Here is a 115343-nt window from a genome sequence, read left to right as displayed (position 1 = left end):
GTGGTAATACTAACAATACAGAAAAAAGTACCCCTTCCACAATTAATATTAATGAAGATTCTCATGTAAATACCGTCACATTTGGTAAAGAAAATAATAAGGTAACAGGAGTTATTACAGTAAATAGCCAAAGTAACCACGTTAATACATTTCAAGGAGGAACATCAACTAATAGCCATTTAACCTTAACAAAAGCAAATGAAGCAAATATTACAAATATCCACAATGTTACTATTGCGCAAGGAGCTAATATCTCGACAGGAAATATCAATAATATAGAAAATTTAATACTAAAAAATGGAGCAAAAATTAATTCTACCCAAGCTAAAGATAAAATTACAATTAATAATATTGCTGCCTTGGGTAATAATGCATTAAGTTTTTCTAGTGACAATCAAGTATCATTACAAAATGGTATTACTGGAAATCTAGATATTACAGTAGCTGTTAAACCCAATAACCCACTCGAGGAAAATATAGAGTATGTTACTGTTGGTAATAAACAATATGAAAATATTACAGTAAGTACCCAAGGGGTAGGGATAAAACTAACATTTAAAGATCAATCATTCCAATATATTGCTCCTGTACGGCTCGTATCTAAACCATCTGTTTCTTTCATTAACGATTTAAATCAAGATGGTAAATTAACGAATGATGAATACCAAAATGGAAAACTTATTGCTAAGATCTCATTCGATAATTTCACTCAAGATGAATTAATAGAAGAAGATGAGATTGAACTTATTATTAAAATTAATGGTAAAGAAGTTCACAAAATCACAAAAGCTTTAACGTGGGATGATATTGATAATGGTTTTATTAATATTGATGAAATTATAACTTCAACTGAAACTATAGAAGTTGAAGCAAAAGTAAAAGATCCTTTCACAAATAAAGAATCGCCAGTATCACTAACATCAATTACTATTGATAATACTAAAGCGGAAGAAGAGCGTAAACGTCAAGAAGCTGAACAAGCGGCAGCTAAAGCGGAAGAAGAACGTAGACGTCAAGAAGCTGAACAAGCGGCGGCTAAAGCGGAAGAAGAACGTAAACGTCAAGAAGCCGAACAAGCGGCGGCTAAAGCGGAAGAAGAACGTAAACGTCAAGAAGCTGAACAAGCTGCTAAAGCGGAGGAAGAACGTAAACGTCAAGAAGCCGAACAAGCGGCAGCTAAAGCGGAAGAAGAACGTAAACGTCAAGAAGCCGAACAAGCGGCAGCTAAAGCGGAAGAAGAACGTAAACGTCAAGAAGCCGAACAAGCGGCGGCTAAAGCGGAAGAAGAACGTAAACGTCAAGAAGCTGAACAAGCTGCTAAAGCGGAGGAAGAACGTAAACGTCAAGAAGCCGAACAAGCGGCAGCTAAAGCGGAAGAAGAACGTAAACGTCAAGAAGCCGAACAAGCGGCAGCTAAAGCGGAAGAAGAACGTAAACGTCAAGAAGCCGAACAAGCGGCGGCTAAAGCGGAGGAAGAGCGTAAACGTCAAGAAGCTGAACAAGTTGCTAAAGCGGAAGAAGAACGTAAACGTCAAGAAGCCGAACAAGCGGCAGCTAAAGCGGAAGAAGAACGTAAACGTCAAGAAGCCGAACAAGCGGCAGCTAAAGCGGAAGAAGAGCGTAAACGTCAAGAAGCTGAACAAGCCGCTAAAGCGGAAGAAGAGCGTAAACGTCAAGAAGCTGAGCAAACCGCTAAAGCGGAAGAAGAGCGTAAACGTCAAGAAGCTGAACAAGCCGCTAAAGCGGAAGAAGAACGTAAACACCAAGAAGCCGAAGCCTCTAAAGCGGAAGAAGAGCGTAAAAGTCAAGAAGCTGAGCAAACCGCTAAAGCGGAAGAAGAGCGTAAACGTCAAGAAGCTGAACAAGCCGCTAAAGCGGAAGAAGAGCGTAAAAGTCAAGAAGCTGAGCAAACCGCTAAAGCGGAAGAAGAGCGTAAACGTCAAGAAGCTGAACAAGCCGCTAAAGCGGAAGAAGAACGTAAACACCAAGAAGCCGAAGCCTCTAAAGCGGAAGAAGAGCGCAAACACCAAGAAGCCGAACAATCAATAGTTAATAAAGCTGAGGAAGATCCTTTATATAAAGCTCAAGAGTTATTAAATCGCTTAGAAGCTAAACGTATTGCAAATATTGCAACATCAAATCTTTCAGCTCAAGCCCATTCTGTAATAACAGTCGGAGCCGATATTACCCAAGCAATAATCGAAAAATTCCCTGAAAACGGTAATAACTATCGCGTTTGGTCAAAAAATACGGTAGCAAATAGCAAGCATTATGCAAACTTCCATAAAGGCTATGAGAGTGATAGCTTACGTACTCAATTAGGGATTAGCAGCTTGATTAATGAACGTACACAAGTAGGTTTGATACTAAATGATATTCGCAATGATAATGATTTAGCAGATCAAGTTACAAGCAAAAATAAATTCTTAATGAGTTCCGTATTTATCAAATATCAAACTCAGACAGGAAACTTTGCTGTAATTGATGTTGGCTTCGGTCGTATTAAAAATGAAGTTAAAGCAGCTGAGGAAGAAGTCAGTTTCCGTCGTAACGTATGGCATACAGGCTTAACTTTCGGTAAAGAGTTTGAATGGAAACAAGTGGAAATTACACCAAAAGTAGGTATTCGTTATAGCCGATTAGGATCAGCGAATTATCAACTTGAAAGTAGCCATGTACAAGAAAAAGCGGTAGGATTTGTTAGCTATCTTGCAGGAGTAGATGCAGGCTATCGCTTTAACTTGTCAGAACACTACAGCTTGAAACCTTTCGTTTCTGCGGAACATTGGTGGAATGAAGGTAATGGAGATGTAAAAGTAAACGGTTATAACTTTAATTTTAATGCAAGTAACCAATATCATTACCTTGCCGGCTTAGAGTTTAGTTATAAAAACTTTACACTTAAAGCATCGGCAGGAATTACTAACGGCTCACAAATGGCGAAACAAAATCTAGCAAGATTACATTTAAGCTACGATTTCTAATCTCATCCCTGTCTAACTCAAAACAAAAACGGATATCCATCTTACTGAATATCCGTTTTTTATATCTACAAGCGGTTTATTTTTCTACTTTTTTACCAATAATTTATCCCCAACCGCAGCTAACATCGCACCGATAACCACAACAAACGCACCGATATAACTAATCAGATTCATATCCGGATTATCAAATGTATTTGGGAAGAAATAATGCCCGATAAAAGCAAAAATCATGGTAAAAACCGGGATCATCGTAGTCACGACACTCACTTTAGAAGTATCCCAATGATTTAATGCCTCACCATAAGCTCCATAACCAATTAACGTATTACAACAACAATAAATAAAACAAATTAACGGAAAACCGCTTAGTTGTGCTAATTGATTCGGTGTTGAAAGTGGTGCAAGTAGGAAACCACAACCGATATAAATAATCATTAAGACTTGTTGTGAGCTTAGCTTTCTGAGTAATAATTTCTGTGCGATACCATATACAACCCAAATTGTACTTGCACCCGAGCCGAGCAAAATCCCTAAAGCATAGCTATCAAATTGTAAGATTTCATCAAAATGATCATTAAAGAATGCAATCAAGCCGATAACTAACAGTACAAAACCGACTTTTTGGAAAAATTTTAACTGCTCTTTAAAAAACAAAATTCCACATAAAATCATTGTAAAAGGTGCTAGTTGCCATAAAACTTGGTCGGTAGTCGGCGAAATATAATTAAGTGCATCCGCAAATAACACAAAATTAGTGGATAAACCGATAACGCCCAAACATACCCATCCCCAATCTTTTAAACTCAGTTTCGCTAATTTAGGTAAACGACCAGTAAGAAATAAGACGAATATCAGCACAATTGCAGCCACTACAAAGCGACTCCATACTAATGTTTGTGCATCAACATATTTTAATACTTGCTGTGCCATCATTGGTAACGATCCCCATGTTGCCGTTGCCAACAATGCAAGCGAAAATCCGAGTAAAGGTCTGCGTGTCATCATTTATCCATTTATCTTTTTACGTAATTGATTACGATAAAATAATTTATGTCCGACAGCGGAAAGCATCGCACCGGAAACTACCGTAATCGCGCCAACATAACTTAACCCGTTAAGATCCGGCGCCTCAAACAATTCGGGTGAAATCGCATGGCTTAATGCGGTAAGCATAATGGTAAGGATCGGAATTTGGGTCATCATTAAACTCACTTTAGACACTTCCCAGCGATTTAAAGCTTCTGCATAACAACCGTAAGCAATCACAGTATTAATGCCACAAAAGCCTAACCAACCCCAAGCGGCTAGATCTAAGTTAGCTAATTCCCCCATATGAGCAAAAGGGGTGAAGACTAAGGTACAACCGAAATAAATCATCAATAGAATTTGTTGTGAGCTAAAATTGGCCAACATGATTTTTTGCGACAAGCTATAACCAATCCAGATCAAACTGGCACAAATACCGAGTAATACGCCGTACGCATAGCTGTTCATCGCCATTAAATCAACAAAACGGTTATTAAAAAACATGACTAAACCAATTACTACTAACACAAAGCCAATCTTTTGATGAATACCAATCGTTTCTTTAAACAGTACTACACCAAGTGCAATCATCACGAATGAAGAAAGCGGGCTAATAACTTGGCTGGTTGCAGCCGGAATATAATTTAAGGCAAGATTAAACAGGAAGAAGTTGCAAGATAATCCGATAACGCCAACCAACCATAACCAGCGATATTGGCGAAAGAAAGCGGTTAAATTCGGTAATTTTTTTGCAAAAGCGAGAATAGCGAAAACACCTAGCGTTGCAACTAAAAATCTAAACCAAACAATCGTTTGAGAATCCAGCGATTTTAGAACTTGTTTAATCGCAAGCGGTAGCATTCCCCACATAAGAATGGCTATCAAAGAAAATAAGAAGCCAAGTAAGGGTTGTTGTTTCATGGATTTTTATAAGGTTGGAAAAAAGATAAGAAAAAACCCCACATTCGTGGGGTTTTATTTCAAATTTATATTGAAATGAATTACTCGGCAACGATGCTTACGTATTTGCGATTTTTCTCGCCTTTCACTTCAAATTTAACTTTACCGTCAGCAGTTGCGAATAAAGTGTGGTCTTTACCCATACCAACGTTGCTACCAGCGTGGAATTTAGTACCGCGCTGACGAACGATGATGCTACCTGCTAATACAGATTCGCCACCAAAACGTTTAACACCAAGGCGTTTAGCTTCAGAATCACGACCGTTACGAGTTGAACCACCAGCTTTTTTAGTTGCCATCTACTTGATCTCCTCTGAAATTATGCTTGAATCCCAGTGATTTTCACTTCTGTGAACCACTGACGATGACCTTGTTGTTTACGGCTGTGTTTACGACGACGGAACTTAACGATTTTAACTTTATCGCCACGACCTTGTGCTACAACTTCAGCCACTACTTTTGCTCCAGCAACTACTGGTGCACCAATTTTAACATCTTCACCGTTAACGACCATTAACACTGAGTCAAATTCAACTTTCTCACCAGTTGCAATTTCAAGTTTTTCTAAACGAACTACTTGACCTTCGCTCACTCGGTGTTGTTTGCCGCCACTTTGGAAAACTGCGTACATATTTACTCCGCTAATTTGTGCCATTCGCTTCTGCTTAGGCACTCTTAAATTCATATAAAATAGGTGGTCAATTCTACGCAAAAACTATGCAAAGAGCAAGAACGATTTTCAGAAAAATTAAAAAATTTCTAGCTTCTTTTCTCTTTCTCTCGATTTTCGACTAGAAACGCCAAAATAAACAGGAAGTTATTTTAGCTTCACACCGTGTCGGCAATCGTAGAGATATGTTTTACGTTTTAACGAGCCTCCACCCTCTCGCTTTTTAGATGTTTTCATTATAACAAAAAAGCGGTCGAATTCTGCAAGAATTTTGCAAAAACCGACCGCTTAACGTTTTTATCGACGAAAAGCCTTATTTGTTAGCATTTTCACGTTTATTATCTAATGCGAAAGCACCTGCACCGACAAAGACTAATAAGAAGAATACTACAGAGTATAATAGTGCCAACTCACCTTGATTTACTAAAGGCAGAGCGATATTTTCAGCCGTAGCGTGCATAAAGAAATACGCATATGCCATCATACCTGAAAGTAAAAATGCGACTGGACGGGTAAATAAGCCTAAAAGTAATAAAATACCGCCGCCGATTTCTAAGATACCGCCGATACCGTACATTGACATTAACGGTACGGAACCGTTACCGCCGGTCATTGATACCGGAAATTCAAAGAATTTCGCCGTGCCGTGTAATAAAAACATATAAGCCGCTACGATACGTAACAATGCTAATGCGTACGGAGTAAATTTTGCTAAGTTTGAGTTCATTTTGCTTTCCTTAATAAAGTTTGAATTAATGAATGTTTTGAGGGTTTTATTTTATAAAAATCATTTTTTGAAATAAACAGGTTATTTATAAATAAACTATTTCATAATAGTAAATAATAAATTTTATTAAGAAAAAAGCGGTTGTTTTTGCAAAAAATCTTACAAAAATAACCGCTTATTTTATTAAAGACTAAATATAGCTTAGAATTTAGCGATAAAATCAGCGTAACTGTTAATAAATCCTTGTAGCATACCTACCACGGATTCAGAAACGATTTCGCCTTGTTCATTTAATACGCCGTTAAATACACCACCGACATTCGCTGCGAAAGGCGCAACCGGCATATTGATAAAACCGCCGGAAGCGACTACACGTAATTGATCCGCCGCACGTACGCCGCCGGACATACCCGCCGCGACCGATACGATACCTGCCGGTTTACCAAGCCATAAACTTTGTCCCATTGGACGTGAACCGACATCAATCGCATTTTTCATCATCGCAGACATTCCGCCGTTGTGTTCCGGCGTAACAAATAAAAAGCCGTCCGCTTGTGCAATCTCTGCTCGGAAACGAGTATATTCCGCCGGGCTATTTTCATCCAAATCACGATCATATAACGGAAGATCCGCAATATTAACGAAATTTAACTGAATACTTGCCGGTGCGATATTTTTTAAATGATTAGCGACTAATTGGCTGATTGATGTTTTACTGCCGCTGCCCACTAATACTGAGATTTGTTTTGTCATAGAAGTCATATCCTTACATATAAAAAAGAATGAATAAAAGTTTCGAATGTTATTCTACTCTTATTCATTCCAATGACTAGACAGTAAATAATAAATTAACTATTTACTTTTAAGAAATAATTATGGGGTTAATTTAAATATTAACCCTGTTTTAGTGATTGCATATCGATCACAAAACGATACTTCACATCTGATTTCAACATACGCTCATAAGCCTGGTTAATATTTTGAATATCAATCATTTCCACATCGGAAGTAATGCCGTGTTCGCCACAGAAATCTAACATTTCTTGTGTTTCTTTAATACCGCCGATTAACGAACCCGCAACGGAACGACGTCCCATAATCAGCGGAACGGTACTAATGCTAGGCTCTAAATCACCGACTAAACCGACAAGTACGATAGTACCGTTTAATGTCAGCGTATTAATATACGGTTTTAAATCGTGTTGATAAGGAACTGTGTCGATAATCACATCAAAAGTATTGGCAACCTGAGCCATTTGCGCCTCATCGGTAGAGATAACCACTTTATGCGCACCTAGACGAAACGCATCCGCTTCTTTACCGGCACTACGACTGAATAAAGTCACATCCGCCCCTAACGCATTAGCTAATTTCAATGCCATATGACCTAAACCGCCTAAACCGACAACGGCAACTTCAGTTCCTTTACCCACATTCCAATGACGTAATGGTGACCAGGTTGTGATACCCGCACACAGTAACGGTGCAACCGCTTTAGTATCCAATGTTTCCGGTACGCTTAATACGAATTTCTCGGTAACCACGATTTTCTCGCTATAACCGCCGAACGTAGTCATTCCGTCTTTCGGATCAACTGCGCCATAAGTGTCAATACGACCGTTTTCACAATATTGTTCTAAACCGTGACGACAAGGTTCGCAATGTTGGCAAGAGTCCACCATACAGCCGACACCGACCAAATCTCCGACTTTAAATTTGGTTACGTCTTTGCCGACTTTACTCACTCGACCGACAATTTCATGCCCCGGAACAATCGGATAAGTCGAGAATCCCCAGTCATTTTTCGCCATATGTAAATCGGAATGACAAACCCCGCAATATAGAATATCAATTTCTACATCGTCTTGGCGAATATCACGACGCTCAATAATGTGTTTTACTAAAGGTGTTTTCGGGTCTAATGCCGCAAAACTTTTTACTTGAAAGGTCATTTTTGCTTTCCTTATGTTATTAATCAAAATAAATAAAATTATAAAAAAATTACTAGCGTTAATTATTAATAAAATCAAAATTAACAATTGTGTAATTCAGAATAACGTGATTATTTCTCGGATAAAAAATCTTTTAACGCTGATATTAATTGTTTTGCATCATGTACGCCTAATTCATACATTGCTTTAATTTTATTCGGATCTTTTTCCAAACGACTAATCGCTAAAGTTTGTGACGGACGAATAACAAAAATCTTTTGTTGTTCTTGCAATTTAATTACCCGCTCAACCGCCTGATTATATTCGGCATAACGATTTTGCCAGCATTCGGTGAGTTTCGGATATTTACGATAAAACCATTTAAATAAAGCGGTTGAACTCGGCTTTTTGCGATAATCTAACGGGCGAGTCAAGATCACAATAATTTTGTCATAACCTAATTCGATACATTTCTGTAACGGGATACTGTCCGCTATTCCGCCATCGAGATATTTTTTGCCGTCGATTTCCACCATTTTTGACACCATCGGCATTGCCGATGTCGCTCTCAACGCTTCCATTTGAACGAAAGCATCAGTAATTTTTACATATTCCGCTTCTCCGCTTTCAACATTAGTTAGCGTTACCCAAAAATCAAATTGCGACTGTGCAAAAGTTTCTTGATCAAACGGATCAAGCGTAAACGGTAATTCATAAAAGGCAAAATCACGGTTCACGATATTACCGGTCGTTAATAAACTGTGTAATCCCATATAACGTTTATCATTGAGATACTTAAGGTTGTAACGTAATACTCGTCCTCTTTGTTTAGCGGGATAATTAATGCCGAATAACGCCCCCGCCGAGACGGTAACCGCTCCGTCAATATGAACGTTCTCGTCTAAAAATACGTCCAAGACGCCGGCGGTAAACATACCGCGCATAGCACCGCCTTCCAAAACTAATCCTATTTTCATTTATTTGCTACTCAACTAAATATCATCTGTGTGCTTTATCATATCACTAGCCAAACGGAGAGAATAATGATCCGGACAGAGAATCTACTGCTCATACCTCTTCCGTTAAATGCAAAGTTATCGCTATAAGCGGTCAAATTTTGCCATTTTTTTACAAAAATTACGTATAATCCCCTCATTATCACGATTATTTTTTGAAGCTTATAAGATTTAAGGTAGAATTACCGCCAAATATTCACATTTAATATGGGAACGCAATGACAACGCTATTAACACTTGAACAAATTCAAACACTGGCAAAAAAAGATATGCAAGCGGTAGATGCGGAAATTCTCGCACAGCTTAACTCGGAAGTCGTGTTAATTAACCAATTGGGTCATTATATTATTGCCGGCGGCGGCAAACGTATTCGCCCGTTAATTGCGGTACTTGCCGCTAACGCATTAGGTTATACCGGTAACAAGCACATTACTTGCGCTGCCTTTATCGAATTTGTACATACCGCCACCCTCTTACACGATGATGTGGTTGATGAATCTGATATGCGTCGCGGTCGCGCTACGGCAAATGCCGCATTCGGTAATGCCGCAAGCGTATTAGTCGGTGATTTCATTTACACGCGTTCATTCCAAATGATGACCAGTGTCGATTCGCTTGAAGTATTAAAAGTGATGTCCGCCGCCACTAATGCTCTTGCTGAAGGCGAAGTACAACAATTAATGAATGTGAATGACCCGAATACTACCGAAGCGAATTATATGCGTGTTATCTACAATAAAACCGCACGTTTATTTGAAGCGGCGACACAATGCGTTGCAATTGTAGCAGGTGTGGAAAAATCACTTGAAACGGCGTTGAAAGATTACGGTTGTTACCTCGGTACCGCCTTCCAATTAATTGATGATATTTTAGATTACTCGGCAAAAGCGGAAAGCTTCGGCAAAAATGTCGGTGATGATTTCGTTGAAGGCAAACCGACTTTACCATTGTTACACGCAATGCACGCCGCACAAGCGAAAGGTAATCAAGCACAAGTGGATTTAATTCGTGCTGCAATTGAAAACGGTGGAGAACGTGAACAAATTCCTGCCGTATTAGCAATTATGGCGGAATACCAATCACTTGAGTATGCAATGACTCGAGCTAAACAAGAAGCACAGAAAGCGGTTGATGCACTTACAGTTTTACCGGAAAGCGAATACAAACAAGCATTAATTTCTCTGGCTTATTTATCGGTCGATCGTTCGTATTAATAAGCGGTCAAATTTTGAGCATTTTTTACAATTTTTATGACAGAACAAAACCAACAACCTTTAGAACATAAACAAGCGTTGCAACAAAAGAAAAAGCTAACGCGTAAAGGCAAAGATCCGAACGCACCTTTTGTGCGTGAAAAATTAACGCTTCCGGGCGGACATAACAAATTATTACTGCACTCTTGCTGTGCGCCTTGTTCCGGTGAAGTAATGGAAGCAATTCATGCATCGGGTATTGAATTTACCATTTACTTCTATAATCCGAATATTCACCCAATGAAAGAATACCTGATTCGCAAAGAAGAAAATATTCGTTTTGCCGAGAAATGGGGAATTCCGTTTATTGATTTCGATGATGATTACGAAAATGACCGCCGTGAATGGTTTAAAAAAGCGGAAGGAATGGAGTGGGAACCGGAGCGTGGTATTCGTTGTACGATGTGCTTTGATATGCGTTTCGAAAAAGCGGCGGAATATGCGCATAACAACGGCTTTCCGGTTTATACCAGCTGTTTAGGTATTTCTCGTTGGAAAGATATGAACCAAATCAACGATTGCGGACATCGTGCGGCGGCAAAATTTGATGATGTGGTTTATTGGGATTACAACTGGCGTAAGGGTGGTGGTTCACAACGTATGATCGAAATCAGTAAACGTGAACGTTTCTACCAGCAAGAATACTGCGGTTGTGTCTATTCTTTACGCGATTCGAATAAATGGCGTTTAGAAACCGGTCGTCAGCGTATTGAAATCGGTAAGCTCTATTATTCGCCGGATTAACACTATTTATAACGGATGCACAAAGTGCGTCTTAAATACCAAATTTACAAATAAGAGGAAAAAATATGTCAAATTTTGCAATGGTGTTCCCAGGACAGGGCTCACAAGCGGTCGGAATGTTAGCGGATCTTGCAACTGCATTTCCAATTGTAGAAGAAACCTTCAAACAAGCTTCTGATGTTTTAGGTTACGATCTTTGGGATTTAGTCCAAAACGGTACCGCAGAAGATTTAGGTCAAACACAACGTACACAACCGGCGCTTTTAGCATCATCGGTTGCGATCTATCGTGTGTGGCAACAAAAATACCCTGAATTAAAACCGTCTGTAATGGCAGGTCATAGCTTAGGCGAATACTCAGCATTAGTTTGTGCAGGCGTATTAAATTTCCAAGACGCAATCAAATTAGTGGAATTACGCGGTAATGCAATGCAACAAGCTGTACCGGCGGGTACAGGTGCAATGTATGCGATTATCGGCTTAGATAACGAAGCGATTATTAATGCTTGTGAACAAGCTCAAGCGGAAGTCGGCGAAATCGTTTCAGCAGTAAACTTCAACAGCCCGGGACAAGTGGTTATTGCCGGTACAAAAGCGGCTGCAGAAAAAGCGGGTGAATTATGTAAAGCGGCAGGTGCAAAACGTGCATTACCATTAGCGGTAAGCGTACCTTCTCACTGTGCATTAATGAAACCGGCTGCGGATAAATTAGCCGAAGCATTACAAAATATCACGTTAAACGCACCGGTTGTACCAGTTATTAATAATGTTGATGTTAGTGTAGAGACAGATGCTGAAGCAATTCGTAACGCACTCGTTCGCCAGCTTTACAACCCGGTTCGTTGGACTGAGACGGTAGAAAAAATGGCAAACGAAGGTGTTGCAACTCTTTATGAAATCGGCCCGGGTAAAGTATTAACCGGTTTAGCAGGTCGTATCGTGAAAGAGTTAAATGCCAAAGCAGTCAATGACGTGGCTTCATTAGAAGCTGTCGCACAGTAATATATAACGGACGCCAAGCATGGCGTCCCTACAATAAATAGGAGCAAGTCAAAAATGCAAGGTAAAATCGCATTAGTAACGGGTGCAACTCGTGGTATTGGTAAAGCTATCGCAGAAGAATTGGTAGCAAAAGGTGCAACCGTGATTGGTACTGCAACATCGGAAAAAGGCGCGGAAAGTATTTCTGCATACTTAGGCGAACATGGCAAAGGTTTAGTTTTAAACGTAACGGATGCAGCTTCTATCGAAGCCGTTTTAGCTCAAATTAAAGCGGATTTCGGTGATGTTGATATTTTAGTAAACAATGCGGGTATCACTCGTGACGGTTTATTGATGCGTATGAAAGAAGACGATTGGTTCGACATTATTCAAACCAACTTAACTTCCGTATATCGCTTATCTAAAGCGGTATTACGTCCAATGATGAAAAAAGGCGGACGTATCATTACGATCGGTTCGGTAGTCGGCTCAATGGGTAACCCGGGTCAAACTAACTACTGTGCGGCAAAAGCGGGTTTAGTCGGCTTTTCGAAATCATTAGCGAAAGAAGTCGCTTCTCGTGGTATTACGGTAAACGTTGTTGCACCGGGCTTTATCGCAACCGATATGACAGACGAATTAAACGAAGATCAAAAGCAAGCGATCTTAAGCCAAATTCCGGCAGGTCAATTAGGTTCTGCACAAGATATTGCCAAAGCGGTCGCATTTTTAGCAAGTGATGATGCGAAATACATCACCGGCGAAACCATCCATGTAAACGGTGGTTTATATATGAACTAACCGCTGCAAGCGGTCTGTTTTTAACCGAGCTTTGCTCTTTCGGTAAAGTTCGGTTTTACTATTTTTTCGGGTCTCCTTTTCTTTTTATATTAAATATCAATTCATCATTAATAGATGAAAAAACGAGTGTTGTATTATGACTAAAAATACTTTTGTGGTCGGCTTTATGCTGTTTGCCATTTTCTTTGGGGCGGGTAATTTAATTTTTCCGCCGAAATTAGGCTTTGAAAGCGGTGCGGATTTCTGGACTGCAACTATCGGCTTTATTATTACCGGGGTAGGTTTACCGTTACTCGGTATTATCGTCAGTGCCTCTTACAAAGGCGGTTATAAAGAAGCGTTACATCGTATTCACCCGTGGTTCTCCGTGCTATTTTTAGTTGCTATTTACTTAACTATCGGGCCTTTCTTTGCGATTCCTCGTACTGCGGCAACCGCTTATGAAATGGCTGCATTACCGTTTTTAGGTGAACAAACTACCGTTTCTTTACTGATTTTTACTGCGGTATATTTTGCTTTAACCATTTGGTTAAGTTTAAACCCGTCAAAAATGGTGGAACGAATCGGAGCGATTTTGACACCGGCACTATTAATCGCCATTCTTGCGTTGGTAATTAGCGGCATTGCACTGCTCTCCGATAATCCGTCAAGCAGTAATGTAATGGAAGCACCAATGGTAAACGGCATTCTTGCCGGTTACAATACAATGGATGCGTTAGCCTCTGTGGCGTTTTCGGTTATCGTGATTAATGCAATTAAAAGTAAAGGCTTATCCGAAACCAAAGCGTTAAGTAAACAAACGGCAATGGCAGGGGTAATTGCTGCGATTTTATTAGCGTTAATTTATTTATCTATCGGTTGGATTGGTAATAAATTACCGATTTCTGCGGAAGTATTGGCGGATTTGGCAGCTAAAAAACAAGACTTAGGTACTTATATTCTCAACACTGCCGCAACACAAGCCTTCGGGGATTTAGGTAGAACCTTGTTAGGTATCATCGTATCCCTTGCCTGTTTAACCACTGCAATCGGTCTTGTCGTATCGGTAAGTGAATATTTCCATGAAATTTTCCCGAAAATTTCTTATAAAACTTATGCGATTGTTTGTACGTTAATCGGTTTCGGTTTAGCGAATCAGGGGTTAAGTGCGGTTATCAGTAAATCTATTCCGGTATTACTTGTACTTTATCCGATTGCTATGTCGATTATTTTCTTACTGCTCTTGAATCTGTTTGTGAAACTCCCGTTATTAGCATTACGTGTTTCGCTGATTCTCGTAACAATCGTATCCATTCTTTCCGTAGCAGGCGTAAGTATTACCGAAAACTTACCGCTTAAAGTATATTCAATGGAATGGCTACCGTTTGCGGTAGGCGGATTACTGATTGGGGCAATCTTTAGCCGCTTAGTAAGATCAAATTAATTATATCATCCATCGGGCAAGGTTATCCTTGCCCTTTGTTTATCGAGTATTTTGGAGAATATATATGCCTGAATTGCCGGAAGTTGAAACCAGCTTACGAGGTGTAGAGCCTTACCTACAAGGAAAAACAATTAAGCAAATTGCAGTACGCACTGATAAATTGCGTTGGGCGATTTCAGATGAATTACAACATATGCAAGGGGCAAAAATCGTTTCCTTATCTCGCCGAGCAAAATATTTAATTTTACATACTACACAAGGTGATATTTTAATTCACTTAGGTATGTCCGGATCGCTCGGTATTTTACAAGAACACCAACAAGCTGCCGGTAAACATGATCATGTTGATCTTATCACGCAAGACGGGACAGTTTTACGTTATAACGATCCGCGTAAATTCGGATGTTGGCTGTGGACTGAAAATGCCGAACAACACGAACTTATTACTCGCCTAGGGCCAGAGCCGTTATCGGAAGCTTTTACTGCTGAGTATTTATTTGCTCGAAGCCGTAACAAAACCGTGGCAGTCAAAAACTTTATTATGAATAACGATATTGTGGTGGGTGTCGGTAATATCTATGCTTGTGAGTCATTATTTACAGCAGGGATTCATCCGGAACTTGCTGCGCAAAATCTTACCGAGAAGCAATGCGAACGTTTAGTGAAAGTGATTAAAGAAGTACTGACCAAAGCGATTATTCAAGGCGGAACAACGCTTAGAGATTTTATTCAACCGGACGGTAAACCGGGTTATTTCGCACAAGTATTACAAGTTTACGGACGCAAAGGCGAGGCTTGTAATGATTGCGGTACGACGATTGAAGCGAAAGTTATCGGGCAACGTAATAGTTATTTCTGTCCTCGCTGCCAAAAGCTGCCCCGCTAGTAAGGCGAATAAGAAATACTAAATAGCAAAAAAGCGGTCGTATTTTTGACCGCTTTTTTACAACTCGCTACATAAACCAACCGGTTGGCGTTACCGATTTATTATCAAATAATTTAACCGCCCCGTAAATAACTCGGAAAACATACCAAATACTTATAAGCCAAATTAACACGATACCGATTCCGATAAGCGAAAGAATCATACCTAAAACAAAACCGGCTAATGTTCCCCAGAAAGTGCGAATTAAAAAACACATATGATCATAATATGCTGTTCCTTGCATATCTTCACGTTTGATATAAGCCAGAATTACACCGGCAATTGCCGGTAAGCCGCCGAAAATAATCCCTAATCCGAATAACCCGTAACTGATATACATTATCTTACGTTGTGAATCGTCAGACGGCTGAAGAAAAAAGGGTTCGTTCATTTATTACCTCCTAAAAAAGTAACGGTTAGACCAAATGTATTACAAAAAATTCATTCAATCTAACCGCTTACATTTAGCCGGTCTTATTACTTACGATTATCTTCGTATAGCCACTTCGCTACCGTTTTGGCGAAATACGTTAAAATACCGTCCGCTCCCGCGCGTTTGAAGCAAAGTAAACCTTCCATGACGCATTCACGTTCTTTTAACCAGCCGTTTTGAATCGCCGCCATATGCATTGCGTATTCACCGGATACTTGATAAGCAAACGTCGGTACGCCGAAAGTTTCTTTTACACGCCATACCATATCCAAATAAGGCATACCCGGTTTTACCATTACCATATCCGCCCCTTCTTGAATATCCATTGCCACTTCGTGTAAACCTTCGTTCGCATTCGCCGGATCAACTTGATAAGTAAATTTATTACCGCCTTTTAAGTTACCTGCAGAACCGACCGCATCACGGAACGGCCCGTAATAATTTGACGCATATTTAGCCGAATACGCCATAATTTGCGTATTGATTAAGCCTTTTGCTTCAAGTGCTTCACGAATTTTACCGATACGACCGTCCATCATATCGCTTGGCGCAACGATATCCGCTCCGGCTTCCGCATGGGATACCGCTTGTTTTACCAATACTTCGGTAGTGATGTCATTTAGCACATAGCCTTCCGCATCAATAATACCGTCCTGCCCATGAGTTGTGAAAGGATCTAACGCCACATCGGTCATCACACCTAATTCCGGATATGCCGCTTTTAATGCACGTACTGCACGCTGTGCCAAACCTTCCGGATTATAGGCTTCTTCCGCCATTAGCGATTTTTTAGATTCACCGACAACTGGGAAAAGTGCAATGAGTGGCACACCATATTTAACCAATTCACCCGCTTCAATTAATAACTGATCAATAGTTAAACGCTCTACGCCCAGCATAGACGGTACTTTTACTCGCTGATTTTCGCCTTCAATCACAAATACCGGATAAATTAAATCGCAGGCAGTCAATTGACTTTCCGCCACTAAACGACGGCTGAAATCATGTTTACGTAAACGACGCATACGACGAGTGGGAAATGAAGTGTTAAGATATTGAGTCATAATTGCTTCCTAATTTTGCAAATTTTAGTAAAAAATAACCCGCTTGCAAGCGGGTTGGGATTAATTGGCGATTGTTTCCGGTTGCTCGTCTCGACCTTTATAAAACTTCGAGAAAAATAACCCTACTTCAAATAGCAAACACATCGGTACTGCTAATAATGTTTGAGAAAAAACGTCCGGAGGCGTTAATAACATACCGATAACAAACGCCGCGACAATAATATAAGGTCGTTTCGCACGTAAATCATCAGCGGATGTTACACCCGACCAGCATAATAAAATAATCGCAACAGGTACTTCAAAACAAATACCGAAAGCTAAGAAAATCGTTAAGATAAAATCCAAATAGCTGCTAATGTCGGTAGCCATTTGTACGCCTTCCGGTGCGGTACTGGTTAAGAAACCGAATACAAGCGGGAACACGATATAGTACGCGAAAGCAACCCCGGCATAAAACAATAACGTACTTGATACTAATAAAGGGTAAATCAAACGTTTTTCATGTTTATATAACGCCGGTGCGACAAATGCCCAGATTTGATACAAAATAAAGGGGACGGATAAGAATACCGCCACAACACCGGTTAATTTAATCGGTGTAAAAAAAGGTGTTGCAACATTGGTTGCAATCATCGTCGCCCCTGCGGGCAAATTCTCTGTTAGCGGCGTGGCAAGCAAAGTATAAATATCATTTGCCCAATAAACCAAAGCGCAAAAAACCACTAGCACACAAATAAAACTACGGAGCAAGCGGTTTCTTAATTCAACTAAATGGCTAATCAGAGGTTGAGATTCTTCAACTGACATTCTGTTTATCCTGTGGTTGTGAAGGCGTTGGAGAAGCTAAATCATCATCAGGCGGGTAATAAGCTGCAAATTGAGATTCGTCCAATTCGGCTTGTTCGGCAATCTCCGCCGGTGAAAGCGGAGAATTATCCTCAGATTTCACAGTATCGGCAAGCGGTTGGCTTTCTTCCGTTTTTTGCAAAGCATCCGGCTGTATAGTCGCCAGATTTTGTTCTTCTTGTGCAATATTATTCTGAATATTCGCCACTTGCTCATCCGTTAATTTGGTAATCTCGCCTTTGGCGGAATCCAAATCACTTTGCATTTTTTGAGCCGACTGTTTCAATTCTTCAACGGTTTTACTTAATTCCGGCGAAAGTGTAGTTAAGTTAAGTTTTTCCGCTTTCTTAATACTTTCTTGAAGTTCCTGTAATTTCAGCTCTTGAGCAAGTTCATTTTGTACGTTTGCAGCTAATCCTCGAATTGTACGAATCCATCCCATTACCGTTTTGATGGCAATAGGCAAACGTTGCGGGCCCAATACAACCAAACCCACAATAAAAATGAGTACTAATTCAGAAAAACCTATATCAAACACGAATTACGCCTGCTCTTTTTCTTTCGTTTTTTGTTCGGTAGAAGTCGCTTCTTTCGCTTCTACTTTTTCAAAACTTGCATCTTGAGGTTGAGATTTATCATCCGCCATCGCTTTTTTGAAACCTTTTACGGATTCACCTAAATCCGTACCCAAAGTACGTAATTTTTTTGTACCGAATAATAATACGATAATTGCGACGATAATCAGTAATTGCCAAATGCTAATGCCACCCATACAGGCTCCTCTTTTTTGTTTTAGGTTTGAAAATAATCTTCTGCATTATATGCTAATTTTAGTATATGACCAATATAAACCAAAAGTTTATTATCACTTTCTTTTTTAGTAATAAAGCGAACAATGCCGTAATCAATAAACTGCAACTTATCCATAGCGGTAAACTGTCAAATCGCCAAAGTACCGTAAGAATAATTAATCCGCTAACGATGCTTTGCATATTACGGGATTTCTGTTGTCCTTGCGCTTGCAAGGTTTTATTTAGCTCATCTAAACGGAAATTAATCTGCTTCTGTTGCTGTAAAGCGTTGAATACCGCTTCCGGAAATTCGGCAAAATGTTCTCTAAATTGCGGCGCGCGTTGTTTTAAATCACGTAAAATCGCTTTCACACCGACTTGTTCATTCAGCCAATTTTGTAAAAACGGTTTTGCGGTTTGCCATAAATCCAGCTGCGGATAAACCTGTCTGCCTAAACCCTCAATATAAAGCAATGTCTTCTGTAACAATACTAATTGCGGCTGCACTTCCATATTAAATTCACGAGCCACATTAAACAAATTCAATAACACATGTCCAAAGGAAATTTCCGATAGCGGTTTAGCAAAAATCGGCTCGCATACTTCACGGAACGCCTGTTCAAACGCATCAATATCGGTATCTGGCGGTGTCCAGCCTGACTCCACGTGCATTAACGCCACGCGGCGATAATCTCGATTAAAAAAGGCAACAAAACTTTCCGCTAAATAGCGTTTATCATTTTGATTCAGTGTACCGACAATACCGCAGTCAATGCCGATATATTGCGGATTTTCCGGATGATTCGGATTAACGAAAATATTACCGGCGTGCATATCGGCATGGAAAAAGCTGTCACGAAATACTTGAGTGAAGAACACTTGTACGCCACGTTCCGCCAATAATTTCATATCCGTACCGTTGGCTTTGAGCGTTTCGACATCCGATACCGGAATACCATAAATACGCTCCATCACAATCACGTTTTTATGACAAAAATCCTGATACATTTCCGGCACATATAACATTTCGCTGTTTTCAAAGTTATTGCGCAAGCGAATCGCATTTGCCATTTCTCGGGTCAAATCCAGCTCATCAAGTAGCGTTTTTTCGTATTCACGCACCACTTCGGTTGCACGTAAACGCTTCGCATCATTTGAAAGGCGAGGAATCCAACTTGCCAGACGGTACATCAACGCAATATCCGCTTTGATAATCGGTACAATATCCGGACGAATCACTTTAAGCACGACATCTTTGCCGGCAAGCGGTTGATTTTGATTAAATTTTGCCGTGTGAACCTGTGCGATCGAAGCGGAAGCAAGCGCTTGCTCATCAAATTCATCAAACCAAGTTTCAAGGCTTCCGCCTAAGGCTTGTTCAATAATTTGACGGGCTAATTTACCGTCAAAAGGTTCAACCGAATCCTGCAATAAAGCAAGCTGATCCGCTAATTCCGGTTCAAATAAATCACGGCGAGTTGAAAGCATTTGTCCGAGTTTAATCCACACCGGTCCTAACTCTTGCAAAGCTAAACGTAAACGCACGCCGAACGGCTGATCTTTGTGTTGATTTCTCACCCAAAACAGAGCTTTACGTCCTAAACGAGCATAGCGAGTAAGCGGAATATCCGGAATGATTTCATCAATGCCGTAACGCAGAAATGTAGTAACAATTTTATAAAAGCGGCGAGTATTGTTAAAGGTCATAATTTATTCTCAAGTTTTGCAAATTTTCGTTCAAATTCGACCGCTTGTTGTTCAAGTTCTGCCACTTGATCATAAAAATTAACCGCTTGTAAGCGATGTACCAATACCGGACGTTCGTTCATTAAATTCTCTGCGAGATGCTGATGATTCTGCTCAATTTGCCCTTTGAGTTTGTTAAATAATTTTTTAGCGAAATCAGTTGAGGTCTGAGCCAAAACATCGCCGACAAAAGGCGATAACAATTCGGCAGGATCTTTTTCCAATTCATCTAACAATGCGGTGAAATGTTGTAACACCTGAATATCGCCGTTCAGCACCAATGATTTGTTATTAATCAGTTCGGTTAATTTCGCTTTATCGGCAAGTTTCGGCAAGGTTTCAAACGAAAGTTGTATGTGGCAATCTGCTTCGCCTTCGTAAACCGATAGCCATTCCGCGCGAGTTTCGCTAAAGATCAGATAAAAATTAACTGCCGGTGAAGTTAATTCAATATGTAAACACTTGCCCGCTAACTTACGTAATGCCGGCAATACATGCGGTGAACGTTGAATCAGCGCATTAAAAGCGGTTTCTATCGCACCGAACGCAAACTGCGGCAACATAAGTTGCTGTTTAAGTTGAGATAGCATAGCGTATTCCTTGGATTCCAATTCAAAAAGATAAATTAAAACTTATATCCTCGATGTAACGCTACAATACCGGCACTTAAGTTGTAATAATTCACGCTTTCAAAACCGGCATTTTCCATCATCGCTTTTAATTCGTCTTGTTTCGGATGCATACGAATTGATTCGGCAAGATAGCGATAGCTATCTGCATCATTTACCACCACTTCACCCACTTTCGGCAAAATATTAAAAGAATAAAAATTATATAACTGGCTAATCGGATCAATAATCGGTTTTGAGAACTCCAACACCAATAAACGACCACCCGGCTTCAACACACGAAACATCGAACGTAACGCTTTGTCTTTGTCCGTCACATTACGCAAACCGAAACTAATCACCACGCAATCAAAGGTATTATCCGCAAACGGCAGACATTCCGCATTTGCTTGTACATAACTGACATTGCCGACTACACCTAAATTACGCAATTTTTCACGACCGACTTCCAACATCGAGCTATTAATATCAGCTAATACCACTTCACCAGTTTCGCCGACAATACGCGAAAATTTTGCGGTAAAGTCACCGGTCCCGCCGGCAAGATCCAACACTTTTTGCCCTTTACGCACACCGCTGCAGTCAATGGTAAAACGCTTCCAAACACGATGAATACCAAACGAAAGCAAATCATTCATTAAGTCGTATTTGCCGGCAACGCTGTGAAATACATTAGCAACCAGTTGTTGTTTTTCTTCTTTGGCAACGGTTTTAAAACCGAAATGGGTTGTTTCGTTTTCAGCTGTTTCTGTCGTGTGTTGTAAATCAGTCATCGTTAAATTCTCATCGATTATTTCGGAGTGCTAACGATAGCAAAAAAGCGGTCGTTTTTCCTTAAAATTTTGCAAAATCAAGTAAGTAAATAACCGCTTGCTTGACTAGAAAGCGGTTAATCTGTACCATTCGCACACTATTTTTATTTGAGGATTACAATTTTGGACAGTCACAGTCGATACTTATCAGGTTTCTAACCCACTTGTCCAAACCCTCAGGTTGCCGACAAGTCGGTAACTCTCGCCTAGTATCTTTTTTGTTCCTTTTTGTTCATTACCTCCTAACCATTGGAGAATAAAATGATCCGTGCATTTGCTTTAGATAACGCACGTCTTATCAGCGTTGATGAAACCGCAACCGATCAGTTAAACGATGCGATTTGGATTGATCTAATCGACCCGAGCGATGACGAACGTAGCGTATTACAACGCGGTTTAGACCAAACGCTTGCCGAAGAACACGAATTGGAAGACTTAGAGGCTTCCGCTCGCTTTTTCGAAGACGAAGACGGCTTACACCTTCACTCTTTTTTCTATTGTTTAGATGATGACGATTATGCCGATATTGCCACCGTTGCATTTACCATTCGTGACGGGCGTTTATTTACCTTGCGTGAACGCGATTTACCGGCGTTCCGTTTATATCGAATGCGCTCTCGCCGTGAAAAATTAATCGATAGTAATGCGTACGAATTGTTGCTCGACTTATTCGAAACCAAAATCGAACAACTTGCGGATGTGATCGAAACGATTTATGCGGATTTAGAAACCTTAAGCCGTGTGATCTTAAACGGTAAGCAAGAAAGTGAGAATTTTGACGATGCGCTTTCCGATTTAACCGAATTGGAAGACGCCAGTTCAAAAGTGCGTTTATGTCTGATGGATACGCAACGTGCGTTAAGTTTCTTATTGCGTAAAACCCGCTTGCCGAATAATCAGCTTGAACAGGCTCGCGATATTATGCGAGATATTGAATCGCTCCAGCCGCATAACGAATCGTTGTTCCAAAAAGTGAACTTCCTGATGCAAGCGGCAATGGGTTATATCAATATCGAGCAGAATAGAATTATGAAATTTTTCTCGATCGTATCGGTGATGTTCCTACCGGCAACGCTGGTCGCCTCCACTTACGGAATGAACTTTGAATTTATGCCGGAATTACACTTTAAATACGGCTATCCGATGGCTATCGGTTTAATGCTTTGTGCCGCCGCCACACCTTATATCTACTTTAAACGCAAAGGTTGGTTATAAAAACATCAAAAGCACAGAATATACGTTCTGTGCTTTTTTGTTGTCTGTAAGCGGTCTAATTTATTTGGGAATTTGCAAAATTTAGCTAAGAAAAAACCGCTTGTAATTTGCATTACAAGCGGCTCTGAATAGATGGCGGAGGAAGTGAGATTCGAACTCACGGAGGGCGTAAACCCTCGCCGGTTTTCAAGACCGGTGCCTTCAACCACTCGACCATTCCTCCGGATTGAAAACATATTCTAAATTGTATTCTCGTTTAGAGAAAAAAACTTGCTGATTTATTAAATCAACAAGTTGTAAATTTGATGGCGGAGGAAGTGAGATTCGAACTCACGGAGGGCGTAAACCCTCGCCGGTTTTCAAGACCGGTGCCTTCAACCACTCGACCATTCCTCCGTTGAAAACGAGCGGAATAATATAAGTTTTATCAAAATCGGTCAAGCGAAAAATCTACAAAAATCACTAAATGATTTATTTTTCAGCATAACCAACTATTTATGTTTATTTCCTAATCAGCCATACACCGCTTTCAACGTGATGCGTATAAGGGAATTGATCAAAAAGTGCCGCACGTTCAATACGATGCGTTTGAGATAATTGTTGTAAATTCTCCGCCAACGTATGCGGATTGCACGAAATATATAAAATTCTCTCGTAAGCCTGTACCATATTTAAAGTATCTTGGTCTAAACCGGCTCGCGGCGGATCAACAAAAATCGTATTACAATCATATTCCTTTAAATCGATGCCTTTTAAACGATTAAACTCGCGTACACCGTTCATCGCTTGAGTAAATTCTTCCGCCGACATTCGAATAATTTGCAAATTATCGATCCCGTTCTGCTCAATATTATATTGCGCCGATTGCACCGAAGATTTTGAAATCTCGGTAGCCAACACTTTGCGGAAGTTCTCCGCTAATGCAATCGAAAAATTCCCATTACCGCAGTAAAGTTCTAATAAATCGCCGCTACTGTGTCGAGTACAGCTTCTCGCCCATTCCAACATCTTGATATTCATTTTCGCATTCGGCTGGGTAAAGCTGTTTTCCACTTGGCGATAAATTAAATTACGCCCGTCCACCGGCAATACTTCTTCAACATAATCACGATCTAACGCCATTTTCTGCTTAGTCGCACGTCCGATAATTTGTACCTTAAACCCTTGATGTTCCAAACGCACTTTTAATGCTGCAGCTTCCGTTTGCCATTCTTCGCTTAACTTTTTGTGATAAAGCAGCGATACCGCAATTTCACCGCTTAATGTACTGAGATAATCCACTTGAAATAATTTACGAGTCAATAATTCATTGCCCTTAATTTCAGCAAGCAAACTACTCATCATCTTATTAATCAGATGATTAGCAATCGGGAATTGATCAACACGATAACGTTGCTTGGTTTCCTGATCGAACATAATGTGATACAGCTCGTTTTCTCCGACTTCGTTAGTATCATGCCATACTCGAAATTCGGCACGCATACGGAAATGGCTGGTTTCAGACTCAAATACTTCAAGCTCAGGCGGATTAAAAGGCGCAAGTAAAGCGGTTAAATTTTTCGCTTTTTCTGCAAGAAGATCGGCATATTGCTCAATAGGAAGATTCATAATTTATCAGGGTTCATTTTGCCTGCCGACTAAAAGACGGCAAATTTAAAATAGTAGAAAAATAGTAGAAAAAAAGAAACCACAAAATACCCCTACCGACACTTATGTGTCTTCAGCGTATTTCGTGGCATCATTAAAACTGCAAATGCTCAGAAATACCGATTATTCAGCCGCGCTGAAATCATCACCGGCATCGTTACCCGCATTACCCGAAAGGGTATAAATACGTTTGGTTTTGCTGGTTAATGAACGGTATTTTAACCATGATTTTTCAATAATGCTTTCAGCAATCTCATTGCCCTTCATTACGGCAACAAAACGTTCTTCTTCCGCCGTTACCGGACTACGTTCGCCTGATTCTAACGCTAAACACGCTTGACCGAATTGCTCTAAAGTTTGTGCTTCACGAATGGTATAATCGCCGTGGCGTGCAAAACCGCGCGGATAATTTTTATCATCAAAAAAACGACGTGTAACGCTAAAACTCTCTGCCATAATATGCCTCTTATTAATTATTTATTGCTGAATTTCGAAAGAAAAAATCGACCTACCATTAAAGCAATTATTCAAAATAAGTCAAGAAAAAATAGGTATTTTCGTTTTGTTATTTAAAGCTATTGACGAAAATATTTTAATTGTTAAAATTTCGTTAATCTTTTAAAGATTCATTCGATATATCGCAAGGCTTGTGTATAGGAAATGAACAAATCTGATTGTTTAATCCATTCTATTTATTCATCATTATACCTTTTCTTGTCATTTTTAACTTCTCTTAAGGATTTAAGGACTTATGTTAGAAATTTGGCAACAATTCAAACAGACCTATCTTATTAAATTTTGGAATCCTGTTCCTGCCGTTATCGCAGCCGGCATTCTTTCCGCTTATTATTTCGGCTTAACCGGTACTTATTGGGCGGTAACCGGTGAATTTACCCGCTGGGGCGGAGAAATTTTACAAATTCTAGGCGTTGATGTTTCAGGTTGGGGATATTTCAACCTTATGAGTCTGGAAGGAACCATTCTAACCCGTATTGACGGATTAATGATTCTCGGTATGTTCGCCGGCTGTATCGCTGCCGCACTTTGGGCGAATAATATGAAAATTCGGATGCCGCAAAATAAAATTCGAATTATTCAGGCGTTAATCGGCGGTATTTTAGCCGGCTTCGGCGCACGTCTTGCAATGGGCTGTAACCTTGCTTCTCTGTTTACCGGTATCCCGCAATTTTCTATGCACGCTTGGTATTTCACGGTTGCTACCGCAATCGGGACTTACGCAGGGGTAAAATTCACTTTGCTGCCGATGTTCCGCCCTCCGCTTAAATTGAAAAAAGGTGCGGGAAAAGTGGAGGCTAGCAATCCGAAGCAGGCACAATTTCGCTTTTGGATTGGTGTTGTGGTCTTTACCGCTTGGACAATCGCGTCAATCTATGTATTGCAATACTCGATTAAATTAGGTTTTGCAATGTTATTCGGACTCGGCTTCGGTTTATTGATCGAGCGAGCGCAAATTTGCTTTACCTCCGCTTTCCGCGACCTTTGGGTTTCCGGTCGTTCACATATGGGCAAAGCCATTATTTACGGAATGTTAATCGGCACGATTTGCGTATTCAGTTATATTCAGTTAGGGATGAACCCTAAAATTATGTGGGCAGGGCCGAATGCGATTATCGGCGGTTTATTATTTGGTTTCGGTATCGTGTTAGCCGGCGGCTGTGAAACCGGTTGGATGTATCGTGCAATGGAAGGACAAGTACATTTTATGTGGGTAGGTGTCGGTAATGTTATCGGTTCAACCTTACTTGCTTATCTTTGGGATGATTTAGCCCCGGTACTTGCTCTAGATTACGAAAAAATTAACTTATTAAAATCATTCGGCCCGATTAGCGGCTTATTGATTAACTACGCCTTAATGATTGCTTGCCTTATCTTTATCGTATGGTGGGAAAAACGCTTTATCAGAAAAGCGAAAGCAAGAGTGGCGGCAACCAATACCTATACCATCAACTAATCAGAAGGAAACAAACCATGGCCTTTATCGTTATTGAACAAAAAGACAAACACCCAAGCGAGATTACACCGGATTATACATTGGATATGTTAGGCGAACCTTGCCCTTATCCAGCAATTGCCACTTTAGAAACTTTGCCGACGCTACAAGAAGGCGAGATCTTAGAAGTATTAAGCGATTGCGCACAATCAATCAATAATATTCCGGTTGATATGAAAAATCACGGCTATACGCTATTAAGCGTAGAACAAGACGGTGCGACTTTACGCTATTTAATTCAAAAATAAGCATAAAAAAGACCGCTTACAAGCGGTCTTTTTTTACTCAAAATGTACCCATTAATCAATCGGCGGCACATAAGTACCGTTCACAATTGAATCTTTAATACGATCCGCTTCCGCTAATACTTGTGCTAATAACGCTTTCACGTTTTCCAAGGTTGCAATCGGGCTTAATGTAGTCATCTTAAGTGATTGCTTATCACCTACTTTGGTCACACCAATATTTGCTTCGCCACGTGCGAAAAGTTCGTCCGCTACATTTTGGTTTAAGGTATCGATAAATTCTGCCGGATAGCCTTGCGGTACCACACGGAATAACACCGAAGCGAATTGGCTTGGCACTAACATTTCTAAGCCGTCAGTGGCGTTAATATAGCCTTCCACTTCTTTAGTTAATTTCACACCGTGGTCAATCATTGAAGCGTATAAATCTTCACCTAACGCTTCTACCGTGAACCATAATTTTAATGCGTCAAAACGACGAGTGGTTTGTAAAGATTTCGCCACTAAGTTCGGTACACCGTGCGCCTCATCATATTCTGAATTGAGGTAATCCGCTTTATAGTCGATAAAACGATAGTTCGCTTGATCTTTTAATAAGAATGCACCACACGAAATACTTTGGAAGAAGTGTTTGTGGAAATCTAAGGTGATTGAGTCTGTTTCTTCAATGCCGTCTAAGAAATGACGGAAATCTTTAGAAAGTAATAACGCACCACCCCAAGCTGCATCTACATGTAACCACGCACCGAATTTATTGGTGATTGCACGAATTTCTTTTAACGGATCGATTGCACCGGCGTCTGTCGTACCGGCTGTTGCTACCACACAAGCGATAATCTTGCCTTGTGCGGTTAAATCCTCCAATGTTTTTTCTAATGCTACAACGTCCATTTGAGCGTTTTCATTGCAAGGCACTGTTACCACAGATTGGAAGCCCATCCCCATCATTGCCATATTTTTTTGCACTGAGAAGTGAGCATTTTCCGAGCAAACGACTTTCACATTTTTCATTGCATCTGCCGGAATACCGTCACGCTGAACCGACCATTCCGAGCCGTCTTCGTTTTTCCAGTTTTTCGCAATCGCCCAGTCACGAGCAAGCAATACGCCCATGAGGTTTGATTGCGTACCGCCTGAAGTAAACACGCCAGAAGTACCTGCGCCGTAGCCGACTTTTTGACGTAACCAATCAATTAAATGTTCTTCCATAATCGAACCCGCCGGGCTTTGATCCCAAGAATCCATTGATTGGTTGGTGGCATTAATTAACACTTCCGCAATTTGACTAGTTACCATTGTCGGGCAATGTAAATGCGCAAGCGAATGTGGGTGATGTACTTTAAGACTTGGTTTTAAGAAAATTTCCACTAAGTGATCAAGTGATTTTTGTACGCCTACGCCTTCTTTTGACGGATTAAAGCCGTCAATCAAAGCACGCATTTGCTTGATTGAACCACCTGTGTACATTTTGTCATTTTTTAACCAAGAACTAACCGCTTGCACCGCATTATTCATCGCATTTTCGTAATCCGAGATTGATTGCGGATCATTACAGAAAAGCGATTGTCTGTGTTTTGAAATATCTGCCATTTTTTCTCTCGCACCTAGCACAAGCCGTGCTAGGTTAGTTAATTAAGCTCAGCCCCATTCGGGCTATCATATAAAAAGAGCCACAAAGTGGCTCAGATAAGGCAACCCTACACGACTCGTGTAGGGTTAGAATTAGCCACGAACTGCTTTGATTGCATCCGCCACAGATTGTTTAAAGCGTTTGATAAACTCTTCACATTCCGCTTGGTTGATGTTTACTGCACAAAGCACACGTACTACGTTACCGCCGCGACCGCCACGTTCTAACAATAATTTATTATTGAAACACGCTTTTTGAATTGCAACCGCTAATTCGCCGTCTTGTGGGTAAGCACCGGTTGCATCTTGTGGTTTACGCTCATCAACGATATCGATACCCATCATTAAGCCGCGACCACGTACATTACCGATACACGGGAATTCTTTGCTTAATTCGCGCAATGCGTTAGTTAAGTATTCGCCACGTTCTTGTGCATTTTGCGCTAAGTTTTCTTCACGCATAATTTTTAATGAAGCATAACCGGTCGCCATTGCTAATTGGTTACCACGGAAAGTACCGGTGTGACCCGCCGGTTGCCATGCGTCGAATTCTTTACGAATCGCTAATACCGCTAACGGTAATGAACCGCCGACCGCTTTTGACATTACTACTACATCAGGTTCAATGCCTGCGTGTTCAAATGCAAACATTTTACCGCTACGGCAGAAGCCTGCTTGAACTTCGTCCACGATCATTAAGATGCCGTGTTTTTTAGTCACTTCACGTACTTTTTGTAAGAAGCTGATTGGTGCGGGAACAACACCGCCTTCACCTTGAATCGCTTCTAAAATGACCGCTGCCGGTTTTACTACACCGCTTTCCACATCTTCGATAAAGTTTTCGAAATAGTGTTCAACCGCTTTTGCACCGGCTTCACCACCGATACCGAACGGGCAACGATATTCATGAGGGTACGGCATAAATTGTACGCCTGCCATTAAGTTTTGTACCGCATTTTTCGCACTTAAGTTACCGGTTAATGATAACGCTCCGTGCGTCATACCGTGGAAACCGCCGGAAAATGCGATCACGTTACCGCGACCGGTATAAGTTTTCGCTAATTTAATTGCCGCTTCGTTAGCATCCGCACCTGATGGACCGGTAAATTGAAGGATATATTGATCTTTCGGGAAGAATGAAAGTAATTCTTCTGTGAATGCGTCTTTTAACGGAGTGGTTAAGTCAAGCGTATGTAACGGTAAACCGCTGTCTAATACATCTTTGATTGATTGCATTAATACCGGATGGTTGTGACCTAATGCAAGTGTTCCTGCGCCCGCTAAGAAGTCAAGGTATTCGTTACCCTCAACGTCTGTTACCCAACAACCTTGCGCTTTTGCATATGCAAAAGGTAATTTACGAGGATAACTACGAACATTCGATTCCATTTTATCTTGGCGATCTAAGAAATGTTTGTTTGATGCGAGAACTGCTTTTACAGGAGTGGTAATTGTCATTTGAAATAAAACCTTCTAAAAAGAGGTGAAAAAAATAAGTCGGGTGCCTTGCGGGAAGCCTAAGCTTTCTGTTTCTAAAAAACAGATGCCATGGGGCATTTGACTCGCTACTTATTAAAAAAAGCGTTTCAGCTTTTTTGTTTTTACCCTATATGTCCCAAAAGAAGATGGGATAGGTTGGAAACAGGCTCAAATGTAGGGTTACATTTAAGGACGGCTAATAGTACATTTTTTTTACAAAAAAGAAAGTAATTTTTACCGCTTACGGTAATATTAAAGCGCAACAGTTCAAAATCGGTACGATTAATTAATTCGTCGCAGCCATAAAAAAACCCGACTCGAAAGTCGGGTTCTTTAAAAACTGAATCAAATTATTTGATTTTAGCTTCTTTATAAACAACGTGTTTACGTACAACCGGATCAAATTTTTTGATTTCCATTTTTTCAGGCATATTACGTTTGTTTTTAGTTGTTGTATAGAAGTGACCAGTTTCTGCTGAAGAAACTAAACGGATTTTCTCACGATTACCTTTAGCTGCCATTGGTTAGCTCCTTAGATTTTTTCGCCACGAGCACGGATTTCAGCTAATACTGCATCGATGCCTTTTTTATCGATAATACGCATACCTTTCGCTGTTAAGCGTAAAGTTACGAAACGGTTTTCACTCTCAACCCAGAAACGGTGAGTGTGTAAGTTAGGTAAAAAACGACGACGAGTCGCGTTTAATGCGTGTGAGCGGTTGTTACCAACTGCTGGACGCTTGCCGGTTACTTGGCAAACTCTTGACATTTTAATTCTCCAATTACTTAAGTAATGTTTAAATGGTTCGGGCGATTAGTACTTATAATCAGTTCAGCTAATTGCCTCGTCAGGCACAGCCCGACCAAAGTCATATTTAAAGACCACGGATTATACTCGCTTTAATAGCGTTATTCAAGCCTCAATTTATCAATTATTTCGGCGAAACCTCTCTTCTTCGAAGGAAAAATAATCACCTTTGCCGACCACAATATGATCAACAAAGCGAATCCCGACCAAATCGCACGCCATTTCTATCTTCTTGGTCAGTATTCTATCCGATTCGGAGGGCGTACAATTACCCGACGGATGGTTATGAGCGACGATAATCGCCGCTGCATTACATTTTAATGCTTCTTTAATGATTTCTCTAGGATAAACCGTTGCTTGATTAATCGTACCGTAAAACATTTTTTCTTTTTTGATTAAGCGGTTTTGATTATCGAGAAACATCACCATAAACACTTCTCGTTCTTCCGATTCCAATTCGGCTTGAAAGCACATTACGGCTAAATAAGGTTCATTAATATTTTCTCTCACTTGCATTTGTTGTGCTAAATAACGTTTGGTCATTTCCTTTGAGGCTTGCAACTGAATAAATTGCGTTTGTCCTAAGCCTTTTATTCGGCAAAAAGTAGCTAAATCCGCACTTAACAATTCTCGTAACGAACCGAAACCGTTCAATACTTCTTGCGATAATTGCATAACAGGCATGCCCTTGATACCCGTACGTAGAAAAATCGCTAATAATTCTTGGTCGGTTAATGATTCCACACCGTAAGCCAATAATTTTTCTCTCGGCATTAATTCAACATTATTCATTATTTTTTGCTCAATCAAACGTAATAAGAAAACAGCATAAAGAGGCTAATTGATTGACACAAAAGGAAAATTTAATTTTTTCGATACGGATCGCAAAAATGGCTTTATTGTGAGTGAGTGCTTATTAAGGTAGAATCGGCATCATCATTACTAACTTTGTTAGCACAAAGATTTAGTGATCAAATATATTTCAAAATAGGAATGACTATGCTCAGTAACAAGCGCATTTTAGTGGGTATTACAGGTGGAATCGCCGCTTATAAAACGATTGAATTAATTCGCCATTTCAAAAAAGCTAATGCAGATGTTCGCGTCGTATTAACACCGGCGGCAGAAGCTTTTGTCACCCCGCTTACCCTACAAGCAATTTCGGCAAATGCGGTCTCCGATTCTTTATTAGATCCGCAAGCGGAACTTGCGATGGGTCATATTGAATTGGCAAAATGGGCAGATTTAATCATTATCGCACCGGCTTCTGCCGATTTTATCGCTCGTTTACGTGCCGGTATGGCAAATGATTTGCTCTCTACCCTCTGTTTAGCAACCGCCAGCCCGATTTTACTCGCACCGGCAATGAACCAACAAATGTTCAAACAAGCAGCCACGCAAGAAAATTTAGCGGTTTTAGCCAATCGTGGCGTGCAGATGATCGGCCCGAATAGCGGCTTCCAAGCTTGTGGTGATGTCGGTGCCGGCAGAATGTCCGAACCAAGCGAGATCTTCCAAACAGTATGCGATCACTTTAATCACACACAAGATCTGAAAGATCTTAATGTGACCATTACCGCCGGTCCAACCCGTGAAGCGATCGATCCGGTACGTTATATCAGCAATCACAGCTCCGGCAAAATGGGCTTTGCGATTGCTGAAGCATTTGCCAAACGTGGTGCACAAGTGAATCTAATTGCCGGCCCGGTCAATCTTGCCACACCGGCAAATGTCACTCGAATTGATGTAGAATCCGCAGTCGAGATGGAACAACAAGCGGTCAGATTTGCGCAAAAATCTGCAATTTTTGTTGGTTGTGCCGCCGTTGCCGATTACCGAATGGCTGAAGTTGCTCCGCAAAAAATCAAGAAAACCGCTGATAATGACGAGCTGATACTTAAATTGGTGAAAAATCCGGACATTATCGCCAATGTGGCGAATTTAACCGAAAATCGCCCGTTTACCGTCGGTTTTGCCGCGGAAACGCAAGATGTAGCGAACTATGCTAAAGATAAACTCAAACGTAAGAATTTAGATTTAATTTGCGCCAATGACGTGTCCGGCGGACAAGTGTTCGGGCAAGATCAAAATGCTCTGCATCTCTTTTGGCAAAACGGAGAAAAAATGCTACCGCTTGCCGATAAAAGTAAACTAGCGGAAGCCTTGGTTCACGAGATTATTGAACAATTTCAACACGATAAATAGGAATATAAATGAAACAAATCGACTTAAAAATTTTAGATAGCCGTATCGGCAACGAATTCCCATTACCAGCCTATGCAACCGAAGGTTCGGCCGGTTTAGATTTACGAGCATTAACTGAAAGCACTTTAACCGTAGAACCCGATCAAACCGTACTGATTCCGACCGGTATTTCCATTTATATCGCTGATCCGAATTTAGCGGCGGTAATTTTACCTCGTTCAGGTTTAGGGCATAAAAACGGTATCGTACTAGGCAATTTAGTCGGTTTAATCGATAGTGACTATCAAGGTCCGTTAATGGTGTCATTGTGGAACCGTAGTGATAAACCGTTTACGGTGGAAGTCGGCGACCGTATTGCTCAGTTGGTGTTCGTACCGGTGGTGCAAGCAAGCTTCAATATCGTAAACAATTTTGAAAAAACCGAACGTGGTGAAGGCGGTTTCGGTCATTCGGGTAAACAGTAATTCGATACCCGCACAAGCGGTCGAATTTGTAAAAAATTTTGCAAAAATAACCGCTTATAACTTCTTTTGATAATAAACAGATTAGCAAAGCAAAGAGAAATTTATGATCCAACCCACAATTAAAATGCCGAAAAAATCGGTGAAAGAACGTCAGCAACAAGTTCTCGAAGTATTGATTGGCTTATTAAATTCCGAAGACGGTATGCAGCGTGTAACCACCGAGCGTTTAGCCAAAGCGGTTGGTGTTTCGGAAGGTGCGCTTTACCGTTATTTTCCAAGCAAAACTAAGATATTTGAGGCATTGATTGAATGTATCGAACAAACGCTAACCAGTTATATTAATGCAAGTAAACGCAAAGAAAATTCGACCGCATTAGCAGTGAAAACGATCCTCTACACCGTAATTGAATTCGCCCGTAAAAACCCGGGAGTAACTCGTATTCTGACCGGTCATGCGTTAATGTTTGAAGACGATCAATTAAAAGCACGTGTTGCTAAATTTTTTGACGGCTTAGAGTTTCAGTTCGCCAATATTTTGCAGATGAGTAAATTACGTGAAGGTAAAACGTTTGAGGATGAACGAGCACTCGCCGGCTATTTAGTGAATTTTTGCGAAGGTCAATTCTTACGTTTAGTTCGTTCTAACTTCAGTTATAACCAACATCAACATTTTGAAAAACAATGGGCATTGATTAAGCCGTTATTTGAGTAAGTTTTATGATTATTCCATGGCAAGAACTTGAACCAGCAACATTAAATAATGTATTGGATTCATTTATTTTACGAGAAGGTACCGATTACGGCGAAAAAGAACTTTCTTTAGCAGAGAAACGAGAACGTTTACTCGCACAATTAAAAGCGGATAAAGTCGTGATTGTTTGGTCGGAATTACACCAAAGTTTAGATATTAAAGACAAAAAATCTTTCTTAGGTTAATCATGCCGAGCATGATATAATCCTTACGTTTTAAACACTTAAAAGCTATAAATGATTTATAGAGGTTTTTTATGCAGATGCAAGATATTTCAATTTCAACACCTCAACTAGACAGTGAGCTGTCTACCCCGTCCATCCACGATCCGGCGGTAGAATGGTTTTTGACTCACTGCCATATTCATCGTTATCCGTCAAAATATACGCTTATTCATGCGGGTGAAGATGCGGAATCATTATTCTATATAGTGAGCGGTTCTGTCGCAGTGTTTATTAAAGACGAAGAAGGCAAAGAAATGATCCTTTCTCACCTCGGTCAAGGCGAGTTTGTCGGTGAAATCAGTTTATTTGAAGACACGGTTCAACCGCGTACCGCTTGGGTCAAAACCAAAGGTGCTTGCGAAATTGCGGAAATCTCGTATAAAAAATTTAAACAACTGGTACATTTAAATCCGGATATTTTAATGTATCTTTCTGCGCAAATGGCTCGCCGTTTACGCCAAACTTCACGTCAAGTAAGTAATCTTGCTTTCTTAGACGTAACCGGTCGTATTGCCCAAACGTTAATGAATCTGGCGAAAATGCCGGATGCGATGACTCACCCTGAAGGTATGCAAATTAAAATCACTCGCCAAGAAATCGGTCAAATGGTCGGTTGTTCACGTGAAACGGTCGGCAGAATTTTAAAAATGTTAGAAGATGAAGGGCTAATTTCAGCGCACGGTAAAACCATTGTGGTTTACGGTACTCGCTAAATGTTAATGAAATCAGACCGCTTGCTAACAAGCGGTCTTTTTTTATTCGTCTTTTACATAACGCTTAATGAATTTTGCTTGATGCTTTTCAATCACTTCTTCAATCGAAATATCGTATTTATCCGCCAAAATAAACAGATTATCCAGCACATCGCCCAGTTCTTCGATCAAACAAGCTCTTTTCTCTTGATAAGACGCTTCGGTTTCATCCGGGCGATCCCGACCGATTTCAATCGCTCGTACCGCCCGCGCCACTTCACCGACTTCTTCGCTTAAAAAGTTCACTCGAATAAACGGATTGTAACGATACCAGCCCTGTGTCTGATAAAACTCTCTGACCCAATTTTGATAATCTTGAATCTGCATTGTATTTCCCTGTTTGGCTTGTCATAATAGTTTCAGTTTAATCGGAAAAAATAGGAAAGCCAATGAATATTACCGTTTATTGCGGCGCAAACGTAGGAAACAAACCGCAATATCAACAAGCCGCACACGCACTCGGCGAATGGATTGCTAAAGGTCAGCATCAATTAATTTATGGCGGAGGAAAAGCCGGTTTGATGGGGATTGTTGCCGATAGTGTCTTAGCTCAACACGGCAAAGTAACGGGGGTAATACCGACCTTTTTGCAAGAACGAGAACTTGCTCATCCTTCACTCACCGAGCTGATTACCGTTAAGAATATGCCGGAACGAAAACTAAAAATGATTGAATTAGGCGATGCCTATATTGCCTTACCCGGAGGCCCCGGTACATTGGAAGAAATTACCGAAGTGGTTTCATGGGCAAGAATCGGACAGAATAATAATCCTTGTATCTTCTTTGATGTGGTAGGTTATTACCGACCGTTGCAAGCGTTTTATCAACAAATGGTTGATAACGGTTTTCTCAGTCAAACCGATTTGGATTGCGTGCTATTCTCTGATGATCTCTCTGAAATCGAACAATTTATTCAAAATTACAGACCGCCGGAAATCCGCCGCTATTAAATGCAAAAAGCGGTAGCAATGCTACCGCTTGTATGCTAGTTCTCTTCCCAGCTTGCGAATTCAATATATTCCGTCAATTCGGGGAATTGTTTTAGCCATTTATTCCATTGTACAAAATCTACTTCCACTTCAACCAATCGGTCACCGAACTGATTAAAACTTTCGTTTTTAATACAATGCTGTAGGTGAAATTGCGTATAAATTTGCCCAGCGGTTGCCGGTAATAACACTTTCTCGCACACAAGTTCATTGCGTAAACATTCTCGAATCACTTCATACAACAAATCAATACCTTGATTGGCTTGCGCAGAAAGATAAACCGCCACCGGTTTACCATCGTCATTACGCTCGATATGCGGCACTATGCCTTCAAGTTTATCAACCTTGTTATAGACCAATAACGTTGGAATGTCTAACGCACCGATTTCATCTAAGACTTGATTGACCGCGTCAATATTTTCATTTTTACGATCATCCGCCGCATCAATCACGTGTAACAGTAAGCTTGCTTCGGTGGTTTCTTGTAACGTCGATTTAAATGCGGAGACCAAATCATGCGGTAAAAAACGAATAAAACCGACCGTATCCGCTAAGATTGTAGTGCCGACATCTTGAATCTGCATTCGGCGTAAAGTCGGATCAAGCGTTGCAAATAACTGATCCGCCGCATAGACACCGGCATTAGTAATTGCATTAAACAAGGTAGATTTCCCCGCATTGGTATAGCCCACCAATGAAACGGTCGGAATATCCGCTTTCTGACGAGTTTTGCGATTTTGACTACGTTGCTTATTCACTTTCTCCAAACGATTTTGCAGTTGCTGAATGCGCACTTTAATCAAACGGCGATCGGTTTCAAGCTGAGTTTCACCCGGCCCTCGTAAGCCTACTGCCCCGCCCTTTTGCTGATCCTGATTGCCCAAACGACGTACCAAACGTGTTGCCAAGTGTTTAAGTTGAGCCAGCTCGACTTGTAATTTTCCTTCATGCGATCTGGCACGTTGGGCAAAAATATCTAAAATCAGACCGGTTCTGTCCACAACTCGACATTCGCATAACGCTTGTAAATTACGGGTTTGTGACGGACTAAGCTCGTGATTGACTAAAACAACCGTAGCTTCTAAATCTTTAACCGCTTGTGCGATTTCATCGGCTTTGCCTTGTCCGACAAAATATTTGATATGCGGTGCGGAACGAGAAGTAGTTAATGTGGCAAGAATTTCAACACCCGCCGATTCGGCAAGCGTTTGGAATTCCATCAGATTCTCAATATCTTTATGTTGAGAAAGGAAGAGATGAACTAAAATCGCTTTATCTTTCGTATGGGATAGCTCTTTATCGGCGGTTCTCCCATTCTCGGATAAAGCAAAACCAAATACAGCGTTTTCATCTGTATTTGGTATCTGATCGGTTAAAAAAGCTGATGTAGTAATAGCTTAATTATTCCGCTTTATCCGCAACCGCTTCAACCGCAGGAGCTTGTTGAGTATGTGACGTACCGCCGTTGTTATGAGAAACGGAACGAGCAGGTACTACCGTTGAAATGGCATGTTTGTAAACCATTTGACTTACTGTATTTTTTAATAAAATTACGAATTGGTCGAAAGATTCGATTTGTCCTTGTAATTTAATGCCGTTAACTAAATAAATTGAAACAGGAATACGCTCACGACGAAGTGCATTCAAATATGGATCTTGTAAAGATTGACCTTTTGCCATTTTCTTTTCCTTTTTTATTGTTGTGGTAAATATCGTCTTAGTGCCAAAGGCAAAAATGATATTATCATAGTTTAATTGAATTTTGCTCGATCTTTTCGATCATTTTTAACTTCGAACTGGTCGGATCTAAGCTATCCAACCACTCGATTTCACTTCCCCACCCTCGTAACCAAGTAATCTGGCGTTTAGCAAGTTGGCGTGTCGCACAGATTCCCTTATAAATCGCCTCATTAAGCGAAACGTCACCGTCAAGATATTCCCATATTTGACGATAACCGACACAACGAATCGAAGGAAGATCTTTGTGTAAATCGCCTCTGGCACGCAATTTTTCGACTTCTTGTTGGAAGCCAAGTTCCATCATTTTATAAAAACGTTGTTCGATACGTTGATGTAATACCGCTCTGTCCTGCGGCGCAATGGCAAACTGTAATACGTTATAAGGCAGACTATCGCCCTGTTGAGCGGTTAGCTCGGTCAGCGTTTTACCGGTAATATAAAATACTTCTAAAGCACGGTTAATTCGTTGGCTGTCATTCGGATTGATACGATTGCCTGCAATAGGATCAATCGCCGATAACTCGCTATGCAAACCGTTCCAGCCGATTTGCTCCGCTTTTGCTTCAATTTCGGCACGAATAACCGGATCCGCCGAAGGTAAAGGAGAAAGCCCTTCCAGTAAAGCTTTATAATAAAGCATTGTCCCGCCGACAAGTAAAGGAATACGTCCACTTGCCGTAATATCCGCCATTTCACGCAACGCATCTTCACGAAAATTCATTGCTGAGTAACTCTCGCTTGGATCTAAAATGTCAATCAAACGATGAGGTGCCAGTACCAGCTCGGCTTTACTCGGTTTCGCCGTACCGATGTCCATACCTTTATAAATTAGTGCAGAATCCACGCTAATCACTTCCACCGGAAGCGTTTGGCGCAACGCAATCGCCAAATCGGTTTTGCCCGAAGCCGTTGGGCCCATTAAAAATATCGCTAAAGGTTTCTTATTCATTTTATTTTCTGTTTAGTTATAAGCGGTCGAATTTTAACGGAAGTTTAGCAAAAGCCCAAACCTAAAGCACCACAATAAAATATAAAAATAAAAACGGTCGTAAACCCAACGATTTACGACCGCACTATAATAATTTAGTGCTTAATGACTACAGCCGCAACCGCAGCCTTTTTTCATATCGATAACCATTCGACCTTGAATTTTACCGTCACGCATTTCTTGGAAAATATCATTCGCTTCATCCAAACGACGTAATTGCACCAACGGTACGACTAAGCCTTCCGCACCGAATTGGAAAGCTTCAGCGAGATCTTGGCGAGTACCGACTAACGAGCCGACAATTTCAATACCGTCCAACACAATACGAGGAATAGAGAGATCCATGGTTTCCGGCGGCAGACCGATAGCCACTACGCGACCGCCTGCTCGAACGCAGTTCACCGCAGCATTAAATGCGACTTTAGATACCGCCGTCACAACCGCCGCATGCGCACCGCCGACTTTTTCCTGAATTACTTGTACGCTGTCTTCTTTCAGCGGATTAATGGTTAAATCCGCACCGACTTCTTTGGCAAAAGCCAGTTTATCATCATTAATGTCAATCGCAATCACACGTGCGCCGAATACTTTCTTCGCATATTGTACTGCCAAGTTACCTAACCCGCCGGCACCGTAAATCGCAATCCATTGTCCCGCACGCACGCCGGATACTTTAATTCCTTTATAGGTTGTCACACCTGCACAAGTAATGCTACTTGCTTGCGCCGGATCTAACCCGTCCGGTACTTTTACCGCATAATCTGCCGTTACGACACAGTGAGTCGCCATACCGCCATCTACGGTATAACCAGCATTCTTCACGCTACGGCAAAGCGTTTCACGTCCGGTGGTACAATATTCGCATGATCCGCAACTTTCAAACATCCATGCAATACTGACACGATCGCCGACTTTTAGATTGGTCACATCCGGTGCAATCGATTTAACGATACCGATCCCTTCATGACCTAATATACGCCCCGGTTTTTTACCGTAATCACCGGCAGCGACGTGTAAATCGGTATGACATACACCGCAATATTCAACTTCTACAAGGGCTTCGCCATTTTTGATTTCGGGAATGTCACGTTCAACAATTTCAACTGTTCCATCACATTGTGGGGCAACCACAGCAGCACGCATTTTCATCATGATTTCTCCTATGAAGTAAAAACAACGGTAAACGCTTTCGTACAATGTTTAGTATTTAAACATTAGAACTACCTTTAGTATGCCCATGTACTTTTTTTGTGCAACAATCTTTTATCAATTTTATGACATAGTTCACAAAAATTTAACAAAATCAATAACTTAACCATAATTAAATTATGGAATTATTGCAAATTGAACGATTTAACAAATTGCTAAAAATGCTGAAAAATCTACCGCTACTTTTAGTTTTTCCAGTTCCGATTTAGCCGACTGTTCGGTTTCCGCCAACCAATTAACCGCTTCCGCCAGACTATAAGCGGTCGGAATCGGCGCAAATTTTGCAAAAAATTCGACTAAATCGACCGTTTGTGCAGTTAATAACCCTAATAAAATTTGTTGTAAATTTTGTTCTCTTAACAATCTCGGTACCTGTGAAAGCGAAAGCCGAATTTGTCCTTGCCATGCTTTTTCGCTAATCACAAAGCCTAACTCCGCCAATGGGGCTTTAAGTATTTGCCAATGTTGCGCCTGCACTTCATCCAAACTTAAATTGATCGGAATCAATAACGCTTGACTTTCTCCTTTCGCAAGTTGTGTTTGAAATCGCAAACGAGCCAATTTTTCTAGTGAGATTAAATAGAATTGTTGATCCGCTTTTAATAACAAAGCCTGATTTTGCACGATAGCTAACGGCTGCCAATGGTCTGATTTCATCGGTACGGATTGTATCGACTTATGTTCGGCTTCCACTCTCTCTTGAGCAAAAATCACTGGTGCCACATTGGTTTTCGGTTCAACAAAATCTTGTCTGTTATCCGATTGGGTTTGCGGCTGGCTGACTAATTCCCCATACCATTTTTGTGCCGATTTAGAGACGCTTGTTGTACGAGGCGAATAACTCGGCATACGAGAAGCGGTCGGTTTTACAAAATTTTCTGTAAATTCGACCGCTGGTTGCGACGCTAAAAAGCTATTACCACCCGCCGCTATACGATTAGTATCTCGTTGATAACTCGGCAACGACTCATTCACTTGATCGGTTAAACCGATTTCCGATTGCCCTTGTAAAGCGGTTTGCACACCTTGCAAAATAAAGTCATGCACTAATCGTCCTTGATGGAAACGCACTTCGTGTTTTGCCGGATGCACGTTCACATCTACTTGGCTTGGATTAATATCTAAAAAGACCACAAACGCAGGATAATTCCCTGCCGGCATATTGGTTTCTTCATAGGCTTGGCGGATTGCGTGATTGATGGTTTTATCACGCATCATTCGCCCGTTCACATAGCTGTAGCACAAATCATTTTGTAATCGGGAAATATTCGGTAAACCAATCCAACCGTGTAAGTGTAAATCGCCGTGTTGCCAGTCGATATGAATCGCATTTTGGATAAATTCATCACCACAAATTGCCGCTACTCGGCGCTGTTGCTGTTCGACCGAATTATCTTGCACCTTGCGATATTGGCGTACCGTTTTACCGTTATGCGTTAGGGTAAAACCGATATTCGGTTTTGCTAGCGCAATACGGCGAACTACCTCATCAATATGCGCAAATTCGGTTTTATCGGTACGCAAAAATTTACGACGTGCCGGCGTATTAAAGAATAGATTCGCCACTTCAATCGTCGTACCGACCGGATGTGAAGCCGGTTGAATTTCAACCTCCATTTCACGCCCTTGTGCATAGGCTTGCCACGCTTCCGCTTGCCCTTCGGGACGAGAGGTCAATGTAAGTCGTGAAACCGAGCTGATACTTGCCAAAGCCTCTCCGCGAAAGCCAAGGCTTAAAATCATTTCCAAATCTTCAAGGCTGGAAATTTTGCTGGTCGCGTGCCGAGCCAAAGCCAAGGCTAGATCCTGCTTACCGATACCGCAGCCGTTATCTCTAATACGAATAAGCTGAGCACCGCCTTTCTCAATATCAATTTGAATCTGACTTGCGCCGGCATCCAAACTGTTTTCGACTAATTCTTTTACAACGGATGCAGGGCGTTCCACTACTTCACCGGCTGCGATTTGATTGGCAAGTTGTGGAGGCAGGATATGGATCATCGGCTTATTCATACTATTTCTCGAATGGCTGTAAAGATATAACATCCATTCTAACGAAAATATCGATATTTTTATAGAAAAAGGCGTTTTCGCTTTGTTTGGCATTATATGTAAATCTTTTTAAGAATCATTCCTATTTATATTGAAATCTCACTTTAGCACTGCTAGAATCACAAATGTAAATCACTCTCATTTTAATGTAAATTTACAAATACTTTATTATTTTTTGGCTTATCTATACCGCTTACCGTTTCAATCAGACGTACCGGACATAGCCGGATAATGAGAAAAATATCAAAGTAAACTCATTACACTTTTAAAAGGATATTCTATGAACAAACATTTACGTTTAAGTTTTATTGCTATTGCCTGCTCATTGGCGATTACCGCTTGCTCATCAGACAATAAAGGTGCCACCCGTTACGAAGATTTGGTCAAAAATAAAGTCGATGAAGCTAATAAAAAAGCGGAAGAAAAAGCAAAAAAAGATAAAGAATCGGAAACAGCCAAAAAACTTGCCGAATTAGAAAAAAAGCAGAAAGAGTTAGAACAACAATTAAAACAGAAGAACCAAGAAGCTCCTAAAACAGAGCCTAAGCAAGAAGATATGCCTAAGGTAGAGCCTAAGGAAAAGGGAGAACCTAAAATGGATCCCCAAAAGGAAAATCCTTCCAAGCCTGAATCTAAAAACGAAGGGACTAAAAATTTAACAATTACAGAAGCTAAAGAAGAGCTTGAAAAAATATTTAAAGATAATGGTATATCCGACGGCACCGCTTTATTAAGCGGAGGATTATCTACAAGTACTCAAAATAGTTTTTCAGGACGGAATATAGAGAATCATTCTAAAGGAATAAATACATTAATAGTTGATGGAAAAGAAATTACTCTTATTAGTGTTGATGATATGAAAAAACATCGCGCAGAATCAGATGATATTTTAGATGATGATAAAAAAGTATTTAATAAAATTTTTGAAATCAATACAGAAAGCGGACATGGAAAAGTTGGAAGTTTACCTAAGGCTGCTTCGAAAAGTGACTTTGAACAAATGCGTTATGGATATTACACAGATAAAAATGGAGTTACGCACCTATTTGTACAAGGATATCTAACCCCAACTACATTAAAAGAGTCTGAGAAAGTAAATTCACCATTCAATTATTATTGGATGAGTCGTAATGGGAACAGCAGTGATCGTCAATCCTTACGAGAAATGCCGATATCAGGAGTATATGAATATAATGGTAAAGCCTTTTATGGTAAGGGAGGATCTTATGATGAGCTAACAACAAAAGCCTATGCAGACTTCTCTAACCGTAAAGTAAAAGTTGAATTATTAAAAGATTCTATGCAAACACTTACTTTTGGCGGAGATATTAAAGGAAATACATTCTCCGGCTCTCACAATGGAATTGCCACAAAAGGGGGATTCTATGGTTCAAAAGCTAATGATATAGGCGGAATATTCTATAATACCAATAACGGAAATGATGGTGTTTTTGGTGGTTCAGCTAAACAATGTGGGTACAGTGGTGCTTGCACAAATGCCGCTCCTATTACTGAAATAAAATAAAATATAGGAATGCATTTATGAAAAAACTCCCCCTAACTATATTAACCATAATAAGCTCACTTGCATTAACCGCCTGCTATTCAAGCGGCGGTGGTGGCGGTTCTACCTCTATACCAAAAGTGGATCAAGGTTCGCCTAATACGCAAAAGCAAAATAACGGTTCTCCACAAGGCAAAAATGATAATAATGCTACATCAAGTAAATTCTTTACTGCGGTAAATTCGGCATTCGGCAATAAAGAGAGTACATCTTTGTCCGGCGTTATTTTAACTGCAAATAAAGACGGGTCTTTTAAAGCGGCTAATCCTCAAAAAAATGATGATTTAGCAACATTAGAAATTGACGGTACAAGAATTGCATTATTCAATCTCAAAGATACATTGGGAAATGTTGCAGTAGGGAAATTGAAAGTATTAACCTCGGCGGATCTTCGTGATGAACCGACAAAAAAATTAACCGGATTTGTAGGCAGTATGCCGGATGTTTATGGTGAACAAGGCAAGCCACAGGCAAGAACCGATTTTAGTGCAATACGCTATGGCGTTGCAATTGTTGATGATGTCGCTCATCCTTTTGTGCAGGGCTTCTTAACACCGGAAACAGGTAATGTTGTCGTACAAGGAGAACAATATTTTCCTATTCCACACCAAGGTAGTTTCAAATATACCGGTTTTGCCGTTTATGGTAGCGGCAGTGATTATAAACAGTTAAACTCGGAAGTGATTGCTGACTTTACTAATAAAAAAGTTAAAGTTGATTTAACGGGCGATTCAACTAAATTAACTTTTGGCGGTGATATTCACGGCAATACGTTTAGCGGTACGAGTAAAGACGGTATAGAAACTAAAGGTGCATTCTACGGTTCACTCGCTCGTGATGTAGGCGGTGTGTTTAATCATACGAAAGAAGGAAAAAACGGTGCTTTCGGGGCTTCAAATAAATTACCTAATGGTACTAAGGTAATCGAATTTTAATTAGGTTTGTCCTCTCAAAGCGGTTAGGTTTGCAAGATTTTTTGTAAATTTAACCGCTTTTTTTAATAGTTTGAACCACGGAATACTCTGATGACTAAAAAACACGGATTACCGTAATATTACGTGTAATCCGTGTTTTCTGTAGTTGATTAAAACGTTTATATCGAATTAGAAACGAATTTCTATCGAAGCAGAATAGTTACGTCCCGGAGCAACAAAACGTTCCAAACCGCGTAACTCTTTATCAACCGTATTGGTTGTGCCTAAGCGGTTGATACCGCGTAATGCATCCCAAGTATGATATTTACGATTGAAAATATTATATAAGCCTGCACGTAAAGTTACATTTTTATGTACTTTCCAAAAACCGTACACATCAAATAATGTTGCCGAACCGTTTAAATATGGGAACGGCTTGGTAATTCGTTTGGTTCGAGAGTCGTCATAAGTCACAATGGTGGCATCTTTGGCGTGTTTTGCTCCTAAATAAGTCCAACGAGAGTGGATACCCCAAATATCACTCGGATCTTCATAGCTTAAGCCTAAAATCACTTTTACCGGTTGAACCGAAAGTAAGCTTGCTTCCGTGCCGTATAATTTACTTTTCGAATAACCTACGCTACCCAAGAATTTAAAGCCTTTCGGAATAGATGCGGTGACTTGATCTAAATGCACTTTACTCGTCACTTCCAAGCCGGAAATTCGAGCTTTATCCACATTAATAGCTTGGTTAAAAATAGTCGGATTAATGGAGTTATAGCCGTAATATTGGCAATGCGCATCACATTCCATTTGAGTTAAACCGTTAGTTTCTTGTTCGAACAAGAAATCTTTATAGCGAATGTGGTACAAATTCACATTTAAATGCCCGAGTCGGTTTTCGCCTCGAAGACTGATCGAATTATTTACACTGCGTTCCGCTTTTAAATACGGATTTGCCAACCAGTTACCCGAAGGGTGTTTATACGAAAAGAACATCTCCGAAGCGGACGGTACGCGATAGCCGGTTGAAACGTAATAACCTAGATTCCATACCGGTGTCACTTGCGCATTCAAGCCCAATGAGCCTGTTAAATTTTTAAATGTCGTTGCTTTACCACGGGTATCGCAGTTATAACATTTTGCATTCAACTCTTGTGGGGCAAGTTGTTCTTGGTCATAACGTAGTCCTGCCGTACCGTAGAACATTTCGTTCCACTGAATTTGATCTTGTGCGGCAATATAAAATGCACGAGTGCGAATAGGGTGTTGAATCGCATAAGTCGAAGTAGATGTTGAGTTAGAGAATAAATAAGTATCGGTATTTTCATTTTTAAAATCACGTTGTGATACTGCCGTACGTAACGTGACTTGGTGTGTGCCGTAATCTGTTTCAAACGGAATGGAATCTAAACGTAAACCGATACGATGAAATTCATTATTCATATTACGGTCGTAAATTTCATCTAGCGACTGTTTAATATGTAATTTTTGGACATCGCTGCCCCCTTTATAGTTAATCGCACGTACATCGGTTTTTTGATAGTCGTATTCGGTTTTTAAATAAGACAGATAACCACTGGTCGGAAAATACTCGTAAGCGACATTTACATTATGACGTTCGCCCTCATCATCAGTATCACGCCAAGAAGAGTCCAAATAGTTATAAGAGCGTTCATCGGTAAATGCTTTCGCAAGCTGATTACTGTAAGCAGCACTTACACGATGTTTTTCGTTAAATAAGTAGCCGAATTTCACCAAGTTACTGTGGTTACGATGAAATGACGGATCCGGTGCACCGCTGGTGTTATTCCAAGCCACTCTACCGTTACCTAAACTTTTTTGCTCATGACCGTAACGGGTGGAATATAAATAGACCGCATCCAACTTCTCATCTTTATAGGCAGCACCGGCAGTGTGTACCCACTCACTATTTTTGCTGGCGTAACTATTTTTTAATAACACGCCGAATTTATTACCGGGTAACACAATATCCGCCGCATCTAAAGTACGATAATTCACGCCACCGCCAAGCGAACCGCTACCGGTGGTAAATGAATCCGAGCCGCGCACAATATCAATCCCAGTTACTAATTCAGGATCAATCGTCAAACGCGAGGTATTAAAGTTACCGTAACGCGCGTATAGCGAGTTTTCTTCCGAATCCGGCAAGTTTACCCCGTCAATACTAATCCCTACGCGATTACCCTCCACCCCGCGCATCGCAAAACCTTTCAAATGGCGACCGCTATCGGCAATCCCTACGTCAGTGGTATAGCGCACTAAATCTTTGGTATCGGCGATTAGTTCTTCTTGAATAGCTCGGCGATTTTTCTTAATTTCACCGATTTTTTTCGATTGTTCCTGTTCAGCGGTAACCGTAACTTCTCCTAACTCGGCTATTATATCTTCCGCATTCGCTTGCATAACGACACCAAATACCGCAAACAATGCCGTCATTGAGATTCTTTGATAGTGTTTCATCGGATTCCTTTAAACGTTTATCATTTAATAAGCTGACTTTTATTTTCATTATTAGTCATTCATTACAATTATAAACATAAATCCTCGATCACTCCATATAAATGAGAATTATTTTCTTTATTATTTAGTAGAAATTTCCATGCTAATTCAGACAAATATCTATGATAGATGATAGACTGTGCTTAATTTTCTTATTAAGGGATATTTCACTATGCCAATGCTTACCCTCGCTCAACAAGCTAAAGACGCCAGTGTCAAACTTGCTCAATTCGGAAACGTTCAAAAAAACCAAGCACTTCTTACTATTGCGGAACAATTGGAACAACGCTCGGCTGAAATCCTTGCCGCTAATGCCAAAGATATTGAATTTGCAAAAAATCAGGGAATTTCGACCGCTATCATTGATCGTTTGTTATTAAATGAAAGCCGTTTGCAAGGCATTGCTAATGATGTGCGTAACGTGGCGAAGCTCGCCGACCCGGTTGGGCAAGTGATTGACGGCAGTGTATTAAATTCAGGACTGAAAATTGAACGTCAGCGTGTACCACTCGGAGTGATTCTCACCATTTATGAAGCACGTCCGAACGTGACGATTGATGTCGCTTCGCTGTGTTTGAAAACCGGTAATGCGGTGATTTTGCGTGGCGGCAAAGAAACTAAATTTACCAATGCAGTGTTAGTAGAAGTGGTGCAACAAGCGTTAGAAACCGCCGGTTTACCGAAACTGGCGGTTCAAGCAGTCACCGATCCGGATCGTGCCTTATTACTAGAATTATTAAAACTCGATCGTTACATTGATATGGTAATCCCTCGTGGCGGTGCCGGTTTGCATCAGTTCTGTAAAGAGAACTCTACTATTCCAGTAATTGTCGGCGGTATCGGTGTTTGTCATATGTTTGTCGAAAAAAGTGCCGACCAACAAAAAGCGTTAGAATTGATTGCGAATGCCAAAACACAACGTCCAAGCACGTGTAACACGCTTGAAACATTATTAGTTGAAAAAGCGATAGCAGTCGAATTTTTGCCGAAACTTGCAAATTATATGAAAACGTTAGGCGTAACATTACATACCGATGATTTGCCAAAAACCGAGGGAATCGAACCGCTTGATGACGTGAGAATGCGCCAAGAATGGCTTTCGTTAGATTTAAATGTGGTGGTGGTCGAGAACTTAGCCAAAGCGGTGGAACATATTCGTGAATACGGCTCGCAACATTCGGAAGCAATTCTGACTTCTGATTACCAACTGGCGCGCCAATTTGTCGCCCAAGTCGATGCGGCGGCGGTCTATATCAACGCAAGTACTCGTTTTACCGACGGCGGTGAATTCGGTTTAGGGGCGGAAGTTGCAGTGAGCACCCAAAAACTGCACGCACGAGGCCCAATGGGCTTAGAAGCTCTTACCACCTACAAATGGGTCTGTGAAGGGGATTATTTGGTTAGAAAATAAGTCAATGAAGGAAAATAATGTCTTTGTCACAACCGCTTTTTCTTAAACTGCTTCTGAAACGCTGGAAAATTCACAATATTCCGGTTTCTGCAGGTTATTTAACTTACAGCACAACATTAGCGATTGTGCCGTTGGTTATGGTGGTATTTTCTATTTTTACCGCTTTTCCTATCTTTCAGGAAGCAACCGAGCAACTGAAAACGCTGATTTACGATAACTTTGCCCCAAATGCCGGCGATATGGTGGAAGAATATATTGATCTGTTTGTAGCAAACTCAAAAAAAATGGGGATTGTCAGTACTATCGGTTTGGTCGTGGTCGCTCTAATGCTGATTCAAAGCATTGATGAAACGCTTAATAAAATGTGGCGTAACCACCGCAAGCGGTCAATTTTTATCTCTTTTTTGCTGTATGCCGTCATTTTATTTATTGCGCCTTTACTTGCAGGCGGTAGTATTGCGATTAGTTCGTATATCTTTTCAATGGCAATTTTTAATGAAAACGGTTTGCTATCCTTTAGCCAGCAGCTATTACAATACACACCGTTTTTGTTGATTTGGTTATTATTCACCACCGTTTATTGGCTAGTACCGAATACTAAAGTGAATATTCTACATGCTATGCTCGGTGCGATTGTTGCCGCAATATTTTTTACCTTAGGTAAACAAGCTTTCGTTTGGTACATTAGTACCTTTCCGTCTTATCAAGCGATTTACGGCGCATTAGCAGTATTACCGATTATGCTGTTATGGATTCATTTGAGCTGGCAAGTGGTACTGTTCGGCGGACTAATTACCTCTACTCTAAATGTATATAATGAAATGAAAAAAGGAAAACTCAATTTATGATCGGCTTAATCCAACGTGTAAAACGGGCAAAAGTGGAAGTGGAAGGCCAAACGGTCGGTGAAATCACACAGGGTTTATTGGTATTACTCGGTGTAGAACAGGGTGACGACCAAGCCAAAGCGGATAAATTGCTGGAAAAAGTACTTAACTATCGAGTGTTTTCCGACGAGCAAGGCAAAATGAACTTAAACGTACAACAAGCCGGCGGAAGTTTATTAGTGGTATCACAATTTACTTTAGCCGCCGATACCAACAAAGGTTTACGCCCAAGTTTTTCGCGCGGTGCAGCCCCTCAAGAGGCGAATGCGTTATACGAATACTTCCATCAACAAGCCGCTCGGAAAATCCATACTCAAACCGGACAATTTGCGGCGGATATGCAAGTCAGCTTACAAAATGATGGGCCGGTCACTTTTTGGTTACAGGTTTAAAACGAAAAAAAGGTGCAATATTAATTGCACCTTTTTACTTAATAGAAAAATTGTTGTCCTCGGCTGCCGTCACATTGATAAATCGCCAGTTTATTACCTTGTTTACCAATATCTAAACATTTACCGCTCATTGCGCTACGAATTTGTTGCCCGTCTCTAAACCATTGCTGATTTTCACCGCCATGACAACGATAAGTAATCACTTTTGCACCGTCGTCTTGGTACTCGCCACCAACATCTAAACACTGCCCATTCACCTTAATCTGCGAATTCACGAATTTAAAACGCTGATTCGCTTTACCGTGGCAGCGATAAGCGATTACGCCACGATAATTCGAACCGCTTTGATCCAAGCATTGACCGGATGCGGTTCTAATTAATCCTTGATGCGTTGAACGAGGATAATCATGTTGATTTGGAATAATAATGACATTCGGCTGATGAGTAGGATAGCTATTCGCATCAGTATTAGGCGGAACAACATAAACACAAGCCGGCAATGCCAGCATTAGTGGGAATAGGGTTCTTTTCATCACATCTCCTTTATTATTTTAACTTTTTTAAAGTGATAAGAATGACGTAACGGCTAAAAGTTCCCAAAGGTTAAAATGAAAATGCCCCAACTGAATCGTTGAGGCATTTAACTTGCGAAAAGTCACTAAAATCAGACCGCTTACGCCGCTTTCATCAAGTTTGACTTCGTTGTCAATTTTAATAGGAAATAACCGATTATCGCCGAAACGAAAGTACCCATTAAAATACCTAAACGAGCCAATGCAAGCACATCTTCACTCGCATCTCCCTCACCAAATGCAAGCCCTGCAATAAACATTGACATGGTAAATCCGATGCCGCAAAGCACTGCAATCGCAAAAATTTGTTTAAAGTTAATACCTTCCGGTAATTTCGCTATACCTAATAATACGGATACATAGCTAAATAAGAAAACGCCGACCGGCTTACCGATAATTAAACCTAATGCTACGCCTAACGGTAACGGAGAAGCTAACTTATCCAAGCTCATACCTTCCAGCGATACGCCGGCATTTGAGAACGCGAACAACGGTAAAATCGCAAACGAACACCACGGCGCAAGCGCGTGTTCCAAATGATGCAACGGTGCTTCGCCGTTTTTACCGCGTAACGGAATACAGAAACCGATAATTACGCCCGCTAATGTTGCGTGCACTCCGGATTTTAAAACCGAAGCCCAAAGAATCGTACCGATGATGGCATAGTTGATTAAACCGGTTACTTTATAACGATTCATTGCCACCAAAACAATAATTGCGAGACTTGCAATCGTTAAGGCTTGCATACTCATTTCATGCGAGAAGAATAATGCAATCACGATAATCGCACCTAAGTCATCAATAATGGCTAATGCTAATAAGAACACTTTAAGTGCCGGTGGAACTTGTTTACTGAGTAAAGCGACAATCCCTAATGCAAAGGCAATATCGGTTGCCATCGGGATCGCCCAACCTTGCTGATATTCGGGACTGTTTTGGTTAATAAACCAATAAACCAATGCAGGCACGATCATTCCGCCTAACGCAGCGACGGCAGGAAAAACCGCCTTTTGGTAGCTTGAAAGCGAGCCTTCAAACAGCTCTCTTTTTACTTCCATACCGACTAAGATAAAAAAGACTGCCATAAAACCGTCATTGACCCACATTAATAACGGTTTATCAATACTAAAAGCCCCGAATTTAATCGCTACTTCCGTTTGTAGAAAACTAAAATACAACTGATTCAAATCAGTATTGGCAAAAATCATCGCAAGTAGTGCCGATACCAACAGTAAAATCCCACTCGCCGCTTCTAATTTCAGAAATTTCTGAATTTGTTTTAACATGCAAAAAAATCTCCTCTATAAGTACGACCGAAAAACATTCAATCGTATAGCCAATAAACTTAATCTCGACCTTAACATTTTTTTAACCAAATACAAAAGCAAAATCCGCTATAATTTAACGGTTTTTAGACCGGTTCACCGTCTGTTTGTTTCTTTTATAACCATTTGGGAGTAATTATGTCAAATGAATGGCTTTATTGGGCGTTAATTTCAGCTTTATTCGCTGCATTTACCGCTATCTTTGCTAAGGTCGGATTACAAGGGATTGATTCTGATTTTGCGACCTTTATACGTACTATCGTTATTATTATCGCGCTTATCGCTTTTCTTACTTATAGCAACAAATGGCAATCGCTCGGTTCGCTTACCGGCAAAAACTGGACGTTTTTAATTCTTTCGGGAATTGCGACCGGTGTTTCATGGTTAGCTTATTTTAAAGCATTACAAATGGGAAACGCTTCGCAAGTCGCACCGATTGATAAATTTAGTATCGTATTGGTTACGCTGTTTGCGGTTATCTTTTTAGGCGAAAGACCTAGCGGGCAAGATTGGATTGGGATTGCACTGGTTGCGGCAGGTGTTTTAACCCTTGCGATAAAGCGGTAGAATACCAACGATTTTTTGCAAAATTCCGATTAAATTACACCGCTTACAACATACTATTTATGTCAGACTTATTTCCGATTATCGAAGTGGTATTCGCTCATCATAATGAGCCGATACCGCTTCCTTTTTTGCCGCCGAAAGCACTTTCCGAACGCCAATTGCAACGTTGGAAAAGCCGTCGCTGCGCTCAATTTTTATTGGAAAAATTGTTTGAAAAATATCAACTGCCGATGAATCTATTAGATGATATTCAACGTACCCAAAGCGGCAGACCTTTCGTTCGGCATGAGAACATTGATTTCAATATCAGCCATTCCGGCGAATGGGTGGCGGTCATCTTTTGTTACCATAAAAGTAAATTGCAAGTGGGGATTGATATTGAGCATCCGCAAAAAGTAAGGCGTTATGCAGATCTGTTACGCCACTACGCCCATACGGAAGAAATTGAAGGGCTACTTAAGCAAAATCATACGCCGTTTACCGACTTAGCCGATCGGTTTTATTTGAGCTGGTGCTTACATGAAGCGGTGCTGAAATCGCAAGGTGTGGGGATTGTGAAATTGTCCGAAGTACAACATTTTCCACAGCAACGCATTATCCGCTCGGCACACTGTCCGAGCGGCACATTACATTTTTATCATCAGCTGCCGTTTTACTTATGCTATTTCTATCAAAATTTATCCGACTCGCTTGCCATTCTCAGCGAATGGAAAGACGGGAAATTGCAAAAAATTTCAGATTTTCAACCGCTTGTTTATCAAGTTAATCCAAGGAATCCAAATGCCTAAACTCACATTAGAAGAAAAACATTCCCGTTTTGGAAAATTTATTTCCGAATTTTTTCAATGGACACTCAACCTCTCGCTATTAGTAGCGGGATTATTACTATCCTACTCACTCTTTTCAGAAGCCTACTCACTGTACGAATTACTCGCAAATCATAGCGAAAAATTTCAGATCGTTGAGAAAATTGTGATTTTTTTCCTCTATTTTGAATTTTTGGCACTTATCGTACAGTATTTCAAATATAATTATCACTTTCCGTTGCGTTACTTCCTGTATATCGGGATTACCGCTATGGTACGGCTAATCATTGTCGATCACTCAAATGCAATGCACACATTATTATTCGCATTATCTATTTTAGTGATGATCATTGCCCTCTATCTTGTACATTCAGACCGCTTACGTAAGAGCTAAGGAAATAATATGGCTAAACTTCGTCAATTTTCACAACAAGATCTTCATTTGCTGAAAGAAGAAACCGTTTATAAAGGGCATTTTGAATTAAAAAAAATGTACTTTCGCCATAAGCTATTTTCCGGTGAAATGAGCGGTGAAATAGTACGTGAATTACTTATCAAAGGTGCCGCGGCGGCATTAATCGCTTATGATCCCGTACGTGATAGCGTTATCTTGGTCGAACAAGTCCGCATCGGCGCTTATGATCCGAAATCGGACGCCTCGCCTTGGTTGCTGGAATTGGTTGCCGGTATGGTGGATAAAGGTAATGAAGATCCGGCCGAAGTCGCTATTCGAGAAGCGCAAGAGGAAGCGGGATTAATCGTTAATCAGGTCGAGCATGCGTTAAGTATTTGGGACAGCCCGGGCGGACAATTGGAACGCTTACATTTATTCCTCGGTTTAATCGATAGTTCTACCGTTCAATCCGGCGCGACCCACGGTTTAGAAGAGGAAGGCGAAGATATTTTGGTACACGTCGTCAGTCGTGAACAAGCCTACCAGTGGGTTTGCGAAGGAAAAATCGATAATGTGATTGCGGTCGTCGGTTTACAATGGCTACAACTTAACTATCAAAAATATAAAATGTAAGCCTAGCTTACCGATAAAGACAAAGTCATTTGCCCTCGTAAAGAGGGCAAATTTTTTTGATGAATCCGACAAAAAAACGTAAATTTCTGTGAAAAATGAGGCATAACGCTCATTTTTAACGTTAAGTAGCTGATAAACTTATAAATAAAGTAGTAAAGTGCTCAACTAAACGGAATACAAAGTCGCTAAACAAACAAGGAGGAAGCAATGAGCAGCTTTTATTCGCTAGGAAAAAAAGAACCGGTCGTTCGATTACTGCAGATCACCGATCCGCATCTTTTTACCTCAGAAAATGAAAAATTACTCGGCGTAAATACAACCGACAGTTTTCAAGCCGTACTCAATCAAATTCAAAAAAGCGAATTTGAGTATGACTTAGTTTTAGCAACCGGCGATCTGATTCAAGATCACAATCCGGAAGCTTATCATCGTTTTGCCAAAATGGTACAGCCGTTAGCAAAGCCGATCTTCTGGTTGGAGGGGAATCATGATCTGCAACCGCATATGGGATTATATTTGGCAAAGTATCCGCATATATCTCCCGCCAAACATATTCTAGCCGGAGAAAAATGGCAAATTATTCTGCTTAACAGCCAAATAGCCGGAGCGGCGAGCGGTCATCTGTCATTCGGACAATTATCTTGGCTGGGTAAAAAACTTGCCGAATACCCGGAACGCTATTCCTTGGTCGTACTGCATCATAATATTTTATCAACCCGTTCCGCATGGCTTGATCAGCACTGTCTGAATAACAGTGAGCAGCTGGCCGAAGTTTTGCAACATTATCCTAATGTCAAAGCGATTTTACACGGGCATATTCATCAAGAAGTGGATGATATGTGGAAGGATTACCGAATCTTCGCTACCCCTTCAACCTGTATTCAATTCAAACCGAATTGCGATGACTTTACTTTAGATTTACTCCCGCAAGGTTGGCGAGAATTGAATTTATTCGATGACGGGCATATCGAAACACAAGTGAAGCGGTTAAATTCCAACGAATTTTTACCGGACTTTAAATCGAAAGGTTACTGATTCTAACCTGATAAATGAAAATGGCTAGGTAAAAACCTAGCACATTTTAAAACGTAATGAATAAATTTTTAAAGTGTGTCCGAGAACACTTAAATATAGACTGGCAGGTACTAAGATAGTTCATAAGAATAATTTTCCTTATCATTTGATTTATTTTGCCGATTTATTGTCATAAGTTATTTTGTTTCGACGCAAACGTTTAACTTTCGAATATCAATTTTTATAAAACAATTTTCTTTCGAATCGAAAATTTTTGCAAATTCTTATATTTGTCTATTTAAAATTTCCTCAAATTCTTGTATCTTTCTCTTTTCGCAAATTCCTGTGAAAATCAACCCGCTTGAAGGAAGTCCCACAATGTCTGTAAAAAGAGTATTTGATTTAATCAAAGATAACGATATCAAATTCGTAATGTTAAAATTTACCGATATCAAAGGTAAAGAACACGGTGTTTCACTCCCGGTAAGTTTAATCGGTGACGATTTAGAAGACTTATTTGAAGAAGGTAAAATGTTCGACGGTTCGTCTGTTGAAGGTTGGAAAGCAATCAATAAAGCCGATATGCTTTTAATGCCAATCGCCGAAACCGCTATTGTTGATCCCTTCGCTCGAATCCCTACTCTTACTCTCCGCTGTAGTATCTACGATCCAAACACAATGCAATCTTACGACCGCGACCCGCGCTCAATTGCTATTCGTGCGGAAAACTATCTGAAATCAACCGGTATCGCCGACAGCGTAATGTTTGGTCCGGAACCGGAATTCTTCTTATTTGATGATGTACGCTATAACGTTGGTATGAACAATGTGTCGTACAAAATTGATGATATTGAAGCGGCTTGGAATACAAATCGTAAATACGAAGACGGTAATACAGGCTATCGTCCGCTCAAAAAAGGCGGCTATTGTGCGGTTGCACCTATTGATTCGGCACATGACATTCGTTCGGAAATGTGTTTAATTTTAGAAGAAATGGGCTTAGTGGTTGAAGCGCATCACCACGAAGTGGCGACAGCAGGTCAAAATGAAATTGCGACTAAATTTAACAGCTTAACGTTAAAAGCGGACGAAACACAGATCTATAAATATGTCGTGCAAAACGTTGCGTTAGAACACGGTAAAACAGCTTGCTTTATGCCGAAACCGTTTGCAGGCGATAACGGCTCGGGTATGCACTGTAATATGTCATTAAGCAAAGACGGCAAAAACGTATTTATGGGCGATAAATATGCCGGCTTATCTGAAACGGCACTTTATTATATCGGCGGTATCATTAAACACGCTAAAGCATTAAATGCGTTTACCAACCCAAGTACTAACTCGTACAAACGTTTAGTACCGGGCTTTGAAGCACCGGTATTATTAGCTTATTCGGCAAGTAACCGTTCGGCATCAATCCGTATCCCAGCGGTAACCAGCCCGAAAGCGACTCGTGTCGAAGCTCGCTTCCCGGATCCGTTAGCAAACCCATACCTCTGCTTTGCAGCGTTATTAATGGCAGGTTTAGACGGGGTAATTAATAAAATTCACCCGGGTGATGCAATGGATAAAAACCTTTACGACCTACCGCCGGAAGAACTTAAAGAAATTCCTGCAGTAGCCACTTCATTGGAAGAAGCGTTAGATTCACTTGCTTCAGACTACGAATTCTTAACCCAAGGCGGGGTATTCACGAAAGAATTTGTAGAGGCTTATATCAATATTCGCCGTAAAGAAGTTGAGCGTTTAAATATGACGCCACACCCAGTAGAATTTGAAATGTACTACGCATAATTGCAAAAAGATCAAAAAAGGCGACCGTTTGGTCGCCTTTTATTTTTCCGATTATTTTTCTTTATGCTTTTCTGCATGATGACCGCAACAAGGCGGAACCGGATCTTCCCCGCCCTCATTCCAAGGATGGCAACGTGCAATACGTTTAGCCGCCAGCCAACCGCCTTTTATTGCTCCGTGTAATTTAATCGCTTCAACCGCATAAGTTGAACAAGTCGGATAAAAACGACAACGCGGTCCGATTAACGGACTAATGCAATAACGGTAAAAATAGATGAGCAATAATAGTAAACGAGCCCCAATCGAAGGCGTTACTTTTACGCTTGCGGCTTTTTCGCCAAACGGATGTGACGAGCCCATAGCTTCTCCAACATCGCAAAAAGAGTGACATTATCAAGCTTACCGATACCGCCTTTCGCCACAAATACGAAATCCGCACTTGGAAGTTCATGCTGCTTTAAACGAAAACTTTCACGCACAATACGTTTAATACGATTACGATCATGAGCACGTTTTAAATGTTTTTTAGCAACGGTTAAACCAAGACGAGGAATATCGAGATTATTATGACGAGCGAGAATAGTAAGTTCGGGGGTGCTAGCTCGAAGCGGTTGCTCGAACACAGCTTTAAATTGAGTGGGAGCTAACAAACGTAGCTCCCGAGAAAAAGTTAGCTTTTTCACTAAAGTGATAAGGCTTTTACTTTAACTGCAAATTATGCAGATAAAGATTTACGACCTTTAGCACGACGACGTGCTAAAACTTGACGACCGTTTTTAGTAGCCATACGAGCACGGAAACCGTGAGTACGAGCACGTTTTAATACAGAAGGTTGAAATGTACGTTTCATTGCTATCTACCTAAATATTTAAATATGTTGGCTGGAATTAAATCTTTGCCAAACGAGGACTATAAAAAAGAGTTGCGATTTTACCGATAAATGAAACGAAAATCAAGGACGAAAGCAAAATACCGCACGATTATTTGCAAAGTTATACTGAAAACAGACCGCTTAATATAGATTATTACCTATCTCTGTAATTAACACAAAAATTCTATTTGTCTTCAAACCTAAATTAACGCAAAATTCATTTATTCCGATCCATATTTAATGAGTCTTATTTATGAATAAAAACAAAATCGGTGTACTGCTTGCTAATCTCGGTACACCGGATGAACCGACGGCACCTGCGGTAAAACGCTATCTAAAACAATTTCTCAGCGATCCGCGCGTGATCGACTTACCTAAATTCAAATGGCAATTTATCTTAAACTATATGATCCTACCGAAAAGATCCCCGAAAGTCGCAAAACTTTATAGCGAGATCTGGACGGATCAAGGTTCGCCGTTATTATCTATCTCTCGTCAGCAACAACAAGCGTTACAAAGCTATTTTGATCAACAAAATCAAAATATCTTAGTGGAGCTTGGAATGAGCTATGGCAATCCGAGTATTGAAAGTGCTACAGACCGCTTAATTAAAGCCGGTGTAAGCAAAATCATTGTGCTACCGCTTTATCCGCAATACAGCAGCACGACAACCGCATCGGTATTGGACGCTTTCGCACGCGGTTTAACTCAACAGCGTAAAATTGTGCCGTTTGATTTTATTCATAGCTATCACAACGATCCACTTTATATCCAAGCGTTAGCGAATACGATTCAATTAGCCGAAGATGAAAAATTATTGTTCTCTTTCCACGGTATTCCGAAGCGTTACCAAACCGAGGGCGATTTTTATCCGGAACATTGCCAACAAACCGCACAATTAGTCGCAAATAAATTATCGCTTACTGACGAGCAATGGATGGTGACTTATCAATCTCGTTTCGGCGATGAAGAGTGGCTACAACCTTATACCGATGAAACATTAGAAAAATTACCGAGCCAAGGGGTGAAAAAAATTGCGGTAATTTGTGCCGGCTTTTCAGCGGATTGCTTGGAAACGTTGGAAGAAATTGCCGAGGAAAATAAAGAAAACTTCCTTAATGCAGGCGGACAGGCTTATCGCTACATTCCGGCACTCAATGCGAATGCCGATCACATCACTGCCTTAGCTAAGCTGATCGAAGCTAAGATCTAAAAATAAGCGGTCTAATTTTTTGATTTTTTTACCTTTTTAAAGCGTAAAAATACTCGAAAATATGACCGCTTACTTTTTCCTCAATGACATCTCGTTTTTGTGAAATCAATCACAGTAATCTTTTATTACCTATACTATATTTTCTCTGCCTATCATAACTAGATTAAGGAGATAGTATGAGTAATGAAGTAAGTACGAAGAAATTGATCGTTGGGACAATTTCATTGCTATGCGCCGTTATTTTCTTTGGCGGTTTTGCCAAAGATTTATGGGGCGGGATCTTTGATTACAGTAAACTGACCGGACAATTCCCTGAATGGTTAAAAACATCGGGCGGAACAAGTGCCAAAGGCGGTTTTATTTTCGCTTTAACCTTAGTGCCCAGCGTAATGTTAGCTCTTGGTTTTGTTGCAATTTTTGAACATTTCGGTGCATTGTTAGCCGCATCCAAATGGCTAAGTCCGATTTTAAAACCGCTGATGGGTATTCCCGGTGTTTGTTCCATTTCTTTAATTGCCAGTACGCAAAGTACCGATGCCGGCAGTTCTACCACTCGCCTCTTACGTAATGAAAACCAAATCAGCCATAAAGAGCTACTGATTTTTGCAGCTTTCCAATTTAGTGCCGGTGCGTTCTTAACCAATTTCCTCTCGTCTTTCGCTCCGCTTCTATTAATTACCGATAAAGCCGGTAGTGTCGCACCGCTTTCCATTGCAATGTGCTTAGGCATTATTTTCCTGTTTAAAATATTCGGGGCGAATCTAATGCGTCTGTATGTAAAAAAATTCGTTAAAGATGATGAGGTGGGTGTATGAGTAATACCAACGACAACAAATTAGTCACCGACGTATTTATCGAAGGGGCAAGAAAAGGATGGAATATTGCGATAACCAGTACCATTCCGAACGTATTAATGGCATTTGTCATTATTTATGTACTCAACGCATCGGGATTATTAAAACTGCTTGGTGAATATATCGGATTTATTATGGCTCCGCTCGGATTACCCGGTGAATCAATTGCGGTATTTTTAGCAGCATTCCTCAGTTGGGGTGGTGCTGCCGGTGTGTTAGTCGCCTTAGTACAAGAAGGTACGTTAAATGCACAACATATCGCAATCTTATTACCGGGTATGGCGTTGGTCGGATCAACCGTTCAATATATGGGACGTGTTTTAGGCGTATTAGGTGTTCCCGGTAAACACTATCTCGTTTTATTCGGTATCTGCATTATCAATGCTTATCTTGCTATGTTAGTAATGCGCTTTATCGTCTAATCAGGAGTAAATATGCAAAGCAGTCAATTAAATGATTTTCTTCATGAGTTAAAAACGATTACGGATATTGAAAGCCCCGCATCTCATATTAGCGGTGTAAATCAAGTTGCCGACTGGTTTATTCAAAAAGCCGAAAAACTTGGACTTTCCCATAAAAAAATCCCAATGAATAGCGATAAAGTTGCCGATTGTTTACTTATTAGCAATCATCCCGATGCGGAACAATTCGATATTTTGTTTATCGCTCATATGGATACGGTTTTTCCGGTCGGCACAGCAAACGATGTGCCGTTTACCAATGACGGAGAAAGAATTAACGCACTAGGCGTTATCGATGATAAATCCGGCGCATTGCTGAGTTTTTACGTTTTACAAGAGCTTGATTTAACTAAATATAACATTGCGGTTTACCTAAATTCGCATGAAGAAATCGGTTCTCTCTATGCCAAAGACAGTATTCGTGAATATGCGAGTAAAGCCAAATATTGTTTTGTGATGGAACCAGCACGAGAAGACGGTTCAATGGTGGCGACCAGAAAAGGGGTTATTACTTATAAAATTGATTTCCATGGCGTTGCCGCACACGCCGGTAACAATCCGGAAAGAGGTCGTTCCGCATTAGTTGAAGCGGCTAATTTTATTGTAGAATTTTCAAAATTAAACGACTTTGAAGTCGGCCATACCTTTAACTGCGTCATCAATAACGGCGGCAGTGCGCATAATGTGATTGCGGATTTTGCCTCCTTAACCATTGAAATGCGTTATCGGTTACTGTCTTCCGTCGAATATTTCGAACAACATTTAAAACGAGTACTGGACAATCCTTTTGTTGCCGGAGTAACCGCAACTAAAATATTAGTGAACAGCGAAGCCCCTATGATTGATGAAGTAAACTTGCCGAAAGTGAAACAGATCTTTGACGAAGTAGGTAAACAGCTGCAACATCCAATCAAATGGGTCGATGCCGGCGGTTTAAGTGACGGCAATATCGCCGCATCATCCGGTTGCTTAACCATTGACGGGTTAGGACCGACCGGTGGTAATATGCATGCGAAAACCGAATATTTAGAGGTCAATTCAATTGTGCCTAAATATAATCTAGTGGTTGCTGCAATTAAACATTTATTTAATCATCATTAGTTCATAAAAAAATCAGCCTACAAATTCCTATTTTTGTAGGCTGATACTTTTCTTATTGCTTCTTACTCTTGCAATAACAATCATTCAGATGGTCATCGACTAATCCCATTGATTGCATAAAAGCGTAACAAGTGGTTTCGCCGACAAACACAAAACCTTTCTTTTTTAATGCCTTTGACATTGCGGCTGAAACTTGTGTTTTTGCCGGAACGGAGGATAAATCAGGCACATCGTTAATTTGTGGTTTACCGCCGACAAACGCCCAAATAAATCGGCTGAAATCTTCTCCATTGGCTTGCATAGCAAGATACGCCTTAGCATTTTTCACAATCGCTTCCAATTTGGCTCGATGACGAATCAAGCCGGCATTTTGCATTAGTCGGTCAATATCTGATGCCGTCATTTTTGCGATACGTTCCGGATCAAACTGGTAAAATGCCTGGCGATAAGCCTCTCTTTTTTCAAAACCGTAATCCAAGAAAGCCCCGCTTGCTGCCCTTCTAAACAAATTTTTTCAAATAATTTGCGACTATCAAATTCCGGCTTTCCCCATTCTTGATCGTGATAATTGATATAAATCTCACTATCTCCCGTCCAACCACAACGTTGTAGCATAGCCATATTCTCCAAAAATTGATGAAAAAAGACCGCTTGTTGTACAAGCGGTCATATTTAACTAAAAAATTACCATTATTTTCTCGGTAAATAACGAGTCGGATCAACCGATTTACCTTTGTAACGAATTTCGAAGTGAAGTTTATTACCGTTGGTACCGGTGCTACCCATACGCGCAATCGTATCGCCCGCACTAACGGTATCTTGTTCATCTACTTTGATACTGTCATTGTGCGCATAAGCACTGAGGAAGTCATCGTTGTGTTTAATAATAATCAAGTTACCGTAACCTTCCAATGCGTTACCGGCATAGACGACTTTACCTGCCGCCGCCGCTTTTACGTCTTGACCTTTATTACCGGCAATATCAATACCTTTATTTCCGCCTTCTGCCGCAGAGAAACCGGATACGACACGACCTGCCGTCGGCCATTGCCATTTAAAGTTTGACGCCGGCGCACTCACGTTATTCGTACTAGAATAATTAGGCGAAGTTGCCGTTGTTGCACGCACTGCAGGGGCGGTTGCCGCCGTAGCAGCCGTTGCTACCACACCACCGGATGCGGCTGTAGTCGCAGTACCGACCGAAGCACGAACACCGTTATTGGCAACCGGCACGGAAGCCGAACCGGCACCCGCTTTTACCGGTCCGGTAATATTGCCGTCCGAAGCGTAAGTCGTACCGTTCGCGCCTTGTTGATATGTTACTTGCGGTTCAACCGGTACGGTAACTTTTTCTTCTACCGTCACCGTTTCGGTTGCGGATTTACCTGTTTTAAGTTTCTGACCGACGGTGAGTTGATAGGGTTCGCTCATATTATTCAATGAGGCAATTTCTTTCACGTCTTTACCGATAATATAAGCGATCAAGAACATCGTATCGCCTTTACGTACGGTATAAGTCGAACCGTCATAAAAACCTTTTTGGATTTGGCTATATACCGGTGCATTATTCGCATCACGAGGAATTTCAAAATTCTGATTTACTTTTTTCTCAACCGTTTTGGTTTTCTTGACAATTTTAGTCGCCGTTTGCGGCTGAGCCGGTTGTTCGGTAATGACCGGATTATTCATAACCGGCTGAGGAACTGTAGAAGTTGCAATAGGTGCGGATCCCATTGTAGTCGGCATAGATGCCGGCTGAATATCCGATTGCCAACCGTAAGTTGTCGGTGCAGTACCAGCCACCGGTTGCATTACGCCCGGCGTTAATTCCGTGCTATCCGTCGCACTGATTACAGGCGCAGGCTGATTGGAACTACAAGCGGTTAAAATTACTGCGGCTAACGGCAGTAAAAAGAATGATTTCTTCATCTGTTCAATTTATCCTTTCATATTCTAAAACTGTTACTTAGTCATTGAAGCGGGCATCGGTGCGGACTGAACGTCCGATGACCAACTGTAGCTTCCTGTTGATGCGCCTGATCCGGAAATAGGTTGCATAATTCCCGGTGACAATTCCGTATCGTCTTTCGGTGCGCTTTCGCTTGCCCCGCAAGCGGTAAGAGTGACAATAAACGGCAATAACAAAAATGCCTTTTTCATATTACTTTCCTTTAAAATCTAAAAACGAATAAAACGACAGCTGCAAAATACAACTGTCGTTGATACTGAAATAAACGTAAAATTATCTTACACGCAATACTTGACCGACATGTAATTTACTATCAACGCTTAAATTATTTAACGCAGCAATTTGTGCCGGCGTTTGACCGGTAAGATAAGAAATTAAATACATTGTATCGCTTTTCCCAACCGTATAACTACTATCTGTATAACAACCTTTGGTAATTTCCGCATAAACCGGCGCACCTAACGCATCTCTCACCACATTACAATTTCCGACAACATCCGCCGCACGACTTACGTTACTATTATTTGGAACAGTTTGTGTCGGCGTTTGTGCTACGGCTACCGGCTGCGGCACGTTATTTACAGGTTGCGTATTATTATAAGCGACCGAATTGTTTCTATAAGACGGAGTAGTTTGTCCAATCGTCTGTGATGGAGCCGCTGACATTGATGCCGGCATTTCTACCGATTGAATCGAATCCGTTGATTGCCATGTCGGTAATGCGGTTGTTGATGAAATACCGTTTGAATTTACATCCGCAACTTCCGCCCCTTCGGATGAAGAAGACGAACAGCCTGATAATGCCAAAGAAACTGAAACCGCTAAGGGGAATAAAAGAAATGATTTCTTCATTGTAATATCCTTTATTTAAATAATTGATAAGCGATATAAGCCAATACTGCAACAATAATCGTTCCCCAACCGATTAATTCGATCGAACGACGAATTTTTTCCGCATATTTTTCACCGCCCCAAGCCGAGAGCTTCGCTACCAGAGCAAAACGGGCGAAGCGAGAAATCGCCGCAGTAATTACGAACGGGAAAAATGCCATTTGCATTACGCCTGCACAGATTGTAAACACTTTATAAGGAATTGGCGAGAAGCCGGCTAAAAAAACCACCGCTACCCCCCAAGTTTCGAACCAAGCTTTCGCTTTATCGAAGTTGGCTTGCATTCCCCAATCGGCGATCAATCCCTGCACCCATTCGAACGCATATAAACCGATAAAATAACCGATAATACCACCAAGTACCGAAGCAATCGTAGTATAAATCGCATAACGCATCGCATTTTGCGGCTTACTCATCGACATCGGAATCAACATCACATCCGGTGGAATCGGAAAGAAAATCGCTTCGATAAAACTTACGAAACTGAGCCAAAAACCGGCAAAGCGATGTTTCGACCATTCCATGGTTTTATCATAAATCGGACCAAATAATTTCATTAAAAAATATCCTTTAACGCTTGAATAGAATAATGCGCCGTCATATCCGCCTGAATCGGAGTAACGGATACGTAATCATGTGCTAACGCATAAAAATCGGTACCTTCACTCGCATCAACCGGCACGCCGTTCGCACCCAGCCAATAAATTGTTGCGCCGCGAGGATCTTCTCGTTTCACAATTTCCGCCGCCGGCGAACGATGCCCAAGACGAGTAACCATTACGCCTTTTACTTGTTCGTAAGGTAAATCCGGTACATTAATATTTAAAATTTGACGTGCGGGTAAAATCCTTTGTTGGACTTTCGGTAATAAATCCAATACGACTTTAGCTGCTGTTTCAAAATGATTATTACCGAATAAATGTCCTTCGGATTTTCTGCCCACTAGCGAAATCGCTAAACTCGGGTAAGGTAAATGGCGACCTTCAAGCGCAGCGGCGACCGTTCCCGAATAAACCACATCATCGCCTAAATTCGCACCGTGGTTAATCCCCGAAATAACTAAATCGAACGATTGTTCAAAAAAGCCGTTAAGTGCTAAATGTACACAATCCGCAGGCGTACCGGCAATCACCGCATAATTAAACTCATCAATTTGATGCACTCGAATCGGTTCCATCAGCGTTAAACAACTTGACGCCGCACTACGGTTGCGATCAGGTGCAATCACCGTAACCGAATGTCCCGCAGCACGTAATGTTTCGGCAAGTATTCGAATCCCTTGCGCATGATAACCGTCGTCATTGCTAATTAAAATATTCATTATTGTTCTTCCGTTAATTGGATTAATTCGCGTACCAAGGCGGTTGCATAGCTGCCCGACTCTAAAAAGAATTTTAGACGCAAGCCTTCGCTTTCGAATTGCCATGAAAAATCTTGCGGTTTACACAACATCGCTCGGCGTGCATTTGTCATTCGCTCTTTGTTCATCAATGCGACTAAAGTCGAATGTCGCTCAATAATCGCTTTTTCCTGTTCACAAGCGGTTAATTCTAAGGACTTTTCGCCAATTAGCGGTGCGGTCAATAACACATCGCCGGATACTAAACGTTGCTGCGTTTCAGCAACTTCACTTTCGTTTACGATAAAGAAGCTGTTTGAACCGGCTAACTGTACATAATCACCGACCAGTACCGTTTGAGTTAAATGATCGGCAATACGTTGTGAAACCACTAAATTAAACACTTCGCTACGCGCCGCCGATAAATAGAAGCTACGTTTTTTACGATCTTTAACGGTGATTTCACCGTTTGCCCAACGAAGTGCTTGAGTTAAATTGTGTCCGTCACGTCCGAAACGTTGTTCGGTAAAATAATTCGGAAATCCGACCGCTTGTAAACGGCTTAAACGCTGTGTAATCTCTTCCGATTCGCTTACATCACGTAATAGCAATTCAAAATGATTGCCGACAAGGCTTCCGACACGAATCTTACGATTATGACGAGTAACCTCTAAAACTTCGACACCTTCACATTCAAATTGAGAAAAATCGGGCGTTTCTTTACCGGCTAAATGTAAACAGAACCATTGCTCTGTTACCGCATGGCGATCTTTAAGACCTGCATAGCTCATATTTCGTTCAGATATACCGGCAAATTTTGCTAACCGCTCACCGACAAACAAGGTATTCGCATTGGTTTTGCGGATTTTCACCGCCACAAATTCACCTTCGCCGCTCAGTGAATAGCCCAATTCTTCACGTACGATAAAATCTGAGAATTCCGCCTTTAATCTGCCCGCTTGTTGCGGTTTCCCCAAAAGATAATTTAGCTGCATTTAATGTCCTTATTCAGGCATAAAAAAAGTACCCTAAAGTACTTTCCAACCTATTGAATTTGATTTCGCTATTTTAACAGTTATCGCTCACTTTGAAAGCAACATCTGTTGTTTTCCTAGAATTAATTAGATTAAACGGGTACGATTTTTTCTTATTCTGATTGTTAATTGATATAGGTCGGAATTCTTTCAGAAAAGAATCAAAATTTTTTACAAAATTTGGTATAGTTGATAGTACTTATCTTTTTATATTCAAACTCAATAGGAGAAATAAAATGGCACGTCGTCCACTTGTAATGGGTAACTGGAAATTAAACGGTAGCAAAGCGTTTACTAAAGAATTAATTGCCGGTTTAAAAGCGGAATTAGCGGATGTTAAAGGCTGTGATGTTGCAATCGCTCCACCGGTAATGTACTTAGCGGAAGCGGAAGCGGCGTTAGCGGGTCAATCAGTAATCGCATTAGGCGCACAAAACGTCGATGTAAATGTACAAGGTGCATTTACCGGTGATATTTCAACCGAAATGTTAAAAGACTTCGGTGCGAAATATATTATTATCGGTCACTCTGAGCGTCGTACTTACCACAAAGAATGTGATCAGTTTGTAGCGAAAAAATTCGGTGCGTTAAAAGCGGCAGGTTTAGTGCCTGTATTATGTATTGGTGAAACCGAAGCGGAAAACGATGCGGGCCAAACGGAAGCGGTATGTGCAAAACAAATTGATGCGGTAATCGATGCGTTAGGTGTGGAAGCGTTCAATGGTGCGGTAATCGCATACGAACCGATTTGGGCAATCGGCACAGGTAAATCCGCAACTCCGGCTCAAGCACAAGCGGTTCACGCATTCATCCGTGGCCATATCGCAGCGAAATCACAAGCGGTTGCGGATCAAGTTATCATCCAATACGGTGGTTCTGTAAACGATGCGAATGCAGCGGAATTATTCACACAACCGGATATCGACGGCGCATTAGTCGGAGGTGCTTCATTAAAAGCACCTGCATTTGCAGTAATCGTTAAAGCGGCGGAAAAAGCTAAAGCATAATTTTTGAGATGATTTATCATCATCAAACAACAAATAAGCGGTTGAATTTACAAAATTTCTTGCAAATTCAACCGCTTTTCTATCTTCTTGGTTTATATACTAGATTAAGGTTTTTTATTCCGACTTTTGGCTAAATACGACCAACATACTGTCAAAAAGATCAAAGTAAACACCACGGCAAAGATAAACAGAATCACCTCTCCGATATAATAAATATCAATGACCGGCGAATCTAAAAGGCTATTTCTATGTTGCCAAATCATAAACCCCATCACTAACCAGATTCCCCAAGTCAGTAATGTGACAAACACGCTTTTTAAGCGAATCCACCAACCTAATTGTTTAGTTTTATTAATAATCATTAATTTTTGTAATTGTTGTGCCGACATATTAAACTCCTCTATCAGGACTGGTCCATACCGCTAACTTGGTTTTATTTCTGAAAATCGCTTTTGGGATCCCGCACAGTAAAGTAATCGTATTTAGGCTCCAATACAGCCAAGGATACCAAATACAAGAAAACGCATATTTCACCACCCCTTTCTCATAACGACTGTCAATGTAAAGGCTGATACTTAATTGAGTGAAAAAGGCAATAAAGAGTATGGCAATACTCGGCTTTAATTCAGCCCAATCCAATAAGTTAATTTGGCTGTTAAAGATTAAGTTATATATACTCAGTAAAATGGAGGCAAAAAGTAATAACGCCCAAACTGCGGTCACGATATATTCGATAAACATCGGCCACAAACGACGGTTTTTTAAACGCCAAATTTGCGGAAAATATTTCATCATGGTTTCCGCACCGCCTTGCGCCCAACGAAGACGCTGTTTAAATAGCCCATTTATCGTTTCCGGCATCAGTACCCAACATAATGCTCTCGGTTCATAGAAAATGTCATAACCCGACGTTTGAATTTTCCAACTGACGTCAATATCTTCCGTAATCATGTTCGTACTCCAGCCGCCAATCTCAAACATAATATCTTTTCTGAATAAACAACAAACACCCGATACGGTAAAAATAGTTCCCATTAAACATTGAGCGCGCTTAATTAAACCGATAATGGAACTAAACTCGGATACTTGTAGGCGTCCTAAAATCGTACTGCGATTACGTACTCTCGGATTACCGGTAACCGCACCGTATCTCGGATTGGTTTCTAAAGCCTGTACCATATAATCCAACGCTCTGTAATCTAAGACCGCATCACCGTCAATACAGCCGACATATTTGCCTCTTGCGATTTTAAGACCATTATTTAATGCGCTTGCCTTACCTGAATTCTGTTGGTGTAGCGCAACAACCCGTTTATCTCTTTTCGCCCATTTATCAATAATCTCACCAGTATGATCTTTACTGCCGTCATTAATAAAAATCAGCTCATAATTCGGATATTTTAAGTTGAGCAAATGAGGAATCGCCTCATCCAAGTTATCCGACTCATTGTAACAAGGCACCATTAAACTCACTAAAGGCACCTCTTCATGCTTCATTTGCTCAAAATTCGGAGGAACTTTTAACTTTTCTTTAAATAAAAAATACGTAAGTCCTGCAAATGCCCAATAAAATGCCATGACCGCCGGATAAGCAAATACAAACAAACTGAATATTTCTAAAATCATATATCCGCCTACTTCCTTGTGATATCCCGATTACTTGAAACATAAGGTTTCATTTTTTGTAGCATACTTTCATCAAATAAATATTTATTCGGGTAATAACCGAAACTCAGTATTTGATGTTGTTCTAACAATTTAATCCAACTGATTAACTCTTCCGAAGAAATGTTTTCCGATGTTTTAGGATTAACCACTGCAAAATCGAATAAGATCTGTTTGGTCGCAACCTCTGACTCTTCTACGCGCTGAACAATATCAAGTAACCAATGTTTCGCTTCTTGCTTCGTTTTAACACCACCTAATGAATAAGGGCGCATCTCAATTAAAACACCGTCATAATTTTTACTAAACTCGACCAGATTTTGCGTAAAGTTCGTATCTAACGGATCAATATTTCTGGAGATTCTTTGTGTATATCGGTTAAAAAAGAAATATGGTTCCGCCGCCGCCGTCCATAATTTCGTCAGATTGATGCTCTCTTTTGAATTATCAATCCATTTATGTTTACCTATTTTGCTGTCAAAGAATAATCCGTCCGTTTTGGAATAAAGTGATAAATCTTGATAAAGCGATTGCATAACTTTAACTTGGCGTAGGTTCTCAGGTAAGCTTTCTAAGGATGCCGGCATCCATGTATAAACTTTTACTCCCGCACGAGTACGTAATTGCCAAGCAACCTGACTAAAAATATCCGCTCTCACCGGTAGATATTTATTAGGAAAATAAACCGCATCGATAATGCCGTCTTTATTGCTGTCCGAATACGCCTTCAAGTAAACGGCGGTTACGCCGTATTTAGCGACATTACTAATTAACGCATCGTAATTCGCTTTAAATTTAATCGGATCCGGGCTATATACGAAATCTAAATTAATATGTAGTTTTCTTTGTACGAACGATTCGTTGTCCGTATCCGATACTCGATTCAAATAGCGTGCCATTACCGCAAAATTCGATTCCGCATCAATCAGAAAACGCCCTACGTGCGCATCACCGACCTGGTTCACTTTTTCTTTTAACGTAAAGTGATACGGCATCCCCGCTTCTTTTGCCAATTTCACAGTCGTTTCGGTAAAAGCCCCATAAGGCCACACCATAATTTGAGGTGCTTTTCCCGTATATTTCTTAATCAGGTTTGACGATATTTTCATATCGTTCAAAACACGGAACTTATATTGTTCTTCCGTTTCATATTTGCCGTTTTTATATTCCGGCGCAATCATTGCCGCAAGTTGGCTACCGCCGGGATTGGCTTTTATACCGTGGTGCAGGTCATGAGTATGAGAGGCGATTTCAACCAAACCGCTATTCTGCATTTCGTCAATTTGTTGCCACGTTGCAAAGAATTTCTCACGGTCTAATTTCTCGTTTCCATATTGGATTTTTTGTCCCATTGGCGCACTAATCCAACTGGAAACCGGCGCAAATACCGCCGGATAGTTATAAGCCTTTAATAACGGATAAATGACGCTATACATCGTTTCATAACCGTCATCAAAAGACAGCAGAACAGCTTTATTGGGGAGCTTAGTTTTACCCTTTTCCGCATCAATAATTTGCTGCCAGCTGACAATGTTATAACCCTGACTTTTAAACCAATTAAAATGCGCAATTAATTGGTCGGAAGAAATCGTCTGCGATACATATAATCTTTTATCTTTAGGCGCACTTTCATCAACCACTGAGTGATAAGCTAAAACGCTATACGTATTATTGGCGAATACGGGTATCGATAAAAAAGACAAACAAGCAATAATGATTTGACTAAATTTTTTTAATATCATTTTTATTACCTAAATTAAAAAGAATAGGAAAGATTCACATTACCGTAGTTATTAAATTCGGCTGCACCGTCATAAATATTTTTCTTACGACCGATTTCATAAGATAAATTGATTTTTTTGGTAATACGCCAATCATGTCCGTAACTTATCGCCCACGAATTCTCGGCTTTATGACTTTGTTGCTTATATTTCCCGACCAATCCTTTTAAATGATGAGTTAATACAAGCCCGTAATCCATCGGCTGACGATAACTTAAATCCGTACTAAACTCGATATTTCGGCTTTTATCTGGATTGTAATACCAAGCGGAATCAATATTTTTGTTACGTTGATAATCAAAACGAATACTATTGTTTAACGCCCAACGATCATATTGGAATGCTTGGGAAGATGCCCATATATAAAACGACTTACGCACATTATCATCATCAAACTTCATAGCATTCACACCGGTTCCCACTTGTACAAGATCTCGATAAGTATAAGTAGTACCGAAACCAATATCCTTGGTGTAAACTTTTTGATTTATCGCCTTAATCGGGGTAGAACTGCCATTAATATTGCCGGACAACTCAAATTTCCAATTCTCATTCAATACATAACCGGAATTTACCGAAACATACCCTTTATCATTCAGTTTAATGCCCTTACCCGCTTCGACAGCGACGTTGAACGGAAAGAAATTCAGATAGCTACCTAAACCGATTCTACGTTGTTTTAGCACTTCCCCTTCGGTCGGTACTTTATCCTCTAAGTAATGCACATAAGCGTAATGCCCTTCGACCGTTTTAGCTGAATTTAGGTAATATTCCTGACTCAGTTCGTTACTCTGTTTATTACGAGGTGCCGTTTGGTGAGAAAGCCCGAATGAAGCGGTAAAACTCCCGCTTCTGGCTTCATCGTATCGTTTCAATACCGATTCCGCCGATTCTTTTTCTTCCGCCGTGTAACTCGCTATAATTTGATGAACCTTAGCTAAGTTTCCTTGATTTAAAGCGATATTTGCGCTTTGATGTTTATAAAGTGCTTGATCCTTACCTAAGAACTGACTGGCTTTATCCGCTAAAGCGTTTGCTCGGTCATGATTGTTTCTTGACGACTCCAAATCGCTTAATGCAAGCATTGTCCACGGATCACCCGGCGTTAAATTCGTTAAACGATCCTCTAATACTGCAACCGCTTTCGATTTATTACCTCGCCAATTATATAAATTCACTTGGCTATAAAATGCTTGCTCATCATTAGGATTTAACAAACGTGTAGTTCGAGTAAAATCCCAAACTTGTTTACTTTCTTTAATTTGATCTTGATACATTTGAGCTTGTTTAAAATAACCCGCATCACTTGAAGCATTAATTAATTTAAACAGTAAAGCCGTACTTATACGTTTGTTAGTTGCTTGTTCCGATTCGGCTAATTTTTGATAAACGGCTAATGCTTTAAACGGTGAACCTTCTTTTAACAAAGTATCGGCATAAGCTTCCTGCACATAATTCGGTATCTCTTTATTCAAAGATTGAAGAAGCTCATAATCTTTAAAAACAAGTTCTTTTTTATTCATTTTATTCGCAAATATTAAGCGATCTTGAACAGCTTGCTGATATAAAGGATTACTTGGTTCTAGTGAATTTATCAATCTTGTCAAACGTTGATATCCGGAAGCTAATTCCGTCGTTTTTAAATTATTGTTTCCTTTAACTAACGAGAGAACTTCACTATGTGCTAACCAATCTAAATCCTTTTGGGAGAATAAGTTCGGGTAATTTTTTACTAATTCGGCTTGGATAGGAAGCACATTTAATTTCGTTGCCAAACGATAAAGTTTTAATGCAAGATCATTATTAGGTTCGGCTTTTAATTGCTGATGCCAACGACCTAATTTGGAAAGATTCGGTTCGCTATGATCTAATAAATAATTTAACGCTTCCTGATAATTATTATCCGCCCCGAATTTTGCTTTATATTGAGCAAGATGTTTTTTAGAATCTAAAAACTTACCGAGTTCAACCTCAACTAAACCGCTTCCTAATAAGCCGTTCGGATTATTCGGATATTTTTGACTTAACTTACGATAAAGTTGTAGAGATTTAGGAAAGTCTTTAGCATTACGATAAGCTTTCGCTAAATTTTCCAATTCACTTTCGGAAAAGCTATTAATGTTACAAGTCGAACACACATTTACCGCATCATTAAATTGACCTTTACGTATCATTAATGCAATTAAGTCGTCTCTAACTTTTTTGTCTCCCGTTTTTCGGTATAACGCAGACATTTGAGAAATTGCTTGCGTTAATTGACTATCTCCTTGACGAGAAAAAACTACAATTTCCTCTCGCTGCATATCGATTGGCGATTGATTAGCTAAAGCGGTATTGAGGAAGGTTGTAGATAATAGACAAAACGCTAAAGAATTAAATTTTATCTCCATAAAATACATCCGTTATTTAGTTAAATTTATAATAATATTGATTATTTCGCTTATACCTATAAGCATTTTTCACATAAAGACTATTCTCTTTTATATACATTACGGCAGCATACAAATGTAAAAGCTTAAATTAACGAAAAAAGAGTTTGGAGAAGGGCTGTTAGACATCCTTTTCATATTTCGTCTTTCAATATAAACAAAAACTAAGAAGCGGAACTTATAAGAGAAATATCGGAAATTCCTATATTTTAATTGAACTTACTTTCAATCAATATTGTCTTAGTATCATAAATTGCTTATAACGGAAAGAAGAAAAGCTATAATTAAGCTTTAGATTTTTAGCTATTTACCTCAGTAAAATAAAACCTAAAACGATAACAAATCCATACTGTTATATTCTTCAATTACATTTTAAATACCGTCAAACAGCATACACTCACATTAACATATAATGCGGTTATAATAGCCTTCACACTTAATGAATATAGATTTACATATCTTTATTTAGATATAAAATCCTTATTCATCACTTCCTTTGAATAAATTACCGTTTAAAAGTTCCAAGAATTTAAAATAAAACAAGTCGGACATCTTACTTTTTTGAATTTTAATTAGATTTATTTAATTCGGAATCTGCAGAATATCTCACGCTAAGGCTAAGAAGAATAATAGCGATAAAGTTTATGCTCTAAAGAATAAAGAGATAATTTATTTAGAAAAGATAAATATATATTGAAATTTATAAAGAAATATTTTAGCGTTACTAAAACATATAGAAAAGCGGTCTGATTTGTAAAAATTTTTGCAAATCAGACCGCTTGTATCGTCTTACTACTTATTCAACTGAACCGGTAATAGTAAACTTAACGGACGCTTACGAATAATTTCCCATAAGCATTTTAAAATTTCCCGCCAGCTATCAATTTCGGTATTACGAGAACGCAGTGCAATCCATAGCGTTAGAGAGAAACTGATAATCAAATTAACCGCACCGATCATCAACACAAAGCAGATGCTTTGCAGTAACACTTGCCAGCCTAACGATTCACTCACCACCGCATAGCCGACATTCGCCGAAGAAAAAGCAACGTGGCGAATATCAAGCGGTAATCCTAACCAATAACCAATCACACCGGTAATACCAAGCAACATACCGAAGCCTAAATTACCGATAATTGAACCCACATTATCATGCACATAGTCGGCGAATTTTTCTCGAATGGATAACGGCAAAATCGCTTTTAACCACGGGTGCTGTCTTAAACGCATACGGGTATTTAAATAGTTGCTGCGGTTATCAAAGTAACCGGAAATAATCCCCGAGCAGAACAACCACAAACCGGCAATTGCCGCAAACCATAACGTTCCTTTAGTCGGGTCAATCGAACTTAGCTGATATTGCACCATCTCACTGTCTAATAACGCTTTGCCGGTATGTTCAGCATAGCTGTAAGCAATCAATGCCGCCACACTCATCGATACAACGACATTCCCCAATACCGCAATGCTTTGTGAACGCAATACGTCCACCAACAATTGCGCCAGTTTCATATTCACCGCTCTGCCCTGCGGGTTTCGCTCAACCGCCTCGGCAAAACGCGCAGCAGTCATCGCCGGCTGCTTGGTCGCCACGGTAAAATGCAACATAAAGATAATGGTAAAACCGATACCATAGTTCAAACCTTCCGCAATACCTTTCCAGACCCTATCGTCAATCATTCCGCCTAGATACACTTTAAATAGCGCCATCAGTGCAATAAGCACACCACCACCGGCAGCGGAATAAAACATACTGAAATATTCTTTTTTATCTCGGGTAATATAGTGTTCGCCGTGATCACTGGTGTGTTGAGTAATGCTGCGAGAAAGCATTTTGACGCTCTGTTTCCATAAATCGGAAATACTGTGCTGATTTGCCGAAGCTTCCGCCAACATTTTGGTAATTTGCAATACGCGCAGGCGAGCAACTCGATTGGTAGAGAATAATTCCATTAATATCGCCAAACGATCTAAGGTTTGACTTAAACGCTCAAGCAAATGTGCCACGCCAAGTGACGAACCCGCTATCGCTCCTTTTTTCTGTAATCGTTCCACCAATTCGCGTGATTGGCTAAACATTACCTGTAAATGGCTATCGTCATAATATTGATTTTGACGGCGAGCCGCTAACCATAAAAATACTTCTTTCTGTAAAGCGACAAAAGGCGAATCGGCATCTAACAGAGTTCGATCCAAACGAATTAATTCCGGTTCCAAATCCTCTGCCGCAATCCAAATCGAAAGCATTTTGATTGCAAATAACCCTTCGTGACGAATATGCTCATACAGCCAGGTTCTATCCTGTTCGCTTACACTGCGATCTAACGTATTAAGAAAATTTAACCAACTTTTGGTCGGAATAGCATTAACCCATTCCACATCATGCCGATCGCAAAACAGTAAAATAAACACGTCACGTAAATCATTCACATCTTTAAATGAGGGGTTGAGTTTCTCATATAAACGATTACGCATTTCACGTCCGAAACCTTGACGACCTAAAATGCCGCTGCTAACGAGAATCGGATATAAACGTAACTGGCAAAGCCAACGGCAAATCAATGTCGCCACCGCTTGAGCTAGTTCCGGTTGTTGTTTAAGTAAATTGGTAAAAAATTCTAATTTTTCGACCGCTTGTTCCGGCTTGCCGGCTCTAAGCCACTGACATAAGCCATTCAGTAAAGTAAAAGCGTCATTTTGTTCGATTTGTTGGGTAACAAAGGGGGAAAGAGTCGTTTCATTTAGGTTTATTTTTGGCATATTTGATTATATTTGTTCCTATCTTTCATTAATTTCAATAATTCTGAACTTATTTTACGGAAAAAAGTTCAAAATAAAACGGTAAGGTTTCCCTTACCGCCAGTTAAATTAGAGTCTCTAGATACTAAACTAATTTAAAGATCACTTCAAAACTATCGCCCTGCTGCAATGTTCGATTGATACGGGCGGTTTCTACACATAACATCGTTTGATAACCGGTTTCACTCATCGCACTTGTCGCTTTATGCCATGGGTTCCATAACACAATATCGCTCGCATCAATATGTTCAATTCGAATCGTACGATGATTTGCCGCATCTTCAATACTGCTGACCGACTGCTCCGCACTATAAATACAATCAACATTTTCACTAATTTTACGCGGTGAAGGCACTTGTACCAATTGTTTGGTTAGCGAATCAAAACATTCGTGCGGTAAGCCTTTCACTTCGGTTTGTCGAATATCCGCAATATTGAAATAGCTGTGTAACGCCGCCTGTGCTTCCTGCTCTGCATAATGAGTAAAAATCAAATGACATTCTTGGCTAAACGCTATTTCAATTTTCGCTTCGATAATATGTTGTTCGTCATAGAGCGAAAATTCTACATAGGCATATTCCTCATCCATTTCATAATGACTAAGCGACCACTCGCGAATACGAGCCGTACCGTGCGACGGGCTTTTTACCGAACCGAACCACGGATAACAAATCGGCACTCCGCCGCGAATCGCATTGCCTGTTTGGAACGGCTCAATCTCCGAAAGCCATAACACGTCCTGTTTTGCCGCCGTCGGTTGCCAACTTAATAATTGTGCTCCTTGTAACGCAACCACAGCCGATCCTAGCTTGTGTTCAACACGAATGACATATAATTCATTGCATTTTTCAAGGCTGATACCTTGGCTGATTTGACGAATAAATTCGGTTTTCATTTTTTACCCCTTTAACATTCCCAAAAGCAAGCGGTCAAATTTACAACTTTTCTTGCAAATTTGACCGCCGGTCTTTAATCAATATCTTTTAACTCATCTTCGGAAAGCTGCTCTTTGCCGCTTTCTTCCGCCGCTTTACCGTCACTCACTTTAAATTCGAGGTTTTGGAAATACGCTTCACGGAAAGTCACATACGGATCAGCCGATTGCTGTAATAACGGGTCTTGATCGAGTAATTTCGCCCGACTGTCCACACCTTGTACGGCAAATTTCGCTACCGTCCAAGGCATCGTAAGCATTGATAAAACCGGATAAGCGGAATCTGCCACTTTTCCGACCGCTTGGCGAGGCGTAGTTGCGCCATAGCCCGGCACCATAATATAAGTACCCGCCGGTACATTATAACTACCTAACGTATGACCGAATTCACGATTGCCGTTATCCAATTTTAAATCTTTCGTTTGGCTTGCCCAGTCAATTAAACCGCCTAAACCGAAAATCGAGTTAATCCAGAAACGGTTAAAATGGATCATTGCCTTTTTACCTTCGCCCTCTAACAGACGATTGACAAAACTTGCCGGTTCGTCAAGGTTATTCGCCACATTGGTTAAACCGGTTTTAATCGGGCTAGGCACATAATCACGCCAACCTTTTGCGACCGGTTTGAGAGCATAGGCATCAATATAATCGTAATTGACCTTCCACATCGCTCGGTTAAAGCCTTCCAGCGGATCTTTACGCTCACCGGAAGCCGGATCGATTGACGACGAACAGGCGGTTAATAGCAGCACGCCGGCTACTAAACTTAATTGTTTTAATTTCATGCTATTTTGCCTTCTTAAAGAAATCATTGTTACATTTTAACCAAGTCGTACTAAAACACAAAGAAAAGCTAAGTAAAATTGAAGATAGAAATCTAGACGTCCAGATTGCGGGAGCTTATCGTTTTGATTACAATACCTGCAATTTTTATATAAAGCAGGATTTTAACTATGGCAGATTGGAGTGGGGAATACATTAGCCCGTATGCCGAACACGGCAAAAAAAGTGAACAAGTAAAGAAAATCACGGTATCGATCCCGATTAAAGTATTAGAAATTTTAACTAACGAGCGAACACGCCGTCAGATCAAAAACTTACGTCATGCTACCAATAGCGAATTGCTATGCGAGGCCTTTCTACACGCATTTACCGGACAACCGTTGCCGACGGATGAAGATCTAATGAAAGAACGTAGCGATGAAATTCCGGAAGAAGCTAAAGCACAAATGCGTGAATTGGGAATCGATCCGGATAATTGGCAATATTAATAATTAACGAGCCTTATTGTAAGGCTTTTCACACAACAATTAAGGGAGATTTATGCAACATCAACAACTCGCAAGAGAAGCTCGCTGGGCGGTCTGGCTTGCTTTAATATATTTAATCGGTTGGGTGGCGTTCGCCTATTTCACACCTGCAGGACGAGGTATTCTCGGTTTCCCGATTTGGTTTGAACTCGCTTGTATCGCCTTACCGCTAGGTTTTACTTTTATTGTGTATTGGACCGTGAAAAAGGTTTATCAAAATATTGATTTAGATAAGGAGCAAAGCGATGAATAAAGAGATGTTATTACCGCTAATCGCTTATTTATGCTTTGTTTTCGGTGTTGCGTTTTATGCTTATCGTAAACGCCAAGGCGGCAGTTTCTTATCCGAATATTATGTAGGCAGTCGCTCAATGTCCGGCTTTGTGCTGGCAATGACTACCGCCGCCACTTATGTCGGTGCAAGTTCGTTTATCGGCGGTCCGGGTGCCGCTTATAAATACGGCTTAGGTTGGGTATTGTTAGCGATGATCCAAGTGCCGGCGGTGTTACTGGCGTTAGGTGCGCTAGGTAAAAAATTTGCACTACTCGCCCGTAAATATAATGCGGTTACCATCAACGATTTATTATTGGCTCGTTATCAAAATAAATTCGTGGTTTGGATTTCGGGCTTTGCCCTGTTACTTTCATTCTTTGCGATGATGACGGTACAGTTTATCGGTGCCGGTCGTTTACTGGAAACAACCTTGGGTGTGCCGTACCAAACGGCGGTGATTATTTTTGCGGTCACGGTTGGTATTTATACCTTTATCGGCGGTTTCCGTGCGGTAGTGCTGACCGATACGATCCAAGGCTTAGTAATGTTAATCGGTACTTTCTTATTACTGGGCGGCGTGATTTATGCCGCAGGCGGTATTGAAAATGCGATAAATACCTTAGAAACGATTAATCCGCAACTTATTCAGCCGTACGGTATTGACGAACGTCCGTTAGACTTCACCTTTATGACTTCATTTTGGGTATTGGTCTGCTTCGGTTTAATCGGCTTACCGCAACTTGCGGTACGCAGTATGGCGTATAAAGACAGTGCTTCATTACATAAGGCTCTCGTTATCGGCACTTTAGTGGTATCGCTGCTAATGTTCGGTATGCACCTTGCCGGTGTGCTTGGTCGTGCAGTTATTCCTGACTTAAAAATTCCGGATCAGGTTATCCCAACCTTAATGATTCAAGTGCTACCACCGTTAGTTGCCGGTATTTTCTTAGCTGCGCCGATGGCGGCAATTATGTCATCAATTGACTCGTTATTGATTCAATCGTCTTCCACCCTAATTAAAGATTTATATTTAGCGGTTAAACCGGAAGCGGTCGATAATGAAGGTAAATTAAAATTCTTCTCAACCATGACCACACTCACCTTTGCAGTGTTATTGGTATTTGCGGCATTAAATCCGCCTGATATGTTAATTTGGCTTAACTTACTTTCACTCGGCGGTTTAGAAGCGACGTTCTTATGGGTAATAGTGTTAGGACTTTATTGGAAAAATGCAAATGCGACAGGGGCAATTAGCTCAATGTTGGCAGGCTTAGTAAGTTATATTGTTTTAACCACCTTTAAAATTAGTATCTTTAGCTTCCATGCGATTGTTCCGTCATTGCTTATCGGCTTAATCGCATTCTTAATCGGCAACCGCTTCGGTAAGAAACAGTAATCTGCGAAAGCAATTTTTAACCGAACAGTAAAAAGGCATAGATTGATAACCTATGCCTTTCTTTTTAATTAATTAGCCACGCGCCTAAAATCACCAACGTAAATACACATAACCAAAACAGTTGTATTTTAACATTTTGACGATTCAACTCTTGATTGTGTAAGCGGCGTTGTTCCAATTTCTCACGATACACGGCTAAGTCCGCTTCTTTAAATGAAAAGCCGCAATGCGGACAAGCGATAACACTCTCGCTGATTCTACGCCTACATTCCGGGCAACGTTGTAATGCCATAACAGTTCCTTAAAACAAGCGGTCGAATTTGGCGGATTTTTTGCAAAATTTTGCTGAAATTCGACCGCTTATGATTACCAAATACGAATACGTTCCGCCTCATTGCGATACATTTTATCGCCGGCTTTAGTGCCGAACGCACGATGGAAACCGCTGATATTCAGTACCGGCGCATAAGCACGGTATTGTCCCGGTGCGTGCGGGTCGCTTTTCACTTGGTGAGTAAGCGCTTGCACAGTCGCTTTATGACGCCATGAACGCGTCCAGCTCATAAAGAAACGTTGATCACTGGTAAAGTTTTCAATCGTCGGGCTGCTGCCGTGATCTTGCTCGTACAGTTTCAACGCATCGTAAGCGATACTCAAACCGCCTAAATCGGCAATGTTTTCACCCAAGGTGAAACGACCGTTTACAAACACTTTCGGTGCAACTTCAAACTGATCAAATTGTGCGACCAATTTATCCGCCAAAGCTTCGAATTTTTTGCGGTCGTCTGCCGTCCACCAATCTTTTAAATTACCTTCGCCATCAAATTTTGAACCGCTATCATCAAAGCCATGGGTGATTTCATGACCGATAATCGCCCCGATTGCCCCGAAATTGACCGCCGGATCCGCCTGTTGGCTATAAAGCGGTGCTTGTAAAATACCGGCTGGGAACACAATACGGTTCATTAATGGGCTGTATGAAGCATTCACCACTTGCGGCAGCATTCCCCATTCATTTACATCGACCGGTTTACCGACTTTGCCAAGATTGTAGTCATAGCTCCATTTAGCAATTTGTTGCATATTGGCGTAAAGCGTACCGCCTTGCGCCACGGTTTTGAGGATTAAGTTGCTGTAATCTCGCCATTTGTTCGGATAACCGACTTCCACGATAAATTTATCTAATTTAGCTTTCGCTTTTTGTTTGGTTTCCGCCGACATCCAGGCTAAGTTATCGATACGATGATGATAGGCTTTAACTAAATACTTCGCCATTTCAAGCACATCGTTTTTTGCCGATTGCGGGAAAAATTCCGCCACATAAAACTGCGCAAATTCTTGTCCGAGCCAGCTATTGATTGTGGCTAACGCACGTTTTTCTAACGGGCGTTGCTGTTTCTGACCGACTAATTTTTTGCCGTAAAATTCAAAACGGACATCATCCATCTCTTTGTTTAAGTAAGGGGCGTTATCCGATAAGGTACGGAATAATAAGTAGTCTTTAATGACCGCTAAGTTTTGCGGATTGATAAGCTGATCTAATGCTTGGAAATAACGAGGCTCATATAGAATTACCTCATCGGTTTCCACGCCGACCGCTTTCAAATACTGAGCTAAATCAATGTTTTTACTCAGTTTTTTCAGCCGTGCCATATTGGTTGGGTTGTAGCGTTTTTGTACGTCACGATCTTCCTCATTGGTAAACAGCGTTTTTGCAATCGTTTTTTCATAAGCGACAATCGCTTTCGCTTTTGCCGCCGGATTGCTGACGTTGGCATAACCTAAAATCTGTGCGATATAATCTTGATAGAGTTGCAAGATAGAACGATTTTCCGGCGTATCTTTTTGGAAATAATCGTTACTTAAGCCTAGATCGACGTTACTCAAATAAACCGCATTTTGACGGGAATTTTTTAAGTGAGCGAATACCGACCAACCGAATAATACTTCGTTACCGGCTTTGGTTTCTTCAATCAAATAGCGTTTTAAATCGGCAAATGTATTGAGCTGTTTAATTTTCTCAATATCTTTTGCAATTGGAGTAAGTCCTGCTTGTTCACGCGCATTTAAGTCCGTGTAGGTTTCATATACCGCTTTTAAACGTTGGGCTTTCGCATCATTTGCAAATTTCGGCTCGGAAATGACCGCTTGTAAGAATTTAATCGAACGTTGTTCGTTCAATTCGTTTAATTCCGCTAACGTGCCCCACGAGGTTCTATCCGCCGGGATTTGTGCTTTTGCAAGCCATTTGCCGTTTACAAAACGATAAAAATCTTGCTGCGGGGCAACAGTATTATCCACTCCTTCCGTTAGCGTGGATTGATAAGTGGTAGTACAACCGGCTAACCCGAGCGAAAGGGCTGCCAGACTCAATAAAAATTTTTTCGCCATAACCTTACTCAACTAAAATTTTGTGATGGGATTTTCTAAATGCTTTCGGGGTATCCGCATATTCTTTTTTAAATACGGAATAGAAATAGGGTAAAGAAGGATAACCGCAAATTTCTGAAATTTCTTGAATCGAAATATCGGTAAATTGTAGCATATATTTTGCACGATTCAGTTTTTCCTCATGAATCACTTGATGAATCGTCTTATTCAATTCATGTTTGAAGCGCTGTTCTAAATTAGAACGTGAAATTCGTAAATGATCGAGAACTTGCTCGGTTTTAATTCCTTTACAGGCATTATGATGAATATAGTGCATAGCTTGAATCACAAACGGATCTTGGAATGCGTGGAAATCGGTGGAACGGCGTTGCTCCACGCGTAGCGGTGGAATCAATACGGGAGAGTGGCTTAATTTTTTGCCTTCAAATAAATGATGTAACATTTTCGCCGCTTGATAACCGATTTGTTTCGTACCTTGTACTACGGATGAAAGCGAAACGCGAGATAGATGCTGAATCAGCTCTTCGTTATCAATACCAATCACGGAAAGTTGTTCGGGTACGGCGATATTCAAATATTCACAGGCTTGTAGTAAATGTCTGGCTCTGGCATCGGTTACCGCAATAATGCCGGTTTGCGCCGGTAATGAAGCTAGCCATTCGCTTAATTCGGATTGCGCTTCCAACCAATTCTGCGCATTCACTTGATGGCCTAAATAGATATTGGTTTGATGTTCGTACTTTTCCATCAAATCAATAAACGCATTTTTACGTTCTACCGACCAATGTTTTTTTGCTTCGGTCGGAATACCGTAAAAGGCAAATTGATTAATGCCTTTTTGTTTAAGATGTAATAACGCCGTTTCCACTAAGGCATAGTTATCGGTAGCAACATACGGAATTTGCGGATAGTATGCCGGATCTTGATAGGAACCGCCCACCGCAATTACCGGGATATTCAATTCCCCTAATAATGCGGCGGTTTCAGGATCATCAAAATCGGCAATAATGCCGTCAATTAACAACCCTTCCATATCTTTTTTATGATAAGTGAAATCATCTTGCATAAAAATATTCCAAGTACATTGAGAGGCTTGAATATATTGTCCGATGCCTTCAATGACTTGGCGGTCGTAAACTTTATTCGCATTAAAACATAATGCGATACGAAAAGATTTTTTTTCCATAAATATCATTACGTAGTTAGACAGTCGCGCTAACATACCACATTTTGCGTAGTTATGAAAAAAGCACCCAATATTTACGAAAACATTGGATGCTTTTTAAGAAATCAATCGCAGAGGTAACGATTACATTTTTTTCTTACTCATCGTATCAACCCAAACGGCTAATAACAGAATCGCACCTTTTACGATATATTGCCAGAATGTCGGTACATCAAGCATACTCATACCGTTATCAAGTAAAGCAATAATAAATGCCCCGATGATAACACCGTATACGCTACCGATACCGCCGGCTAAACTTACCCCGCCGATTACACAAGCGGCAATCGCATCGAGTTCGGCATTTTGACCTGCCGACGGCGCACCTGCACCTAAACGCGCACTAAGAATCAACCCTGCAATCGCTACCATAAAGCCGTTCATTGCGAAGATGGTTAGTTTTACTTTCTCAACGTTAATCCCTGAAAGTCGTGCCGCATCAATGTTACCACCGATTGCATAAATATGACGACCGAATGCGGTTTTATGTGCGATAAACATCCCGAATACGGTTAAAATCGCTAACACAAGTACCGGGAACGGAATACCTCGATAGTCATTAAGTAAGTAAATCGCACCTAATACACAGATAGCAAACAAGCCGTATTTCATAATGTCTTTCGTTACATCAGGTACATTTAGGTTCAAGTTTTGGCGAGCTTTGCGTTGATAACTTCCCCAAGTAATAAAGCAGAACACCGCAACTAAACCGAGAATCATACCGGTTACATCCGGAATATAACCTTGACCGATAGTCGTCATATCATTACTAATCGGAGAAACGGTCGTACCGTTGGTTAAACCGATTAAAATACCGCGGAAAGCCAACATCCCCGCCAATGTGACAATAAAGGACGGAACTTTACGATATGAAACCCACCAGCCGTTCCAAGCACCTAATAATGTACCTAGCACAAGTGTTACGGCAATAGTAAGCGGTAACGGCCAGCCCCACCAAACATCGGCGATTGCAGCAAATCCACCTAATAATCCCATTAACGAACCGACAGATAGGTCAATTTCCGCCGAGATAATCACAAACACCATCCCAATCGCTAAAATCCCCGTAATGGAGGTTTGACGCAATAAGTTTGAAATATTACGTGCGCTTAAATAAGCACCGTCGGTTGCGACCGAGAAAAAGCTCATAATCACAATAATAGCAATGAGCATAATATAAACTTGTAAATTGACAGATTTTAGCTTCAACATAGGTTACTCCTTGAGTGCGGCTTCCATAACTTGCTCTTGCGTCAAATTATCGTTAATTAAGTCTGCTTTAATTTGTCCTTGGTGCATCACCAGAACTCTATCACTAATTCCCAATACTTCAGGTAATTCGGAAGAAATCACAATAACTGCCATTCCTTCTTGCGCTAACTGATTGATAAGTTTATAAATTTCGTATTTAGCCCCTACATCAATACCACGAGTAGGCTCATCCAAAATCAAAATTCTAGGCTTCAATAATAAGCATTTTGCAAGAATCGCTTTTTGTTGGTTACCGCCGCTTAATCGACCGATTGCCAATTCGGGCGAAGAGGTTTTTACTTTTAATTTTTCAATTGATTGATTAATGATCGTCTCTTCAAGCGCTTCATTAATCACTTTCTTACCGAAACAGAATTGAGAAAGAGAAGATAAAGTAATATTTTTCCCCACGCCCATAATCGGAATAATGCCGTGTTTTTTACGATCTTCCGGCACCATTACAATATTATGCGCAATGGCTTGCGCGCAATTTTTAATCTGTACTTTCTGATTCTCAATAAAAATATCCCCTTCATATTTTCCTTGATATGAACCGAAGATACATTGCGCCATTTCAGTACGTCCGGAACCGACTAAACCGGCTACGCCGAGGATTTCGCCTTTGTGTAATTTAAAACCGGCGTTATTTACTCTTTTAATATGCGTATTAACCGGATGCCATGCGGAAATATTTTCCACTCGAAGAATTTCTTCGCCAATCTCATGAGGTTCATGCGGATAAAGGGAAGTAATTTCACGTCCTACCATCATAGTGATAATGTCGTCTTCACTCATTCCTTGAGCGGAACGAGTACCGATATGTTCACCGTCTCGAATAACACAAATCTTGTCTGAAATTTCTTTTACTTCGTTTAACTTATGCGAAATATATACACAAGCAATGTTATGCGCTTTGAGATCTTTCACTAAGTTTAAAAGAATCGCGGTCTCTTTTTCGGTTAAAGACGCACTCGGTTCATCTAAAATTAGTAAACGAACTTGTTTATTTAATGCTTTGGCAATTTCGACCAGCTGTTGTTGTCCTAAACCAAGCTCACCCACTTTAGTATTCGGATCAATATCCAATTGCACTTGTTGTAGAATGGTTTTACAGCGTAGGTACATTTCGTTGTCATTCGTAATACCTGAGTTTGTCATTTCATTGCCTAAAAACATATTCTCAAGTACCGACATATTTTTCACCAAGGTTAATTCTTGGTGAATAATCGAAATCCCTTTTTCTTCCGTTTCCTTAATATTTTTCGCCGTGAGTTTTTCACCGGCAAAGTAGATCTCGCCGGAATAATCACCGTAAGGATAAATACCGCACAAGACTTTCATCAAAGTGGATTTTCCCGAACCGTTCTCACCGCACAAAGACAATATTTCACCGGTTTCCAAAGAAATCGAAATGTTATTTAACGCCGTAACATCACCGAATTTCTTGGTAATATTTTTCATTTCTAACAATTGAGCCATAATGAAAACCTCCGTTAGATAAAGTGCGGTCGTAATAAACCGCACTTTAAAGATTAAGATAGATTATTTATAAACCGCTTCTTTCGTGTGGAATCCATCTTTAATCACGGTACTGTCAATATTGTCTTTGGTAACAATGATTGGATCTAACAGATAAGAATTCACTTCTTTCACGCCGTTGTTTAATTTGGCGTTAGATTCTAAAGTTTCGCCTTTACCCAAACTAACCGCAATTGAAGCGGCTTTATCCGCTAAATTCGTAATCGGTTTATATACCGTCATGGTTTGCGTACCTTCTACGATACGTTTAATCGCAGCAATGTCCGCATCTTGACCGGAAATAGCCACTTTGCCCGCTAAACCTTGCGCACTTAACGCTTGAATTGCACCGCCTGCGGTCGCATCGTTCGAAGCGACAACCGCATCAATATTATTTTTATTCGCAGTTAAGGCGTTTTCCATAATTTGTAGTGCTTTTTCAGCTAACCAAGAATCAACCCATTGGTCGCCCACCACTTTGATTTTGCCGCTGTCAATATGCGGTTGTAATACTTTCATTTGACCTTTACGGAATAGTTTCGCATTGTTATCCACCGGCGAACCGCCCATTAAGAAATAATTACCTTCCGGTTTTTTCTCAACGATACTTTGCGCTTGTAACTCACCGACTTTTTCATTATCAAACGATACGTAGAAATCCAAATCCGCATTGTTGATTAAACGGTCGTAAGCTAACACTTTTACGCCTTCTTTTTTCGCTTCGGAAATTACGTTACTTAATACATCACCGTTATGCGGAATAATCACTAATACGTCTACGTTTTTATTCAACATATTTTCAATTTGTGAAACTTGTGCCGCATCATCGCCATTTGCTGATTGAACTAATACTTTCGCCCCTAAAGCCTCCGCTTTTTTCACAAAAATATCACGGTCTTTTTGCCATCTTTCTAAACGTAAATCATCAATGGACATACCGATGGTTAAATCTTTAGCTAACGCTGAACCTGACATTACGGTTAATGCTGCAGCGATAGATAAAATCAGACTTTTCATTTTCATAATGACACCTCATAGGGTTGGTTTAACAAAGTTTGAGCATGATTGCTCTAGCGATAGTTTGCGGTGGATAATTTATCGCTGCAATTACAAAATATTTTAACGCTATTACGTTTTTTCACTTTTGTGATCACCACCACAATAACCAATAATCAAAACCAAAAAACTAAATAACATAATTGAACCGCTTTTTAATTTTCATCATTATGCTCTCGTTTTCAAAATCCATTGATTCACAGGAGAATTAATTATGTCTAACTATTTCGATAAAATTGAAAAAGTAAAATATGAAGGTGCTAGCTCAACCAATCCTTTTGCTTTTAAACATTACAATCCGAACGAAGTGATTTTAGGCAAAACTATGGCGGAGCATTTACGTTTAGCGGTGTGTTATTGGCATACTTTCTGCTGGACGGGGAATGATATGTTCGGCGTAGGTTCTTTAGATCGCAGTTGGCAAAAAACCGGCGGTTTACTCGAAGGCGCAAAACAAAAAGCGGAAATCGCCTTTGAATTCTTCCAAAAATTAGGGATTCCTTACTACTGCTTCCACGATGTGGACATTGCGCCGGAAGGTAATTCATATAAAGAATACGTACATAATTTCCATACCATGGTGGATATCCTTGAGAAAAAACAAGCGGAAACCGGCGTGAAATTATTATGGGGTACGGCGAACTGCTTTACTAACCCGCGTTATATGTCCGGCGCATCAACCAATCCGAATCCGGAAGTATTCTCTTGGGCGGCATCACAAGTATTTAACGCAATGAATGCAACCAAACGCTTAGGCGGCGAAAACTATGTGTTATGGGGTGGTCGTGAAGGTTATGAAACCTTATTAAATACCGATTTAAAACGTGAACGTGAACAAATCGGTCGCTTTATGCAAATGGTGGTGGAACATAAACATAAAATCGGCTTTAACGGTACATTATTAATCGAGCCGAAACCGCAAGAACCGACTAAACACCAATATGATTATGACGTGGCAACCGTTTACGGCTTCTTAAAACAATTCGGTTTAGAAAAAGAAATCAAAGTAAATATTGAAGCAAACCACGCAACCTTAGCCGGTCATACTTTCCAACACGAAATCGCAACTGCGGCAGCATTAGATATCTTCGGTTCGATTGATGCTAACCGTGGTGATCCGCAATTAGGTTGGGATACTGACCAATTCCCGAACAGCGTAGAAGAAAATACGCTTGTGATGTATGAAATCTTAAAAGCAGGTGGCTTTACTACTGGTGGTTTCAACTTCGATGCAAAAATCCGCCGCCAAAGTACCGACCCGTATGATTTATTCCACGGTCATATCGGAGCGATTGACGTGCTTGCGCTTTCATTAAAACGTGCGGCGAAAATGATTGAAGACCAAACCTTACAAGGTATTGTTGTTCAACGTTACGCAGGCTGGAATGGCGATTTAGGTCAGCAAATTCTTGCAGGTAAAGCAAGCCTTGAAGATTTAGCAAAAATCGTTGAAAGCAAAGCGCTTGATCCGAAACCGGTTTCAGGTCAGCAAGAATACTTAGAAAATTTAGTGAATAATTATATTTATCGTTAATCAATACAAGCGGTCAAATTTTGCAAAAAATTTGCAAGATCTGACCGCTTATTGTTTAAGGAGGCTTTATGTATATCGGAATTGATTTAGGCACCTCAGGCGTTAAAGTCGTTTTACTCAATGAATCTCAAGAAATCATCGCAACCACCCATCAATCTTTACCTATTTCGCGTCCTCATCCGCTTTGGTCGGAACAAAATCCGGAAGACTGGTGGCACGCAACCAATTTAGCTATGCTCGCTTTGGCACAACAGCAAGATTTAACCGCAGTTAAAACGATTGGCTTGACCGGTCAAATGCACGGTGCGACTTTATTAGATAAGCATGACCAAGTATTGAGTCCGGCAATTTTGTGGAATGACGGACGTAGCTTTGCGGAATGCGCCGAATTGGAATCATTAGTGCCGAATAGCCGTGAAATTACCGGTAATCTGATGATGCCGGGCTTTACCGCACCGAAATTAAAATGGGTAGATAAACATCAGCCACAAATCGCCGAACAAATGGATAAAGTCTTACTGCCGAAAGATTATTTACGTTTACGTATGACCGGTGAATATGCTTCTGATATGTCTGATGCTTCCGGCACAATGTGGCTGGATGTCGGTAAAAGAGAGTGGAATCAGGCGTTATTAAATGCGTGCGGACTTGATGTTAGTAATATGCCTAAACTGTTTGAAGGCAACCAAGTTACCGGCTATTTACGTCCTGAATTAGCTAAAAACTGGAAGTTAAATACCGTTCCGGTAATTGCCGGTGGCGGCGATAATGCAGCCGGTGCAATCGGTATCGGGCTTTACCAAGCCGGACAAGCGATGTTATCGCTCGGTACGTCAGGGGTATATTTTGTCGTAACCGATAAATTTAGTGCCAATCCGCAAAAAGCGGTACACAGTTTCTGCCACGCGTTACCGGATCGTTGGCATTTGATGTCAGTGATGCTCAGTGCTGCATCAGCGGTTGATTTTGCTCAAAAAGTTACCGGTATTAGCGATATTAAAACGCTATTCCAACAAGTCGAAAATTGTAACCAAGCGAGTGATGCGATTTTCCTACCTTATTTATCCGGTGAACGTACACCGCATAATGACCCTTATGCCAAAGGCGTATTTTGGGGCTTAACCCATAACGATAACCCGATTACCATGGCAAGAGCCGCAGTAGAAGGGGTCAGTTTTGCGTTAGCGGACGGCATTGACGTGTTACACGAAACCGGTGTGAAAGCGGATAATATCGCCCTGATCGGTGGCGGAGCAAAAAGTGCTTATTGGCGTCAATTATTAGCGGATATTACCGGTAGAACCTTTGAATATCGTACAGGCGGTGATGTTGGCCCGGCTTTAGGGGCAGCGAAATTGGCTCAGATTGCCTTAAATCCTAATGAAGATATTGCTAATTTCTGTCAGCCGTTACCGCTTGAAGCGGTTTACCAACCGAATCGCAGCAAGTTTGCCGAATACCAAGACAAGCGGTCAAAATTTGCTGAAATTTATCAAAGATTAAAAGGTCTTTAATGCTCGGAAAGCAAGCCCGTTCATCACGAACGGGCTTTTTTGTCCGTTTTATTCAAAAATCTTACAAAAATTTATTTTACGCCCTTGATCATTTCATTTTCATCCCTATTTATTGTTTCGTCTGAACGGGAACGTTGAACGTCCCGTTTCTTTTTTAAAAATACTTGCAAGAAAATTTCAAATTTAGCCTTGAAAAGTTGTGAAAGAACACCATCTTGTGGGTAACGTTACGAAAACGTAATCAAACAAATTTATATTCAGAGGAATTTTTAAAATGGGTAAAATCATTGGTATTGACTTAGGTACAACAAACTCTTGTGTAGCGGTAATGGACGGTGACAAAGCACGTGTAATCGAGAATGCGGAAGGCGCACGTACAACTCCGTCAATCATTGCTTATACGGATAACGAAACTTTAGTTGGTCAGCCGGCAAAACGTCAGGCGATTACAAACCCGAAAAATACATTATTTGCAATCAAACGTTTAATCGGTCGTCGTTTTGAAAGCGAAGAAGTACAACGTGATATTAAAATTATGCCTTTCGAAATCACACGTGCTGACAACGGCGATGCGTGGGTAAACGTAAAAGGCGACAAATTAGCACCACCGCAAATTTCAGCAGAAGTGTTGAAAAAAATGAAAAAAACAGCGGAAGATTTCCTTGGTGAAGCGGTAACTGAAGCGGTTATCACTGTACCGGCATACTTTAACGATGCTCAACGTCAAGCGACAATCGATGCAGGTCGTATCGCAGGTTTAGATGTTAAACGTATCATCAACGAACCGACAGCGGCAGCGTTAGCATTCGGTTTAGGTTCAACTAAAGAAAACCAAGTGATCGCAGTTTACGACTTAGGTGGTGGTACATTCGATATCTCAATCATCGAAATCGATAACTTCGACGGCGAACAAACATTTGAAGTATTAGCAACCGGCGGTAACACTCACTTAGGTGGTGAAGACTTCGATAACCGTGTAATTGATTACATCATTGATGAGTTCAAGAAAGAACAAGGCGTTGATTTACGCAACGACCCAATGGCATTACAACGTGTGAAAGAAGCGGCGGAAAAAGCGAAAATCGAACTTTCTTCAGCACAATCTACCGAAGTAAATCTTCCGTATATCACAGCGGATGCGACAGGTCCTAAACACTTAGCAATCAACGTAACCCGTGCGAAATTAGAAGCGTTAGTAGAAGATTTAGTTGCAAGCTCAATTGAGTCACTTAAAACCGTATTAAAAGACGCAGGTAAATCAGTGAATGAAATCAACGACATTATCCTCGTTGGTGGTCAAACTCGTATGCCGTTAGTACAACAAAAAGTAGCTGAATTCTTCGGTAAAGAAGCACGTAAAGACGTGAACCCGGATGAAGCGGTAGCAATCGGTGCTGCGGTTCAAGGCGGTGTATTAAAAGGTGATGTAAAAGACGTTCTTTTATTAGACGTTACGCCATTATCTTTAGGTATCGAAACCATGGGTGGCGTGATGACTGTGTTAATTGAGAAAAACACTACGATTCCAACTAAGAAATCACAAGTGTTCTCAACCGCAGAAGACAATCAATCAGCGGTAACCATCCATGTATTACAAGGTGAACGTAAACAAGCGTCTGCGAACAAATCTTTAGGTCAATTCAACCTTGAAGGTATTAACCCGGCACCACGTGGTATGCCGCAAATCGAAGTTACTTTCGATATCGATGCGAACGGTGTAATTAACGTATCTGCGAAAGATAAAAACACAGGTAAAGAACAACAAATTCGTATCCAAGCGTCTTCAGGTTTATCTGACGAAGAAATCGAACAAATGGTTCGTGATGCGGAAGCAAACGCAGAAGCGGATAAAAAATTCGAAGAGTTAGTTCAAGCACGTAACCAAGCGGACGGTATCGCACACGCAACTCGTAAACAAACCGAAGAAGCTGGTAATGCGTTAAACGCTGATGATAAAGCGAAAATCGAAACGGCTATCGCAGATTTAGAAAAAGCGGCTAAAGGCGATGATAAAGCGGAAATCGATGCGAAAACTGAAGCGTTAATTAAAGCATCTGAACCGTTAATGCAAGCGGCTCAAGCGAAAGCACAAGCAGGCGAACAACCGCAACAATCTGCAAAAGATGACGGTGTAGTGGATGCAGAGTTTGAAGAAGTGAAAGATAAATAAGGTGTATATATGGAATATGTACTAATAAACTATCAAGGTTCTAAATATAAAATTTCCATAGAAAATTTTGAGTGTGATTTAGTCGATAGTGATGAAAGACAAATGGGAGCCGAGAATTGTTATAAATTTTATAACGATGAGTACGGTATAAGCAGATACTTATATGAATATCCTATTGGTTGCTTTAATGATAGCTCAGAATGGGAATGTGACTCTGATACTGAAATTTTAGAAGATACTATAAATTATTCGTCTTTCTTCATTGCTCAAGATTGAGTTGGTTAATTATAGCTTAAGGGCGTGGCAACACGCCCTTTTGGTGTATATAACAACTCACTCTCTCCCCTGAGGGAGAGAGACAGCAAGAAATTGTGAAAGACAATTTCTTGCAGAGAGAGGGGAAACAGGCGGTTATATTTCGCAAATTTTTTACAAAATACATCCGCTTCCCCCTCTCCCTGATTTTCTTCTAAACGAAGAAAATCTTTCCCTCTCCCACAAGGGGCGAGGGTGGTGATTTTATCTATCCGATAACGCCCGTCTGTGACGAGCGCTATCCAATCAGCTAGTTACAAGCGGTCAAATTTCCGTAAAATTTTACAAACGAAACACTATGGCAAAAAAAGATTACTACGAAGTCCTTGGCTTACAGAAAGGGGCGAGTGAGAACGAGATTAAACGTGCTTATAAACGTTTAGCATCAAAACACCACCCGGATAAAAACCAAGGCAGTAAAGACGCAGAAGAAAAATTTAAAGAAATCAACGAAGCCTATGAAGTGTTAGGCGATGCTGAAAAACGTGCCGCATACGATCAATACGGTCACGCTGCTTTTGAACAAGGCGGTGGTGCCGGCGGATTTGGCGGTGGCTTCGGCGGAGGCGGTTTCGGTGGCTTTGAAGACATCTTTAGCGAAATGTTCGGTGGCGGTTTTGGCTGCGGTGGACGTCGTAATCGTGTCGTACGTGGCGATGATTTACGTTACGACATTGAAATCTCGTTGGAAGAAGCGGTTAAAGGCTGCAAAAAAGATATTCGTATCTCAACGCTTGCCGAATGTGATACTTGCCACGGTTCAGGTGCGGAAAAAGGTTCGAAAGTGGAAACCTGTTCGCACTGTCACGGTTCGGGCAGAATCCGCCGTCAGCAAGGTTTCTTTGTGACGGAAGCGGTTTGTCCGAGCTGTCACGGAAGCGGTAAGAAAATTGAAAAACCTTGCAAATCTTGCCATGGTGACGGACGTGTTCAGAAAGCGAAAAACTTATCGGTAACCATTCCGGCTGGTGTGGACACCGGTAACCAACTGCGCTTATCCGGCGAAGGTGCGGCAGGCGAGAACGGTGCGCCGGCAGGTGATTTATACGTCGTAATTCACGTTCGTGAGCACGATATTTTTGAGCGTGACGGTTCAAATCTTTACTGCGAAGTGCCAATCAGTTTTACGATGGCGGCATTAGGCGGTGAGATTGAAGTACCGACACTTGACGGTAAATTAAAACTGAAAATTCCGGCGGAAACCCAAACCGGCAAATTATTCCGTGTTAGAGGTAAAGGTGTGGCAAGCCCACGCGGCGGTTATGCAGGCGATTTAATTTGCAAAGTAGTGGTAGAAACACCGGTTGCATTAAATGACGAGCAAAAAGACTTATTACGTAAACTGGAAGAAAGTTTAGCCGGCAAAAGTAAACATCGTCCGCAACAAGAAAGTTTTTTAGATAGCGTGAAAAACTTCTTCTCAAATTTGGGTAAACACTAAACATTAAAAAGGCTTAGCGAATTTGCTAAGCCTTTTGCTTTATCTACAGTGGTAAAATTTAGTGTTTTTCTGACCGCTTGCAGATGGAGATTTAATAGTATTTTACCGGGAATTGTTTTTGGATTTGCTCAATACTTTCCACTTTTTCATAACCCGCTAATGTAACCGCATCTTCCGCTTTCGCTTTAGAGCCTAACGCTTGGCTGATAAATGAAAAGCCTTGCTGCTCAATCACAGTGTGTTTATAAAAATCCACAATATCTTGCTGGGTAAGTTGTTTCACCGCTTCGATCATTTTCGCACGTTGGTTAAATTGATCATTACGGCGATTAAAGTCAAACGTGAATTGAGAAAACTCTTGGTTTAACGATTCCGGTTTACGTTGTAATTTCTCGATTAAACTCTCACGATATTTCACAAATTCCTGCTCCGATAAAGCGGTCAATTTTGTTAAACTTTCTGCAAAAAAGCGTTGGTTATGCTGCATAATGCCCGCCGGTGTCGTATTCGGGCTTTGAACCATAAAACGCATACCGGCAGTTTTACCCAATTTGGTATTAGTTGCCGACACCACATAACCGAGCTGTTTCTCGGTACGTAAATCGTCAAAATACCAACGCCCGATAATATCTCGTAATAAATTCGCTCTGGCAGAACCGGCTAATTCATCATAACCTTTAGCAAGGTAAGTAATACTTAATGCATTATCTTCATGCGGCACGTTTTTGATGTAATTTAATTTGCGGATACTGTCATTTAAATCTAAATAACGCCCTCTACCCCGTTCCGTTTCGCTGTTTTTAACAATAGCGTTAATCTCGCTTGCCAAGTTTTCCACTTGTTTATCCGTAAGATTACCGACCGATAAAATACTCACTCCGGTCGATTTTTCTAAAAGTTTATCTCGAATCGATTTTACATCGCTCAGCGTCATCTCGTTTAACGCTTTACGCTGTTTGTCTTCTTCAAAATACGGATAAGCGGCAAAATTGCTAATCGCCGCATTTGCTTGAGCAAGACTGCTTGCTTTACTTAAACCGTCTAACGCTTCAAATGCTCTCTGTTTTGCCTGCGCTAAAACCGCTTCGCTTAATTCAAAGGTTTTAAATTGTGTTAGCGTATCGCCGATTAATTTCGCTAAATGTTGGGTATAACCCGCCGCTTCAATCGAAATCCCGTTCGGATAAGGACTTACCCCCGCTTGCATCCCTGCTACCGCCGTTTGGAAAGCTAATTTCGTTTGCGCCAGATTATTCATATAACCTAACAAAGTCGCACTGACCGCCTCTGTTAAATCGTCACTTTTCGGCATAATGGATAAGCTGACGGAAACGATAGCTTTCGGATCTTGAGCAAAATACTGGCTTGGCATCGCATAAATCGCTTTTCCTTCATTGCTGACTAAGGCTTTCGGTACTTTACGTTCGTCGGTCTGTTTAATCAGTGAGAAATCGGTTGCAAAGTAAGGATTCAGTTCCGGTAATTTAAGCGACGGATTGTGACTAAAATCCAACCATTGTGTTTTCTCGACATCACTAAATTTTCTAACGCTATAACCGGCTTCAAAATACGGTGTTTTTTTATCGGTTTTCGCTTGCTCGGACACAACTAAAATGCGTGCGTTATCTAATGTCATTGCCGCCAATTTGGCTTTAATTGCCTCACTGTCCATCGCACCGACCACATAAGCCGAGTCTAAAATATGCTCGACCGGATAGTGCAACATTTGCTCTGCCAACGCTTCAATATAATTGCCGTTTTTCTCTACTTGCAGATGTTGGAAATCCTGCTTTAAGCTCTCACGCACTTCATTGAAATAGCTTTCTTGGATGCCGTCTTTTTTCACTTGTTCGATTTGCTGAAAAATCAACGAAATCACTTTATCTTGTTCCGACAGCCCTTTATCAGTTAATGCGACATAAAAGGTAAAATCGCCTCGATTTCGGCTGACATTCGCACTCGGCACGGCTGCAATACCGCTATCGGATAAGCCTTGTTTTATCAAATAATCGGAAAGCGTTCCTTCGGTATTATTGCTAAAGACATAAGCTAAATATTCGCCGGTTTTATGCGCGAATTTGTCCTCGTCATTCGGCATATCAAATGAAACGGACAGTAATTTAGTCGGTTGAACCGGTTTATACTCGATCAACACGCCTTTATCTTCCGCACGGAAGAACGGCATATCCACCGTCGGTACGTTCAGATTTTTATTCTGCATTTTACCTAAAGTACGTTCGGCTAAAGCGGCTAATTGCTCGACGGATTGATTGGAATACAACACCGCTTTAACTAGGTTGGCGGAATAATAACGCTGATAAAATTGTTCCAATTCCGCTTGTAATTTACTGTTCTCTTTATCCGATAAAGTTTGATTATTGCCGACCGCAAACTTGGTAATCAGGTGAGCCGGATTAGCGGTAGCTAAATTCACGCTATGCAATAGATGCCCGTCACTCGATTTAGCTCGTACCATTTCGGCATTTACTGCATTCACTTCTTTCTTCGCATTGCTTTCCGATAACAACGGTTGAGCAAACGCATCCGCCAAACGAGCGACCGCTTCGTCAAACGCATTATTATTTACCTCCAAATAATAAGCGGTTCGATCCGAAGTGGTCGAAGCATTATTGTAGCCGCCGTTTTTCGTCAAGAACTGATCTAAACTGTTAGTTTCGGGGAACTGTTTTGATCCCATTAAGATCATATGTTCCAAATAGTGTGCTAAACCTTGTTGCTGTTGCGGATCCTCCATTGAGCCGATAGGCAAAGCTAACGACATTAACGATTTATTCGCTTTTTCATCGGAAATCAGTAACACCGTCATACCGTTTTGCAAACGAATCGCTTGATAAATCGCCTTATCGTTAGGACTTTTATTAATAGTTTGCGCTAAAACATCAAAACCGGTTACTTTTATCGGCAACATTTTTTGTTCACCGGAAGCGGTCTGATTTTGAGGATTATTTGCAAAAGTCGGCAACGCTATCCCCAACGCAAAAGTGACGGATAATGCGTAGCTGATGGCACGAGAAATCATATTCTTTCTCATTTCTTCTCCTTAATTTTGGTTTTTGTCGGTTTACTTTGTTGCATTAATTCAAACCATTCCAAGGTTGTAGTATGAATTTCGGCATAATCCAATTGTGAACTTTGTTGTAATATACGTTTCAAGTATCTCCCCTCAAAATACGTCTGATTCATTAATGCGGATAATTGTTGCTGACAATATTCTTCATCGGTTTGTTCCTCAGGCTGCTTTTCAAAATAATTATCCAAACCTTCCCAAATTCCGAAGGTTAATTTTCTAAAAGCGGCTAAATAAGCGACTACATAAGTATGTAATTGCGAACGAGCTTGCTCCGCACTAATTGGATTAAATTGGAAGATTTCCGCTCCGTCTTTATTCCGTGTAATTGCCTTCAGATCTATATTCAAGTCTTGAGCTTTAATGGCTAAATAAAAAATCCATAAACGGATATAATCCTTATCTTTTAAGCTACTTACTTTCCAAAACACAATTTCATTGGCAAATTTATTTTGGATATTACCGAATAAACGAATTTTCAACTGATTCACTTCGAATAATTGTTCGATTTCTACGATTTCGCTTTCACCTAAATAAGGCTTAATAAGCTCTCGTAATTCATTGATCGAATCTTCCAACGCTTGTTGAGAAACTTTAGCAAAATTAGAAATCGGCAAATTACCTTTTAATTGCTCTTGCTTAAAAAATGCCTCTCGTTCTTCCGGTTCCAATATCACTAAATGATCACGCAGTTGATACTCATCCAAATTATTAAGCGAGAATTTCTCGCTCTCTTCGATACTTTCTTCATCGTGACGGAAATAAACGCCTAACTGATGATTAAAGAAGTACTTAATCGGATTACTCACAAATGCAATTAAATCTTCAAGATTAATTTCCGTCGGCACTTCGCCTTTTAAATTAAACGTATCACTGAGAAAATCCGCTAACGGCGTATGCTGTTGCTCCAAGAGCCACTCTTTATCATAAGAACCGTATTCCGGCGTAAAGTTCTTAGGACTAAAGACGGTAAGCAGTTGTTTTACTAACATTTTTTGTAAAAATAATTGCTCGGAAAACCGTTCCTTTTCGCTAACCTCTAAACGAGCCTGCTCGGTTAAATGTTCCGCCAGATAATCTAAGAGTTGTGAAACCAATACGGACGGTAATCGCTGTTTATTGTCCGTTACCGATTGCCCGATATAGCTAAGATAAAAAATCTCTTGTGCCGACAACAACGCTTCTAAAAACAAATAGCGATCGTCATCTCGTCTAGCTCGGTCGCCTCGTTTCGGGGCGTATTGCATTAAATCAAAACTATTGACCGAATGTTGGCGTGGAAAATCCGCCTCATTCATACCAAGTAAACAAACCACTTTAAACGGAATGGCGCGCATTGGTAATAAGGTACAGAAATTCACCTTACCGGCTAAAAAATGCAGACTGTTTTGTTGCTGATTAAGTTTGTCTTCAAGCAATAAACGAATAATCTCAATCCCGATACTTTCGCTAAAATGCGCCTGCTCGACTTTATTTACGACCTCATCTAGCGTAGTATTTAACAATAGCATTGCATCCAAACTTTCAGGCGATTCTTGGTAAAACTCACTAATCAACTGTTGAATGCGAATTTTCCAGTCGGTAATCGTATGATCTTGCTGTATAAACTCATGCCAAGCGGTCAAATTTTCGATAAATTTCGCTAAAAAGCCGACTAATGTCGCCGACAAGCCGTAGCTCTCGTTAAATGCAATACTGTCCTGCCAAATACCCGACTCTTCTCTTAAACTGGTACCAAGCAATAAGCGAGTTAAACCGTTTTCCCACGCATTATGATTTTGCCACTCGTCTTGTTGGATATTCAGTCCGAAACGAATCCCGACCCGATTAATCCAATGGCGTAACGTTTGCAGATCCTGTTCTTGTAAGTTAAAACGTGTTCGAAGCGCATTCACGTCTAAGAGATCCAGTAACGATTCCGCATTAAAATTGCTTTCTTTTAAATTCAAAAGCGTTAAAAAACCGGCAATAATCGGATCAACTACGGTCACTTTTTGGTCGGAAAGGGTAAAGGGGATATAACGTTTATCGCCTTTTTCATAGCGAGCAAACACCGCATTAATATAAGGCGCATATTTATCAATATCCGCCGACATCACGATAATATCTTTAGGCGTAAGGGTCGGGTTCCGCTCAAACATTTGTAGTAATTGATTATGTAGCACCTCAACTTCTCGCATTACACTGTGACAGGCGTGAATTTGAATTGATTTATCCTCGTTTGCAAGTACGAATTGTTGCTCATTATTAAAATTTAAAATGGCGTTTTTTAGCTTAATTAGATTCGAATCACCCTCGTATTCATCAAACACTTCTATCGTATTATCCGGTTCTTGCTCGACTAATTGTGCGAGAAATTCACGTCCCTGCTTACCCCACATCGTGAGTAATTGATTACCTTGTTCGGCTAACAACGCCTCAAGATCCTGCGGTGAAAGTTGCTGCTTAAGGGCAAGTTTTTCGAGCGTTTTATCTTCAACACTATCCGCCCAATATTCTCGACTCGGATCTAAAAAGAATAGGTAAATATCACAATGTTCGCTAAGTTTTTTCAATACCGCCAACTGTGTCGCCGGTAATGAAGAAATACCGAAGACAAAGATACGCTTCGGTAATTTTGCTTGTTCTGACTCGGTTAAATTATCCAGTTTATCGAAATACTGTTGTTGCAAATAAGCACGATGGGAAGTCATAAAAACTTTTTCATCGCTATCCGCCTTAATATCTTCAATCAATGCGTTCCATAGCGCCGCTTGCCAACGCAAGTTGGCTAAAATATCTTGTTCATTTTTCTCGTTAAAAACGATGGCAGCCAAAATTTCATTTAATACCGCTTCAATCTGATGACTCTCCCAATGCACTAACCAATGCGGACGATAAACCAAATATTGGTCAAAAAGATCGGCAATTTTGCCGGCTAATTGATACAATTTTAATTGATACTGACGGGCGTCTTTATTCAGATAGAGATTAAGCGATTCAAACTCCGCCTGTCCTAAATAATTAGGGATCAAGCGCATTAAACGCCAAGTTACGCTTTCTCTTTCAAAAATATTCTCTTTCGGCAATTCGGGAAACAACACGCGATATTGTTGCCATAAAAAACTGGTTGGAAACGGAAATTGATAATGAGCGGCGACACCGGCTTGATCAGCTATTTGCATTTGCAACCACTGCGCCATACCGACGCTTTGCACCAGGACGGTTTCGGGCTCAAACGGGTTAGGATTAGGATCATTTTGTTGTAAACGGATAAGTAAAGCGGCTAAAGATGAAAGTTTTTGCGAGAAAAAGACCGTGAACATAGAAACTCCTTGTATAACGCAACGATTGTCCTCTAAAAACCTAACGGATTCAATCTCTTTCCTTTACCGGTAAGCGGTCGTTTTTTCCTCATTTTTGCAACATTTCATTCAAAAATAACCGCTTGCCCAAGCGGAAAATTAACTTGAATTTTGCCCGTCCCGCATTCGACACGAAAAGTCATACCATTTTGTATTACTTGCTTCTCACAAGGTTTGCCGGCTAATTTCAGTGTAATCTGATTGTCTATAATCTGTAAGGCTTGCAGACGTTGATAGTTCGCATTAATACGTTCAATCTGTCGTTGCTGCCAATCGGAGAAACTAAACCAAATCAGCATAAATAACGCCAAACCGATTAATACGCTGAATAAGGTTTCCGCCGTATATAACTTATTTTGCATTTAATAAATTCCTTGAATACGGCAAAAAATGCCAAGCCGAATATTGTTCGTCAAAATACTTAACCACTTCGCGACGATACGTAATGTATCTGTTATTTTTATTCTCCTCCTGTGAGGTATAAAGTACGCCATACATTTTTGCGCCGTTTTTTAAATTAAAACGATGCTGTGTAATCAAAATACCGTAGAAATCCCGAGGTAATTTCTCATCAATATCTTGTAATAAAATCACAATTTTCGGTTCGGCTAGGCTAGTCGGTGGAAGGTCGGCTAACGCCTTTACTTGCATAATAGGTATAGTTTCATCCAACCTTAAATAATCGGAAATCCGTTCAAAAATGACTGTTTTTTTACTCGGCGGTTGACCGATAAAAAAAGGTAATTTCTCGCAATAGAATTGATAAACGGAATACGGTAATGCGATATGAATTTCACTATGCTTTACTTTCTGACACTGCTGTTCCGAAGATAACGTAGTATGGTTAATCAAAGCAATTTTATCGGTTAAATATTGCTGATAATCATGAATGGAATGATGTTCGTAACTAATAAACTTTTCTCTGGATAAAAAGATCAGCGTCAAAATACTTGAAAGAGAAATTAATCCGACGAATAGAATCGTCGCTTTAAATTGATAGTAGCGCATTTTACCTTCTTAATGATTTAAAATATAAACCAAACCGCTTACTTCATAACTTAGCGACTTTTGTTTTTTCGCACGCAGTTTTAAATCAATATGCAATAATTTCCGTTCCACCAACCATTCAAAATGCAACCGTTCAACCGAATAATCGTCTTCGGAAGCCAATCTTCGCCATTTCTCACGACAAGCGTTTAATAATTGCCCGCATTCTGGGTAAGAACAATGATCCAAATTATTTTTGTCGTAAATATAAAGCGATCTATTTTCCAGCTTAATACCGAACACTTCCTTTGCCAGATCTTTTGTTTGGTTAGTGTATCGATTAAAACAATGAGCATATTTTGTTGCGCGCTTTCCTAAGCAGCCGTCGTGATTTAAATCATAAAAAAAGATAAAACATTGCCCGTTGAGATCGATTGCATAACGTTTATTATCTCTCTCAAATAAATGGAAATTGGTTTGCTGTCGAGCATATCCTTGATAGCCCAAGTGCTGAATATGCTGTTGTAAATAAGTTAAGAGTTGATGGCTTTCTTTCTGTAGCATCAGCAATTCATTTTGTTTGACTTTATTTTGGTAGAATTGCGCATATAAGTTAGATATCGCCCATAACAATCCGACAGATAGTAATAAAGCCACCAACATTTCAATCATCGTTATTGCTTTAAATTTAAGATTTACAACGGCTACGCTTGTCTTTCGGTATGACATAAATTCGTCCCCATTGGTCAAATTGTAAAATTTTACTTGCTTGGTTTAGGCTTAATGCCAAACATTTCGACTCTAAACGCCCCGCCGTTCCGTCAATATTTATCAACGACTTCGGATATAAACTTTTATTCTTAAGTACGATATGTTGGTGTGTATTGCGATAAAGCAGAAAATGCCGAGTTAAACGACATTGTTGCAAATTCAAACAATCACAAACGATTTCTTGGCTTGAACCGGTTTGTTTTTGTATTGCAATCAAACACCAATTGTTAGTTTGTAGGTTTTGGGAAGCGGTCAGCGTATAACTCTGTTTTTGATAACGGGCTTTAGCTTGAATTTGGTAAATAAAAGATTGGATATTTTCAATTTCATTATTTAAGGCGATATTGTCTTGTAATTGAAAAATGACCGGTGAAATAAGATAAAACGAAATGATGAGAATAGATAGCGTGATTAAACTTTCGATAAGCGTAAAGGCTTTAAAAAACATAATAGTATTCTCCCGAAGAAGAATACTATTAGATAAGCGTCATAAATAAAATTCGTTATTGTGAATTATTCGATCCTGATCGCAAAATTAGAAAGCGGAAGTATCTTGGAATAAGCCGACTTTTAAATCGGTTGCGGTATAAATTACTCGACCGTCCACTTCCACTTCACCGTCCGCCATACCCATAACCAGCTTACGATTAATTACTCGTTTCATATGAATACGGTAAGTCACTTTTTTAGCTGTCGGTAGAATTTGACCGGTAAATTTCACCTCGCCTACACCTAATGCACGACCTTTACCTTTTCCGCCGACCCAACCAAGGAAGAACCCGACTAATTGCCACATTGCATCCAAACCTAAACAACCCGGCATAACCGGATCACCGATAAAATGGCAACCGAAAAACGGTAAATCCGGATGAATATCCAATTCCGCTTCAATATAACCTTTATCAAATAAGCCGCCGTTTTCGGTCATTAAATTAATGCGATCCATCATTAACATGGTCGGTGCCGGTAATTGCGGCCCTTCTTTGCCGAAAAGTTCACCACGACCTGAAGCTAACAAATCTTCGTAAGTATAGCTAGATTTAATATTAGGTGTACACGTGTTCATTTTTTTATTCCTATAGACCAACAAAAAAAGCCCGTACTATCAGGGCTTCCGATTTGAAGCGATAGTACAGGATTTTAAATCAGCGAACAAGTGTTAGCTGAGGTTATCGGATCAGTGACGGCGCAAAAATTGGTAAATTCTACTGAAAATCGAACCGCTATCCTCTCGTGCTTGTTCTTGTTCAATCTGTTGGTGGATAAGGCTAAAGATCGCTTTTTTCTCACTATTTTGCGGTTTGTCTTCATCATAAAAATGCCGATTTAACAAAATTTGAATGGCTTCAAATACATTACCGACCGCCCAAATATTGAACTGTTTTGCTTTAACCGCTTCAATTACTTCCGCTTTTAAACTTAAGTGCGAAAGACAAGTCACAGGAATGATCACTCCTTGTTTGCCATTTAATTCTCTGGCATCACAAATATCGAAGAAACCTTCGATCTTCTGATTCACACCACCGACACTTAATACATTACCGAATTGATCGATAGAACCGGTGACCGCAATCGACTGTGGCAACGGTAATTTAGCCAATGCACTGATTAATACACAGAAAATTGCGAGTGATGAACTATCGCCGTCCACCTCGCCGTAAGATTGCTCGAATGCAAGCGAAGCGGAAAACGGTAATTGGGTCGGAAATTCCAATAAATTGGCTAAACAGGATTGCGCAATAATAATCCCTTTGGAATGAATGTTACCGCCTAATTCCACTTTTCGTTCAATATCGGTAATCTCGCCGTCACCGTATTGCACATTACAACTAATTCGTAACGGTTCTCCGAAAGAATGCGGTACGCCTTCAAATTCAATCACCGATAAACCGTTTATTTGCCCGATTTCTTCATCATCGGTTTCAATATATAACTGATTGGTCAAAATATCTTGCGTGGTATATTTATTTAATACGGAAGATTGCTGTTCCAAATAATTAAAATATTGTTGAACTTGATTAAAAGCGGTTGTATTCGGATAAAAATTTGCAAGTCCTAATAAATGTTTTTTTAATAACGTCGGCGAAATCGAAACCAGTTCCTGACTCTCACTTTCACGAACATAGGCTTGCAAAAACTGGCTTAATGCGGTATCGGAAAAAGTTCTACCGATTAAACTTTGCGCCGTACTCTGAACATAATCGCCCCACAGTTCGATGCTTTCTTCATCTAAACTTAAATAGGATTCAATTTCGGCATATTGCCCGAACTGATATAAACTGTCGTCATATTCCGCCAATAAAGAAATATCTTCTCGACTGCCGATTAACACTAACTTAAATTGCGTTTTAATCTTCGGTAATAAATAAGGAATATGATTAGCCGAATGTTGATCATAATAACCGAATAATAATGCCTGTTTTAATTTATCCCATTGGGTAATGTCCAATAATAATGCGTTGATATTCAGCATTAATATTTGCTGATCGGCATCTTGAATCGCCCCTTGAATCGTTTCGACTTTATTTTCTTTCTCCAAATAGATACTGTAACCGAATAAATTATTTTTATTAAATTCGGTTTTTGTAATCACTTTGGTGTGAGCGTCTTGGGTTAAATATTGCTCGATTTCATTAATAAATTCGGGGAAGGTTTCTGTTTTTAACACAAGTAGCGAACCGAACTGTCCTCGTTTAAACAGATCGATTGCTTGCTTTGCATTGGGTTGAAAATCAAAGAAACGTACCGCATCAAATTCTTCGGAAAATTGATGCCGAATCGTTAAAGATTGCCACGCTAATGGGGTTAAATTCACGAAAATGCCTCATAATAGAAATTTGGTTTATTATACAGAATTCCGCTATACTGATAAGCGTTAATCTAGGGGAATCAAATAAAAATGCGATATCAAAAATTAGAGATTCAAGAAGCGAATTGGAAATGGAAATATCTGCTGAAAAAGCACCGTGAAGGCGAAAATATTACCAAATACGAAGAAACTAGTTTGATTGAGTTAAAAGTCCAACTTTTAACCACGCTTCAACATTCTCCGGAAGAAATCGAACTGTGGATTAAGCAGGAAATGACCACAGAACAACGTAAAAAAATGCGTCAGTCCGTGCGTGCAAGACGGAAACGTTATTTTAATGCGGAAAAAATTACCACTAAGAAAAAGTCGATTGATTTGGAATATGCCAGCTGGTTGCGCTTATCCAAATATGCTAAAGAAAAAGAGATGACACTTTCGGAGGCGGTCAATTATTTAATGGACGAATTGGAAAACCAACAAATCTATCACGAGCAAATGGCGAAGATGAAATCCAGCCTAAAAGATTTGTTAAAATAAGCGGTCGAATTTAGTGAAAAATCAACAAAAATGCCCTTGTATATCACTTACAAGAGCATTTTCTTTGACAAATTATTGTACGAAACCAACTAATTTATACACTTCTTCAAGTGTTTTTCTCGCACGAGCTCTCGCTTTTTCGGCACCTTCACGGAAGATTTTTTCGAGTAACGCTTCATCTTGACGGAAGTGGTTATAACGTGCTTGAAGATCCGTTAAAAGTGTCGAAACTTGTTCCGCCACTTCGGTTTTTAAATGACCGTACATTTTACCTTCAAATTCCGCTTCTAATTCGGCAATGGTTTTACCGCTTACCGCAGACAGAATATCTAATAAGTTTGATACGCCGGCTTTATTTTCACGGTCGTAACGCACCACAGGCGGCTCGTCACCGTCAGTCATTGCACGTTTGATTTTCTTCGCGACCGCTTTCGGATCTTCTAACAAACCGATAACGTTATTACGGTTCTCGTCCGATTTCGACATTTTTTTGGTCGGTTCAAGTAATGACATTACACGTGCACCGGCTTTACCGATAAACACTTCCGGCACTTGGAAAACCGGCTCAAGCACATTACCTTCCGCATCTTTTTTACCGTATAACGCATTAAAACGGTTGGCAATATCACGAGTAATTTCTAAGTGTTGTTTTTGGTCATCACCGACCGGCACTTGATTTGCTTGATAAAGTAAAATATCCGCCGCCATTAATACCGGATAAGTAAATAAACCGACGTTCACGTTTTCTTCATAACGTGCCGATTTATCTTTAAACTGGGTCATTCGGCTCATTTCGCCAAAGTAAGTATAGCAATTTAATACCCACGCTAATTGAGTATGCTCCGGCACGTGCGATTGAATGAAAATCGTGCTTTTGTTCGGATCGATACCGCAAGCTAAATAAAGTGCTAATACATCTAAAGAGGCTTTACGCAATGCTATCGGATCTTGACGTACTGTAATGGCGTGCAAATCAACAATACAGAAAAGGCAATCGTAATCGTCTTGCATTTTCACCCAGTTACGCAGTGCGCCTAAATAGTTCCCGATCGTCAATTCACCCGATGGTTGCACACCACTAAATACAATAGGTTTGGTCATTTTTTATAATCTCTTGTTAAATTAGAAACGAATGGACTTATCTTAGCCGTTATTGCCATTCGATAAAAGCACAAGCGGTCAAATTCCATAAATTTTTTGCAAAAGGATTAGGAAATTTGACCGCTTGTTATGAGCAGAATTAGCTGACAAACTTTAACATATCGGCAAATTCACCGGTAACGAAGGTTGGGTTTGATTGCTCGATTGGTACGTTGTAGTTATAGCCGTAAGTTAAGCCGACCACATCACAACCGGCGGCTTTGGCGGCAATCACGTCATTTTCCGAATCGCCGACAAATAACATTTCACTTGGCTGAATCGCAAATTTTTCACAGATATACAACATCGGATCCGGATGCGGTTTGATTTTCGGTAACGATTGTCCGCCTAAATAGTCGCTGAATAATCCAAAAATCCCGAATGCGCTTAATACCGGCTCAACTAATTTGGTTGGTTTATTTGTGATGACCACCAGTGTATAACCTTGTGCCTTTAACGCTTCTAAAGTTTGTTTTACATTCGGATATAACTCGCTTTTTTCACAGACATAAGCGGCATAATATTTATCGAAACTGGTACGTAACTGCACTAATTTTTCTGTATCAAACACTTGTCCGGTATAAGCAATTGCATTTTGAAAGAAAATATCCGCACCTTTACCAATCCAAGTTAATACTTTTTCTTGAGTGGTAGTCGGGAGTCCGTGTTCGGCAAACATCGAATTAACCACTAAAGTTAAATCCGGTAGGGTATTTACTAATGTACCGTCAAGATCGAAACCAATTACTTTATATTTTGTAGTCATAACTTTTTCCTTATCTAAATTCAGTTGAAGCTAATTTTAGCAAATAAAAAAGCCGTAACAATCAGAGGTTACGGCTTTTTGGCTATTTTGAATGTTTTACAGCATAATTTGCAAAAATTAATGCGGCAAGGGATAGTATGGCAAGAATAGCCAATCCTAATGTTAAACCCATTTTATTTCTCCTTAAACGCACGACGAAAAATTCTTCCGATAGTTAAACAAGCGTAGGCGATAATACATAAAAATAAAATATTTAGACTACGGAATTCCAATGATTCTTTGCTATATAAGATTACCGGCAACGCCAATAATGCGACTTTCGCAATATCATCACACATTTTTCCCCAAGATTCAAACGACTCTCTTTCGACCGGTTGTTGAAATAGATTCCACATATCAGCTCCTTTTTTTGAAGCATAGCCTACAAAATCTCACGGTAGATTCAATCGCAATTTTGTGTGTTTTCGATCACGATCGCAAAATTTAGGCGATAAAAAAGCGGTTGAATTTCATTAGAAATTTGCAAAATTTCCACCAAATTCAACCGCTTGTCATTATGCTTTTTTACGAGAATATGCCCAGATGATTATCGCTAGTCCGCCGATAATCATTGGTAATGATAATAACTGTCCTCGCGTAATCAAATCATCTACCGTGTTTACGTTCGGGTCGATATCACGCACATATTCGACTAAGAAGCGGAACACACCGTAACCGATTAAGAACAGTCCTGCCACCGAACCAGCCGGGCGGGGCTTTTTAATAAACCAGTTGAGCATAAAGAACAACACTACACCTTCTAAGAAAAACTCATAGAGCTGCGAAGGGTGACGAGGCAAATAACCGCCGCTTGGGAATAATACCGCCCAAGGTACATCGGTGACACGTCCCCAAAGTTCATCATTGATAAAGTTACCGATACGTCCCATACCAAGCCCGAACGGAATCAGCGGCGCAATAAAATCTGATGTTTGCCAGAAGCTGCGTTTTTGGCGGAACGAAACCCAAATCATTGCAACAATCACACCGATTAAACCACCGTGGAATGACATGCCGCCTTCCCAAATACGGAATAAGAACATTGGGTCCTGTAACAAGCGGTCGAAATTATAGAAAAACACATCACCGATACGTCCGCCTAATACCACGCCCCAGAAGCAGGTATAAATAAGCTGATCAACTTGTTCGGTTGTCCAACCGCCGTTGGAGTTTTTTGCACGGCGCATACCTAGCCAATAAGCGAAACCGAAACCGATTAAATACATCAAACCGTACCAACGTAGGGAGATTGGACCAAGGCTAAAAATAATCGGATCAATTTGTGGAAATTGAAAAAATTGTTCGTTCATATTGTTCCTTTAAAAAAATTCCCCTCTGAGGTAGAGGGGAGTAAGTAAAATCGAGTTATTTTAAAAACATATTAACCGCAATCGCAACTAACATCACCGCAAAGGCTTTTTTCAAGGTTGCGACTGGTAACACATTTGCCGCATTCGCTCCCAGTTTAGAAGTAAAATAAGAGGTTAATGTAATGCCGAATAATGCTGGTAGATAAACATACCCAAGCGAATAATCCGGCATTTCAACATTCCAACCGCTTACAATAAAACTAATCGTACCGGACAAACCTAAAAATGCGCCGCAGAATGATGAAGTACCGATAGCCCGTTTCATTTCAAAACCACGGCTATTTAGAAATGGTACGATAAATGCACCGCCGGCAATTCCCGCCATACTTGATAGCACACCAATCACACCGCCTGCTACGATGGTTGATTGCGTGGTAAGCGGTTTAATTTCAGGCGTTTTTTTCAAAGAGAATAACATTCTTGCCGCCAAATACAGCACCATTACGGCAAAAACCTTTGACATTAATTTAGCATCAAGATTGCTCACAACTAAACCGGCAAGAAACACCGAAGTCATCAATGCGGGAATAAAGAATTTACTGACCTCTACATCCACGTTACCTAATTTATGGTGGCGTTGTGCCGAAGAAAATGCGGTAATCACAATAGTTGAAAACGATGTACCGAGTGCCGCCGCCATTACATTTTCCGGTGTTACACCTGCCGTCGGTAATAAATAAACCAAGCTGGGAACGATAATTAAACCGCCGCCGATACCGAATAAACCGGCTAAAAAGCCGACCACAGTACCTAATACAAGACAACTCAAAAATACTTCTATCATTACGATTTTCCTTTCTGCTGCTGATTCCACGCACGGCTAGGCTTGCGAAATTCACGTTTTTGATAGTCACGCTTTTGAAAATCTCGTTTTTCCGTACGTTCTATATGTGGTTTTTCGACTGTTTCCACTTTTTTTGATTCATTTAATAACACGCCGGCAAATTCTTTCATCACTTTGCGATACACATCTCGCTTAAACGAAACCACTTGACGCACCGGATACCAAAAGCTCACCCAACGCCAGCCGTCAAACTCCGGACTTTTAGTTGCTTTTAAATCAATTGTGTCTTCATTACTGATAAGTTGAAGCAAAAACCAACGTTGCTTTTGCCCGATACACACCGGCTGAGAACCGTCACTACGTACCAATCGTTTCGGTAATTTATATTTCAGCCAATATTTAGACGCCCATAATAATCGCACATCTTTTTTAGTTAAGCCGACTTCTTCATAAAGCTCGCGGTACATTGCCGTTTCAATGTTTTCGCCCTCGTTAATTCCGCCTTGCGGAAATTGCCAAGAGTTTTGTCCAAACCGTTTTGCCCACAGAACTTGTCCTGCTTTATTACAAATGACGATACCAACATTTGGGCGGTAGCCATCGAAATCGATCACTTAACCACCTTATTTACTTTAGGTAAAGAGAAAATGAATGAGATTGTTTCACACTTTACGCCTTAGAACAACCTCTAACGCCAATTTTGTAGATAACTCTGTGGATAAGTTGTCAAATAGCCCGATTTATGATGTAAATAACTCGGCTAACCCTTTGTTTTTACTTATAACAAGAATGATCCGAATTCACCTGCAAAAAATGATCCGAATTCTGTTTAAGGATCCTTTTTTATCCTATTTTCTATACGTTATATGGATAACTTTCCAGATCTTTATTTTTATTCTTATCTTATTCACATAGGTTGCTTTTTTATCCCCATCTATTGTGGATAAATATGTGATAGTTTCAGATAATGATCGTGAATAACTTTCTATAAAAGGTCTCTTATCAAAAATTACCTTTATAAAACAATAGGTTAATCTTATACACTAGAATGTATAGCACGATTATTTTCTATAGCTTATTTTTTAAGCAGAAAAATGAGGCAGATCATTAAGATCTGCCTATTGTAAAAAACGAGATAAATTTAACCGCTTATTTCAAACTATTTTTTACTGGTTTGATACACTTTCATTGCTTCCGGTAATAAGCGTTGTAAATTCTCTTGACGATCTTCGTTTGACGGGTGGGTCGAGAAAATCGAGCTGCCTGAGCTACCGCCGGCTTTACTCATTTTTACCCATACGTTCGGTGCCGCCGAAGGGTTATAGCCGGATTGCGCCATCAACATTAAACCGATTTCGTCCGCTTCGGTTTCTTGGCTACGCGAGAACGGTTTATTTAAACCGAGATCCGCAACCGTACCGACTAAATCCACCCCACCGTAATTGGTTTGAATACCTTGTGATTGCAAAGCGATGGAACCGACTTGCGCCGCAATACCGGTGACAGCATTGAAAGTACGATCCGATTTACCGTGTTCTAGTAAAGCGTGCGCCATTTCATGCCCCATCACGGTGGCAATTTCGTCATCATTTAAATTTAACTTATTAACCAATCCGGTATAAAACGCCATTTTACCGCCCGGCATCGCCCATGCGTTTAATTCATCGGATTTCAATACGGTAATTTCCCATTGGAACGGAATACCGGTCGTATTCGATCTTTCCGCATAAGGTTTCATTTTATTAAATACCGTATGGATACGGCGGGCGGTTGCAGAGCTGGTATCTACCGCTCTTTCCGCTTGCGCTTGGCTTTTTACTTGCGCATAGCTTTGCGCCGCTTCTTGGTTAATACTTTGCGTGCTGACACATGCCGCAATCGCTGAAACTAAAAATGCCGCTGCACCGATCTTCTTAACTAATTTCATTTTATTCCCCTAGAAAATAAATGGCTTATTTCTTGCCTATAGAAAAAATGCCAAGCACCCGATAAGTGTTTGGCATTTCGTTCTAACAATAGCAATTATTTTTTAGCACGTTCGAATGATTCTAAGATTTCTTGGCGCGCTTCGTTCACATCGCCCCAACCTTCAACTTTCACCCATTTACCCGCTTCTAATGCTTTGTAGCTTTCGAAGAAGTGTTGGATTTGTGCTTTTAATAATGCAGGTAAATCGTTTACATCTTTAATGTGATCGTATTCTTTGCTTAATTTAGTATGCGGAACCGCAACAACTTTCGCATCGCCGCCAGCTTCATCAGTCATTTTTAATACGCCGACCGGACGACAACGGATCACAGAACCCGGTTGTAATGGGTATGGTGTCGGTACCAATACATCAACCGGGTCACCGTCAGATGATAAAGTGTGATTTACATAACCGTAGTTTGCCGGATAGAACATTGCGGTAGACATAAAACGATCTACGAATAATGTGCCGGTTTCTTTGTCCACTTCATATTTGATCGGATCTGAATTTGCCGGAATTTCGATTACTACATAAATATCGTCTGGTAACTCTTTACCAGCTGGTACGTTTTCTAAGCCCATTTTAGTTTCCTTCTGTTGTAGAGGTAAAAAAACAATGCGATTATAGCGTATCTCATCTTAAATTTGTACATCTATGACAAAATCTCACGGTTTCCAATTTAAACAATTCTTTATCGCACACGATAAATGTGCGATGAAAGTCAATACGGACGGTATCTTACTCGGTGCGATCGCCGATATTCGGCAAAAACGTCAAATTCTGGATCTCGGCACCGGTACCGGATTAATCGCAATAATGTTAGCGCAACGTACGGACGAAAATACACAAATTACTGCGCTTGAATTAGAGCCGAACGCCTATCGGCAAGCGGTCGAAAATTGCCGAAATTCCGCATTTTCACACCGCTTACAGGTCTGCCCCGGCGATGTATTAGATTATGACTTTAACCGAAAGTTTGATCTTATTGTGTCAAATCCGCCTTATTTTTCTGACAGTTTAGCTTCTCGTTCCCATGAGCGGGATTTAGCCCGAGCGGCGATCCAAAGCCATTTAGATTGGCTATTACAAGCGAGAAAATGGTTGGCGGAACAGGGCGAAATAACTTTTATTTTACCCTTTGACGTAGCGGAAAAATTGTTAGAACAAAGTAAAACAAGCGGTCTGTTTTGCATAAAAATTTGCAAAATTATTACTAAACAGGGGCAACAAGCTAAACGTATGATTTTGAGTTTTTCTTCTGAAAAGCGACCGCTTACCATACAAGAAGTAGTCATTTATGATGCGGATAATCACTACACCGAAGCGTTTAAGCAACTCACTAACGCGTTTTATTTAAAGATGTAAGCAACAAAAAAACCGACCCATCGGTCGGTTTTCATCTTTAATCTGTTTACTCTTCCAATTCGGCTAAATCCAGTAACTCGGGCGAAAGAATAATACCGGTTAAATCGGCGTAAACATAATCTTCCGGGAAGAATGTTACCCCGCCGAAATTGACCGGCGTATCAACCTCACCGATTTCGGTATCGTCCGCACCGACGGGAATCGGTGCCAATGCATGAATACCGATATCCAAGGTTTCCAATACATCCAGTTGGCGCACAGCACCGTATACAATGATACCTTCCCAGCCGTTATCCAGCGCAAGTTGAGCCAACTCCGCATCAATCAATGCACGACGTACCGCACCGCCGCCGTCAATCAATAATACTCTTCCTTGTCCTTCTTCTTCTAACACGCTGGCAATTAAACCGTTACTTTCAAAGCATTTTACCGTGGTAATTTTTCCGTAAAAAGAAGACGCACCGCCAAAGCTTGAAAAAATCGGCTCAACCACATCAACTTGATCGGAATAAATATCACAAAGTGCAGAGGTATCAATACGCATAAGCTATTCCTTTTATAAAAGCTGTCATTATTTCAGAGTATAAACCTAACCATTACATTTGCAAAATGTTTAGCCGAAATGACCGCTTATTTTGCGAAACGGCTCACACTTTTCAGCATATAACCAAAATGCGTGAGATATAACCGCAGATTCTTTCTCTAAATCCTACCACTCTGCTACATTTCAAGCACCTTTAAACAACATTTAATTTACATTATGCACAATAGAGATCTTTATCCACACGAAATCCTACAAGATGTTATCGACAAAAGTTTTGCTAAATCGCAAAGCAGTTTAAAAATGCTCGCTATTCTCAGTTTTCTCGGTGGCGGCTATGTAAGTTTCGGCTATATCGCTTATCTCAAAGTGGTCAGCGGTATTCCGCCGGAATGGGGCGGACTTGCCAACTTATTAGGTGCGGCGGTTTTCCCGATTTGTTTAATTTGTATTTTGATTGGCGGCGGTGAACTGGCGACCGGTAATATGATGCTGATGGCATTAGGTAAATTCAGTAAAAAAGTCAGCTTAGCGAAATTAGCCCGAAACTGGGTGATTGTCAGCTTAGGTAACTTAGTCGGTGCGGTTTCAATGGCATATTTCCTCGGGCATTATGTCGGCTTGGCGGAAGGCGTTTCGACGGCAAAAACTATTGCGATTGCGGAAGCTAAAGTACATATGGACTTCGGGCGGGCATTTATCTCGGCAATTGCTTGTAACTGGATGGTGTGTATGGGTATTTGGTTCTACTTCGGTGCGAAACAAACTTCCGGACGAATTTTAGCAATGTGGTTCCCGGTAATGACCTTCGTATTAATCGGCTTACAACATTTTGTGGCGAATATGTTTATTATTCCGGCAGGTATTTGGGCGGGTGCTAACGTTACTTGGGGACAGTTCTTCTTTAATATGATTCCGGTATTCTTAGGTAATGTGACCGGCGGAGCGGCATTTGTCGGTGCATCTTATCTGTTTGCCTATAAACATTTACTCAAAGACGATTACGCCATCTAAGCTTTTCTCAAGCGGTTATTTTTCTGCAAAATTTTGCAAAAAAATGACCGCTTTTTTATTATGGGCGACTTCATCGCAAATTCCTTATTTCTTCAATAAAATAACTTGTAT

The 115343-nt window shown here is 40.5% G+C and carries 114 protein-coding genes, 2 tRNA genes and 1 pseudogene (1 of these 117 cut by a window edge); 43 read left to right on the top strand and 74 right to left on the bottom strand.

All coding sequences use genetic code 11. From position 1 onward, the window contains the following. Window positions 1-2984, top strand: partial view of an autotransporter outer membrane beta-barrel domain-containing protein gene (locus tag NYR63_RS11025; RefSeq protein WP_279457545.1) — the 3' portion only. Its footprint begins 541 nt before the window's first position; 2984 of the gene's 3525 nt are visible here — the last part of the coding sequence; its start codon lies off the left edge, out of view; its stop codon occupies window positions 2982-2984. 84 nt (window positions 2985-3068) lie between these two features. On the opposite strand, the gene NYR63_RS11020 is transcribed toward NYR63_RS11025, so the two are convergent. The 8 genes from NYR63_RS11020 to NYR63_RS10985 all read right to left on the bottom strand — a co-directional run bounded on the left by NYR63_RS11020 (window position 3069) and on the right by NYR63_RS10985 (window position 9275). Then, window positions 3069-3986 (bottom strand): DMT family transporter, encoded by a 918-nt coding sequence (locus NYR63_RS11020; protein WP_279457544.1) that lies wholly within the window; start codon window positions 3984-3986, stop codon window positions 3069-3071. A 3-nt stretch (window positions 3987-3989) separates the two neighbouring features. Next, window positions 3990-4931, bottom strand: coding sequence for a DMT family transporter (locus NYR63_RS11015; RefSeq protein WP_279457543.1), 942 nt, complete (start codon window positions 4929-4931; stop codon window positions 3990-3992). Between the two features lie 80 nt (window positions 4932-5011). Continuing rightward, window positions 5012-5269, bottom strand: coding sequence for a 50S ribosomal protein L27 (gene rpmA / locus NYR63_RS11010; RefSeq protein ID WP_005621788.1), 258 nt, complete (start codon window positions 5267-5269; stop codon window positions 5012-5014). A 20-nt stretch (window positions 5270-5289) separates the two neighbouring features. Next, entirely contained in the window at window positions 5290-5601 is a 312-nt protein-coding gene (gene rplU, locus NYR63_RS11005; RefSeq protein ID WP_005618624.1) for a 50S ribosomal protein L21, read from the bottom strand. Window positions 5602-5953: 352 nt separating this feature from the next. Next, on the bottom strand, window positions 5954-6367 hold the full coding sequence (locus tag NYR63_RS11000; protein WP_005599813.1) for a DoxX family protein: 414 nt from the start codon (window positions 6365-6367) through the stop codon (window positions 5954-5956). A gap of 201 nt (window positions 6368-6568) precedes the next feature. Continuing rightward, window positions 6569-7120 carry an NADPH-dependent FMN reductase gene (locus NYR63_RS10995; RefSeq protein WP_279457541.1) on the bottom strand — a complete coding sequence of 184 codons (552 nt, stop codon included), beginning with the start codon at window positions 7118-7120 and terminating at the stop codon, window positions 6569-6571. A 140-nt stretch (window positions 7121-7260) separates the two neighbouring features. Then, window positions 7261-8319 (bottom strand): NAD(P)-dependent alcohol dehydrogenase, encoded by a 1059-nt coding sequence (locus NYR63_RS10990; RefSeq protein ID WP_279457540.1) that lies wholly within the window; start codon window positions 8317-8319, stop codon window positions 7261-7263. A gap of 110 nt (window positions 8320-8429) precedes the next feature. Continuing rightward, window positions 8430-9275 (bottom strand): patatin-like phospholipase family protein, encoded by an 846-nt coding sequence (locus tag NYR63_RS10985; protein WP_279457539.1) that lies wholly within the window; start codon window positions 9273-9275, stop codon window positions 8430-8432. A 257-nt stretch (window positions 9276-9532) separates the two neighbouring features. Here NYR63_RS10985 and ispB point away from each other — a divergent pair, with 257 nt between their 5' ends. The 6 genes from ispB to mutM all read left to right on the top strand — a co-directional run bounded on the left by ispB (window position 9533) and on the right by mutM (window position 15401). Beyond that, window positions 9533-10528 carry an octaprenyl diphosphate synthase gene (gene ispB / locus NYR63_RS10980; protein WP_279457538.1) on the top strand — a complete coding sequence of 332 codons (996 nt, stop codon included), beginning with the start codon at window positions 9533-9535 and terminating at the stop codon, window positions 10526-10528. Between the two features lie 36 nt (window positions 10529-10564). Beyond that, window positions 10565-11311, top strand: coding sequence for an epoxyqueuosine reductase QueH (locus NYR63_RS10975; protein ID WP_005616356.1), 747 nt, complete (start codon window positions 10565-10567; stop codon window positions 11309-11311). Between the two features lie 65 nt (window positions 11312-11376). Continuing rightward, window positions 11377-12312: an ACP S-malonyltransferase gene (fabD, locus tag NYR63_RS10970; protein ID WP_279457536.1), complete on the top strand. Its 936-nt coding sequence runs from the start codon at window positions 11377-11379 to the stop codon at window positions 12310-12312. Window positions 12313-12366: 54 nt separating this feature from the next. Further along, a complete protein-coding gene (fabG, locus tag NYR63_RS10965; protein ID WP_279457535.1) occupies window positions 12367-13092 on the top strand; it encodes a 3-oxoacyl-ACP reductase FabG in 726 nt (241 codons plus the stop codon). Between the two features lie 136 nt (window positions 13093-13228). Then, window positions 13229-14515 (top strand): branched-chain amino acid transport system II carrier protein, encoded by a 1287-nt coding sequence (gene brnQ, locus NYR63_RS10960; RefSeq protein WP_279457534.1) that lies wholly within the window; start codon window positions 13229-13231, stop codon window positions 14513-14515. Between the two features lie 64 nt (window positions 14516-14579). Beyond that, on the top strand, window positions 14580-15401 hold the full coding sequence (mutM, locus tag NYR63_RS10955) for a bifunctional DNA-formamidopyrimidine glycosylase/DNA-(apurinic or apyrimidinic site) lyase (RefSeq protein WP_279457533.1): 822 nt from the start codon (window positions 14580-14582) through the stop codon (window positions 15399-15401). A 67-nt stretch (window positions 15402-15468) separates the two neighbouring features. Here the strand turns inward: mutM and NYR63_RS10950 are convergent, their stop codons facing one another. From NYR63_RS10950 to ubiE, 8 genes are all read right to left on the bottom strand, one after another. Beyond that, complete coding sequence (locus tag NYR63_RS10950; RefSeq protein WP_279457532.1) at window positions 15469-15831, bottom strand: DUF4870 family protein; 363 nt, start codon at window positions 15829-15831, stop codon at window positions 15469-15471. Window positions 15832-15917: 86 nt separating this feature from the next. Continuing rightward, on the bottom strand, window positions 15918-16937 hold the full coding sequence (gene hemB, locus NYR63_RS10945) for a porphobilinogen synthase (protein ID WP_279457531.1): 1020 nt from the start codon (window positions 16935-16937) through the stop codon (window positions 15918-15920). 60 nt (window positions 16938-16997) lie between these two features. Beyond that, window positions 16998-17744, bottom strand: a complete 747-nt coding sequence (gene tatC / locus NYR63_RS10940) for a twin-arginine translocase subunit TatC (protein WP_279457530.1) — start codon at window positions 17742-17744, stop codon at window positions 16998-17000. Beyond that, entirely contained in the window at window positions 17734-18321 is a 588-nt protein-coding gene (tatB, locus tag NYR63_RS10935; protein WP_279457528.1) for a Sec-independent protein translocase protein TatB, read from the bottom strand. The genes tatC and tatB overlap by 11 nt, the downstream gene beginning before the upstream one ends. Window positions 18322-18324: 3 nt before the next feature. Beyond that, entirely contained in the window at window positions 18325-18555 is a 231-nt protein-coding gene (tatA, locus tag NYR63_RS10930; RefSeq protein ID WP_279457527.1) for a Sec-independent protein translocase subunit TatA, read from the bottom strand. A 58-nt stretch (window positions 18556-18613) separates the two neighbouring features. Beyond that, complete coding sequence (gene ubiB, locus NYR63_RS10925; RefSeq protein WP_279457526.1) at window positions 18614-20281, bottom strand: ubiquinone biosynthesis regulatory protein kinase UbiB; 1668 nt, start codon at window positions 20279-20281, stop codon at window positions 18614-18616. Then, window positions 20278-20910 (bottom strand): ubiquinone biosynthesis accessory factor UbiJ, encoded by a 633-nt coding sequence (locus NYR63_RS10920; RefSeq protein WP_279457525.1) that lies wholly within the window; start codon window positions 20908-20910, stop codon window positions 20278-20280. Before NYR63_RS10920 ends, ubiB begins: the two co-directional genes overlap by 4 nt. Before the next feature lie 35 nt (window positions 20911-20945). Then, entirely contained in the window at window positions 20946-21722 is a 777-nt protein-coding gene (ubiE, locus tag NYR63_RS10915) for a bifunctional demethylmenaquinone methyltransferase/2-methoxy-6-polyprenyl-1,4-benzoquinol methylase UbiE (RefSeq protein WP_279457524.1), read from the bottom strand. 300 nt (window positions 21723-22022) lie between these two features. Between ubiE and corA the strand changes: the two genes are divergently transcribed. Further along, window positions 22023-22976: a magnesium/cobalt transporter CorA gene (gene corA / locus NYR63_RS10910; protein ID WP_279457523.1), complete on the top strand. Its 954-nt coding sequence runs from the start codon at window positions 22023-22025 to the stop codon at window positions 22974-22976. 133 nt (window positions 22977-23109) lie between these two features. Here corA and NYR63_RS10905 read toward each other — a convergent pair. From NYR63_RS10905 to NYR63_RS10890, 4 genes are all read right to left on the bottom strand, one after another. After that, a tRNA-Ser gene (locus NYR63_RS10905) sits at window positions 23110-23199 on the bottom strand. Between the two features lie 83 nt (window positions 23200-23282). Next, window positions 23283-23372: transfer RNA gene (locus tag NYR63_RS10900), tRNA-Ser, on the bottom strand. A 105-nt stretch (window positions 23373-23477) separates the two neighbouring features. Continuing rightward, on the bottom strand, window positions 23478-24584 hold the full coding sequence (gene trmA, locus NYR63_RS10895) for a tRNA (uridine(54)-C5)-methyltransferase TrmA (protein ID WP_279457522.1): 1107 nt from the start codon (window positions 24582-24584) through the stop codon (window positions 23478-23480). A gap of 162 nt (window positions 24585-24746) precedes the next feature. Continuing rightward, a complete protein-coding gene (locus NYR63_RS10890) occupies window positions 24747-25079 on the bottom strand; it encodes a DUF413 domain-containing protein (RefSeq protein ID WP_279457521.1) in 333 nt (110 codons plus the stop codon). A 295-nt stretch (window positions 25080-25374) separates the two neighbouring features. On the opposite strand from NYR63_RS10890, the gene yedE reads away from it, so the two are divergent. Together yedE and yedF are read left to right on the top strand one after the other, a co-directional pair. Then, window positions 25375-26595, top strand: coding sequence for a selenium metabolism membrane protein YedE/FdhT (yedE, locus tag NYR63_RS10885; RefSeq protein ID WP_279457520.1), 1221 nt, complete (start codon window positions 25375-25377; stop codon window positions 26593-26595). Between the two features lie 17 nt (window positions 26596-26612). Then, window positions 26613-26882: a sulfurtransferase-like selenium metabolism protein YedF gene (gene yedF / locus NYR63_RS10880; RefSeq protein ID WP_279457519.1), complete on the top strand. Its 270-nt coding sequence runs from the start codon at window positions 26613-26615 to the stop codon at window positions 26880-26882. 51 nt (window positions 26883-26933) lie between these two features. Here the strand turns inward: yedF and ddc are convergent, their stop codons facing one another. From ddc to radC, 5 genes are all read right to left on the bottom strand, one after another. Continuing rightward, window positions 26934-28469, bottom strand: coding sequence for an L-2,4-diaminobutyrate decarboxylase (ddc, locus tag NYR63_RS10875; RefSeq protein WP_279457518.1), 1536 nt, complete (start codon window positions 28467-28469; stop codon window positions 26934-26936). A 132-nt stretch (window positions 28470-28601) separates the two neighbouring features. Continuing rightward, complete coding sequence (locus tag NYR63_RS10870) at window positions 28602-29966, bottom strand: diaminobutyrate--2-oxoglutarate transaminase (RefSeq protein WP_279457517.1); 1365 nt, start codon at window positions 29964-29966, stop codon at window positions 28602-28604. 371 nt (window positions 29967-30337) lie between these two features. Further along, window positions 30338-30508 carry a 50S ribosomal protein L33 gene (rpmG, locus tag NYR63_RS10865; protein WP_279457516.1) on the bottom strand — a complete coding sequence of 57 codons (171 nt, stop codon included), beginning with the start codon at window positions 30506-30508 and terminating at the stop codon, window positions 30338-30340. Between the two features lie 11 nt (window positions 30509-30519). Next, the gene (rpmB, locus tag NYR63_RS10860; protein WP_005599762.1) at window positions 30520-30756 is read right to left on the bottom strand and encodes a 50S ribosomal protein L28; all 237 of its coding nucleotides are present in this window, start codon (window positions 30754-30756) and stop codon (window positions 30520-30522) included. A 159-nt stretch (window positions 30757-30915) separates the two neighbouring features. After that, window positions 30916-31587, bottom strand: coding sequence for a RadC family protein (radC, locus tag NYR63_RS10855; RefSeq protein ID WP_279457515.1), 672 nt, complete (start codon window positions 31585-31587; stop codon window positions 30916-30918). A gap of 207 nt (window positions 31588-31794) precedes the next feature. Between radC and coaBC the strand changes: the two genes are divergently transcribed. The 5 genes from coaBC (at window position 31795) to crp (ending at window position 35152) form a co-directional block, all read left to right on the top strand. Beyond that, the gene (gene coaBC / locus NYR63_RS10850; RefSeq protein WP_279457514.1) at window positions 31795-33000 is read left to right on the top strand and encodes a bifunctional phosphopantothenoylcysteine decarboxylase/phosphopantothenate--cysteine ligase CoaBC; all 1206 of its coding nucleotides are present in this window, start codon (window positions 31795-31797) and stop codon (window positions 32998-33000) included. A gap of 8 nt (window positions 33001-33008) precedes the next feature. After that, window positions 33009-33464: a dUTP diphosphatase gene (gene dut / locus NYR63_RS10845; protein ID WP_279457513.1), complete on the top strand. Its 456-nt coding sequence runs from the start codon at window positions 33009-33011 to the stop codon at window positions 33462-33464. Between the two features lie 103 nt (window positions 33465-33567). Continuing rightward, window positions 33568-34176 carry a nucleoid occlusion factor SlmA gene (gene slmA / locus NYR63_RS10840; protein ID WP_279457512.1) on the top strand — a complete coding sequence of 203 codons (609 nt, stop codon included), beginning with the start codon at window positions 33568-33570 and terminating at the stop codon, window positions 34174-34176. A gap of 5 nt (window positions 34177-34181) precedes the next feature. Further along, window positions 34182-34400 (top strand): YheU family protein, encoded by a 219-nt coding sequence (locus NYR63_RS10835; RefSeq protein ID WP_279457511.1) that lies wholly within the window; start codon window positions 34182-34184, stop codon window positions 34398-34400. Between the two features lie 77 nt (window positions 34401-34477). Beyond that, the gene (crp, locus tag NYR63_RS10830) at window positions 34478-35152 is read left to right on the top strand and encodes a cAMP-activated global transcriptional regulator CRP (protein WP_279458558.1); all 675 of its coding nucleotides are present in this window, start codon (window positions 34478-34480) and stop codon (window positions 35150-35152) included. Window positions 35153-35194: 42 nt separating this feature from the next. Here the strand turns inward: crp and NYR63_RS10825 are convergent, their stop codons facing one another. Next, a complete protein-coding gene (locus tag NYR63_RS10825) occupies window positions 35195-35518 on the bottom strand; it encodes a MazG-like family protein (protein ID WP_279439379.1) in 324 nt (107 codons plus the stop codon). A gap of 62 nt (window positions 35519-35580) precedes the next feature. Between NYR63_RS10825 and NYR63_RS10820 the strand changes: the two genes are divergently transcribed. Beyond that, on the top strand, window positions 35581-36141 hold the full coding sequence (locus NYR63_RS10820) for a TIGR00730 family Rossman fold protein (RefSeq protein ID WP_279457510.1): 561 nt from the start codon (window positions 35581-35583) through the stop codon (window positions 36139-36141). 35 nt (window positions 36142-36176) lie between these two features. Here NYR63_RS10820 and hflX read toward each other — a convergent pair whose 3' ends face one another. From hflX to mutL, 5 genes are all read right to left on the bottom strand, one after another. Then, window positions 36177-37400, bottom strand: coding sequence for a ribosome rescue GTPase HflX (hflX, locus tag NYR63_RS10815; protein WP_279457509.1), 1224 nt, complete (start codon window positions 37398-37400; stop codon window positions 36177-36179). A gap of 181 nt (window positions 37401-37581) precedes the next feature. Further along, complete coding sequence (gene hfq, locus NYR63_RS10810; protein WP_005599741.1) at window positions 37582-37860, bottom strand: RNA chaperone Hfq; 279 nt, start codon at window positions 37858-37860, stop codon at window positions 37582-37584. Window positions 37861-37924: 64 nt separating this feature from the next. Next, window positions 37925-38869: a tRNA (adenosine(37)-N6)-dimethylallyltransferase MiaA gene (miaA, locus tag NYR63_RS10805; protein WP_279457508.1), complete on the bottom strand. Its 945-nt coding sequence runs from the start codon at window positions 38867-38869 to the stop codon at window positions 37925-37927. 141 nt (window positions 38870-39010) lie between these two features. Next, on the bottom strand, window positions 39011-40060 hold the full coding sequence (adhP, locus tag NYR63_RS10800) for an alcohol dehydrogenase AdhP (protein ID WP_005602862.1): 1050 nt from the start codon (window positions 40058-40060) through the stop codon (window positions 39011-39013). A gap of 201 nt (window positions 40061-40261) precedes the next feature. Beyond that, entirely contained in the window at window positions 40262-42130 is a 1869-nt protein-coding gene (gene mutL / locus NYR63_RS10795) for a DNA mismatch repair endonuclease MutL (RefSeq protein WP_279457507.1), read from the bottom strand. Between the two features lie 319 nt (window positions 42131-42449). On the opposite strand from mutL, the gene NYR63_RS10790 reads away from it, so the two are divergent. Together NYR63_RS10790 and NYR63_RS10785 are read left to right on the top strand one after the other, a co-directional pair. Then, window positions 42450-43694 carry a transferrin-binding protein-like solute binding protein gene (locus tag NYR63_RS10790; protein WP_279457506.1) on the top strand — a complete coding sequence of 415 codons (1245 nt, stop codon included), beginning with the start codon at window positions 42450-42452 and terminating at the stop codon, window positions 43692-43694. 119 nt (window positions 43695-43813) lie between these two features. Next, window positions 43814-44668, top strand: coding sequence for a transferrin-binding protein-like solute binding protein (locus NYR63_RS10785; protein WP_279458557.1), 855 nt, complete (start codon window positions 43814-43816; stop codon window positions 44666-44668). Window positions 44669-44836: 168 nt separating this feature from the next. Here the strand turns inward: NYR63_RS10785 and NYR63_RS10780 are convergent, their stop codons facing one another. Continuing rightward, the gene (locus NYR63_RS10780) at window positions 44837-47131 is read right to left on the bottom strand and encodes a TonB-dependent hemoglobin/transferrin/lactoferrin family receptor (RefSeq protein ID WP_279457505.1); all 2295 of its coding nucleotides are present in this window, start codon (window positions 47129-47131) and stop codon (window positions 44837-44839) included. Between the two features lie 211 nt (window positions 47132-47342). Here NYR63_RS10780 and proA point away from each other — a divergent pair, with 211 nt between their 5' ends. Genes proA through dtd form a run of 3 tightly spaced genes read left to right on the top strand, consistent with a single transcriptional unit; the run spans window position 47343 to window position 49860 of the window. Continuing rightward, complete coding sequence (gene proA / locus NYR63_RS10775) at window positions 47343-48581, top strand: glutamate-5-semialdehyde dehydrogenase (RefSeq protein WP_279457504.1); 1239 nt, start codon at window positions 47343-47345, stop codon at window positions 48579-48581. A gap of 17 nt (window positions 48582-48598) precedes the next feature. Further along, the gene (locus tag NYR63_RS10770; RefSeq protein WP_279457503.1) at window positions 48599-49429 is read left to right on the top strand and encodes a virulence factor BrkB family protein; all 831 of its coding nucleotides are present in this window, start codon (window positions 48599-48601) and stop codon (window positions 49427-49429) included. Then, window positions 49426-49860, top strand: a complete 435-nt coding sequence (dtd, locus tag NYR63_RS10765; RefSeq protein ID WP_279457502.1) for a D-aminoacyl-tRNA deacylase — start codon at window positions 49426-49428, stop codon at window positions 49858-49860. Before NYR63_RS10770 ends, dtd begins: the two co-directional genes overlap by 4 nt. Window positions 49861-49898: 38 nt before the next feature. Here dtd and NYR63_RS10760 read toward each other — a convergent pair whose 3' ends face one another. Next, window positions 49899-50393 (bottom strand): ricin-type beta-trefoil lectin domain protein, encoded by a 495-nt coding sequence (locus NYR63_RS10760; RefSeq protein ID WP_279457501.1) that lies wholly within the window; start codon window positions 50391-50393, stop codon window positions 49899-49901. Window positions 50394-50533: 140 nt separating this feature from the next. Next, window positions 50534-51718, bottom strand: a complete 1185-nt coding sequence (gene nhaA / locus NYR63_RS10755) for a Na+/H+ antiporter NhaA (RefSeq protein WP_279457500.1) — start codon at window positions 51716-51718, stop codon at window positions 50534-50536. 177 nt (window positions 51719-51895) lie between these two features. Between nhaA and NYR63_RS10750 the strand changes: the two genes are divergently transcribed. From NYR63_RS10750 to glnA, 6 genes are all read left to right on the top strand, one after another. Continuing rightward, the gene (locus NYR63_RS10750) at window positions 51896-52324 is read left to right on the top strand and encodes an EamA family transporter (RefSeq protein ID WP_279457499.1); all 429 of its coding nucleotides are present in this window, start codon (window positions 51896-51898) and stop codon (window positions 52322-52324) included. Window positions 52325-52383: 59 nt separating this feature from the next. Then, a complete protein-coding gene (locus tag NYR63_RS10745) occupies window positions 52384-53112 on the top strand; it encodes a 4'-phosphopantetheinyl transferase family protein (protein ID WP_279457498.1) in 729 nt (242 codons plus the stop codon). Continuing rightward, window positions 53105-53524 (top strand): phosphate-starvation-inducible protein PsiE, encoded by a 420-nt coding sequence (psiE, locus tag NYR63_RS10740; protein WP_005609403.1) that lies wholly within the window; start codon window positions 53105-53107, stop codon window positions 53522-53524. The genes NYR63_RS10745 and psiE overlap by 8 nt, the downstream gene beginning before the upstream one ends. Window positions 53525-53533: 9 nt before the next feature. After that, window positions 53534-54157 (top strand): ADP-ribose diphosphatase, encoded by a 624-nt coding sequence (gene nudF / locus NYR63_RS10735; protein WP_279457497.1) that lies wholly within the window; start codon window positions 53534-53536, stop codon window positions 54155-54157. Window positions 54158-54364: 207 nt separating this feature from the next. Beyond that, window positions 54365-55192: a 3',5'-cyclic-AMP phosphodiesterase gene (gene cpdA / locus NYR63_RS10730; protein WP_279457496.1), complete on the top strand. Its 828-nt coding sequence runs from the start codon at window positions 54365-54367 to the stop codon at window positions 55190-55192. Between the two features lie 357 nt (window positions 55193-55549). Next, window positions 55550-56965: a type I glutamate--ammonia ligase gene (glnA, locus tag NYR63_RS10725; RefSeq protein WP_279457495.1), complete on the top strand. Its 1416-nt coding sequence runs from the start codon at window positions 55550-55552 to the stop codon at window positions 56963-56965. A 51-nt stretch (window positions 56966-57016) separates the two neighbouring features. Here the strand turns inward: glnA and yidD are convergent, their stop codons facing one another. The 3 genes from yidD to rpmH are packed head-to-tail and all read right to left on the bottom strand — an operon-like array spanning window position 57017 to window position 57815. After that, window positions 57017-57325: a membrane protein insertion efficiency factor YidD gene (gene yidD, locus NYR63_RS10720; RefSeq protein ID WP_279457494.1), complete on the bottom strand. Its 309-nt coding sequence runs from the start codon at window positions 57323-57325 to the stop codon at window positions 57017-57019. Continuing rightward, window positions 57283-57648: a ribonuclease P protein component gene (gene rnpA / locus NYR63_RS10715; protein WP_279457493.1), complete on the bottom strand. Its 366-nt coding sequence runs from the start codon at window positions 57646-57648 to the stop codon at window positions 57283-57285. Before rnpA ends, yidD begins: the two co-directional genes overlap by 43 nt. 32 nt (window positions 57649-57680) lie before the next feature. Beyond that, window positions 57681-57815: a 50S ribosomal protein L34 gene (gene rpmH / locus NYR63_RS10710; protein ID WP_005599701.1), complete on the bottom strand. Its 135-nt coding sequence runs from the start codon at window positions 57813-57815 to the stop codon at window positions 57681-57683. 274 nt (window positions 57816-58089) lie between these two features. On the opposite strand from rpmH, the gene hemH reads away from it, so the two are divergent. From hemH to NYR63_RS10690, 4 genes are all read left to right on the top strand, one after another. Further along, on the top strand, window positions 58090-59049 hold the full coding sequence (gene hemH, locus NYR63_RS10705; RefSeq protein ID WP_279457492.1) for a ferrochelatase: 960 nt from the start codon (window positions 58090-58092) through the stop codon (window positions 59047-59049). 176 nt (window positions 59050-59225) lie between these two features. Then, window positions 59226-59864 (top strand): nucleoside recognition domain-containing protein, encoded by a 639-nt coding sequence (locus NYR63_RS10700; RefSeq protein WP_279457491.1) that lies wholly within the window; start codon window positions 59226-59228, stop codon window positions 59862-59864. After that, complete coding sequence (locus NYR63_RS10695) at window positions 59861-60325, top strand: YjiG family protein (RefSeq protein WP_279457490.1); 465 nt, start codon at window positions 59861-59863, stop codon at window positions 60323-60325. The genes NYR63_RS10700 and NYR63_RS10695 overlap by 4 nt, the downstream gene beginning before the upstream one ends. Before the next feature lie 12 nt (window positions 60326-60337). After that, a complete protein-coding gene (locus NYR63_RS10690; protein WP_279457488.1) occupies window positions 60338-61465 on the top strand; it encodes a M20/M25/M40 family metallo-hydrolase in 1128 nt (375 codons plus the stop codon). Window positions 61466-61517: 52 nt separating this feature from the next. Here the strand turns inward: NYR63_RS10690 and NYR63_RS10685 are convergent. The 7 genes and pseudogenes from NYR63_RS10685 to truD all read right to left on the bottom strand — a co-directional run bounded on the left by NYR63_RS10685 (window position 61518) and on the right by truD (window position 66659). Beyond that, a pseudogene (locus NYR63_RS10685) lies at window positions 61518-62080 on the bottom strand (DNA-3-methyladenine glycosylase I). A gap of 75 nt (window positions 62081-62155) precedes the next feature. Then, on the bottom strand, window positions 62156-63394 hold the full coding sequence (locus NYR63_RS10680) for a peptidoglycan DD-metalloendopeptidase family protein (RefSeq protein WP_279457487.1): 1239 nt from the start codon (window positions 63392-63394) through the stop codon (window positions 62156-62158). A gap of 33 nt (window positions 63395-63427) precedes the next feature. Beyond that, window positions 63428-63625: a hypothetical protein gene (locus NYR63_RS10675; protein ID WP_279457486.1), complete on the bottom strand. Its 198-nt coding sequence runs from the start codon at window positions 63623-63625 to the stop codon at window positions 63428-63430. A gap of 82 nt (window positions 63626-63707) precedes the next feature. Then, entirely contained in the window at window positions 63708-64286 is a 579-nt protein-coding gene (locus tag NYR63_RS10670) for a LysM peptidoglycan-binding domain-containing protein (protein ID WP_279457485.1), read from the bottom strand. 11 nt (window positions 64287-64297) lie between these two features. Continuing rightward, window positions 64298-64882, bottom strand: a complete 585-nt coding sequence (locus tag NYR63_RS10665; protein ID WP_279457484.1) for a YqaA family protein — start codon at window positions 64880-64882, stop codon at window positions 64298-64300. Beyond that, window positions 64882-65646, bottom strand: a complete 765-nt coding sequence (gene surE / locus NYR63_RS10660; protein WP_279457483.1) for a 5'/3'-nucleotidase SurE — start codon at window positions 65644-65646, stop codon at window positions 64882-64884. The genes NYR63_RS10665 and surE overlap by 1 nt, the downstream gene beginning before the upstream one ends. Further along, complete coding sequence (gene truD, locus NYR63_RS10655) at window positions 65646-66659, bottom strand: tRNA pseudouridine(13) synthase TruD (RefSeq protein ID WP_279457482.1); 1014 nt, start codon at window positions 66657-66659, stop codon at window positions 65646-65648. Before truD ends, surE begins: the two co-directional genes overlap by 1 nt. A 275-nt stretch (window positions 66660-66934) precedes the next feature. Here truD and tpiA point away from each other — a divergent pair, with 275 nt between their 5' ends. After that, window positions 66935-67705, top strand: coding sequence for a triose-phosphate isomerase (gene tpiA, locus NYR63_RS10650; RefSeq protein WP_279457481.1), 771 nt, complete (start codon window positions 66935-66937; stop codon window positions 67703-67705). Window positions 67706-67809: 104 nt separating this feature from the next. Here tpiA and NYR63_RS10645 read toward each other — a convergent pair whose 3' ends face one another. The 7 genes from NYR63_RS10645 to NYR63_RS10615 all read right to left on the bottom strand — a co-directional run bounded on the left by NYR63_RS10645 (window position 67810) and on the right by NYR63_RS10615 (window position 78098). Then, on the bottom strand, window positions 67810-68094 hold the full coding sequence (locus NYR63_RS10645; RefSeq protein WP_279457480.1) for a peptidylprolyl isomerase: 285 nt from the start codon (window positions 68092-68094) through the stop codon (window positions 67810-67812). Between the two features lies 1 nt (window position 68095). Further along, window positions 68096-69331 (bottom strand): poly-beta-1,6-N-acetyl-D-glucosamine synthase, encoded by a 1236-nt coding sequence (pgaC, locus tag NYR63_RS10640; RefSeq protein WP_279457479.1) that lies wholly within the window; start codon window positions 69329-69331, stop codon window positions 68096-68098. An 8-nt stretch (window positions 69332-69339) separates the two neighbouring features. Continuing rightward, a complete protein-coding gene (pgaB, locus tag NYR63_RS10635) occupies window positions 69340-71112 on the bottom strand; it encodes a poly-beta-1,6-N-acetyl-D-glucosamine N-deacetylase PgaB (RefSeq protein WP_279457478.1) in 1773 nt (590 codons plus the stop codon). 14 nt (window positions 71113-71126) lie between these two features. After that, window positions 71127-73541, bottom strand: coding sequence for a poly-beta-1,6 N-acetyl-D-glucosamine export porin PgaA (pgaA, locus tag NYR63_RS10630; protein WP_279457477.1), 2415 nt, complete (start codon window positions 73539-73541; stop codon window positions 71127-71129). An 831-nt stretch (window positions 73542-74372) separates the two neighbouring features. Then, a complete protein-coding gene (locus tag NYR63_RS10625; protein ID WP_279457476.1) occupies window positions 74373-76340 on the bottom strand; it encodes a site-specific recombinase in 1968 nt (655 codons plus the stop codon). Window positions 76341-76464: 124 nt separating this feature from the next. Continuing rightward, window positions 76465-77274 (bottom strand): D-hexose-6-phosphate mutarotase, encoded by an 810-nt coding sequence (locus NYR63_RS10620; protein ID WP_279457475.1) that lies wholly within the window; start codon window positions 77272-77274, stop codon window positions 76465-76467. A 74-nt stretch (window positions 77275-77348) separates the two neighbouring features. After that, the gene (locus tag NYR63_RS10615) at window positions 77349-78098 is read right to left on the bottom strand and encodes an MlaA family lipoprotein (protein ID WP_279457474.1); all 750 of its coding nucleotides are present in this window, start codon (window positions 78096-78098) and stop codon (window positions 77349-77351) included. A 168-nt stretch (window positions 78099-78266) separates the two neighbouring features. Here NYR63_RS10615 and metJ point away from each other — a divergent pair, with 168 nt between their 5' ends. Genes metJ through panF form a run of 3 tightly spaced genes read left to right on the top strand, consistent with a single transcriptional unit; the run spans window position 78267 to window position 80293 of the window. Next, window positions 78267-78584 (top strand): met regulon transcriptional regulator MetJ, encoded by a 318-nt coding sequence (gene metJ / locus NYR63_RS10610; protein WP_279457473.1) that lies wholly within the window; start codon window positions 78267-78269, stop codon window positions 78582-78584. Between the two features lie 52 nt (window positions 78585-78636). Then, on the top strand, window positions 78637-78876 hold the full coding sequence (locus NYR63_RS10605; RefSeq protein ID WP_279457472.1) for a YhdT family protein: 240 nt from the start codon (window positions 78637-78639) through the stop codon (window positions 78874-78876). Further along, window positions 78869-80293 (top strand): sodium/pantothenate symporter, encoded by a 1425-nt coding sequence (gene panF, locus NYR63_RS10600; RefSeq protein ID WP_279457471.1) that lies wholly within the window; start codon window positions 78869-78871, stop codon window positions 80291-80293. The genes NYR63_RS10605 and panF overlap by 8 nt, the downstream gene beginning before the upstream one ends. Before the next feature lie 64 nt (window positions 80294-80357). On the opposite strand, the gene NYR63_RS10595 is transcribed toward panF, so the two are convergent. From NYR63_RS10595 to xylF, 6 genes are all read right to left on the bottom strand, one after another. Then, window positions 80358-80585: a zinc ribbon domain-containing protein gene (locus NYR63_RS10595; RefSeq protein WP_279457470.1), complete on the bottom strand. Its 228-nt coding sequence runs from the start codon at window positions 80583-80585 to the stop codon at window positions 80358-80360. Between the two features lie 74 nt (window positions 80586-80659). Further along, window positions 80660-82684 (bottom strand): M13 family metallopeptidase, encoded by a 2025-nt coding sequence (locus tag NYR63_RS10590; RefSeq protein WP_279457469.1) that lies wholly within the window; start codon window positions 82682-82684, stop codon window positions 80660-80662. A gap of 4 nt (window positions 82685-82688) precedes the next feature. After that, a complete protein-coding gene (locus NYR63_RS10585) occupies window positions 82689-83870 on the bottom strand; it encodes a XylR family transcriptional regulator (protein WP_279457468.1) in 1182 nt (393 codons plus the stop codon). A gap of 123 nt (window positions 83871-83993) precedes the next feature. Beyond that, entirely contained in the window at window positions 83994-85121 is a 1128-nt protein-coding gene (locus NYR63_RS10580) for a sugar ABC transporter permease (protein WP_279457467.1), read from the bottom strand. Between the two features lie 3 nt (window positions 85122-85124). Beyond that, entirely contained in the window at window positions 85125-86639 is a 1515-nt protein-coding gene (xylG, locus tag NYR63_RS10575; protein WP_279457466.1) for a D-xylose ABC transporter ATP-binding protein, read from the bottom strand. A 63-nt stretch (window positions 86640-86702) separates the two neighbouring features. Further along, the gene (gene xylF / locus NYR63_RS10570; RefSeq protein WP_279457465.1) at window positions 86703-87701 is read right to left on the bottom strand and encodes a D-xylose ABC transporter substrate-binding protein; all 999 of its coding nucleotides are present in this window, start codon (window positions 87699-87701) and stop codon (window positions 86703-86705) included. A gap of 247 nt (window positions 87702-87948) precedes the next feature. Between xylF and xylA the strand changes: the two genes are divergently transcribed. The 5 genes from xylA to dnaJ all read left to right on the top strand — a co-directional run bounded on the left by xylA (window position 87949) and on the right by dnaJ (window position 94708). After that, window positions 87949-89268 carry a xylose isomerase gene (gene xylA / locus NYR63_RS10565; RefSeq protein WP_279457464.1) on the top strand — a complete coding sequence of 440 codons (1320 nt, stop codon included), beginning with the start codon at window positions 87949-87951 and terminating at the stop codon, window positions 89266-89268. Window positions 89269-89336: 68 nt separating this feature from the next. Next, on the top strand, window positions 89337-90782 hold the full coding sequence (gene xylB / locus NYR63_RS10560; RefSeq protein WP_279457463.1) for a xylulokinase: 1446 nt from the start codon (window positions 89337-89339) through the stop codon (window positions 90780-90782). Window positions 90783-91056: 274 nt separating this feature from the next. Further along, the gene (dnaK, locus tag NYR63_RS10555; protein WP_279457462.1) at window positions 91057-92952 is read left to right on the top strand and encodes a molecular chaperone DnaK; all 1896 of its coding nucleotides are present in this window, start codon (window positions 91057-91059) and stop codon (window positions 92950-92952) included. Window positions 92953-92961: 9 nt separating this feature from the next. Then, entirely contained in the window at window positions 92962-93228 is a 267-nt protein-coding gene (locus NYR63_RS10550) for a hypothetical protein (protein ID WP_279457461.1), read from the top strand. Between the two features lie 337 nt (window positions 93229-93565). Continuing rightward, on the top strand, window positions 93566-94708 hold the full coding sequence (gene dnaJ / locus NYR63_RS10545) for a molecular chaperone DnaJ (RefSeq protein WP_279457460.1): 1143 nt from the start codon (window positions 93566-93568) through the stop codon (window positions 94706-94708). Between the two features lie 91 nt (window positions 94709-94799). Here the strand turns inward: dnaJ and ptrA are convergent, their stop codons facing one another. The 8 genes from ptrA to NYR63_RS10505 all read right to left on the bottom strand — a co-directional run bounded on the left by ptrA (window position 94800) and on the right by NYR63_RS10505 (window position 105713). Further along, window positions 94800-97760, bottom strand: a complete 2961-nt coding sequence (gene ptrA, locus NYR63_RS10540; protein WP_279457459.1) for a pitrilysin — start codon at window positions 97758-97760, stop codon at window positions 94800-94802. Then, complete coding sequence (recC, locus tag NYR63_RS10535; RefSeq protein ID WP_279457458.1) at window positions 97757-101101, bottom strand: exodeoxyribonuclease V subunit gamma; 3345 nt, start codon at window positions 101099-101101, stop codon at window positions 97757-97759. The genes ptrA and recC overlap by 4 nt, the downstream gene beginning before the upstream one ends. Before the next feature lie 104 nt (window positions 101102-101205). Continuing rightward, window positions 101206-101502 carry a DUF5374 domain-containing protein gene (locus NYR63_RS10530; protein WP_279457457.1) on the bottom strand — a complete coding sequence of 99 codons (297 nt, stop codon included), beginning with the start codon at window positions 101500-101502 and terminating at the stop codon, window positions 101206-101208. Next, complete coding sequence (locus NYR63_RS10525; protein ID WP_279457456.1) at window positions 101492-102148, bottom strand: DUF2572 domain-containing protein; 657 nt, start codon at window positions 102146-102148, stop codon at window positions 101492-101494. Before NYR63_RS10525 ends, NYR63_RS10530 begins: the two co-directional genes overlap by 11 nt. Window positions 102149-102157: 9 nt before the next feature. Beyond that, window positions 102158-102790, bottom strand: a complete 633-nt coding sequence (locus tag NYR63_RS10520; protein ID WP_279458556.1) for a hypothetical protein — start codon at window positions 102788-102790, stop codon at window positions 102158-102160. Between the two features lie 25 nt (window positions 102791-102815). Then, window positions 102816-103346: a pilus assembly FimT family protein gene (locus NYR63_RS10515; RefSeq protein ID WP_279457455.1), complete on the bottom strand. Its 531-nt coding sequence runs from the start codon at window positions 103344-103346 to the stop codon at window positions 102816-102818. A gap of 87 nt (window positions 103347-103433) precedes the next feature. Further along, a complete protein-coding gene (fabA, locus tag NYR63_RS10510; RefSeq protein WP_279457454.1) occupies window positions 103434-103964 on the bottom strand; it encodes a bifunctional 3-hydroxydecanoyl-ACP dehydratase/trans-2-decenoyl-ACP isomerase in 531 nt (176 codons plus the stop codon). A 111-nt stretch (window positions 103965-104075) separates the two neighbouring features. Then, window positions 104076-105713: an AAA family ATPase gene (locus tag NYR63_RS10505; RefSeq protein ID WP_279457453.1), complete on the bottom strand. Its 1638-nt coding sequence runs from the start codon at window positions 105711-105713 to the stop codon at window positions 104076-104078. Between the two features lie 84 nt (window positions 105714-105797). On the opposite strand from NYR63_RS10505, the gene matP reads away from it, so the two are divergent. After that, entirely contained in the window at window positions 105798-106244 is a 447-nt protein-coding gene (gene matP, locus NYR63_RS10500; protein WP_279457452.1) for a macrodomain Ter protein MatP, read from the top strand. 72 nt (window positions 106245-106316) lie between these two features. Here the strand turns inward: matP and trpS are convergent, their stop codons facing one another. The 8 genes from trpS to ppa all read right to left on the bottom strand — a co-directional run bounded on the left by trpS (window position 106317) and on the right by ppa (window position 112893). Then, window positions 106317-107345 carry a tryptophan--tRNA ligase gene (gene trpS / locus NYR63_RS10495; RefSeq protein WP_279457451.1) on the bottom strand — a complete coding sequence of 343 codons (1029 nt, stop codon included), beginning with the start codon at window positions 107343-107345 and terminating at the stop codon, window positions 106317-106319. Between the two features lie 139 nt (window positions 107346-107484). After that, window positions 107485-108150 carry a phosphoglycolate phosphatase gene (locus tag NYR63_RS10490; protein ID WP_279457450.1) on the bottom strand — a complete coding sequence of 222 codons (666 nt, stop codon included), beginning with the start codon at window positions 108148-108150 and terminating at the stop codon, window positions 107485-107487. Between the two features lie 173 nt (window positions 108151-108323). Continuing rightward, complete coding sequence (locus NYR63_RS10485; RefSeq protein ID WP_039198069.1) at window positions 108324-108545, bottom strand: hypothetical protein; 222 nt, start codon at window positions 108543-108545, stop codon at window positions 108324-108326. Between the two features lie 159 nt (window positions 108546-108704). Further along, window positions 108705-109499 (bottom strand): prolipoprotein diacylglyceryl transferase, encoded by a 795-nt coding sequence (gene lgt, locus NYR63_RS10480; RefSeq protein ID WP_279457449.1) that lies wholly within the window; start codon window positions 109497-109499, stop codon window positions 108705-108707. Window positions 109500-109554: 55 nt separating this feature from the next. Further along, window positions 109555-110343 (bottom strand): sulfite exporter TauE/SafE family protein, encoded by a 789-nt coding sequence (locus NYR63_RS10475; RefSeq protein WP_279457448.1) that lies wholly within the window; start codon window positions 110341-110343, stop codon window positions 109555-109557. Continuing rightward, the gene (rppH, locus tag NYR63_RS10470; RefSeq protein ID WP_279457447.1) at window positions 110343-110957 is read right to left on the bottom strand and encodes an RNA pyrophosphohydrolase; all 615 of its coding nucleotides are present in this window, start codon (window positions 110955-110957) and stop codon (window positions 110343-110345) included. The genes NYR63_RS10475 and rppH overlap by 1 nt, the downstream gene beginning before the upstream one ends. A gap of 545 nt (window positions 110958-111502) precedes the next feature. Beyond that, window positions 111503-112270, bottom strand: a complete 768-nt coding sequence (locus NYR63_RS10465) for a M48 family metallopeptidase (RefSeq protein ID WP_279457446.1) — start codon at window positions 112268-112270, stop codon at window positions 111503-111505. A gap of 95 nt (window positions 112271-112365) precedes the next feature. Further along, window positions 112366-112893 (bottom strand): inorganic diphosphatase, encoded by a 528-nt coding sequence (gene ppa, locus NYR63_RS10460; protein ID WP_279445357.1) that lies wholly within the window; start codon window positions 112891-112893, stop codon window positions 112366-112368. A 73-nt stretch (window positions 112894-112966) separates the two neighbouring features. Here ppa and NYR63_RS10455 point away from each other — a divergent pair, with 73 nt between their 5' ends. Then, the gene (locus tag NYR63_RS10455) at window positions 112967-113677 is read left to right on the top strand and encodes a tRNA1(Val) (adenine(37)-N6)-methyltransferase (protein ID WP_279457445.1); all 711 of its coding nucleotides are present in this window, start codon (window positions 112967-112969) and stop codon (window positions 113675-113677) included. Between the two features lie 46 nt (window positions 113678-113723). Here NYR63_RS10455 and rraA read toward each other — a convergent pair whose 3' ends face one another. Beyond that, complete coding sequence (gene rraA, locus NYR63_RS10450) at window positions 113724-114221, bottom strand: ribonuclease E activity regulator RraA (protein WP_279457444.1); 498 nt, start codon at window positions 114219-114221, stop codon at window positions 113724-113726. 216 nt (window positions 114222-114437) lie between these two features. On the opposite strand from rraA, the gene NYR63_RS10445 reads away from it, so the two are divergent. After that, on the top strand, window positions 114438-115232 hold the full coding sequence (locus NYR63_RS10445) for a formate/nitrite transporter family protein (protein ID WP_279457443.1): 795 nt from the start codon (window positions 114438-114440) through the stop codon (window positions 115230-115232). The last annotated feature ends 111 nt before the right edge of the window (window positions 115233-115343 follow it).

Source organism: Actinobacillus genomosp. 1, assembly GCF_029774175.1.
Lineage (GTDB): Bacteria > Pseudomonadota > Gammaproteobacteria > Enterobacterales > Pasteurellaceae > Actinobacillus.
This window is presented reverse-complemented; position numbering and strand designations above follow the sequence as displayed.

Bases quoted from the DNA above. Each gene is read 5' to 3' on its own strand.
- NYR63_RS11020 (WP_279457544.1), bottom strand. From the start codon at position 3,986: ATGACACGCAGACCTTTACTCGGATTTTCGCTTGCATTGTTGGCAACG.
- NYR63_RS11015 (WP_279457543.1), bottom strand. From the start codon at position 4,931: ATGAAACAACAACCCTTACTTGGCTTCTTATTTTCTTTGATAGCCATT.
- rpmA (WP_005621788.1), bottom strand. From the start codon at position 5,269: ATGGCAACTAAAAAAGCTGGTGGTTCAACTCGTAACGGTCGTGATTCT.
- rplU (WP_005618624.1), bottom strand. From the start codon at position 5,601: ATGTACGCAGTTTTCCAAAGTGGCGGCAAACAACACCGAGTGAGCGAA.
- NYR63_RS11000 (WP_005599813.1), bottom strand. From the start codon at position 6,367: ATGAACTCAAACTTAGCAAAATTTACTCCGTACGCATTAGCATTGTTA.
- NYR63_RS10995 (WP_279457541.1), bottom strand. From the start codon at position 7,120: ATGACAAAACAAATCTCAGTATTAGTGGGCAGCGGCAGTAAAACATCA.
- NYR63_RS10990 (WP_279457540.1), bottom strand. From the start codon at position 8,319: ATGACCTTTCAAGTAAAAAGTTTTGCGGCATTAGACCCGAAAACACCT.
- NYR63_RS10985 (WP_279457539.1), bottom strand. From the start codon at position 9,275: ATGAAAATAGGATTAGTTTTGGAAGGCGGTGCTATGCGCGGTATGTTT.
- ispB (WP_279457538.1), top strand. From the start codon at position 9,533: ATGACAACGCTATTAACACTTGAACAAATTCAAACACTGGCAAAAAAA.
- NYR63_RS10975 (WP_005616356.1), top strand. From the start codon at position 10,565: ATGACAGAACAAAACCAACAACCTTTAGAACATAAACAAGCGTTGCAA.
- fabD (WP_279457536.1), top strand. From the start codon at position 11,377: ATGTCAAATTTTGCAATGGTGTTCCCAGGACAGGGCTCACAAGCGGTC.
- fabG (WP_279457535.1), top strand. From the start codon at position 12,367: ATGCAAGGTAAAATCGCATTAGTAACGGGTGCAACTCGTGGTATTGGT.
- brnQ (WP_279457534.1), top strand. From the start codon at position 13,229: ATGACTAAAAATACTTTTGTGGTCGGCTTTATGCTGTTTGCCATTTTC.
- mutM (WP_279457533.1), top strand. From the start codon at position 14,580: ATGCCTGAATTGCCGGAAGTTGAAACCAGCTTACGAGGTGTAGAGCCT.
- NYR63_RS10950 (WP_279457532.1), bottom strand. From the start codon at position 15,831: ATGAACGAACCCTTTTTTCTTCAGCCGTCTGACGATTCACAACGTAAG.
- hemB (WP_279457531.1), bottom strand. From the start codon at position 16,937: ATGACTCAATATCTTAACACTTCATTTCCCACTCGTCGTATGCGTCGT.
- tatC (WP_279457530.1), bottom strand. From the start codon at position 17,744: ATGTCAGTTGAAGAATCTCAACCTCTGATTAGCCATTTAGTTGAATTA.
- tatA (WP_279457527.1), bottom strand. From the start codon at position 18,555: ATGGGTGGCATTAGCATTTGGCAATTACTGATTATCGTCGCAATTATC.
- ubiB (WP_279457526.1), bottom strand. From the start codon at position 20,281: ATGACCTTTAACAATACTCGCCGCTTTTATAAAATTGTTACTACATTT.
- NYR63_RS10920 (WP_279457525.1), bottom strand. From the start codon at position 20,910: ATGCTATCTCAACTTAAACAGCAACTTATGTTGCCGCAGTTTGCGTTC.
- ubiE (WP_279457524.1), bottom strand. From the start codon at position 21,722: ATGACTGATTTACAACACACGACAGAAACAGCTGAAAACGAAACAACC.
- corA (WP_279457523.1), top strand. From the start codon at position 22,023: ATGATCCGTGCATTTGCTTTAGATAACGCACGTCTTATCAGCGTTGAT.
- trmA (WP_279457522.1), bottom strand. From the start codon at position 24,584: ATGAATCTTCCTATTGAGCAATATGCCGATCTTCTTGCAGAAAAAGCG.
- NYR63_RS10890 (WP_279457521.1), bottom strand. From the start codon at position 25,079: ATGGCAGAGAGTTTTAGCGTTACACGTCGTTTTTTTGATGATAAAAAT.
- yedE (WP_279457520.1), top strand. From the start codon at position 25,375: ATGTTAGAAATTTGGCAACAATTCAAACAGACCTATCTTATTAAATTT.
- yedF (WP_279457519.1), top strand. From the start codon at position 26,613: ATGGCCTTTATCGTTATTGAACAAAAAGACAAACACCCAAGCGAGATT.
- ddc (WP_279457518.1), bottom strand. From the start codon at position 28,469: ATGGCAGATATTTCAAAACACAGACAATCGCTTTTCTGTAATGATCCG.
- NYR63_RS10870 (WP_279457517.1), bottom strand. From the start codon at position 29,966: ATGACAATTACCACTCCTGTAAAAGCAGTTCTCGCATCAAACAAACAT.
- rpmG (WP_279457516.1), bottom strand. From the start codon at position 30,508: ATGGCAGCTAAAGGTAATCGTGAGAAAATCCGTTTAGTTTCTTCAGCA.
- rpmB (WP_005599762.1), bottom strand. From the start codon at position 30,756: ATGTCAAGAGTTTGCCAAGTAACCGGCAAGCGTCCAGCAGTTGGTAAC.
- radC (WP_279457515.1), bottom strand. From the start codon at position 31,587: ATGAATAATGTTGAATTAATGCCGAGAGAAAAATTATTGGCTTACGGT.
- coaBC (WP_279457514.1), top strand. From the start codon at position 31,795: ATGCTCAGTAACAAGCGCATTTTAGTGGGTATTACAGGTGGAATCGCC.
- dut (WP_279457513.1), top strand. From the start codon at position 33,009: ATGAAACAAATCGACTTAAAAATTTTAGATAGCCGTATCGGCAACGAA.
- slmA (WP_279457512.1), top strand. From the start codon at position 33,568: ATGATCCAACCCACAATTAAAATGCCGAAAAAATCGGTGAAAGAACGT.
- NYR63_RS10835 (WP_279457511.1), top strand. From the start codon at position 34,182: ATGATTATTCCATGGCAAGAACTTGAACCAGCAACATTAAATAATGTA.
- crp (WP_279458558.1), top strand. From the start codon at position 34,478: ATGCAAGATATTTCAATTTCAACACCTCAACTAGACAGTGAGCTGTCT.
- NYR63_RS10825 (WP_279439379.1), bottom strand. From the start codon at position 35,518: ATGCAGATTCAAGATTATCAAAATTGGGTCAGAGAGTTTTATCAGACA.
- NYR63_RS10820 (WP_279457510.1), top strand. From the start codon at position 35,581: ATGAATATTACCGTTTATTGCGGCGCAAACGTAGGAAACAAACCGCAA.
- hflX (WP_279457509.1), bottom strand. From the start codon at position 37,400: ATGGAATTCCAAACGCTTGCCGAATCGGCGGGTGTTGAAATTCTTGCC.
- hfq (WP_005599741.1), bottom strand. From the start codon at position 37,860: ATGGCAAAAGGTCAATCTTTACAAGATCCATATTTGAATGCACTTCGT.
- miaA (WP_279457508.1), bottom strand. From the start codon at position 38,869: ATGAATAAGAAACCTTTAGCGATATTTTTAATGGGCCCAACGGCTTCG.
- adhP (WP_005602862.1), bottom strand. From the start codon at position 40,060: ATGATGAAAATGCGTGCTGCTGTGGTTGCCCCACAATGTGATGGAACA.
- mutL (WP_279457507.1), bottom strand. From the start codon at position 42,130: ATGAATAAGCCGATGATCCATATCCTGCCTCCACAACTTGCCAATCAA.
- NYR63_RS10790 (WP_279457506.1), top strand. From the start codon at position 42,450: ATGAACAAACATTTACGTTTAAGTTTTATTGCTATTGCCTGCTCATTG.
- NYR63_RS10780 (WP_279457505.1), bottom strand. From the start codon at position 47,131: ATGAAACACTATCAAAGAATCTCAATGACGGCATTGTTTGCGGTATTT.
- proA (WP_279457504.1), top strand. From the start codon at position 47,343: ATGCCAATGCTTACCCTCGCTCAACAAGCTAAAGACGCCAGTGTCAAA.
- NYR63_RS10770 (WP_279457503.1), top strand. From the start codon at position 48,599: ATGTCTTTGTCACAACCGCTTTTTCTTAAACTGCTTCTGAAACGCTGG.
- dtd (WP_279457502.1), top strand. From the start codon at position 49,426: ATGATCGGCTTAATCCAACGTGTAAAACGGGCAAAAGTGGAAGTGGAA.
- NYR63_RS10760 (WP_279457501.1), bottom strand. From the start codon at position 50,393: ATGAAAAGAACCCTATTCCCACTAATGCTGGCATTGCCGGCTTGTGTT.
- nhaA (WP_279457500.1), bottom strand. From the start codon at position 51,718: ATGTTAAAACAAATTCAGAAATTTCTGAAATTAGAAGCGGCGAGTGGG.
- NYR63_RS10750 (WP_279457499.1), top strand. From the start codon at position 51,896: ATGTCAAATGAATGGCTTTATTGGGCGTTAATTTCAGCTTTATTCGCT.
- NYR63_RS10745 (WP_279457498.1), top strand. From the start codon at position 52,384: ATGTCAGACTTATTTCCGATTATCGAAGTGGTATTCGCTCATCATAAT.
- psiE (WP_005609403.1), top strand. From the start codon at position 53,105: ATGCCTAAACTCACATTAGAAGAAAAACATTCCCGTTTTGGAAAATTT.
- nudF (WP_279457497.1), top strand. From the start codon at position 53,534: ATGGCTAAACTTCGTCAATTTTCACAACAAGATCTTCATTTGCTGAAA.
- cpdA (WP_279457496.1), top strand. From the start codon at position 54,365: ATGAGCAGCTTTTATTCGCTAGGAAAAAAAGAACCGGTCGTTCGATTA.
- glnA (WP_279457495.1), top strand. From the start codon at position 55,550: ATGTCTGTAAAAAGAGTATTTGATTTAATCAAAGATAACGATATCAAA.
- yidD (WP_279457494.1), bottom strand. From the start codon at position 57,325: ATGGGCTCGTCACATCCGTTTGGCGAAAAAGCCGCAAGCGTAAAAGTA.
- rpmH (WP_005599701.1), bottom strand. From the start codon at position 57,815: ATGAAACGTACATTTCAACCTTCTGTATTAAAACGTGCTCGTACTCAC.
- hemH (WP_279457492.1), top strand. From the start codon at position 58,090: ATGAATAAAAACAAAATCGGTGTACTGCTTGCTAATCTCGGTACACCG.
- NYR63_RS10700 (WP_279457491.1), top strand. From the start codon at position 59,226: ATGAGTAATGAAGTAAGTACGAAGAAATTGATCGTTGGGACAATTTCA.
- NYR63_RS10695 (WP_279457490.1), top strand. From the start codon at position 59,861: ATGAGTAATACCAACGACAACAAATTAGTCACCGACGTATTTATCGAA.
- NYR63_RS10690 (WP_279457488.1), top strand. From the start codon at position 60,338: ATGCAAAGCAGTCAATTAAATGATTTTCTTCATGAGTTAAAAACGATT.
- NYR63_RS10680 (WP_279457487.1), bottom strand. From the start codon at position 63,394: ATGAAGAAATCATTCTTTTTACTGCCGTTAGCCGCAGTAATTTTAACC.
- NYR63_RS10675 (WP_279457486.1), bottom strand. From the start codon at position 63,625: ATGAAAAAGGCATTTTTGTTATTGCCGTTTATTGTCACTCTTACCGCT.
- NYR63_RS10670 (WP_279457485.1), bottom strand. From the start codon at position 64,286: ATGAAGAAATCATTTCTTTTATTCCCCTTAGCGGTTTCAGTTTCTTTG.
- NYR63_RS10665 (WP_279457484.1), bottom strand. From the start codon at position 64,882: ATGAAATTATTTGGTCCGATTTATGATAAAACCATGGAATGGTCGAAA.
- surE (WP_279457483.1), bottom strand. From the start codon at position 65,646: ATGAATATTTTAATTAGCAATGACGACGGTTATCATGCGCAAGGGATT.
- truD (WP_279457482.1), bottom strand. From the start codon at position 66,659: ATGCAGCTAAATTATCTTTTGGGGAAACCGCAACAAGCGGGCAGATTA.
- tpiA (WP_279457481.1), top strand. From the start codon at position 66,935: ATGGCACGTCGTCCACTTGTAATGGGTAACTGGAAATTAAACGGTAGC.
- NYR63_RS10645 (WP_279457480.1), bottom strand. From the start codon at position 68,094: ATGTCGGCACAACAATTACAAAAATTAATGATTATTAATAAAACTAAA.
- pgaC (WP_279457479.1), bottom strand. From the start codon at position 69,331: ATGATTTTAGAAATATTCAGTTTGTTTGTATTTGCTTATCCGGCGGTC.
- pgaB (WP_279457478.1), bottom strand. From the start codon at position 71,112: ATGATATTAAAAAAATTTAGTCAAATCATTATTGCTTGTTTGTCTTTT.
- pgaA (WP_279457477.1), bottom strand. From the start codon at position 73,541: ATGGAGATAAAATTTAATTCTTTAGCGTTTTGTCTATTATCTACAACC.
- NYR63_RS10625 (WP_279457476.1), bottom strand. From the start codon at position 76,340: ATGCCAAAAATAAACCTAAATGAAACGACTCTTTCCCCCTTTGTTACC.
- NYR63_RS10620 (WP_279457475.1), bottom strand. From the start codon at position 77,274: ATGAAAACCGAATTTATTCGTCAAATCAGCCAAGGTATCAGCCTTGAA.
- NYR63_RS10615 (WP_279457474.1), bottom strand. From the start codon at position 78,098: ATGAAATTAAAACAATTAAGTTTAGTAGCCGGCGTGCTGCTATTAACC.
- metJ (WP_279457473.1), top strand. From the start codon at position 78,267: ATGGCAGATTGGAGTGGGGAATACATTAGCCCGTATGCCGAACACGGC.
- NYR63_RS10605 (WP_279457472.1), top strand. From the start codon at position 78,637: ATGCAACATCAACAACTCGCAAGAGAAGCTCGCTGGGCGGTCTGGCTT.
- panF (WP_279457471.1), top strand. From the start codon at position 78,869: ATGAATAAAGAGATGTTATTACCGCTAATCGCTTATTTATGCTTTGTT.
- NYR63_RS10595 (WP_279457470.1), bottom strand. From the start codon at position 80,585: ATGGCATTACAACGTTGCCCGGAATGTAGGCGTAGAATCAGCGAGAGT.
- NYR63_RS10590 (WP_279457469.1), bottom strand. From the start codon at position 82,684: ATGGCGAAAAAATTTTTATTGAGTCTGGCAGCCCTTTCGCTCGGGTTA.
- NYR63_RS10585 (WP_279457468.1), bottom strand. From the start codon at position 83,870: ATGGAAAAAAAATCTTTTCGTATCGCATTATGTTTTAATGCGAATAAA.
- NYR63_RS10580 (WP_279457467.1), bottom strand. From the start codon at position 85,121: ATGTTGAAGCTAAAATCTGTCAATTTACAAGTTTATATTATGCTCATT.
- xylG (WP_279457466.1), bottom strand. From the start codon at position 86,639: ATGGCTCAATTGTTAGAAATGAAAAATATTACCAAGAAATTCGGTGAT.
- xylF (WP_279457465.1), bottom strand. From the start codon at position 87,701: ATGAAAATGAAAAGTCTGATTTTATCTATCGCTGCAGCATTAACCGTA.
- xylA (WP_279457464.1), top strand. From the start codon at position 87,949: ATGTCTAACTATTTCGATAAAATTGAAAAAGTAAAATATGAAGGTGCT.
- xylB (WP_279457463.1), top strand. From the start codon at position 89,337: ATGTATATCGGAATTGATTTAGGCACCTCAGGCGTTAAAGTCGTTTTA.
- dnaK (WP_279457462.1), top strand. From the start codon at position 91,057: ATGGGTAAAATCATTGGTATTGACTTAGGTACAACAAACTCTTGTGTA.
- NYR63_RS10550 (WP_279457461.1), top strand. From the start codon at position 92,962: ATGGAATATGTACTAATAAACTATCAAGGTTCTAAATATAAAATTTCC.
- dnaJ (WP_279457460.1), top strand. From the start codon at position 93,566: ATGGCAAAAAAAGATTACTACGAAGTCCTTGGCTTACAGAAAGGGGCG.
- ptrA (WP_279457459.1), bottom strand. From the start codon at position 97,760: ATGAGAAAGAATATGATTTCTCGTGCCATCAGCTACGCATTATCCGTC.
- recC (WP_279457458.1), bottom strand. From the start codon at position 101,101: ATGTTCACGGTCTTTTTCTCGCAAAAACTTTCATCTTTAGCCGCTTTA.
- NYR63_RS10530 (WP_279457457.1), bottom strand. From the start codon at position 101,502: ATGCAAAATAAGTTATATACGGCGGAAACCTTATTCAGCGTATTAATC.
- NYR63_RS10525 (WP_279457456.1), bottom strand. From the start codon at position 102,148: ATGCGCTACTATCAATTTAAAGCGACGATTCTATTCGTCGGATTAATT.
- NYR63_RS10520 (WP_279458556.1), bottom strand. From the start codon at position 102,790: ATGTTGGTGGCTTTATTACTATCTGTCGGATTGTTATGGGCGATATCT.
- NYR63_RS10515 (WP_279457455.1), bottom strand. From the start codon at position 103,346: ATGTTTTTTAAAGCCTTTACGCTTATCGAAAGTTTAATCACGCTATCT.
- fabA (WP_279457454.1), bottom strand. From the start codon at position 103,964: ATGAACACGTGTACACCTAATATTAAATCTAGCTATACTTACGAAGAT.
- matP (WP_279457452.1), top strand. From the start codon at position 105,798: ATGCGATATCAAAAATTAGAGATTCAAGAAGCGAATTGGAAATGGAAA.
- trpS (WP_279457451.1), bottom strand. From the start codon at position 107,345: ATGACCAAACCTATTGTATTTAGTGGTGTGCAACCATCGGGTGAATTG.
- NYR63_RS10490 (WP_279457450.1), bottom strand. From the start codon at position 108,150: ATGACTACAAAATATAAAGTAATTGGTTTCGATCTTGACGGTACATTA.
- NYR63_RS10485 (WP_039198069.1), bottom strand. From the start codon at position 108,545: ATGTGGAATCTATTTCAACAACCGGTCGAAAGAGAGTCGTTTGAATCT.
- lgt (WP_279457449.1), bottom strand. From the start codon at position 109,499: ATGAACGAACAATTTTTTCAATTTCCACAAATTGATCCGATTATTTTT.
- NYR63_RS10475 (WP_279457448.1), bottom strand. From the start codon at position 110,343: ATGATAGAAGTATTTTTGAGTTGTCTTGTATTAGGTACTGTGGTCGGC.
- NYR63_RS10465 (WP_279457446.1), bottom strand. From the start codon at position 112,270: ATGAAATTAGTTAAGAAGATCGGTGCAGCGGCATTTTTAGTTTCAGCG.
- ppa (WP_279445357.1), bottom strand. From the start codon at position 112,893: ATGGGCTTAGAAAACGTACCAGCTGGTAAAGAGTTACCAGACGATATT.
- NYR63_RS10455 (WP_279457445.1), top strand. From the start codon at position 112,967: ATGACAAAATCTCACGGTTTCCAATTTAAACAATTCTTTATCGCACAC.
- rraA (WP_279457444.1), bottom strand. From the start codon at position 114,221: ATGCGTATTGATACCTCTGCACTTTGTGATATTTATTCCGATCAAGTT.
- NYR63_RS10445 (WP_279457443.1), top strand. From the start codon at position 114,438: ATGCACAATAGAGATCTTTATCCACACGAAATCCTACAAGATGTTATC.